The 113025-nt window shown below is 65.7% G+C and carries 110 protein-coding genes, 1 tRNA gene and 2 pseudogenes (2 of these 113 running past the window's edge); 55 read left to right on the top strand and 58 right to left on the bottom strand.

Annotated features, from left to right (window positions below):
* Positions 1-222 carry the end of a bifunctional ADP-dependent NAD(P)H-hydrate dehydratase/NAD(P)H-hydrate epimerase gene (locus tag B215_RS0110095; protein WP_019369529.1) on the top strand. Its footprint begins 1182 nt before the window's first position, so only the last 222 of its 1404 coding nucleotides appear in the window; its start codon lies off the left edge, out of view; its stop codon occupies positions 220-222.
* Entirely contained in the window at positions 219-1409 is a 1191-nt protein-coding gene (locus B215_RS0110090; protein ID WP_019369528.1) for a class I SAM-dependent RNA methyltransferase, read from the top strand. Before B215_RS0110095 ends, B215_RS0110090 begins: the two co-directional genes overlap by 4 nt.
* Here the strand turns inward: B215_RS0110090 and truA are convergent.
* Together truA and fmt are read right to left on the bottom strand one after the other, a co-directional pair.
* Positions 1399-2145 carry a tRNA pseudouridine(38-40) synthase TruA gene (truA, locus tag B215_RS0110085; RefSeq protein WP_019369527.1) on the bottom strand — a complete coding sequence of 249 codons (747 nt, stop codon included), beginning with the start codon at positions 2143-2145 and terminating at the stop codon, positions 1399-1401. The genes B215_RS0110090 and truA overlap by 11 nt on opposite strands.
* Complete coding sequence (gene fmt / locus B215_RS0110080; protein WP_019369526.1) at positions 2142-3044, bottom strand: methionyl-tRNA formyltransferase; 903 nt, start codon at positions 3042-3044, stop codon at positions 2142-2144. Before fmt ends, truA begins: the two co-directional genes overlap by 4 nt.
* Positions 3045-3097: 53 nt before the next feature.
* Between fmt and recR the strand changes: the two genes are divergently transcribed.
* From recR to B215_RS20870, 4 genes are all read left to right on the top strand, one after another.
* Entirely contained in the window at positions 3098-3694 is a 597-nt protein-coding gene (gene recR / locus B215_RS0110075) for a recombination mediator RecR (RefSeq protein ID WP_019369525.1), read from the top strand.
* Positions 3695-3725: 31 nt separating this feature from the next.
* A complete protein-coding gene (def, locus tag B215_RS0110070; protein ID WP_019369524.1) occupies positions 3726-4250 on the top strand; it encodes a peptide deformylase in 525 nt (174 codons plus the stop codon).
* Positions 4251-4566: 316 nt separating this feature from the next.
* Positions 4567-5970: a DNA recombination protein RmuC gene (locus tag B215_RS0110065; protein WP_019369523.1), complete on the top strand. Its 1404-nt coding sequence runs from the start codon at positions 4567-4569 to the stop codon at positions 5968-5970.
* Between the two features lie 205 nt (positions 5971-6175).
* Positions 6176-7432 carry a hypothetical protein gene (locus tag B215_RS20870; RefSeq protein ID WP_082664520.1) on the top strand — a complete coding sequence of 419 codons (1257 nt, stop codon included), beginning with the start codon at positions 6176-6178 and terminating at the stop codon, positions 7430-7432.
* A 52-nt stretch (positions 7433-7484) separates the two neighbouring features.
* Here the strand turns inward: B215_RS20870 and B215_RS0110055 are convergent, their stop codons facing one another.
* From B215_RS0110055 to B215_RS0110025, 7 genes are all read right to left on the bottom strand, one after another.
* Positions 7485-8051: an META domain-containing protein gene (locus B215_RS0110055; RefSeq protein WP_156804365.1), complete on the bottom strand. Its 567-nt coding sequence runs from the start codon at positions 8049-8051 to the stop codon at positions 7485-7487.
* A 121-nt stretch (positions 8052-8172) separates the two neighbouring features.
* A complete protein-coding gene (locus tag B215_RS0110050; protein WP_019369520.1) occupies positions 8173-8976 on the bottom strand; it encodes a TrmH family RNA methyltransferase in 804 nt (267 codons plus the stop codon).
* A gap of 183 nt (positions 8977-9159) precedes the next feature.
* On the bottom strand, positions 9160-9432 hold the full coding sequence (locus B215_RS0110045; protein WP_019369519.1) for an HPr family phosphocarrier protein: 273 nt from the start codon (positions 9430-9432) through the stop codon (positions 9160-9162).
* Positions 9429-9836 (bottom strand): PTS sugar transporter subunit IIA, encoded by a 408-nt coding sequence (locus tag B215_RS0110040; protein ID WP_019369518.1) that lies wholly within the window; start codon positions 9834-9836, stop codon positions 9429-9431. The genes B215_RS0110045 and B215_RS0110040 overlap by 4 nt, the downstream gene beginning before the upstream one ends.
* Complete coding sequence (gene rapZ / locus B215_RS0110035; RefSeq protein WP_019369517.1) at positions 9833-10777, bottom strand: RNase adapter RapZ; 945 nt, start codon at positions 10775-10777, stop codon at positions 9833-9835. Before rapZ ends, B215_RS0110040 begins: the two co-directional genes overlap by 4 nt.
* A 49-nt stretch (positions 10778-10826) precedes the next feature.
* On the bottom strand, positions 10827-12404 hold the full coding sequence (locus B215_RS0110030) for a sensor histidine kinase (RefSeq protein ID WP_026009143.1): 1578 nt from the start codon (positions 12402-12404) through the stop codon (positions 10827-10829).
* A complete protein-coding gene (locus B215_RS0110025) occupies positions 12373-13083 on the bottom strand; it encodes a response regulator transcription factor (protein WP_019369515.1) in 711 nt (236 codons plus the stop codon). Before B215_RS0110025 ends, B215_RS0110030 begins: the two co-directional genes overlap by 32 nt.
* Positions 13084-13270: 187 nt before the next feature.
* On the opposite strand from B215_RS0110025, the gene B215_RS0110020 reads away from it, so the two are divergent.
* Together B215_RS0110020 and B215_RS0110015 are read left to right on the top strand one after the other, a co-directional pair.
* Positions 13271-14890 carry a phosphoenolpyruvate carboxykinase gene (locus B215_RS0110020; protein WP_019369514.1) on the top strand — a complete coding sequence of 540 codons (1620 nt, stop codon included), beginning with the start codon at positions 13271-13273 and terminating at the stop codon, positions 14888-14890.
* A gap of 161 nt (positions 14891-15051) precedes the next feature.
* A complete protein-coding gene (locus B215_RS0110015) occupies positions 15052-15345 on the top strand; it encodes a hypothetical protein (RefSeq protein ID WP_019369513.1) in 294 nt (97 codons plus the stop codon).
* A 75-nt stretch (positions 15346-15420) separates the two neighbouring features.
* Here the strand turns inward: B215_RS0110015 and B215_RS0110010 are convergent, their stop codons facing one another.
* The 3 genes and pseudogenes from B215_RS0110010 to B215_RS19950 form a co-directional block, all read right to left on the bottom strand.
* Positions 15421-17241: a DUF885 domain-containing protein gene (locus B215_RS0110010; protein ID WP_026009140.1), complete on the bottom strand. Its 1821-nt coding sequence runs from the start codon at positions 17239-17241 to the stop codon at positions 15421-15423.
* Positions 17242-17263: 22 nt separating this feature from the next.
* A complete protein-coding gene (locus tag B215_RS0110005) occupies positions 17264-17722 on the bottom strand; it encodes an NfeD family protein (protein WP_019369511.1) in 459 nt (152 codons plus the stop codon).
* 8 nt (positions 17723-17730) lie between these two features.
* A pseudogene (locus B215_RS19950) lies at positions 17731-18713 on the bottom strand (SPFH domain-containing protein).
* A 51-nt stretch (positions 18714-18764) separates the two neighbouring features.
* On the opposite strand from B215_RS19950, the gene B215_RS0109995 reads away from it, so the two are divergent.
* From B215_RS0109995 to guaB, 3 genes are all read left to right on the top strand, one after another.
* Positions 18765-19583 (top strand): HpcH/HpaI aldolase/citrate lyase family protein, encoded by an 819-nt coding sequence (locus B215_RS0109995; protein WP_019369510.1) that lies wholly within the window; start codon positions 18765-18767, stop codon positions 19581-19583.
* 58 nt (positions 19584-19641) lie between these two features.
* The gene (locus B215_RS0109990; protein ID WP_152997787.1) at positions 19642-20031 is read left to right on the top strand and encodes a hypothetical protein; all 390 of its coding nucleotides are present in this window, start codon (positions 19642-19644) and stop codon (positions 20029-20031) included.
* Positions 20032-20107: 76 nt separating this feature from the next.
* A complete protein-coding gene (guaB, locus tag B215_RS0109985; protein ID WP_019369508.1) occupies positions 20108-21565 on the top strand; it encodes an IMP dehydrogenase in 1458 nt (485 codons plus the stop codon).
* 28 nt (positions 21566-21593) lie between these two features.
* Here the strand turns inward: guaB and B215_RS0109980 are convergent, their stop codons facing one another.
* Positions 21594-23330: a sensor domain-containing diguanylate cyclase gene (locus tag B215_RS0109980; RefSeq protein WP_162839596.1), complete on the bottom strand. Its 1737-nt coding sequence runs from the start codon at positions 23328-23330 to the stop codon at positions 21594-21596.
* A 146-nt stretch (positions 23331-23476) separates the two neighbouring features.
* On the opposite strand from B215_RS0109980, the gene B215_RS0109975 reads away from it, so the two are divergent.
* Complete coding sequence (locus B215_RS0109975) at positions 23477-24664, top strand: RsmB/NOP family class I SAM-dependent RNA methyltransferase (protein ID WP_026009139.1); 1188 nt, start codon at positions 23477-23479, stop codon at positions 24662-24664.
* A 29-nt stretch (positions 24665-24693) separates the two neighbouring features.
* On the top strand, positions 24694-25215 hold the full coding sequence (locus B215_RS0109970; RefSeq protein WP_019369505.1) for a hypothetical protein: 522 nt from the start codon (positions 24694-24696) through the stop codon (positions 25213-25215).
* 6 nt (positions 25216-25221) lie between these two features.
* Here the strand turns inward: B215_RS0109970 and rsmA are convergent, their stop codons facing one another.
* The 4 genes from rsmA to B215_RS0109950 form a co-directional block, all read right to left on the bottom strand.
* Complete coding sequence (gene rsmA / locus B215_RS0109965) at positions 25222-26046, bottom strand: 16S rRNA (adenine(1518)-N(6)/adenine(1519)-N(6))-dimethyltransferase RsmA (RefSeq protein ID WP_019369504.1); 825 nt, start codon at positions 26044-26046, stop codon at positions 25222-25224.
* The gene (pdxA, locus tag B215_RS0109960; RefSeq protein WP_019369503.1) at positions 26043-27056 is read right to left on the bottom strand and encodes a 4-hydroxythreonine-4-phosphate dehydrogenase PdxA; all 1014 of its coding nucleotides are present in this window, start codon (positions 27054-27056) and stop codon (positions 26043-26045) included. The genes rsmA and pdxA overlap by 4 nt, the downstream gene beginning before the upstream one ends.
* Before the next feature lies 1 nt (position 27057).
* The gene (locus B215_RS0109955) at positions 27058-28419 is read right to left on the bottom strand and encodes a peptidylprolyl isomerase (protein ID WP_236704438.1); all 1362 of its coding nucleotides are present in this window, start codon (positions 28417-28419) and stop codon (positions 27058-27060) included.
* A gap of 94 nt (positions 28420-28513) precedes the next feature.
* Complete coding sequence (locus tag B215_RS0109950; RefSeq protein ID WP_037513554.1) at positions 28514-30772, bottom strand: LPS-assembly protein LptD; 2259 nt, start codon at positions 30770-30772, stop codon at positions 28514-28516.
* A 164-nt stretch (positions 30773-30936) separates the two neighbouring features.
* Here B215_RS0109950 and B215_RS0109945 point away from each other — a divergent pair, with 164 nt between their 5' ends.
* Positions 30937-31377 (top strand): DNA polymerase III subunit chi, encoded by a 441-nt coding sequence (locus tag B215_RS0109945; protein WP_019369500.1) that lies wholly within the window; start codon positions 30937-30939, stop codon positions 31375-31377.
* A 74-nt stretch (positions 31378-31451) separates the two neighbouring features.
* Entirely contained in the window at positions 31452-31874 is a 423-nt protein-coding gene (gene ndk, locus B215_RS0109940) for a nucleoside-diphosphate kinase (protein ID WP_019369499.1), read from the top strand.
* 169 nt (positions 31875-32043) lie between these two features.
* On the opposite strand, the gene B215_RS0109935 is transcribed toward ndk, so the two are convergent.
* The 3 genes from B215_RS0109935 to B215_RS0109925 form a co-directional block, all read right to left on the bottom strand.
* The gene (locus B215_RS0109935; RefSeq protein WP_019369498.1) at positions 32044-33423 is read right to left on the bottom strand and encodes a sensor histidine kinase; all 1380 of its coding nucleotides are present in this window, start codon (positions 33421-33423) and stop codon (positions 32044-32046) included.
* Positions 33420-34139 carry a response regulator gene (locus B215_RS0109930; protein WP_019369497.1) on the bottom strand — a complete coding sequence of 240 codons (720 nt, stop codon included), beginning with the start codon at positions 34137-34139 and terminating at the stop codon, positions 33420-33422. Before B215_RS0109930 ends, B215_RS0109935 begins: the two co-directional genes overlap by 4 nt.
* Positions 34140-34298: 159 nt before the next feature.
* The gene (locus tag B215_RS0109925) at positions 34299-34790 is read right to left on the bottom strand and encodes an EF-hand domain-containing protein (protein WP_019369496.1); all 492 of its coding nucleotides are present in this window, start codon (positions 34788-34790) and stop codon (positions 34299-34301) included.
* A 441-nt stretch (positions 34791-35231) separates the two neighbouring features.
* On the opposite strand from B215_RS0109925, the gene B215_RS0109920 reads away from it, so the two are divergent.
* Positions 35232-37946, top strand: coding sequence for a TonB-dependent receptor (locus tag B215_RS0109920; protein WP_019369495.1), 2715 nt, complete (start codon positions 35232-35234; stop codon positions 37944-37946).
* 94 nt (positions 37947-38040) lie between these two features.
* On the opposite strand, the gene B215_RS0109915 is transcribed toward B215_RS0109920, so the two are convergent.
* Positions 38041-39276, bottom strand: coding sequence for a TetR/AcrR family transcriptional regulator (locus tag B215_RS0109915; RefSeq protein WP_019369494.1), 1236 nt, complete (start codon positions 39274-39276; stop codon positions 38041-38043).
* Between the two features lie 140 nt (positions 39277-39416).
* Here B215_RS0109915 and B215_RS0109910 point away from each other — a divergent pair, with 140 nt between their 5' ends.
* From B215_RS0109910 to B215_RS0109860, 11 genes are all read left to right on the top strand, one after another.
* Positions 39417-40700: an acyl-CoA dehydrogenase family protein gene (locus B215_RS0109910; protein ID WP_019369493.1), complete on the top strand. Its 1284-nt coding sequence runs from the start codon at positions 39417-39419 to the stop codon at positions 40698-40700.
* Between the two features lie 28 nt (positions 40701-40728).
* The gene (locus B215_RS0109905; RefSeq protein ID WP_026009137.1) at positions 40729-41814 is read left to right on the top strand and encodes a Zn-dependent alcohol dehydrogenase; all 1086 of its coding nucleotides are present in this window, start codon (positions 40729-40731) and stop codon (positions 41812-41814) included.
* A complete protein-coding gene (locus tag B215_RS0109900; RefSeq protein ID WP_019369491.1) occupies positions 41811-42827 on the top strand; it encodes a phosphotransferase family protein in 1017 nt (338 codons plus the stop codon). Before B215_RS0109905 ends, B215_RS0109900 begins: the two co-directional genes overlap by 4 nt.
* Positions 42827-43624 (top strand): SDR family NAD(P)-dependent oxidoreductase, encoded by a 798-nt coding sequence (locus B215_RS0109895; RefSeq protein WP_019369490.1) that lies wholly within the window; start codon positions 42827-42829, stop codon positions 43622-43624. The genes B215_RS0109900 and B215_RS0109895 overlap by 1 nt, the downstream gene beginning before the upstream one ends.
* Positions 43625-43739: 115 nt before the next feature.
* Positions 43740-45311: a GH39 family glycosyl hydrolase gene (locus B215_RS0109890; protein WP_019369489.1), complete on the top strand. Its 1572-nt coding sequence runs from the start codon at positions 43740-43742 to the stop codon at positions 45309-45311.
* 118 nt (positions 45312-45429) lie between these two features.
* On the top strand, positions 45430-46638 hold the full coding sequence (gene manD, locus B215_RS0109885; protein ID WP_019369488.1) for a D-mannonate dehydratase ManD: 1209 nt from the start codon (positions 45430-45432) through the stop codon (positions 46636-46638).
* Between the two features lie 102 nt (positions 46639-46740).
* Positions 46741-46989, top strand: a complete 249-nt coding sequence (locus B215_RS0109880; RefSeq protein ID WP_019369487.1) for a DUF7218 family protein — start codon at positions 46741-46743, stop codon at positions 46987-46989.
* 104 nt (positions 46990-47093) lie between these two features.
* Positions 47094-47456 (top strand): phosphoribosyl-AMP cyclohydrolase, encoded by a 363-nt coding sequence (gene hisI, locus B215_RS0109875; protein ID WP_019369486.1) that lies wholly within the window; start codon positions 47094-47096, stop codon positions 47454-47456.
* On the top strand, positions 47453-47950 hold the full coding sequence (locus tag B215_RS0109870) for a hypothetical protein (protein ID WP_019369485.1): 498 nt from the start codon (positions 47453-47455) through the stop codon (positions 47948-47950). Before hisI ends, B215_RS0109870 begins: the two co-directional genes overlap by 4 nt.
* 111 nt (positions 47951-48061) lie before the next feature.
* Entirely contained in the window at positions 48062-48490 is a 429-nt protein-coding gene (locus B215_RS0109865) for a MerR family transcriptional regulator (protein ID WP_010544964.1), read from the top strand.
* Positions 48491-48516: 26 nt separating this feature from the next.
* On the top strand, positions 48517-50319 hold the full coding sequence (locus tag B215_RS0109860) for an acyl-CoA dehydrogenase C-terminal domain-containing protein (RefSeq protein WP_019369484.1): 1803 nt from the start codon (positions 48517-48519) through the stop codon (positions 50317-50319).
* On the opposite strand, the gene B215_RS0109855 is transcribed toward B215_RS0109860, so the two are convergent.
* Positions 50316-51677, bottom strand: a complete 1362-nt coding sequence (locus tag B215_RS0109855) for a cell wall hydrolase (protein WP_082664434.1) — start codon at positions 51675-51677, stop codon at positions 50316-50318. The two genes, B215_RS0109860 and B215_RS0109855, sit on opposite strands and share 4 nt — an antisense overlap.
* Positions 51678-51831: 154 nt before the next feature.
* Between B215_RS0109855 and B215_RS0109850 the strand changes: the two genes are divergently transcribed.
* Both B215_RS0109850 and B215_RS0109845 read left to right on the top strand, forming a co-directional pair.
* Complete coding sequence (locus B215_RS0109850; protein WP_019369482.1) at positions 51832-53646, top strand: cation:proton antiporter; 1815 nt, start codon at positions 51832-51834, stop codon at positions 53644-53646.
* Positions 53643-54278 (top strand): OmpA family protein, encoded by a 636-nt coding sequence (locus B215_RS0109845; protein WP_019369481.1) that lies wholly within the window; start codon positions 53643-53645, stop codon positions 54276-54278. The genes B215_RS0109850 and B215_RS0109845 overlap by 4 nt, the downstream gene beginning before the upstream one ends.
* A gap of 137 nt (positions 54279-54415) precedes the next feature.
* On the opposite strand, the gene cysK is transcribed toward B215_RS0109845, so the two are convergent.
* From cysK to B215_RS0109820, 5 genes are all read right to left on the bottom strand, one after another.
* Entirely contained in the window at positions 54416-55336 is a 921-nt protein-coding gene (gene cysK, locus B215_RS0109840) for a cysteine synthase A (RefSeq protein ID WP_019369480.1), read from the bottom strand.
* Positions 55333-56655, bottom strand: a complete 1323-nt coding sequence (locus B215_RS0109835; RefSeq protein WP_019369479.1) for an MFS transporter — start codon at positions 56653-56655, stop codon at positions 55333-55335. Before B215_RS0109835 ends, cysK begins: the two co-directional genes overlap by 4 nt.
* Positions 56656-56719: 64 nt before the next feature.
* Entirely contained in the window at positions 56720-58114 is a 1395-nt protein-coding gene (locus B215_RS0109830; RefSeq protein WP_019369478.1) for an MFS transporter, read from the bottom strand.
* 139 nt (positions 58115-58253) lie between these two features.
* Positions 58254-58448 (bottom strand): DUF465 domain-containing protein, encoded by a 195-nt coding sequence (locus tag B215_RS0109825; RefSeq protein ID WP_236704440.1) that lies wholly within the window; start codon positions 58446-58448, stop codon positions 58254-58256.
* A 238-nt stretch (positions 58449-58686) separates the two neighbouring features.
* Positions 58687-59214, bottom strand: a complete 528-nt coding sequence (locus tag B215_RS0109820) for a glycine zipper 2TM domain-containing protein (protein WP_019369476.1) — start codon at positions 59212-59214, stop codon at positions 58687-58689.
* A 174-nt stretch (positions 59215-59388) separates the two neighbouring features.
* On the opposite strand from B215_RS0109820, the gene B215_RS0109815 reads away from it, so the two are divergent.
* Positions 59389-59730, top strand: a complete 342-nt coding sequence (locus B215_RS0109815) for a hypothetical protein (protein WP_019369475.1) — start codon at positions 59389-59391, stop codon at positions 59728-59730.
* 48 nt (positions 59731-59778) lie between these two features.
* On the opposite strand, the gene B215_RS0109810 is transcribed toward B215_RS0109815, so the two are convergent.
* Positions 59779-62088 carry an ATP-dependent helicase gene (locus B215_RS0109810; RefSeq protein ID WP_019369474.1) on the bottom strand — a complete coding sequence of 770 codons (2310 nt, stop codon included), beginning with the start codon at positions 62086-62088 and terminating at the stop codon, positions 59779-59781.
* Between the two features lie 129 nt (positions 62089-62217).
* Here B215_RS0109810 and B215_RS0109805 point away from each other — a divergent pair, with 129 nt between their 5' ends.
* Together B215_RS0109805 and B215_RS0109800 are read left to right on the top strand one after the other, a co-directional pair.
* Complete coding sequence (locus B215_RS0109805; RefSeq protein ID WP_019369473.1) at positions 62218-62412, top strand: hypothetical protein; 195 nt, start codon at positions 62218-62220, stop codon at positions 62410-62412.
* Positions 62413-62475: 63 nt separating this feature from the next.
* Positions 62476-64116, top strand: a complete 1641-nt coding sequence (locus B215_RS0109800; RefSeq protein WP_026009136.1) for an inorganic phosphate transporter — start codon at positions 62476-62478, stop codon at positions 64114-64116.
* Positions 64117-64145: 29 nt separating this feature from the next.
* Here the strand turns inward: B215_RS0109800 and B215_RS21535 are convergent, their stop codons facing one another.
* Positions 64146-64319: a hypothetical protein gene (locus tag B215_RS21535; protein WP_019369471.1), complete on the bottom strand. Its 174-nt coding sequence runs from the start codon at positions 64317-64319 to the stop codon at positions 64146-64148.
* Positions 64320-64447: 128 nt separating this feature from the next.
* On the opposite strand from B215_RS21535, the gene B215_RS0109790 reads away from it, so the two are divergent.
* Positions 64448-65716, top strand: coding sequence for an MFS transporter (locus B215_RS0109790; RefSeq protein WP_019369470.1), 1269 nt, complete (start codon positions 64448-64450; stop codon positions 65714-65716).
* Between the two features lie 4 nt (positions 65717-65720).
* Here B215_RS0109790 and rsmD read toward each other — a convergent pair whose 3' ends face one another.
* A complete protein-coding gene (gene rsmD / locus B215_RS0109785) occupies positions 65721-66260 on the bottom strand; it encodes a 16S rRNA (guanine(966)-N(2))-methyltransferase RsmD (protein ID WP_019369469.1) in 540 nt (179 codons plus the stop codon).
* Complete coding sequence (locus tag B215_RS19945; RefSeq protein ID WP_019369468.1) at positions 66260-67747, bottom strand: pseudouridine synthase; 1488 nt, start codon at positions 67745-67747, stop codon at positions 66260-66262. The genes rsmD and B215_RS19945 overlap by 1 nt, the downstream gene beginning before the upstream one ends.
* A 107-nt stretch (positions 67748-67854) precedes the next feature.
* On the opposite strand from B215_RS19945, the gene B215_RS0109775 reads away from it, so the two are divergent.
* The gene (locus B215_RS0109775) at positions 67855-68292 is read left to right on the top strand and encodes a response regulator (protein ID WP_019369467.1); all 438 of its coding nucleotides are present in this window, start codon (positions 67855-67857) and stop codon (positions 68290-68292) included.
* On the opposite strand, the gene B215_RS21995 is transcribed toward B215_RS0109775, so the two are convergent.
* Together B215_RS21995 and B215_RS0109765 are read right to left on the bottom strand one after the other, a co-directional pair.
* Positions 68289-68420 carry a hypothetical protein gene (locus B215_RS21995; protein ID WP_269083837.1) on the bottom strand — a complete coding sequence of 44 codons (132 nt, stop codon included), beginning with the start codon at positions 68418-68420 and terminating at the stop codon, positions 68289-68291. The two genes, B215_RS0109775 and B215_RS21995, sit on opposite strands and share 4 nt — an antisense overlap.
* A gap of 27 nt (positions 68421-68447) precedes the next feature.
* Positions 68448-69641 carry an aromatic ring-hydroxylating oxygenase subunit alpha gene (locus tag B215_RS0109765; protein WP_019369466.1) on the bottom strand — a complete coding sequence of 398 codons (1194 nt, stop codon included), beginning with the start codon at positions 69639-69641 and terminating at the stop codon, positions 68448-68450.
* A 475-nt stretch (positions 69642-70116) separates the two neighbouring features.
* Here B215_RS0109765 and B215_RS0109755 point away from each other — a divergent pair, with 475 nt between their 5' ends.
* The gene (locus B215_RS0109755; RefSeq protein WP_050990163.1) at positions 70117-71439 is read left to right on the top strand and encodes an MFS transporter; all 1323 of its coding nucleotides are present in this window, start codon (positions 70117-70119) and stop codon (positions 71437-71439) included.
* 9 nt (positions 71440-71448) lie between these two features.
* On the opposite strand, the gene cysS is transcribed toward B215_RS0109755, so the two are convergent.
* Positions 71449-72885 carry a cysteine--tRNA ligase gene (gene cysS, locus B215_RS0109750; protein WP_152997789.1) on the bottom strand — a complete coding sequence of 479 codons (1437 nt, stop codon included), beginning with the start codon at positions 72883-72885 and terminating at the stop codon, positions 71449-71451.
* A 48-nt stretch (positions 72886-72933) separates the two neighbouring features.
* Entirely contained in the window at positions 72934-73224 is a 291-nt protein-coding gene (locus tag B215_RS0109745) for a hypothetical protein (protein ID WP_019369463.1), read from the bottom strand.
* A 394-nt stretch (positions 73225-73618) separates the two neighbouring features.
* On the opposite strand from B215_RS0109745, the gene B215_RS0109740 reads away from it, so the two are divergent.
* Positions 73619-74029 carry a glycine zipper 2TM domain-containing protein gene (locus B215_RS0109740; protein ID WP_019369462.1) on the top strand — a complete coding sequence of 137 codons (411 nt, stop codon included), beginning with the start codon at positions 73619-73621 and terminating at the stop codon, positions 74027-74029.
* A 64-nt stretch (positions 74030-74093) separates the two neighbouring features.
* On the opposite strand, the gene B215_RS0109735 is transcribed toward B215_RS0109740, so the two are convergent.
* Together B215_RS0109735 and B215_RS0109730 are read right to left on the bottom strand one after the other, a co-directional pair.
* Complete coding sequence (locus B215_RS0109735; RefSeq protein ID WP_019369461.1) at positions 74094-75362, bottom strand: sigma-54-dependent transcriptional regulator; 1269 nt, start codon at positions 75360-75362, stop codon at positions 74094-74096.
* Complete coding sequence (locus B215_RS0109730; protein ID WP_019369460.1) at positions 75359-77044, bottom strand: sensor histidine kinase; 1686 nt, start codon at positions 77042-77044, stop codon at positions 75359-75361. The genes B215_RS0109735 and B215_RS0109730 overlap by 4 nt, the downstream gene beginning before the upstream one ends.
* Positions 77045-77266: 222 nt before the next feature.
* On the opposite strand from B215_RS0109730, the gene B215_RS0109725 reads away from it, so the two are divergent.
* The 6 genes from B215_RS0109725 to B215_RS0109700 all read left to right on the top strand — a co-directional run bounded on the left by B215_RS0109725 (position 77267) and on the right by B215_RS0109700 (position 83990).
* Positions 77267-78619 (top strand): dicarboxylate/amino acid:cation symporter, encoded by a 1353-nt coding sequence (locus B215_RS0109725; RefSeq protein WP_019369459.1) that lies wholly within the window; start codon positions 77267-77269, stop codon positions 78617-78619.
* 11 nt (positions 78620-78630) lie between these two features.
* Positions 78631-80079: an alginate export family protein gene (locus B215_RS0109720; protein WP_019369458.1), complete on the top strand. Its 1449-nt coding sequence runs from the start codon at positions 78631-78633 to the stop codon at positions 80077-80079.
* 179 nt (positions 80080-80258) lie between these two features.
* Positions 80259-81479, top strand: coding sequence for an NAD(P)/FAD-dependent oxidoreductase (locus tag B215_RS0109715; RefSeq protein ID WP_026009133.1), 1221 nt, complete (start codon positions 80259-80261; stop codon positions 81477-81479).
* An 88-nt stretch (positions 81480-81567) separates the two neighbouring features.
* Positions 81568-82341 (top strand): enoyl-CoA hydratase-related protein, encoded by a 774-nt coding sequence (locus B215_RS0109710; protein WP_019369456.1) that lies wholly within the window; start codon positions 81568-81570, stop codon positions 82339-82341.
* Between the two features lie 63 nt (positions 82342-82404).
* Positions 82405-83247 (top strand): diacylglycerol/lipid kinase family protein, encoded by an 843-nt coding sequence (locus B215_RS0109705; RefSeq protein WP_019369455.1) that lies wholly within the window; start codon positions 82405-82407, stop codon positions 83245-83247.
* Positions 83244-83990 carry a metallophosphoesterase family protein gene (locus B215_RS0109700; RefSeq protein WP_019369454.1) on the top strand — a complete coding sequence of 249 codons (747 nt, stop codon included), beginning with the start codon at positions 83244-83246 and terminating at the stop codon, positions 83988-83990. Before B215_RS0109705 ends, B215_RS0109700 begins: the two co-directional genes overlap by 4 nt.
* Positions 83991-84054: 64 nt before the next feature.
* On the opposite strand, the gene rpsI is transcribed toward B215_RS0109700, so the two are convergent.
* The 10 genes from rpsI to B215_RS0109650 form a co-directional block, all read right to left on the bottom strand.
* Positions 84055-84624 (bottom strand): 30S ribosomal protein S9, encoded by a 570-nt coding sequence (rpsI, locus tag B215_RS0109695; RefSeq protein ID WP_019369453.1) that lies wholly within the window; start codon positions 84622-84624, stop codon positions 84055-84057.
* A complete protein-coding gene (gene rplM, locus B215_RS0109690; RefSeq protein ID WP_019369452.1) occupies positions 84624-85103 on the bottom strand; it encodes a 50S ribosomal protein L13 in 480 nt (159 codons plus the stop codon). The genes rpsI and rplM overlap by 1 nt, the downstream gene beginning before the upstream one ends.
* 136 nt (positions 85104-85239) lie before the next feature.
* A complete protein-coding gene (gene cutA, locus B215_RS0109685; protein ID WP_019369451.1) occupies positions 85240-85554 on the bottom strand; it encodes a divalent-cation tolerance protein CutA in 315 nt (104 codons plus the stop codon).
* Positions 85551-86579, bottom strand: coding sequence for a COX15/CtaA family protein (locus tag B215_RS0109680; RefSeq protein ID WP_019369450.1), 1029 nt, complete (start codon positions 86577-86579; stop codon positions 85551-85553). The genes cutA and B215_RS0109680 overlap by 4 nt, the downstream gene beginning before the upstream one ends.
* A gap of 42 nt (positions 86580-86621) precedes the next feature.
* Positions 86622-86846, bottom strand: a complete 225-nt coding sequence (locus B215_RS21320) for a hypothetical protein (RefSeq protein ID WP_152997790.1) — start codon at positions 86844-86846, stop codon at positions 86622-86624.
* Entirely contained in the window at positions 86843-87214 is a 372-nt protein-coding gene (locus B215_RS0109670; protein WP_019369448.1) for a plasmid mobilization protein, read from the bottom strand. The genes B215_RS21320 and B215_RS0109670 overlap by 4 nt, the downstream gene beginning before the upstream one ends.
* Before the next feature lie 87 nt (positions 87215-87301).
* Complete coding sequence (gene dxs, locus B215_RS0109665; protein WP_019369447.1) at positions 87302-89227, bottom strand: 1-deoxy-D-xylulose-5-phosphate synthase; 1926 nt, start codon at positions 89225-89227, stop codon at positions 87302-87304.
* A gap of 51 nt (positions 89228-89278) precedes the next feature.
* The gene (locus tag B215_RS0109660; protein WP_019369446.1) at positions 89279-89743 is read right to left on the bottom strand and encodes a Fur family transcriptional regulator; all 465 of its coding nucleotides are present in this window, start codon (positions 89741-89743) and stop codon (positions 89279-89281) included.
* Positions 89744-89807: 64 nt separating this feature from the next.
* Entirely contained in the window at positions 89808-90155 is a 348-nt protein-coding gene (locus B215_RS0109655) for a MerC domain-containing protein (protein WP_019369445.1), read from the bottom strand.
* Positions 90156-90486: 331 nt separating this feature from the next.
* The gene (locus tag B215_RS0109650; protein WP_019369444.1) at positions 90487-91209 is read right to left on the bottom strand and encodes an RBBP9/YdeN family alpha/beta hydrolase; all 723 of its coding nucleotides are present in this window, start codon (positions 91207-91209) and stop codon (positions 90487-90489) included.
* A gap of 126 nt (positions 91210-91335) precedes the next feature.
* On the opposite strand from B215_RS0109650, the gene B215_RS0109645 reads away from it, so the two are divergent.
* Complete coding sequence (locus B215_RS0109645) at positions 91336-92082, top strand: TlyA family RNA methyltransferase (RefSeq protein ID WP_019369443.1); 747 nt, start codon at positions 91336-91338, stop codon at positions 92080-92082.
* Here the strand turns inward: B215_RS0109645 and B215_RS0109640 are convergent.
* Entirely contained in the window at positions 92065-92838 is a 774-nt protein-coding gene (locus B215_RS0109640) for a TSUP family transporter (RefSeq protein ID WP_019369442.1), read from the bottom strand. The genes B215_RS0109645 and B215_RS0109640 overlap by 18 nt on opposite strands.
* A 185-nt stretch (positions 92839-93023) precedes the next feature.
* Between B215_RS0109640 and B215_RS0109635 the strand changes: the two genes are divergently transcribed.
* From B215_RS0109635 to B215_RS0109615, 5 genes are all read left to right on the top strand, one after another.
* Entirely contained in the window at positions 93024-93587 is a 564-nt protein-coding gene (locus B215_RS0109635) for a TspO/MBR family protein (RefSeq protein WP_019369441.1), read from the top strand.
* 16 nt (positions 93588-93603) lie between these two features.
* On the top strand, positions 93604-93885 hold the full coding sequence (locus B215_RS0109630; protein ID WP_019369440.1) for an accessory factor UbiK family protein: 282 nt from the start codon (positions 93604-93606) through the stop codon (positions 93883-93885).
* A 118-nt stretch (positions 93886-94003) separates the two neighbouring features.
* Positions 94004-94507: a YbjN domain-containing protein gene (locus B215_RS0109625; protein ID WP_026009131.1), complete on the top strand. Its 504-nt coding sequence runs from the start codon at positions 94004-94006 to the stop codon at positions 94505-94507.
* 8 nt (positions 94508-94515) lie between these two features.
* A complete protein-coding gene (proC, locus tag B215_RS0109620; RefSeq protein ID WP_026009130.1) occupies positions 94516-95322 on the top strand; it encodes a pyrroline-5-carboxylate reductase in 807 nt (268 codons plus the stop codon).
* Positions 95323-95394: 72 nt separating this feature from the next.
* A complete protein-coding gene (locus B215_RS0109615; protein WP_019369437.1) occupies positions 95395-96012 on the top strand; it encodes a hemerythrin domain-containing protein in 618 nt (205 codons plus the stop codon).
* A 21-nt stretch (positions 96013-96033) separates the two neighbouring features.
* Here B215_RS0109615 and B215_RS0109610 read toward each other — a convergent pair whose 3' ends face one another.
* Positions 96034-96519 carry a MarR family transcriptional regulator gene (locus B215_RS0109610; RefSeq protein ID WP_019369436.1) on the bottom strand — a complete coding sequence of 162 codons (486 nt, stop codon included), beginning with the start codon at positions 96517-96519 and terminating at the stop codon, positions 96034-96036.
* Between the two features lie 69 nt (positions 96520-96588).
* Between B215_RS0109610 and B215_RS0109605 the strand changes: the two genes are divergently transcribed.
* From B215_RS0109605 to B215_RS0109595, 3 genes are all read left to right on the top strand, one after another.
* Entirely contained in the window at positions 96589-97686 is a 1098-nt protein-coding gene (locus tag B215_RS0109605) for a branched-chain amino acid aminotransferase (protein ID WP_019369435.1), read from the top strand.
* Between the two features lie 23 nt (positions 97687-97709).
* Positions 97710-97784: transfer RNA gene (locus B215_RS0109600), tRNA-Gln, on the top strand.
* A gap of 90 nt (positions 97785-97874) precedes the next feature.
* A complete protein-coding gene (locus B215_RS0109595; protein ID WP_019369434.1) occupies positions 97875-98744 on the top strand; it encodes an abortive infection family protein in 870 nt (289 codons plus the stop codon).
* 103 nt (positions 98745-98847) lie between these two features.
* Here B215_RS0109595 and B215_RS0109590 read toward each other — a convergent pair whose 3' ends face one another.
* From B215_RS0109590 to B215_RS0109555, 7 genes are all read right to left on the bottom strand, one after another.
* The gene (locus tag B215_RS0109590) at positions 98848-99429 is read right to left on the bottom strand and encodes a recombinase family protein (protein ID WP_019369433.1); all 582 of its coding nucleotides are present in this window, start codon (positions 99427-99429) and stop codon (positions 98848-98850) included.
* A 372-nt stretch (positions 99430-99801) separates the two neighbouring features.
* Complete coding sequence (locus tag B215_RS0109585) at positions 99802-100215, bottom strand: hypothetical protein (protein WP_019369432.1); 414 nt, start codon at positions 100213-100215, stop codon at positions 99802-99804.
* Between the two features lie 120 nt (positions 100216-100335).
* Positions 100336-100527, bottom strand: coding sequence for a hypothetical protein (locus tag B215_RS0109580; RefSeq protein ID WP_019369431.1), 192 nt, complete (start codon positions 100525-100527; stop codon positions 100336-100338).
* Between the two features lie 24 nt (positions 100528-100551).
* Positions 100552-101334 carry a hypothetical protein gene (locus B215_RS0109575; RefSeq protein ID WP_152997791.1) on the bottom strand — a complete coding sequence of 261 codons (783 nt, stop codon included), beginning with the start codon at positions 101332-101334 and terminating at the stop codon, positions 100552-100554.
* Positions 101335-101471: 137 nt separating this feature from the next.
* Positions 101472-101750: a hypothetical protein gene (locus tag B215_RS20630; protein ID WP_152997792.1), complete on the bottom strand. Its 279-nt coding sequence runs from the start codon at positions 101748-101750 to the stop codon at positions 101472-101474.
* A 446-nt stretch (positions 101751-102196) separates the two neighbouring features.
* A complete protein-coding gene (locus B215_RS0109560) occupies positions 102197-102967 on the bottom strand; it encodes a hypothetical protein (protein ID WP_019369427.1) in 771 nt (256 codons plus the stop codon).
* Positions 102968-103894: 927 nt separating this feature from the next.
* A complete protein-coding gene (locus B215_RS0109555) occupies positions 103895-105328 on the bottom strand; it encodes a tyrosine-type recombinase/integrase (protein WP_019369426.1) in 1434 nt (477 codons plus the stop codon).
* 306 nt (positions 105329-105634) lie between these two features.
* Between B215_RS0109555 and B215_RS0109550 the strand changes: the two genes are divergently transcribed.
* From B215_RS0109550 to B215_RS0109540, 3 genes are all read left to right on the top strand, one after another.
* Positions 105635-106639 (top strand): alpha/beta fold hydrolase, encoded by a 1005-nt coding sequence (locus tag B215_RS0109550; protein WP_019369425.1) that lies wholly within the window; start codon positions 105635-105637, stop codon positions 106637-106639.
* A 134-nt stretch (positions 106640-106773) separates the two neighbouring features.
* Complete coding sequence (locus tag B215_RS0109545) at positions 106774-107700, top strand: serine hydrolase domain-containing protein (RefSeq protein WP_082664440.1); 927 nt, start codon at positions 106774-106776, stop codon at positions 107698-107700.
* 131 nt (positions 107701-107831) lie between these two features.
* On the top strand, positions 107832-108626 hold the full coding sequence (locus B215_RS0109540; protein ID WP_019369423.1) for a ThuA domain-containing protein: 795 nt from the start codon (positions 107832-107834) through the stop codon (positions 108624-108626).
* 157 nt (positions 108627-108783) lie between these two features.
* On the opposite strand, the gene B215_RS0109535 is transcribed toward B215_RS0109540, so the two are convergent.
* Together B215_RS0109535 and B215_RS0109530 are read right to left on the bottom strand one after the other, a co-directional pair.
* Positions 108784-110514 carry a GH39 family glycosyl hydrolase gene (locus B215_RS0109535; RefSeq protein ID WP_019369422.1) on the bottom strand — a complete coding sequence of 577 codons (1731 nt, stop codon included), beginning with the start codon at positions 110512-110514 and terminating at the stop codon, positions 108784-108786.
* Positions 110515-110519: 5 nt separating this feature from the next.
* The gene (locus tag B215_RS0109530) at positions 110520-111803 is read right to left on the bottom strand and encodes a metal-dependent hydrolase family protein (RefSeq protein ID WP_019369421.1); all 1284 of its coding nucleotides are present in this window, start codon (positions 111801-111803) and stop codon (positions 110520-110522) included.
* A gap of 27 nt (positions 111804-111830) precedes the next feature.
* Between B215_RS0109530 and B215_RS19935 the strand changes: the two are divergent.
* Positions 111831-113025, top strand: a pseudogene (locus B215_RS19935) (penicillin acylase family protein) (it continues 988 nt past the right edge of the window).

Genomic DNA, 113025 nt, shown 5'->3' with positions numbered 1-113025 from the left:
GTCCGCGTGCTGGCCGGCGCCTCGCCCTGGCTGTCGACTGCCGGCACCGGGGACGTGCTTGCCGGCGTGCTGGGCGCGCAGATCGCGCAGGGCGGCAGCGGGGTCGATCCGGCGGCTGCGGCGGTGTGGCTGCATGGCCGCGCGGCGCAGCTTGCAGGTCCCGCCTTTTTCGCCGATCAGCTCGTCGCTCAACTGGCGGAAGCGTGTTTGGAATGTCTGTGAGCGAAGTCGAAGTGGTGCGCGTCGCCGCGCGGGGCGATGGGGTAACCAGCGACGGCCGGCATTTCCCCCTCACCGCGCCGGGCGACTGGGTGGGTGAGGATGGTGCGGTTCGCTTCGGTCCGCATCACCAGACGCCGCCCTGCCTTCATTTCCCGAGCTGCGGCGGTTGCCAGCTCCAGCATCTAGACGATGCCGCATGGAGCCGTTTCCTCGCCGAGCGCGTGCGTAGCGCGCTCGCGGCACAGGGGCTGGAGGCGGAGATCCGCACGCCCTTGCTTTCGCCGCCGCGCACCCGCCGCCGCGCGACGCTCCACGCCGAGCGGCGCGGCAAGCAGGTAAGGATCGGCTTCACCGAGGCGGGCAGCCACAAGCTGATCGACCTCGTCGAATGCCATGTCCTCGCGCCCGAGCTGTTCGCGCTGCTCGCGCCGCTGCGCCGGCTGTTGGCGACGCTGCTCCCCGAGGCGCGGCGGGTGAATGTGCATCTCGCGCTGAGCGATCAGGGGCGCGACGTGCTGGTCGAGGGCATCGATCCCGAAGGCCTGGCCGCGGCGGAGGCGATCACCGCCTTTGCCGAAGCCGAGAAACTGGCCCGCTTTGCCATTGACGAGGGCTTTGGTCCGACAGCGCGCTGGGAGCCGGTGCCGGTGACGATCACGCTCGGCGGGGTCGCGGTGCCGCTGCCGAGCGGCAGCTTCCTCCAGGCGACGCCCGAGGGCGAGGCGGCGCTGGTGGCGGCCGTACGGGAGATCGTCGGCGGGGTGGGGACGGTAGCCGACCTGTTCGCCGGGCTCGGCACCTTCACCTTCGCGCTGCAGCGTGCGCGGGTCTATGCCGGCGAGGCGGCTCGAGACGCAATCCTGTCGCTGAAGACGGCAGCGGGCGTGGCGGAACGCCAGGTGTTCGGCGATCACCGCGACCTGTTCCGCCGCCCGCTCACCACTGCCGAGCTCGACCGGTTCGATGCGGTAGTGCTCGATCCGCCGCGGGCAGGTGCGCGCGAGCAGATAAGTGAACTCGCCGGCTCCAAGGCGCCGATCCTGGCCTATGTTTCGTGCAATCCCAGTACTTTCGCACGCGATGCCGAGATTTTGTGCAAGGGCGGGTATCGGCTCGATTGGGTGCAGCCGGTGGGGCAGTTCCGCTGGTCGACCCATGTCGAACTGGCCGCAAAGTTTAGTCGCTAGGATATTCCGCGCGTAGGAAAAACAGGCCGTCGGGCGGCGCGTTCAAGCCCAATGTGGTCCGGTCACGCGCCGCCAGTGCATCGCGCACATCCTCCGGTGCCCATTTGCCTTGGCCGACCAGCGAAAGGCAGCCGACCATCGAGCGCACCTGATGATGCAGGAAAGAGCGCGCCGAGGCGAACACGCTGATCCGCTCGCCCTCCTGCGCCACGTCGAGCCGGTCGAGCGTGCGCATCGGGCTGTCCGCCTGGCAATGCGCCGAGCGGAAGGTGGTGAAGTCGTGGCGGCCCACCAGATACGCAGCCGCTGCCTGCATCGCTGGCGCGTCGAGCGGTCCCGAGAGGCGCCAGGCGAGGCCCTTCTCCCAAGTCAGTGGGGCCCGCCGAGTTACGATCCGATATTCATAATGGCGACTAAGGCACGAGAATCGCGCATGCCAGTCCCCCGAAACCTCGTCGCAGGCAAGGATTGCCACAGGGTTCGGCCGCATCCGCGCATTGAGCGCCTCCATCAGCCGGAACGGCGTGATCGGCTTGGCGATGTCGCAATGTGCGCGCATGCCCAACCCGTGGACTCCGGCATCGGTGCGCCCGGCGGCATGTACGATCACGTCCTCACCGGTGACCGCATGGGCCGCGTCCTCGATTGCCTGCTGGACGCTGGGGCCGTGATCCTGCCGCTGCCAGCCCATGAACGGGCGGCCGTCGAACTCCACCGTCAGCGCGAAGCGCGTCAAAGCTGCGTCCCCGCCGGGATCGGGAAGCCGCGCAGCAGCTCGGCGACCGTCATTACCCCGCGACCGGCGCGCTGGATCGCGGTCGGGCGGATCGCGCCCTCGCCGCAATGGATCAGCAGGTCGTCGCCGACGGTGCCGGCCGAGCCGCTGGCGTCGACCAGATCGGCGGCATGGATGCGGAAGCGCTCGCCGTTCAGCTCGAAGAACGCCCCCGGGGCAGGATTGAACGCCCGCACCGCCTGTTCGACCTCCACCGCGCTGCGGGTGAAGTCGAGCCGCGCCTCGGCCTTGTCAATCTTGGCGGCGTAGGTGACGCCCCCCTCGGGCTGCGGCACCGCCGGATAGGCGTCGAAGTCGGCAAGCACCGCCACCATCAGCCGCGCACCCATCGCGCTCAGCTCCGCCCGCAGCTCGCCGGCGGTCTTGCGGTCGATCGGCGTGCGGCCCTCCAGCCGCACCGGGCCGGTATCGAGCCCGGCCTCCATCTGCATGATGCCGACGCCGGTCTCCGCATCGCCGGCGAGGATCGCCCGCTCGATCGGCGCAGCGCCGCGCCAGCGGGGAAGCAGCGAACCATGCACGTTGAGGCAACCCAGCCGCGGCGCCGCCAGCACCGCCTTCGGCAGGATCAGCCCATAGGCCGCGACCACCGCCACGTCCGCCTCCAGCGCGGCCAGCGCTGCCTGCTCCTCCGCACCTTTCAGGCTCAGCGGCGTCCGCACTCCGATCCCCAGTGCCTCGGCGCGGGCATGGACCGGGGAGGGGGTCAGCGCCTTGCCGCGCCGGCCGGCGGGGCGGGGGGGCTGGGTGTAGGTGGTAAGGATTTCGTGACCTGCTTCGACAAGCGCGTCGAGCACCGGCACGGCGAAATCGGGGGTTCCCATGAAGAGAATGCGCATGCTTCCCCCTCAACCGCTTGGCAGGCGCGCATGCAAGCCCCTATGTGACACGAATGGCCTCTCCCGAAATCGAAGCGCTGACCCAGGCCCTGTCGCGGCTGCCCGGTTTCGGGCCGCGATCGGCGCGGCGGGCGGTGCTCCACCTGCTCAAGAAGCGCGAGACGACGCTCGACCCGCTGCTCGCGGCGCTCAGCGCGGTGAGCCAGAAGCTCACCACGTGCCATATCTGCGGCAATGTCGACACGCACGACCCCTGCGCGATCTGCGCCGACCCGCGCCGCGACGACCGTTCGCTGTGCGTGGTGGAGGAAGTCGCCGACCTCTGGGCGCTCGACCGCGCGCGGCTGTTCCCCGGCCGCTTCCATGTGCTGGGCGGCAAGCTCTCCGCGCTCGACGGCGTGCGGCCCGAGGACCTGCGCATCGACGCGCTGGTCCGCCGGGTGGGCGCGGGGGGCATCGACGAGGTCGTCCTCGCGATGAACGCCACGCTCGAGGGCCAGACCACCGCCCACTATGTCTCCGAACGGCTGGAAGCCTTCCCCGTGCGCGTCACCCAACTCGCCCACGGCCTGCCGGTGGGCGGCGAACTCGACTATCTCGACGAAGGCACGCTCGCCCAGGCGCTCCGCGCGCGCCGCCCGGTTGCTTGACGCTGCGGGCCGCGCCACCTAAATTTAGGCGATGGCCATCCTCCCCATCGTCGAAGTACCCGATCCGCGTCTGCGTCTCGTCTCCACCCCTGTCGAGGCGGTCGATGACGACGTGCGCACGCTGATCGGCGACATGTTCGACACGATGTACGATGCGCCGGGCATCGGCCTCGCCGCGATCCAGGTGGGCGTGCCCAAGCGGCTGATCGTGATGGACCTGCAGGAGGAAGAGGACGAGGAGGGCAGGCCGATCCGGCACCCGCGCGTCTTCATCAATCCCGAGATCCACGAGCCCGCCGAGGAGCTTTCGGTCTATACCGAGGGCTGTCTGTCCGTTCCCGACCAGTTCGCCGATGTCGAGCGCCCCGCGCGCTGCCGCGTGACCTGGCTCGACGAGAAGGGCGAGCGCCATGACGAGGTCTTCGAAGGCCTGCTCGCCACCTGCATCCAGCACGAGATGGACCATCTGGAGGGCATCGTGTTCCTCGACCACCTTTCGCGGCTCAAGCGCGACATGCTGCTGAAGAAGCTCAACAAGGCCCGCAAGGCGGCCTGATTATCGCGACGGCGCGTTGAGCCTGCAGTATCCTCCCCCGCCAGGGGGAGGAAACGTCTGTTCCATGACTCCCGCCGTCATTCCCGCGAAGGCGGGAATCCATTGGCCTGTGCGTGGAAGCAGGTGCCGTGCCGTCCTGGCAAATGGATCCCCGCCTCCGCGGGGATGACGATTGAGGGGGAGGGGGCGTCGCCCCGCCACACCCCGCCATTTATCCACCGAACCCTTGTCCACGCGCGCCCAACCGACGCCCGCCGCCCTTGCGGCCCCGTCCCGCACGGCGTAAGTTCGCCTCCTGTTCCCGGGAGATTTGGTGTTGGATCCGTTCGTCGTTGGTTTCGTGATGGTGGCCCTGGTCGTGGGCGTGGTGGTCGGCTGGCTGATCGGCGCGCGCGGCACGAGCGAGGCGCGGGCCGAGAGCGCCCGGCGCGAGGCCGATTTCAAGGCCGCGATCACCGATCTCGCCATGGCCGAGGAACGCGTGGCGCAGCTCCCCCGGCTGCGCGAGGAAGCGGCGATGCTCCGCAACGAGCGAGACGCCGCCCGCATCGAGCTCGCCGAATTGAAGGCCAAGGCGGGATCGTTCGAGGAGCGGCTCGCCGAATTCGTCAATGCCCGCGAGGTGATGGCCGGCCAGTTCCGCGAACTCGCCTCGACCATGCTCGGCGAGACGCAGCGCGCCTTTCTCGAACGCGCCGAGGCGCGCTTCCACCAGGCGGGCGAGAAGAATGAGGAGCGGCTGCGCACGCTGCTCCAGCCGATCGACACCACGCTCAAGCGCTATGAGGAAGGCCTGCAGCGCGTCGAGAAGGATCGCAGCGACAGCTATGGCCAGTTGCGCGAGGCGATCAGCGCCGTCCATGCCAGCCTGGGCGAGACCCGCGCGGAAACCTCCAAGCTGGTCAATGCCCTGCGCGCCGCCCCCAAGACGCGCGGCCGCTGGGGCGAGCAGCAGTTCCGCAACCTGATCGAGATCGCCGGGCTTTCCGGCCATGTCGATTTCGCCGCCGAAGTCTCGGTCACCACCGAGGACGGCATGCTGCGGCCGGACTTCATCATCCGCCTGCCGGGCGACCAGCAGCTGATCGTCGACGTGAAATGCGTGCTCGACGGCTATCTCCAGGCCGCCGAGGCGACCAGCGCCGAGGAGCGCGCGGCGGCGCTGAAGGCCCATGCCAAGGCGATGAGCACCCATGCCGACGCGCTGTCGCGCAAGGCCTATTGGGCGCAGTTCGAAAAGGCGCCCGATTTCGTGATCATGTACATCCCCGGCGACAATTTCCTGTCGAGCGCGCTGGAAGTGGACATGGAGCTGTGGGAGCGCGCGGCGCGCAACCGGGTGATCATCGCCGGCCCCTCGGCCTTCCTGCCGCTCGCCCGCACCGTCGCGTCGATGTGGCGCCAGCAGAAGCTGACCGAGGATGCCCGCGAAGTCGGCAAGCTGGGCAAGGAACTGTACGAGCGGCTGGCGACGGCGGCGAGCCACCTCAAGCGCGTCGGCGGCGGGCTGAACAGCGCGGTGGAGAATTACAACAAGTTCGTCGCGAGCTTCGAAGGCCGGGTGATGGTCTCCGCGCGGCGCTTCCAGGCGCTCAACGTGGATGTCGGGAACAGCGCGCTGGATACGATCGACAGCGTTGATGTGATCGCGCGGGCACCGACGGCGGAACTGCCGGCGCCCGAGGGGGGCGAGGTGGAGGAAGCGGCTGCGGCGGAGTGAGCAGGAGACTGTTGGCGCCAAGTCTACTTGCACGTTAGGGGTGACTTGATCCGAATATGATTCTTCCCTGTAAGCAGATTGTTCACTAATCTGGCGAAATGTTCGATTTGAGAATTTCAGTGGGGGAGTTTCAAAGACAATGAGTGGAAGTTTGGGCGCGGTTCAGCCGTTAGCTCTGCCCGCAGTCACAGGTGTGACGGGGCCGATGCTAGACGCATTAACAGCGGCGCTGGGTGTTGATCGTCAGGTGTTGGCGGTTGACGATCAAATCGACCATGCTTGGGGAAACCTTCCGCGGCTGCTGGGCAGGATCCCGGCTGAACACCGCAATGAGACCTTGGCCCGAATGTGTGTAGCTGTGGCGTCTGGCTTGTTCGACAGCGCCATTAACTATGCATGGAACGCAGCTGTTGTCGAACTTCGCCAAAAAGTTCGACGTTTTGGCCTCAATGTTATTCCTCAGATAATTGGAAAACAATTTGATGAGGCTGCGCTGGTCGATCTGAAGGATGTGGAGTTGCTTCAGCTGTGTCTGAAGTTGAACCTCATATCTGAAGATGGATTTTTCCTCTTAGATCAATGTCGAGCGATCAGAAATAATTTCTCCGCTGCTCATCCTTCGATGGGGGTAATTGATGAAGATGAGCTTTTATCATTTCTCAATCGTGTTGCTCGCCATGCTTTGTCTAATGAGCGCAACCTAGTTGGCGTAGACATTCCCGCTTTTCTGGCTGCGCTTAAACTTAGCCGCTTTTCGGCCGACCAGCTTGATGCGTGGAAGCGCCGCCTTCTTGAAACGTTTGACGCTCAGCGTGAAATGCTTTTCGGGACCCTTCATGGAATGTACTGTGATCCAGCGTCTGGCGAAGAAGCACGTGTAAACGCTATAGGTGTTTGTCAGGCGATATTGGATGTTCTAACCCCAAACACTAAGTCAACTCTTGTTGATAGGCATCAGGATTACGTAGCTAAGGGTGAGGTAGCTAGGCATACTGCTTCGCAGCAGTTTTTTGAGCGTCTCGGCTTGCTATCATTGCTTGGTGAAGCAGAAGTTCACCTTCTTATAACGAAGGCCGCTCAATCGCTGATGTCGGTTCATCAAGATTATAACAACTTCTATAACGAGCCCCCGTTCGCGGAACGTCTACTTGGCCTTACGTCTCAAAACCGAGTACCTGAAAGCGCTCAGCATGCTTTCGTAGAGGCGCTCGCCACCGCAGCTACCGGCAGCCGATACGGTGTTTCGAATGGCGCCTACACCTACTACGTAACTATGGTAAAATCGCTCTCACCGGCTGAAGTGTCTATTTTTCTTGAACTGCCGCTAAAGCAAACGATTTTAGCCAGTAGGTTATATGCGTACCAGTCTTGTCGGGATCGATTTAAGGCGTTGGTTAAAATGATCGATCCTGCCACTGTGCCAACTCAGGCGAAGGCTGAGTACGCAAAGTGGATTATCTGACCAATTCTATTCTGTTTTTCCATGATTAGGTTAGTCGGTGCGGGTGGTTTTGCTATTGTGCGCTTGCCCGCACCAGCACCAGCGTCTTCCCATCCCGCCCGGTGAGCAGCAGCCGGCCGCGATGGCTTTGCTGGACCGCCAGGCGCTGGTCGAGCAGGGCGAGCAGCGCCTTTTCCTGCCGCATCAGCGCCGGAGAGCAGGCGCGGCGGGTGGTGATCACGCCGCCGGTGGTCAGGTAGCCGCGCTCCACCCGATAGATGCCGACCAGCGTGTTACAGCCGGTAGTGCCGCTGATCCGCAGGCCCTCCAGCTTTAGCCGGGGCCGGCTGCCGGGGATGACGGCGTGCCCGTCGACGCCGGTGATGCGCCAGTCGCCAAGGAGGCGCTGTTCCTCGGGGGAGAGCGGGGGCGTCTCGGCGCGGGGTTGCTCGCGGGGTGGGGTGGGGTCGGTGGTCTGCGCGGCGGCGGGGAGGGGGAGGAGGAGGGTTAGGGCCAGGAGGAGGGCGGCGGCGTATTTGCATGGGCCTTCACCCTCACCCTCCCATCGCTGGCGCGATGGGCCCCTCCCTCTCCCAAGGGGAGAGGGGTCTTGCTCCCTCTCCCCTTGGGAGAGGAGCATCGGGTGAACAGTGCCCCCGCACTGTTCAGGCCCTGCCGGGGGCAGGGCCGACCCGATGCTGGCCCGCTGCCGCAGGCAGTGGGAAGGGTGAGGGTGGCCGCGCAACGTCACCCCCATCCCATCACCCCTGCCGGAACTGGTTGCGTACTTCATAGGCCATCACCGCCGTTGCCACGGCCGCATTGAGGCTGTCCGCCTTGCCGAGCATGGGGATCTTTACCAGAAGATCGCAGGCGGCTTCCAGTTGCGGCGGCATGCCCTGCGCCTCGTTGCCGGTGAGCAGGAAGGTGGGTGCTGCGTAGCGCGGGGCCTGATAGTCGTGATCCGTGTCGAGGCTGAGGCCGACGAGCTGGCCGGGGCCGGCGCGCAGCCAGGGCTCGAATTCCTCCCAGCGGGCGCGGGCGACGGGCACGGTGAACAAGGCGCCCATGCTCGCGCGCACCGCCTCGACCGAGAAGGGATCGACGCAGTCGTCGATCAGGATCAGCCCGCCGGCGCCCACCGCGTCGCCGGTGCGCAGGATGGTGCCGAGATTGCCGGGATCGCGCAGGCGCTCGGCGACCAGCCAGATCGGCGCGGTGCTGCGGTCGATATCGGCAAGGTCCAGCGCGAACTCCGGGTACACGCCGACGACCGCGCCCGGATTGTCCTTGCCGGAGAGCTTCGACAGGATGTCGGCATTGGTCTCGATCGCCTCGCCGCCCTGCGCCTCGGTGGCGGTGACGAGGGCGACGACCAGCGGGTGGCGGGCGGTCTCGGCGGTGTAGAACAGATAATCGGGGATGCGGCCGGCCTCGCGCGCCTCGGTCAGGATGCGCAGGCCCTCGGCGAGGAACAGCCCCTCTTCGCGGCGGTGGCGCTTGTCGCGCAGGTTGCGCATGCGCTTGATGAGGGGGTTGGAATAGGCGGTGATTTCGCGTGGCATCCCGGCGCTATAGGGCGGGACGGGGGCGGGGGCTAGTTGGGGTGCGGCGGCGCGCTTAGCCTGCGTTCCCCTTCCGCTTGCGGGAGGGGCTAGGGGAGGGGCTGGAACGGTGCAGCGCCTCTTCCACGTCAATCCCTCCCCCGACCCCTCCCGCAAGCCGGAGGGGAGCGCAGGGGCGGAGGCCTATTCCTCGTTGAACCGCGCTTCGACCAGTTCGACCAGCGCCTGCACCGCGCCCTCGGCGCCGTCGCCTTCGGCCCAGATCGTGATCGTGTCGCCCTTGGCGGCGCCGAGCATCATCAGATCGAGGATCGAGGTGCCGGCGGCGCTGTTGCCGTCCTTCTCGACGGTGAGCTCGCAGGGCTGGGTGCTGGCGAGGGTGACGAAGGCCATGCTGGCGCGGGCGTGGAGGCCGCGGCGGTTGACGATGGTGACGGTGCGGCTGGTACGGCTCACGCGGCGGCTTCTCCCAGAACCTCCGAGGCGATGGTGATGTATTTGCGGCCCGCATCGCGGGCGGCGGCCACCGCCTCTGTAACCTTCATCGTGGTGCGGGCGCTGCCGAGACGGATCAGCATCGGCAGGTTGATGCCGGCGATCACTTCGATCCGCCCCGCTTCCATCAGCGAGATGGCGAGGTTCGAGGGCGTGCCGCCGAACAGATCGCTCAGCACGATCACGCCCTTGCCCGAATCGACCGCGGCGATCGCCGCCTTGATGTCGGCACGGCGCGTTTCCATGTCGTCCTCGGGGCCGATGCAGATCGCGGCGACCTGCTCCTGGCTTCCCACTACATGCTCCATCGCGACGACGAACTCTTCGGCGAGCCGTCCGTGCGTCACGAGTACCAACCCGATCATTGTTTTTCTCCGCCCCCTTGTATCGTCACCGGCGCTCCCTCCAGCGAGTCCTGCGGCGCGGTCTGCAAGTCGCGATGGGTTACCGTGGGGGAAAATCCCGCCGCGCGCAACCGACGCGCCACGCGCTCCGCGACGTGCACCGATCGATGTCGGCCGCCCGTACAGCCGAATGCGATCGTGACATAGGATTTTCCTTCCGCCTGATAGCGCGGCAGCAGCAGCAACAGCAGCGATTCGATCTGCTCCATCGCTGCATCATAGGCCGGATCGGCGGCGATATAGGCGGAAACATCGGCATCCCTGCCCGTTCCGGGACGCAGGGCGGCATCCCAGTGCGGGTTGCGCAGGAAGCGCATGTCCAGCACCAGATCGGCGTCGCGCGGGAGGCCGCGCGAAAAGCCGAACGAGGTGACGCTGAAGGTGGTCTTGCCGGTGCCGTCCGCCGAGAAGATCGCGCGGATCGCCTGGGCAAGCGCGTTGGCGGTCATGTCCGTCGTGTCGATCAGCCGGTTGGACCAGCGGCGCAGCGGGCCCAGCAGCTCGCGTTCGCGCGCGATGCCGTCCACCGCCGGACGATCCTGCGCCAGCGGGTGGCGACGGCGGGTCTCGGAATAGCGGCGGACCAGCTCCGCGCCGGCGCATTCGAGGAACAGCGTGCCGACGTCATGGCCCTGTTCCTCGCGCAGCTTCTTGATGCGCTGGACGACGCTTTCGGGATCAAAGCCGCGCGTCTGGGTGCCGATGCCGAGCGCCAGCGGACGCTGGTCGTCGCCCTCGGCGGCTTCGGCAGGGGCGGTATCGAGCAGGCGGTTGAGCAGCAGCAGCGGCAGATTGTCCACCACTTCCCAGCCGAGATCCTCCAGCGTGCGCAGCACCGTCGACTTGCCGGCGCCGGACATGCCGGTGACGAGAAGGATGTGCTTCGGGCGACGCGGGTTCATGCGATGTGCTTCCGGATACGGGCGAAGCGGGAGGAACTGGCAAGGGCGCTCATGGTTGCTCCGCCAGCGGAAGACGAACCACGAACCGCGCGCCGCTGAGCCTGTCTTCCCGCGATTCCACCACGATGCTGCCCTGATGGCCTTCGACGATGGTGCGCGCAATGGCAAGGCCGAGACCGGAATGCTGGCCGAACGCTTCGCTGGAGGGGCGCACCGAATGGAAGCGGCGAAAGATCGCTTCGCGCGCCTCCTCCGGCACGCCGGGGCCCTCGTCCTCGATGCGGACGGCGAGCATCCCCGCTTCCTCCTGCTCGGCCGCGATGGCGACCAGGCCGCCGGGCGGAGAGAAGGAGAGGGCGTTTTCGATGAGATTTTCGAACACCCGTTCCAGGCGCGCCGGCTCTCCCATGACCTGCATCGATTGCCCGCGCGGTCGATCGAAACGCAGCCGCACATCGCCGAGCGTGCCGCGCTCCGCGCGCTGCGCCACCAACGCGGCGAGGAGCGCGCCGAGGTCGAATGGCTCAAAAGTCGCGCGGCTCAACTGGGCATCCAGCCGGGAGGCCTCGGAAATGTCGGTGATCAGGCGATCCAGCCGGTGGATGTCGTCGCGCACGATATCGAGCAGCCGGGCCTGGAAAGCCGGATCCTTGACGGTCGACAGCCCTTCCACCGCGGAACGGAGCGAGGCCAGCGGGTTCTTCAGTTCGTGCGTCACGTCCGCCGCAAAGGTTTCGGTGGCATCGATCCGCGCCCGCAGCGCCTGGCTCATGTCGGACAGGGCGCGCGCGAGCATGCCGATTTCGTCGCGCCGTTCGGGCAGACGCGGCACCACCACTTCGCGGGCCCGGCCGAGCCGCACGCGGATGGCGGCCAGCGCCAACCGGCGCAGCGGCCGGACGATGGTGCGCGCCAGGAACAGCGAGAGCAGCACCGAAACCAGCGAGACAATGCCGAGGACGACGCCCAGCCGATAACGTTCGAGACGCACCGTCTGCGTGATGTCGCGGGCGTTGAAGGCCGTCATCACCACGCCCAGGCCGGTGATCGGCGCGGCGGCGGTGATGACGGGCGTGCGATCGGGCGCGCGCCACACCGTAGCGGCGGCGGCATGCGTTTCCAGCGCGGTGCGCACATCGGGCCAGTTAAGTCCGGCGTCGCGCGGGCGCTCGCGATAGAGCGGCGATCGATCGGCACCGGCGACCTTGTCGATCACCGCATCGAGAAAGCGGGCGATCGTCTGCCCCACCGGATCCTTGTCCGGATCGCGCAGCACCAGGTTGCGCAGGCCGAGCTCGCGGCTGTCGCTGAGCAGCTTGCCCTGCGGATCATAGAGGCGGATGCGCGTGCCCATGTCGCGCGCGAGGCTGAGCACCAGCAGGTCGCGGCGCTTGTCGGTGGCCGAGGCCAGCGCCTGCGCGATCAGCCGCACCTCGCGGCTGGTCTGCTCGACGCGGCTGTCGACGATGCGGCTGCGATAGCTGTCGAGATAGAAGAACCCGCCGCACAGCAGCGCCAACGCGAAGATGTTGACCGCCAGGATCCGTGGCGTGAGGCTGACCCGGCCCGACCATCGCAGCGCCAGGTCGCGCTCGTCATTCATCCGAGAAGCGATAGCCCGCGCCATAGAGCGTCTCGATCGCGTCGAATTCCGGATCTACCTGCCGGAACTTGCGGCGGACGCGCTTGATGTGGCTGTCGATCGTGCGATCGTCGACATAGATATCGTCTTGGTACGCGGCGTCCATCAGCTGGTTGCGCGTCTTGACGATGCCCGGGCGCTGGGCAAGCGTTTCCAGGATCAGGAATTCGGTGACGGTGAGCGTGACGTTGATGCCGCCCCAGGTCACCTTGTGACGCGCCGGATCCATCGTCAGTCGTCCGCGCTCCAGCACCTCGGCGGGCTCCGCCGGCGGGGCGCCCTCGGCCAGTGGTTGTGCAGGCTCGGTGCGGCGGAGAATCGCACGGATGCGAGCGATCAGCAGGCGCTGCGAGAAGGGCTTGGCGATATAGTCGTCCGCACCCATCGCCAGGCCGAGCGCTTCGTCCAGCTCATCATCCTTGCTGGTGAGAAAGATCACCGGGATGCTGCTCTTCTCGCGCAGGCGTCGAAGCAGTTCCAGCCCGTCCATCTTGGGCATCTTGATATCGAGCACCGCCAGCTCGGGCGGGTTTTCGATAAGCGCCTTCAGGGCGCTTTCGCCGTCCGAATAGACGCGGGTGAGAAAGCCTTCGGTCTGAAGCGCGATCGATACGGAGGTCAGGATGTTGCGGTCGTCGTCGACCAGCGCGATCGTCGCAGTCATCCGGCGGCCCTGGGCTGGCGCAAAATCATCATACCACCCGTTAGACCAAAGTTCGGCGCGCCTCAACAACCTGACAACGTTAACGCGGATTGACCCCGCTCCGGCCTCCATGCAAGCAATGGTCCGCAATAAAGTTGCGCCAACGGCAAATCGTCTGTTTTGTCATATAAATGGCGTAATAATAAATATGGAGGTTTGGGTGAGCAATCGGCAATCGCGCCACGATCTTGGCGAGCAGGGTTTTGTTACCGGTGCAACGCTGCACTGGAATCTGATTACCGCACCATTGGTGGAACACTCTCTTCGCCGCGGCGAAGGGCGGCTGGCGGCCGATGGTCCTTTGGTCGTTGCTACCGGCAAACATACCGGGCGATCTGCGAAGGACAAATTCATCGTGCGGGATGCCGAGACGGAGAGCAGCGTCTGGTGGGGCAAGACCAACCAGGCGATGACACCCGCGCATTTCGCCGCGCTCAAGGCCGATTTCCTCACCGAGCTGGGCAAGCGCGACGAACTGTTCGTCCAGGACCTGTATGGCGGGTCGCAGCCGGAGCATCGCGTGCAGGTGCGCGTGATCAACGAGCTCGCCTGGCACAATCTGTTCATCCGCACGATGCTGGTTCGGCCCGAAGCGGAAGCGCTGGCGGACTTCGTTCCCGAATACACGATCATCGACCTGCCGAGCTTCCGCGCCGATCCCGCGCGCCACGGCACCCGCGGCGAGACGGTGATCGCGGTGAGCTTCACTGACAAGCTGATCCTGATCGGCGGCACCGCGTATGCCGGCGAAATGAAGAAGAGCGTGTTCGGCCTGCTCAACTATCTGCTGCCCGAGCAGGGCATCATGCCGATGCACTGCTCGGCCAATATTGGACCGAAAGGCGACACCGCGATCTTTTTCGGCCTCTCAGGCACCGGCAAGACGACGCTCTCGGCCGATGCCACTCGCACACTGATTGGCGATGACGAGCATGGCTGGTCGGACACCGCGGTCTTCAACTTCGAGGGCGGCTGCTATGCCAAGATGATCCGTCTCTCGCCCGAGGCCGAGCCGGAGATCTTCGCCACCACCAAGCGTTTCGGCACGGTGCTGGAGAATGTGGTGATGGACCCGGTGACGCGCGCACTCGACCTCGACGATGCGAGCCTCGCCGAGAACAGCCGCGGCTCCTACCCGATCGATTTCATCCCCAATGCCTCGGCCGACAATCTCGGACCGGTGCCGAAGAACATGATCTTCCTCACCGCCGACGCCTATGGCGTGCTCCCGCCGATTGCCCGGCTGACGCCCGAACAGGCGATGTACCATTTCCTCTCGGGCTACACCGCGCGCGTGGCGGGCACGGAGATCGGCGTGACCGAGCCCGAGGCGACCTTCTCGACCTGCTTCGGCGCGCCGTTCATGCCGCGACACCCCTCAATCTATGGCAACCTGCTCAAGAAGCGGATCGCGGAAGGCAATGTCGCCTGCTGGCTGGTCAACACTGGCTGGACCGGCGGCAAATACGGCATCGGCCATCGCATGCCGATCAAGGCGACGCGCGCGTTGCTCAACGCCGCGCTCGACGGCAGCCTGAACCAGGCCGAGTTCCGCATCGATCCCTATTTCGGCTTCGAGGTGCCGGTGGCGGTGCCGGGCGTGGACGCGGCGATCCTGGACCCGCGCGAGACTTGGCCGGACCAGACCGAATATGATGCCACGGCCGAGAAGCTGGTCGATCAGTTCGTCGAGAACTTCGCCCAGTTCGAAGACCATGTCGAACAAGGCGTACGCTCTGCCGCACCAAAAGCGCGGGCCCTGGCCTGAGCGGCGGCGCGCCCGAGCCCTTACCGCCGCGGCGCTTCGCCAGCGCCGCGGCGATCGCCCGTGTCGGAGAGGGTCTGCTTGCCTGCACGCTTCCCCGCGCGGAATGGACGCATGAAGCGCATCTTGCCGCGTGCCTCTATCTGCTTACCGAGCGGCCAGACGTGGATGTCGATGTCGAGATCGGCGCGCTCATCCGACGCTACAACGAAAGCCTTGGCGGGACCAACGACGATCACCAAGGCTATCACGAGACGATCACCCGCGTGTACCTTGCCGGCGTGCGCCAATATTGCGCGGCGTGTGTCGAGGCCGAACTGCTCGATCGGGTGAGCGGGCTATTGGACGCGCCGATGGGGCGGCGCGACTGGCCGTTGCGCTTCTATAGCCGCGATCGATTGTTTTCGGTGGCTGCGCGGCGCGGCTTCGTCGAACCGGACCTCGCGCCGCTTCCCTAGGGCGTTTTCACCATAAGCGAAAACGCTCTAGGGAAGCGGTTCACTTGAAAAGACGCTAGCTGTCTGGTCTCCGCATCAGGCCTTCCGCGCCGCGACGTGCCGGTCGACGACATGCCCCAGCACCGTCATCGGCACATTGCCGCCGAGCAGCAGCGCATCGTTGAAGGCGCGGAAGTCGAACCGGTCACCCAGTGCGGCTTTGGCCCCGTCGCGGAGACGGTTGATCGCGGTATGGCCGACCTTGTAGCCGCATGCCTGGCCCGGCCAGGAGCAATAGCGGTCCACTTCTCCCTGCACTTCGTCCTCCGAAGAGCCATTGGCCTCCACGAACCAGCGAATCGCCTGATCGCGCGTCCAGCGCTTAGCGTGCAGGCCGCTGTCGACGACGAGTCGGCACGCCCGGAAGCCCAGCGACTGCAAATAGCCGAGCTTCGCCGCCGGGTTCGCCTGGTACACGCCCAGTTCGTCGGCCAATTGCTCGGCATAGAGTGCCCAGCCTTCCGAATAGGCGTTGAACTGGAGGAGCGAGCGGATCAGCGGCATCTTGAAGGTATATTCCCCCTGCCAGGCATGGCCGGGGATTGCTTCATGATAGGCCAGGTCGGGCAGACTGAACCGGGTCCAGATGCCCGTAGAGCGCAGATTGATCCACAAGCGGCCCGGCACCTTGCCGTCGATTGTGCCGGGTCCGCCATAGGCGCCTGCCGCGCCGGCTTCCTCGACCGGCGGGATGCGCTTCACTTCCACGTTTCCCGGTACCAGCGTGTGGAACGCCTGCGGCATTCGCTTGCGCATGTCGTCGATGCTGTCCTGCAGGATGCGGATGATCTCGGCGCGGCCGGCATCGCTTTCCGGGAAGGCGAAGCGCGGATCGGTGGCGAGCCCCCGCATTCGGGCGCCGACGCTCCCCTGCGTATAGCCGAGCGTTTTCAGGATCGTATCCATTTCCGACTGGAGTTCGGCGAGCTGCGCCTTGCCCATTTCGTGCACTTCATCCGGCGACATGGTCGTCGTGGTGCCGGCGCTCAGCGCCCAAGCATAATAAGCGTCGCCGTCCTTGAACTTCCACACGCCGGCATCCGACGTCGCGCGGGCGCGGTGACGTTCCAACTCGGCGATCTGGCGATCGAGCGCTGGCGCAACCTGGCTCGCGGCGATTTTCGCGGCGCGCGCTTCATAGCCGCCGGGCATCGTCGCAGTGCGCTTGGCGAGCGAGGTCACCACGTCCCATGTCGCGGGATCGCCGCTACGGGCGAGGCGGATCTGCTTCAGGCATTTGTCGAGCAGAAAGTCCGGGGCGATCACGCCTACCGACGCAGCCTGTTTCAGCCGCGCAGTCTCGCCATCCAGCGCACCGGCATAGGCCTGGAGACGGTCGCAATAAGCATCGGCATCGTCGCGCGTCGCGATCTGGTGATCGCTGTCGAGCATCCGCGGCACATCGATATAAGCGCCGACATTCTGAACGACGACATAGGGTGCGTTGCGCCAGCCGCCGACGGAAACGTCGCCATAGGGGAACGCCATGCCCTGCAGCCCATTGGCATAGGCCGCCTGGATCACATCGAGATGGACCCGCATTTCGGGGCTCACGGCCTTCAGGTCGACGCGATCGATGTCGGCAAGCGTCGCCTTCAGGTGCGCAGCCATCTTCGCGACGCCTGCGGGGGAGCGATCACCGAGCTGATGCTTCAGTGCAGCGCGCGTGCCCTTGTCGATGCCCAGCCCGGTCGCGCCTTCGGGATTGAGCGCCAGCAGCGCCTCTGCCGTGCGATCGATCAGTGCCTTGGCGGAATCCTCGGCGGCGCCCGAAGCCGCAAAGGCGGGGGCGGCGAGTGCGCCGGTGGCCAGCACCGCGCTGGAGCCAAGCAACACGTCTCGGCGAGTGGTACGCATGAAATCGACCTCTATTCGGTTGTCAGTTCTGGGGAAGGGTGGGCAGGGGCTCGACGCGCAGCATCGTGCCGTCGGCGCCGGTGATCCGGACGCGGGTGCCGGCTGCTGCCAGCGGGCCGCGGGCTGGCCATTCGCCGTCGCCGACACGGACTCGCCCGGCATTTTCATCGATCGGCTCCACGACGGTGACGACCTGGCCGATCATCCGTGCGATGCGATCGTTCAGCATGGGATCGGCACTGGCCACGGGGAAGTCGTGATACCAACGCTTGCCGATCAGCACTGCGGCCACCGACCAGGCTGCGAAGCCGACCAGCTGGCCGGCAAGCCCGAGGTCCGGCAGCAGCAACGCCAGCAGCCCGGTCAGTGCCGCAGCGATCGCGAAGAACACGATATACACCCCGGGCACCGCAAGTTCGACGATGCCGAGCAGGACGGCCCCGATCAGCCACAGCAGGGCAGGGTGTTGCAGCCAGTCCACCGACTCGATCAGCCCTGCTGCTCAAAGGGGGTGGGCCGGCGCGGCGCGGGTGCCGGCGGGGCAGGGGGTTTGGGCGCGCCACCGGAAAGCGCGTCCTTGGCCAGTTCGCCGATGCCGCCCAGCGTACCGATCAACTGCGTCGCTTCCACCGGGAACAGGATCGTCTTCGCGTTGGGCGAGGTGGCGAACTTGCCTACCGCTTCCACATATTTTTGCGCGATGAAGTAATTGAGCGATTGGGAACTGCCTGCTTCGATCGCGTCCGAAACGAGCTGCGTTGCCTTGGCTTCGGCTTCCGCGGCGCGCTCGCGCGCTTCAGCGTCGCGGAAGGCCGACTCGCGTCGGCCCTCCGCCTCGAGAATACGGGCCTGCTTCTGCCCCTCGGCACGCAGGATTTCCGATTGGCGCGCGCCCTCCGCCTCCAGGATGCTGGCGCGCTTTTCGCGTTCCCCTTCATCTGGCGACCCATCGCGTTGACGATATCGGCGGGCGGGCGGATGTCCTTGATCTCGACGCGGGTGATCTTGACGCCCCAGGGGGTGGTCGCGTGATCGACGACGGAAAGCAGCCGGGCGTTAATCTCGTCGCGCTTCGACAAAGTCTCGTCGAGATCCATCGAGCCCATCACGGTCCGCAGGTTCGTGGTGGTCAGCTGCAGCAGCGCGACATACAGGTCCGAGACTTCATAAGCGGCCTTGGCGGGATCGAGCACCTGGAAGAAGACGATCCCGTCGGTGGAGATCATCGCATTGTCCTTAGTGATGATCTCCTGGCCCGGGATATCGATCACCTGCTCCATCATGTTCACCTTGCGGCCGACGCGATAGAAGAAGGCGGGGTAGAAGTTGAAGCCAGGGGCGGCGACGCTGGTGAACCGGCCGAAATGTTCGATCGTGTACTGATATCCTTGCGTGACGATCTTCACGCTGGCGATCAGGTACAGCACCACCAGCACCGCCAACGCCACGAGAAACGCGGAAATGATCTCCATGCCGTCCGACTCCCCTCGCAATTCCGCCTCGTGGTAGCATAGGGAAGGCGCATGACCAGCATCCCCCATGCGCCGCGCACCGCGCTGTTTCTGCCCGCCTCGAACCCGCGCGCGATCGCCAAGGCGCGCACCCTGGCGGTCGACATGATCATCCTCGACCTTGAGGACGCGGTGAAGGCCGAAGACAAGGACGCTGCGCGCGCTGCAGCAGTGGAAGCGCTTGCCACCGGCTTCGGTGATCGGATCGCCGCCGTGCGCATCAACGGATTGGGCACGCCGGCGCATGCTGCCGATATCGAAGCGGCGGCAGCCTCTGCGGCGGCGATGATCGTGATGCCGAAGGTGGAGGATGCGGCGGCCGCGCGGAGGATTGCGGAAGCGGCCGGCAAACCCCTGCTCGCGATGATCGAGACGCCGGCGGGCGTATTGGCGGCGGCGGCCATCGCGGCGCTGCCCGGCGTCGCCGGTCTGATCGCCGGCACGAACGATCTGAAGGCCAGCCTCGGCATACCCTCTGGAGCGGGCCGGGCGGGATTGTCGGTGGCGCTGCAATCGGTGGTGCTGGCGGCGCGCGCGGGCGAGGCCTGGGCACTGGACGGCGTGTTCAACGCCCTCACCGATCCCGAGGGCCTGGCCGCCGAATGCCGCGAAGGACGCGCCTTCGGCTTCGACGGGAAAACGTTGATTCATCCCGGCCAGATCGCCATTGCCGCCGATGCCTTCGCACCCACCCCCGGAGAGATCGCGGATGCCAGGGCCCTGATCGCCGCTGCCAGAGGCGGTGCCGAGCGATTCCGCGATCGCATGATCGAAGCAATGCATGTCGCGCAGGCGGAATACATCCTCGCGCGTGCCGGATCTGCGGAATAATTCCGCGCACGCGCCCGCGGTGGATCAAAGCGCCTTCTATGGTTGAAACATGGAGAGCATGCACGAACTGGACATGACGTTGCTCCAGGCGATCGGAGCGATCGAGAATCTGCTCGCGCTGCCCTGCGTCGACGTCGCTGCGCTGTCGCGCGCGCGCTATCAGACGGCACGCGCGGTAGCAGCGCGACGACGCGCGATCGATCTGCTCGTCAACGCCGCGATGAGCGAGGGCGGCGCCAAAGCGGAAGCGGCGCGCGCGGTGCGCGGCAGCAACATGGACATGCGCATGTTCTACACCGATCATGTCAGCGCATGGCCGACACCGCGGGCGATCGAGCAATGGCCTGCCTATGTCGCCGCATCGCGGCGGCTGGCGGAGTTCATCCGCAACCAGGTGCAGCGCGAACGCGATCTGCTCTACCCCGATGTGCCCCCCGTGCTCGCCTGAACCTGCCCCCTAGCGCAGATCCCCCCTTGCGGTTACATGGGCCGCCAACTCTCGACTCAAGGATTTGGCGCTCCCCATGGAAATCCCCCTCGGCCTGACTTTCGACGACGTCCTGCTCTACCCGGGCGAATCCGAGATCGTTCCGAGCATGGCGGATACCCGCACGCACGTGACCAAGGGGCTGGCGCTCAACATCCCCATCCTCTCCTCTGCCATGGATACCGTCACCGAAGCCGACATGGCGATCGTGATGGCGCAGCTTGGCGGCATTGGTGTGTTGCATCGCAACATGGAAATCGAAGAGCAGGTCGAGGCGGTTCGCCTGGTCAAGCGCTTCGAGAGCGGCATGGTGGTCAACCCGATCACCATGGCACCCACCGGCACGCTGGCGGAAGCGCAGGCGCTGATGGCGCGGCACCGGATCAGCGGCATTCCCATCGTCGAGGCGGGCGGCAAGCTCGTCGGCATCCTCACCAATCGCGACGTGCGTTTCGCCGAGAACCCCAACCAGCTCGTTTCCGAGCTGATGACGCACCAGAACCTGGCGACGGTGAAGCTTGGCGTTGGGCAGGACGAGGCGCGTCGCCTGCTGCATCAGCGCCGGATCGAGAAGCTGCTGGTGGTAGACGATGCCTATCGCTGCGTCGGCCTGATCACGGTCAAGGACATCGAAAAGGCTGTCAATTATCCGCACGCCACCAAGGATGCGAGCGGCCGCCTGTGCGTGGCCGCCGCGACCACGGTCGGCGACAAGGGCTTCGCCCGTACCGAGGCGCTGGTCGATGCGGAAGTCGACCTGGTGGTGATCGACACCGCGCATGGCCATAACAAGGACGTCAGCCGCGCGGTGGAGCGGGTGAAGAAACTGTCCAACCGGGTGCAGGTGATCGCCGGCAACATCGCCACGGCCGAGGCCGCGCGTGCCCTGATCGATGCAGGTGCGGACGGATTGAAGGTAGGCATCGGGCCCGGCTCGATCTGCACCACCCGCGTCGTAGCCGGCGTGGGCGTGCCGCAGCTCACCGCAGTGATGGAGGCGGCGAACGAGGCTGCCAAGTCCGGCATCCCGGTGATCGCCGATGGCGGCATTCGCACCTCCGGCGACATCGCCAAGGCGCTTGCCGCCGGTGCGGGCGCGGCGATGATCGGATCGCTGCTCGCCGGGACCGAAGAGGCACCGGGCGAAACCTTCCTCTATCAGGGGCGGGCCTACAAATCCTATCGTGGCATGGGTTCGGTCGGCGCGATGGCCAAGGGTTCGGCCGATCGCTATTTCCAGCAGGACATCAAGGACCAGCTCAAGCTGGTGCCCGAAGGCATCGAGGGCCAGGTGCCGTATAAGGGACCGGCGCGCGATGTTATCCACCAGCTGGTCGGCGGCGTGAAGGCGTCGATGGGCTATGTCGGTGCGGGCACCATTCCGGAATTTCAGAAGAAGGCCCGGTTCGTGCGCATCACCAATGCCGGCCTGAAGGAAAGCCACGTCCACGACGTGACGATCACGCGCGAGGCGCCCAACTACCCTACGCGGTGATGAGCAGCAGCAGGTGCGCGGGCCCGCCTCAGCGGCGGGCCTGGGCACCGTCCTTGCCGCTATGGGGTTCGCAGGGCGGCCCCAGATAGTCCGCATGGATCACGCGGTTGCGCCCGCCATCCTTGGCGACATACAGGGCCTGATCGGCGAGACGGTAGAGCTGCTGATAATCGGCCGTGCCGCGCCGCTCGGCCACGCCGATGCTCACCGTGACGAGATGATCGCCGATCGCCTGCCGGTGATCGCAGGCGCCGAGTTCCTGGCGGACATGCTCGGCGAATTGCAGCAGCGACCGCCCCTCGAGCTGACCGATCATCAGCGCGAATTCCTCGCCGCCCAAACGCGCGGTCGCACACATTGGGCCCTGCCAGCGCGTGAGGCGATCGGCCAGGGTGCACAATACGCTGTCGCCGGCCTCGTGGCCGTGCACATCGTTGATCGCCTTGAATCGGTCTATGTCAATCAGCAGCAGCGCGACGGGCGTCTGGTCGCGCTGCGCCGACTGCATCAGCGGTGCTACGGCGGCAACGAAGCCGCGGCGGTTATGGATGCCGGTCAGCGGATCGCGTGTGGCGAGTTCGCTGGCGCGCGCTTCCGCCGCCAGAGCACGATCGCGTTCGGCGCGGAAGCGCGCTAGCCGACGACTGGCGGCGATGGACAGCCAGATCGTCTGCCACGCGGCGGCGAACAGCACCAGGATCTGCGCGCCGCCACCCCAGAGCGCACTGCCCAGATCAACGAACTGGGTGAGCGCCAGCGCCGCCATCGGCACCGACCACGCGGCGACGAGATCGCGCGCCTCTGCGCTGCCGCGCCGCACCGCCCATCCGAGGCAGATCGCCACCGCCAGCAGGTCTGCCAGCACGAAGATGCCTAGCATGGCACCCAGGGTGTCGATCAACGCACTGCGCACCAGACTGGTCGGTATGCCGAGAATACCCACCGCCGCGCCCAACGCGAGCGCGACACCTCGAAGCCAGTTCGGCAGGATTGATCGCGGGATCGAGGTGACGGCGCTGAACGTCGCCAGCGTGATCGCGTTCGCGGAAAGGAAGGTGGAAGCCTGTGCGGAGAAGCTGCCGGCAAAGCCCGGCACCACCAGCAGCGCGAATTGCGACCACAGCGTGCCCCACACGAACACCGTGGCGGCCCAGGCGCCTTGCCACGCCAGATATTGCCGCCGCACCGCGATTGCCAGCGAGAGGTTGTAGATCGCGCCGATCGCCAGCAGCGTCAGCGCAGCGCCGATCAAGGCGGCGAGCATCGCCGACTGGCGCTCGGCAGCGCCGGAGGGAACCAGCCGCACCCGCAGCAGGTGATGGCTGGCCAGGCGATCGAAGCGCAGTACGATCGCGGCGACATGGTCGTTGCGGTTCGCGGGCGAAAAGGCGAGTTGGGCGCCCGGCCGCCAGAAATCCCCATACGCGCCGTTGCGCACCTGCTGCCATTCGGCCGGGCCGTCCACATAGCGGAACTCGACGGCCAACCTGTCCAACCGGCTGTGGTGCACGAGCAGCGTCGGTGTCTCGCCAGGCTGCATGTAGCGAGCAGGATCAATACGCAGCCAGAGGCTTCCCCGTTGATAACCGCTGGGTTCGCCGCCGCAGGTGAACCGCAGCGTGGAGGCATTGCCGTCCGGCACGGCGGCTGGCGTTACGACATGGCACACACGCCCGTCCAGCGGCACCCCCACCGCAAAGGCTGCACCGGGAATCAAGCCGGCGATTGCTACGAACAGGGCGAAGATCGCCCCCCAACGGTCCACCAACGCTTCCTCGTCGACCCCTCACGCCCAAGGCATGCTTTGCAGGCAAACGGTACAAGAGATTGGCCGTGGAGGCTATCCATACGTTTGCCATATCATCATTCGCCCTGCTTCCCATGCCGTCGCCAATCGCCTAGCGCGGATGCATGACTCCAGCAGCGCGCCTCCAGATGGCGATCGAACTTTTGGACGAGGTGGTGACGGCGGCGCGGAGCCGCGGGCCCGCCGCCGATGTGCTGTTGGCGCGCGCCTTTGCTGCGCGCCGCTTCGCCGGATCGAAAGACCGCCGGGCGATCCGCGGCCTGGTGTACGATGCCATTCGCCTGTGCGGCGAGCCGCCGGAAACCGGACGTGCGGCGATGATCGCCTTGGCCGGGGTGCGGCCTGAACTGGCCGCGCTGTTCGATGGCTCGCGCTATGGACCCGCGCCGGTTCATGAGGGAGAAGCGCCGGCGCGGATGGGTGTGGCGCCTGCCTGGCTGGAACAGGCCCTTGCGGACTCGGGACTGGATGAGGCGGAGCGCGACGCTCTGCTCGATCGGGCGCCGCTCGATCTGCGCGTGAACGCGCTTCGGACGACACGAGACGCCCTTGCCGGACAAATTGCCGGTGCCACGCCATTGTCGTTCGTCCCGCACGGCCTACGCTTGGAAACCGACGTGCCGGTAGAGCGCGAGCCCGCCTTTGCCGACGGCCGCATCGAGGTGCAGGATGCCGGCAGCCAGATGGTGAGCCATCTAGCCGGCGCCGAACCAGGAATGGCGGTGATCGATCTCTGCGCCGGCGGCGGAGGCAAGACGCTGGCGCTGGCTGCCGCGATGGAGGACAAGGGCGCCATTCTTGCCTGCGACGTCGATCGGCCGCGCCTTTCGCGCCTGGCGCCGCGGGCCACGCGGGCCGGGGTGACGATCGCAGCCACCCGTTTGCTCAACCCGGGACAGGAAAGCGCCATGATGAGCGATTGGCAGGCACGCGCCGATCTGGTCGTGATCGATGCGCCTTGTTCGGGCACCGGCACCTGGCGGCGCAATCCCGAAGCGCGTTGGCGGCTGACGCCGCCGTTGCTTGCCCAATATGTCGAGACGCAGGCGCGGCTGCTGGCGATCGGGGCCGGGCTGGTACGGGCGGGCGGGACGCTGGTCTACATTACCTGCTCGCTGCTTGACGCGGAGGGTGCGCGCCAGATCGATCGCTTCCTTGGCGTGCAGCCCGAATGGACGGCACTTGGACTGGATGCGCCGATCGGGGCGCTACGCGGGCACGGCCTTCGGTTGACCCCGCACAAGGACTCGACCGATGGCTTTTTTGTCGCGAAGATGGTGCGGCAATGCTAGCAACGTCTTCCAGTCTATCGGAGATTTTGATGCGGATCACCGCAGTTTCGGCGGCAGCGGCGCTGCTGGTCCTTACCGTGTCCTCCAGCCTCAGCGCTCAGCGTCCGGATAGCCAGATCGATCCGCGTTCGCTCGAACTGGTCCGTCAGGCGCGCGCCGCGCAAGGCGCGGGCAACCTGGGCGGGGCCAATGACCTGCTGGAAACGGCGCTGGCCGTCGATCCACGCAATCGCGAGGCGTTCGTGCTGCTTGCCGATATCGCGCGGACGCAGAGCCTGCCCGGCAAGGCGATCCGCTTCTATGGCGAGGCGCTGAAGCTGGAACCGAACGACTTGGCTGCGCTGCGCGGGCAGGGCGAGGCGATGGTGGCGAAGGGCGCGATCGAGCGCGCAAAGGAAAATCTGGGCAAGATCAAGACGATCTGCAAGAACGCGTGCGCCGATGCGACCACCCTTGCAGGCAGCATCGCCAAAGGGCCTCCGCCAACCCCTGTGGCTGCGAACGATGCGGCGACCAAGGCAGTGCCTGCGAAGGAAGCCGCCAAGCCCTGAACCGGCCTAGCCGGCCCGCCCGAGTTCGCGGGCGATCGCGACATATTCGGCGACGGTAACGGTTTCCGCGCGCCGGCTTGCATCGATGCCCAGCGCGTCGAGCGCGGCGAGGGCGCCGGGCACCGCTTTCAGGCTTTGCCGCAGCATCTTGCGGCGCTGGCCGAATGCCGCCGCCGTCACTGCCTCCAGCGTGGCAAGGCGCACTCCCTCCGGCGGCTCGGCGGGCACGACGTGCACGACAGCAGACATGACCTTGGGCGGTGGCGTGAAGGCGGACCGGTGGACATGCATCGCGATCCGCGGGGTCGACCGCCACTGTGCCAGCACCGCCAGCCGGCCATAATGCTCGCTGCCCGCCGGAGCGACGATGCGCTCGGCGACCTCCTTCTGAAACATCAGCGTCAGGCTGGCCCACCATGGCTGCCATTCGGCCGAAAGCCAGCCGACCAGCAGCGCGGTACCGACATTGTAGGGCAGGTTGGCAACCACGTGCGGCTTGCCGGCGAACAGGGCGGGAGCGTCCACCTGCAACGCGTCGCCTTCGATGACGCGCAGGCGATCGGGGAAATAGCCGCCCAATTCCTCCAGCGCGGGGATGCAGCGGCGGTCACGCTCCACCGCGGTCACGCGGGCACCCGCCTGCAACAGCGCGCGAGTGAGCCCGCCCGGGCCGGGGCCGACCTCGAACACCTCTGCATCGCCCAATGCGCCCGGCACCTTCGCGATGCGGCCGAGCAACTGTCCGTCGAACAGAAAATTCTGGCCCAGCGCCTTGCTGGCGCTGAGTCCGTATCTGGCAATGACGTCGCGGAGCGGGGGAAGGGTGGTCACGCCGCTGCGTCGCTCCGGCGTTGTGCCGCGCTGGCGGCCATGCGGATGGCGGCGATCATCGCCCCGGGATTGGCTTCGTCGCGTCCGGCCAGTCCGAAGGCGGTGCCGTGATCGGGCGAGGTGCGTACGATCGGCAGGCCCAGCGTGATGTTCACGCCGTCGTCGAAGTGGAGGGTCTTGATCGGGATCAGCGCCTGATCGTGGAACGGGCACAGCGCCGCATCATAGGTGGCGCGAGCGCGGGCATGGAACATCGTGTCGCCCGAAAACGGGCCGGTCGCGTCAATGCCTTCGGCGCGCAGGCGCTCGATCGCAGGAGCGATGACGTCGATTTCCTCGCGGCCGAGCGCGCCATTCTCGCCGGCATGCGGGTTGAGACCGGCAAAGGCGAGCCGCGGCCGGGAGATCCCAAAATTGCGCTGGAGCCCGCGTGCGGTGACGCGTGCCTTGGCGATGATGAGATCGATGGTGAGCCGTTCCGGCACATCGGCCAGCGCGATATGAACGGTGATCGGCACGACGCGCAGGCTGGGTCCCGCGAGCATCATCACCGCATTCTCGGCGGTGACGCCGCAGCGCTCCGCCACGAACTCGGTCTGCCCGGGATGGTTGAAGCCGATCGTATAGAGCTGGGTCTTGGAAACAGGACCGGTCACCAGCGCACCGGCGGCACCGGCGCTTGCCAGGCCGACCGCAACTTCCAGTGACTGGAGCGCGACTGCGGCAGAAGCCATGTTTGGTTGGCCGGGCACACTGGCGCCCGAATCCCGCACCGGCAGCACCGGCAGCGCGTCGTCGAACCGCTCGAACGCTTGGCTTGGTGTGTCGATGGTGACCGTGGGCCCGTTCCACACCGCCTGGATCGAGCCTGGATCACCCACCGCGAAAAAAGGTGGCAGCGAATGAAGAACGCGCGCGTTCCAGGCCTTGGCGACGATCTCCGGGCCGATCCCGGCGGGATCGCCCAGAGCCACGGCGAGCGGCGCCAGGCGGGAGGCGCCGGGCGCCATGTCAGCGATATTCGATCAGTGCGTCGCGGCGCAGGTCGCGCAGCATCCGCTCCGCGCGCAGGTTGACGCGCTGGTCTTCCAGCTGTTCCTGCACCTGCTCCACCGACGGGGTATAGGCAGGAGGCGGATCGTCGCGGCCGCAGATCACGAAGGCGCGTACGCCGTCCTCAAGCGAGCCGAACGGCTGCGTCGCCTGTCCGACCTGCATCGGGAGAACCATGTTCTGCAACGCTGGCGGCAGATCCTTGATCGCGATGCCATCGCGGTCGACCACCTCGGCATTGATGCCGGCGGCCGCCTTGGTCACGTCACCGCAACCGCGAATGGCCTGCACGGCCTTGCCGAACTCTTCCGCGCGCGTGTTCCGCTGCGGCGTCGTCATGTCCTTGGTGAACGCGATCGACAGCTGGCGGATGCTCAGCTTGGCGTCGCGCGGATCGGCCACGCCCACCTTGTGCTTGTCTGCCAGGTACACGATCGAAAAGCCGGCGGAGAGCGGGATCGGGCCCGCCACCTGGCCCGGCTCCATCCCTTGCACCGCCTGGGCGAGACCATCGGGCAGCATCGCCGGCTGCACCCAGCCCAGATCGCCGCCGCGGGCGCGCGTGGAGCTTTGCGAATAGGTACGGGCAAGATAGTCGAAGGGCGTGCCCTGACGCATCTGCTCGATCATCTTCTGCATCCCGCCCGCGACTTCCTGCGCGCGATCGGGAGTGGCGTTCTGATAGATCTCGTAGACGTGATATTCGTCGGTGCCCTTCTGGGCGGTGAGGCGATCGATCATCGCCTTCACTTCGGCTTCGCCGACATTGACGTTCACCTGCTTGCGCAGGAGGCGGCTCCACGCCAGTTCGGCTTCGATCTGGCGCTTGATCGACCGTTCCGACGAACCGATTTCGCGCAGCCAGGCGCGCATCTGTTCTGGCGTCCGCTGGAAGCGGGCCGACACGCGGCTGAAGCTGGATTCGATCTCGCGGGCATCAACCTTGATGTCCTTCGCCTTGGCTTCCTGGATCTCCAGCGTCTCGTCGATCAGCTGGCGTAGCATGGCGAGCTTCAGTTGCTCGCGCTCTTCGGGCTTCAGCGTCAGCTTCTGCATGCCCGTGACCAGCGCGACGCGGTGGTCAACCTCGGTGCCGGTGAGGACGTAATCGTTGACGATTGCGGTCGGCTTGCGAATGTTCGGATCGGCCTTGCCGAAAATCTCCACATCGGCAGGGAAATCGAGGCCCGCATTCGCCGACTTCCCACTCTCCTGGCCGGGATTCGTCTGGGCAAGCGCCACCGTCGCCAGCGCCGCGATCCCGGCACCCGCCAGCCACTTGGCACCCATGCCCGCAATTCTGCCCACAGCGATAGTCACTTCAGAACGGCCCTCATCCTTTTCGGAAACGCTGCGCTTAATCGTCAATTGTGCCTGAACCAAGGCTTAGCGCCCGCCTCCGGTTCGCACCGTATTAGCGCCCCAGATTCTTGAAGGCGAGGGTGAGAAGATACGAATTGCCGGCGCGGGCGTCACCGGTGGTGGCATAGTCGCGGCGCCAGGTGGCCCCAACACGCAGACAGTCGTCTTCATAGAAGACGCCGATACGGTGGCGGATAGGCTGATAGCCATCGGCGGCGGACAGGGGATCCTCGTTCTTGTCGGTCAGGTCGATCAACGTCGATCCCGAAAGAGACCAGAAGCGCGCGATCTGCACGCGCGAGCCCAGACGCAGCTCCTCGCGGTCCTGCAGATCCTCCAGCGTGGCACTGATGTTCCGGTTGAGCCGCAGATAGCCGATCTGGACATAGGTCGCGCGTGAGCCGAGCGCCATGTCGAGCTCGTTGCGGCGCACGGCCAGCCCGTCCTTGTCCAGCCGGTAGCGGTGGGTGAAGCTGACGAAATCGTGGAAGCGGATGACCGTCCGTCCCACGATGTCCGAGAGCCGGTCGGTCAGCCCCGTTCCGTTGGGCAGCAGGGTGGGCCGGGTGGTCAGGCGATAGCTCTGCCCGATATTGGCATCGATGCTGAAGCCCGGCAGGTTGAGCGCATAGTCGAGGCCATAGGTGAACCGCGTTGAATCCTCGAACCGGTCATAGCCCGGGAAGCGATTGAGCGCGAAAAGGTTGGAATCCTCGAGATCCACGGCGCGCGCGTCCTCGTTCGGAATCTCCATGTTGGCGAGATGCGGCGCGGCAACCATCTGCACGCGCGGGGTGATGCGCTGGGATCCGCCCAGAAAGGCGCCGACGAACGGCCACTTCACGTCCACCGCCGCCGCGGCGATCCCACGCGTGTGGAAGCCGTCTTCGCCGCGATAGTTGATCACGCTGGTCGTTAGCGAATCGCTGGTGTTGTAAATGTCGCCGCGGGCGTAGCCGGTGAACGTCACTTCCTGCCCCCAATTCGTCAGGCGGCGGAGGCTCCACTGGGCGCTGGCAAAGGCGCGCTGCGTATCCTGGCCTGCGGTGCGGGTCAGGGCGAGCGTGTTCACCTCGAAATCGAAATGCCCGCCGGTTATGTTTTCCTCGACGCGGCGGCGATAATCGATTTCCGGCAGCGCGATCGGCTGCAGCCCTTGTGGCCCGGTGATCCGCAGCGTCTGCGCGGCCCAGGCGTTGACGACGAAATAGCTGTTGGCATCGATCCGTTCGAGCGAGATGTTGTTGCGCAGCCGGTCGTCCCGGGAAATGTCGTAGCGGCGCAGGAAGGTCCGGTCGCTCGCCATCCGCAGAGATGCCGATACCGACCAGTTAGTATCGAGCTGGTAGCGGCCGAGCAGATCGAAATAGCCGCGTACGTCGTTCCGCAGCGACGATGGCGTTTGCGACACGGTGAGATCGTCCGCGCGGCGGCTGTAGGTGCCATAGGCGGAGACGCGGAACGAGCCGAGGCTGTTCAATTCGCGATAATCCACCTGCAGCATCGGCAGCGTATCGGAAAACACACGCGGCGTGACGGTCAGGTCGCGGTTGGGCGCCAAACTGATGAAATAAGGCACGGCGAGCTGGAAGCCGTTAACCCGGCTGTAGCGCACGTCGGGCGTCAGGATGCCGGAGTCGCTCTGTCCACCGGCCGGATGCGAGAAAGCGGGCAGCGGCAGGGTGAGAAAACCGAAAACGCCGATGCGGGCGCCGCGATAGCGCAGTCGGCGCCGATTCGGATCATAGACGACCTGATCGGCAGTGATCTTCCACGAAGGCTCCTTGGGGCACCCCGCCGTGTTGGTGACGGTGCACGGCGTATAGGCGGCGTTTTCGACGGTGATCACGCCGCCGTCGCTGCGCTGGCCATGCTCGGCGGCGATGCGGCCGCCGGCTTCGAGCACGACGAGCATATTCTCGACCACACCGTCCTTCAGCGTGTCGGTCAGCTCGATCCGGTCGCCATAGGCCGCATCCCCCTGTGGGTTGATCACGGCAATGTTGCCCTCCGCCGTTACCTTGCCGGTGCGGCGATCCCAGCTCACCTTGTCCGCCCTGAGCCGGTTGCTCTGGCGGAAAAGGCGCACGTCGCCACTGGCGGTGACGACGTCGTTGTTCATGTCATAATCGAGCGTATCGGCGGTGAACTGCACCTGGTCTGGGTCGTCGGGCAGGCCGGTTGGTGAGGGCGGCGGCGGTTCGACCGGCCGATCCTGAAGGTTTGCGGCGGGAACATCCTGCGCGGCAGCATCGGCCGCGGGCGCCCGAACCGGCTCGGCGGCCTGCTGCGCGCGGGCCTCGGCCGACAGGCACAGGCCGAGCGCGGCCGAAACGGACAGGGCCCTGCGCGTCACAATACTTCCCACCTTCGCGTCAACTCCCCGTACGCCAAAAGCCGCCCTATCGCAGCGGTTGCGCCATCGCAACGGCGGCATGCGTTGGCCCGAACGCCTATCGCGGCTATCGGGGCCCGATGCAGGTCGATTTCTATCATCTCACCAAGGCGCCGCTGGAGCGCGTGCTGCCGCAGATCGCAGAAAAGGTGTTGGCGGGTGGCGCGCGCCTGCTGGTCGTGGCAGGCGAGGAAGCGCTGCGCAAGCAGATCGATCAGCGGCTCTGGAGCTATGCGCCGGCCAGCTTCCTTCCCCATGGCGAGGCGGGCGAGGCGTGGGATGCCGAGCAGCCCATCCTCATTGCCGGACAGGTGCTGGCGACCAACGGGGCCAGGTACGTCGCGCTGATCGACGGCCTTTGGCGCGACGAGGCGCTCGCCTTCGATCGCGTGTTTCACTTTTTCGATGAAGACAATATCGCCGCCGCCCGAGTCGCCTGGCGGGCGCTGGGCGAACGCGAAGGCATCGATCGCCGCTATTGGCGGCAGGACGAAAATGGACGCTGGGCGCAAGTCGCCTGAGCTTGCATTGCCGAGGCGCCGGGACTAGGGAGCCGCAACTTTTCCCCATCCCCAACTATAGGAGCCGCACGGCCATGGCCGCGACCCGGACCTTTTCGATCATCAAGCCCGATGCAACCCGCCGCAACCTCACCGGCGCCGTCACCAAGATGCTGGAAGATGCCGGCCTGCGCGTCGTCGCTTCCAAGCGCATCCAGATGAGCCGCGAGCAGGCTGAAGGCTTCTATGCGGTGCACAAGGAGCGCCCCTTCTTCAACGACCTGGTTGAATTCATGATTTCCGGCCCGGTCGTGGTGCAGGTGCTCGAAGGCGAGAACGCCGTGCAGCGCAACCGCGACATCATGGGCGCGACCAACCCGGCCAATGCCGAGCCCGGCACGATCCGCAAGGAACTGGCCGAATCGATCGAGGCCAACTCGGTCCATGGTTCGGATTCGGAAGAAAATGCCGCGATCGAAATCGCCTTCTTCTTCAAGCCGGAAGAAATCGTCGGCTGATCGGCTGACTCTTTCGGCAGAGACAAAGAGCCGCGCTTCCGATGGGAGCGCGGCTTTTTCTTGTTTTGAGTCCCCCTCAGGGGCGGGGGTGGGCAGTATCTCACCGAGACCTACTAACGTTCCGGAATCCCCAACCCCTCCTCCCGGCAGGAGGGGCCAGAGATCGGCCTCACCGCGGGAGCGTGATTGTGGCCACCAGCCCGCCGCCTTCGCGGTTCGAAAGCGCGATCGTGCCGCCGGCATCGCTGACGATTGCCCGTGCCAGCGCGAGGCCCAGACCGATGCCGCCTGTATTGCGGTTGCGCGACTCCTCCAGCCGCGTGAAGGGGTTGAACACCGCGTCCATCTTCTCCGGGGGAATGCCGGGCCCGCGATCGCAAACCTCGATCGTGATGCGTTCGGCCTCCGCGATCAGACGCACCTCCGCACCGCCGCCATATTTGACGGCATTCTCGATCAGGTTGCGGACCGCGCGCCGCATCAGCGTGGGCCGCAACCGCATCTTCAGCCTGGCCGGCTCCTCGAACGTCACGTCATGGTCGAGATCGCGGAAGTCCTCGACCACCGCATCGACCAGCGCGCCTAGATCGACATCGGTGTTTGGCTCGCTCGGCCTTCCCAGCCGGGCCAGCGACAGGATGTCGTCCAGCGTGCGGCTCATCTCGTCGATCGTGTCGACCATGCGGGCGCGATCGTCCTCGTCCTCCACCGATTCGATGCGGACGCGGAGTGCCTGGAGCGGCGTGCGCAGATCGTGGCCGATCGCGCCGAGCATCCGATCCTTCTCGTCCAGCATCGACGTTACCCGCCGGCCGAGCGCGTTATAGGCGGCGATCAGCGCGCGCACGTCGCTAGGCCCGCGCTCGCGCAGCGGCGGGGTATCGTCGCCGGGGCGGAAGGTACGCGCCGCATCGGTGAGCGTCCGCAGCGGCCGGGCAATCCGGCCGCCGACCAGCAACACCGGTATCAGCACGACGACATAGAGGATCAGCGTCTGCGCCGCGAGTTGCCAGATCAGCCCGAAGTCGCTGCGCGGCCATGGGGTGGCGAGCGTCAGCCATCCCTTGCCCGGCAGCTCCACCGCCACCAGCATTTCGGCGCCCATCCGCCGCAGCCGCTCGGCGCGGAGCGGATCCATCTTGGGGTTGCGCAGGCGTTGCGGATGGACGGGCCGCAGCGCCGCGACGATGGTGCCCGCGCGCAGGCCTGCATCCTCCAGCCCGCGTCGCAAGTCGCGCTCCACGTCCGCGCGGCGATTGGGCTGGTCTGCGAATGGATTGTCGCGATGCAGGCGCACATGGGTGCGCGGATCCGACAGGAAGCGTCGCTTCGCGACGCCGGGCTCTGCCGGCATTTCGCGTTGCAACGTCAGCAGCCGTTCCGCTGCATCGGCAAGCCGGGTCGTCGCCGGCACGATCACCAGCGCGAAGCGGGCTTTTTGCCGCTCGTGCAGCAACAGCGTGAAGTTGATCGCCTGCGCCACGAACAGCGCCGCCGCGACCAACAGCGCGATGCGTCCGACAAGGCTGGTGGGATAGAAGCGCTTCAAAGCCGCGTAACCTCGGCCGCCAGGGTGTAGCCCCCGCCCCACACCGTCTTGATGATCGACGGGTTCTTGGCGTCGGTTTCGATTTTCTTGCGCAGGCGGCTTACCTGGTTGTCGATCGCGCGATCGAATGCCGCGGCCTCGCGCCCTTGCGTAAGATCAAGCAGTTGGTCGCGGGTAAGCACCTGGCGCGGCCGCGTGACCAGCGCGAGCAGCAGGTTATACTCGCCGGTGGAAAGCGGCACCGACACGCCCTCGCGATCGACCAGCGTCCGCTCGCCGGTACGCAGCACCCAGCCGGCAAAGGCGAAGGAGCCGGTTTCCGGTGGGTGCTGTTTCGCACCGCCGGCGGACCAGCGCCGCAGCACCACCTTAATACGCGCCGAAAGCTCGCGCGGACTGAACGGCTTTACCACATAATCGTCCGCGCCCATCTCAAGGCCGACGATACGATCGGTCTCCTCGCTGCGAGCGGTGAGCAGGATCACCGGCGTTTCGCTGGTCTCGCGGATGTGGCGGCACAGGCTCAGCCCGTCCTCGCCAGGCATCATGATGTCGAGCACTACCAGATCGATCGCATAGGCGTTCAGCCGCGCGCGCGCGCTTTCCGCATCGCCCGCCTGGGTTACGCGAAATCCCTGGCGCGTAAGATATTGCGCGAGCGGCTCGCGGATCGATCGCTCGTCGTCGACTAGCAGCAGGTGGGGGACGTCGGACATCGGAGCAGACTAGCGCTTTCGGCGGAAGGGGGAAGAGCCGGGCGGGAGGGAGGAGATCCGCGGGCGCCGTGGTGAAGCGACGGGGGAGGCGCTTTTACTTCCGACGGGGACGGAAGAACGACGCCGTTGGCGCTCCCGCCCGGCTGATCCGGCCTGGCGTCAGTCTTCGCCGGCCGGAGGGGGTGGAGGCATGTCGCCGCCCATCGGCGGACCTCCGCGACCGCGGCGGCCGCCCATCGCCATCATGCGTTTCGCTGCCGCTCTGCGTTCCGTCGCATCGATCTTTCCATCGTGATTGGTGTCGACCCGGTCGAACATGCGGCCGGCACGAGCCTGTTCCTCGGCCAGCGTCATTTCCTTCGGTGCGGGCATGCGGCCGCCCATGCGCGCGCGCATCGTCGCCTGGAAGGCGGCGCGTTCCTCGGGCGTGACCTTGCCGTCGTGATTGGTATCCATCGCGGCGAAGTGGGTCGCGATGCCGGCGAGCATTTCGTCGCGGGTGACGACACCGTCCTTATTCTTGTCTGCCATACCGATCAGGTCGGGACGGGGTCCGGGACGGGGACCATCCTGCGGTTCGGCCTGTCGGGCCTGGGCCGCACCCGCAAGGAGCGTTGCCCCGATCGCGGTGAGGGTGAGACGTTTCAGCATCTGGAAGCTCCTGCACGGTGATTGGTGCCGAGGGCGGGGACATGACCCCGGCACGCATCCTGGTTTTGCCGCGATGATGTCGCGCAGATTTGTCAGGCGCCCACGAAAATGTCGCAATTTGTCGCCGGTGCGGCGAAAGGGGCGATTGGCCCTTCCGACGAAGGGTAGCGCGCGACGAAGCGGCACTGCAGACGCTACGGCAAGCGCAACCGTGGCGAGCCCGCCGTCGCGTGCTGAGATGCAGCCGGGGTTTGCTGCGGCGCATGTTGCGGTGCGGCGCTTGCCAATATGGTTCGCCGTCACTGTGCTTTCCGTGCCACATTTTGGTTCGGGTAGCATTTTGAAACTTTAGTTTTTCTTGACGGCGCTTGGCGGAGGGCGTGTATTCGAAGGTACGGTATGGAGCGCGAAAGAGGCTCCAGCCAAGGTGGAGAGATGTCTATGCGGCTACGCTTTCTGTCGGCCTGTGCGGCGCCGGCACTCGCGATCGCGCTCACTATGCCTGCCTATGCGCAGGAAACGCCCGATCCGCTGTCCGAAACCGAATCCAACGAAATCATCGTCACGGCACAAGGGCGCGCCCAGGCGCTTGCCGATGTGCCAATTGCCGTTTCGGCCGTGAGCTTCGAAGCCCTGCAACGCACGGGTGCCAACGATATCCGCGCATTGAACCAGGTGGCGCCATCTTTGCTCGTCTCGTCCACGGGTAGCGAGGCGAACGGATCGGCGCGCATCCGCGGTATCGGCACCGTCGGCGACAATCCTGGCCTGGAAAGCTCGGTCGCGGTGTTCATCGACGGTGTGTACCGCTCGCGTTCCGGCATCGGCCTCAACGAGCTGGGCGAAATCGAGCGGATCGAAGTGCTGCGCGGCCCGCAGGGTACGCTGTTCGGCCGCAATGCCTCGGCGGGCTTGATCAACATCGTGTCGAGAATGCCCGAGCCCAACTTCTCCGCGGGCGGCGAAGTGACATACGGCAATTACGAGACGATACGCGCGCAAGGCTTCGTCAACGTGCCGATCGGTGGCAACGTATCGGGTCGGCTGGACGGCGTGTATATGAAGCGCGACGGGTTCCACCGCGATGTTACCAACAATCGCGACATCAACAATCGCGACCGCTATTTCCTGCGTGGGCAGTTGCTGTTCGAGCCCTCGAGCGATCTGCGCGTGCGCGTCATCGGCGATTACACCAAGCGCAAGGAAGAATGCTGCGCTGCCGTCTACATGGATTCGGCCAACAGCCCTTATATCGGCCAGCTCAACAGCCCCACGTCGAACAACATTGTGCGCGTGCTGCGCGATCTCGGGCAACCCCTGGCGGCGTTCAGCAACCCCTATAGCCGCGATGTCTATGTCACACGCGGCCGCAGCTATGGCGGCATCACCGAGGATTGGGGCGGCTCGGTCCAGGTGGATTGGACGCTCGGTGGTGCAACACTCACGTCAATCACCGGCTATCGGAACTATTTCGCCAGCCAAGGCGCCGATACCGACTATAGCGCCGTCGACATCCTGTATCGTTCGCCCAACGCGAATTCATCGCGCGCGTTCGAAACCTGGAGTCAGGAACTGCGCCTGAACGGCAATGCCTTCGACAACCGGCTGGACTGGCTGGTCGGCGGCTATTACGCCGATGAGGATCTGACCGTTGTCGATAATCTGCGGTTCGGCAACCAATATGGCCGCTTCGCCACCTGCCGCATCATCTCCGGAGGCGCGCTTGCGGCGCTCTATTCTCCGACCTCCGCAGGCTGCCTGGCGGCGCGCCCGGCTGCTTTCGGCGCGGCCTCTCCGCTGATCTATGCGGCGTTCGACCGCCTGGACGGCATCAACGATCGCGGCACGACGCGCGACGTGTACCGGCAGAACAGCCGCAATTGGGCATTGTTCACGCACAATATCTTCCACGTGACCAACAGGTTGGACCTCACCATGGGTCTGCGCTACACAAATGAGCGGAAGCGCTTCAACGCCGGTTTCGGTAACGACAACACGGCCTGCGTCGCCAATCAGGCGTCGCTGCTGCCGCTCCGCTCGGTCGCTTCGCTGACTGCCGTGGTGGATGCGATCGTCGGTCTTTCCTGTCAGGGAAATTCCACGTCCGAACTGAACGGCGTTTCGATCCGTGACACGCGGAAGGAGGATCAATTCACCGGCACCGCGATCCTGTCGTACAAGCCAACGGACGATCTGTTACTCTACGGCAGCTACTCGCGCGGCTACAAAGCGGGCGGGTTCAATCTCGATCGCTCCGCACTGAAGTTGCCGATCGCGACATTCGCGTCACTGGGCGGCGCGCAAGCGGTGGTCGGTAACCTGCAATTCGCACCGGAAACAAACGACGCCTTCGAACTCGGCCTGAAATATTCGACGCGCAAGTTTAGCCTGAACGCTTCCATTTTCCGGCAGCAGTTCAAGAACTTCCAGTTGAATACCTTTAACGGCACGGTGTTCCTGGTCCAGAATATCAACGGCTGTACGGCCAGCCTCGCGGGCGGCGACCGGGACCAGAGCAAGTTCACCACCGCCAGCAACTACAACGCAGCCGCCACCACCACCGGCGCCTGCGGGGCAGACAATGTAAGCTATGGCGTCGTATCGCAGGGCGTCGAACTCGAAGCCACGCTGGTGCCGGCGCGCGACGTGCAGATCGGTCTGGGGCTGACCTATGCCGACACGCATTATCGCGATCAGCTGGTCGGCACCGATCAGGGCGCGCCGCTGGACCAGGCATTGCGGCTGCTGCCGGGAAGTAATCTGTCCAACGCCCCCGAAGTGGTCGCCACCGCTTCGATCGCATGGACGCCGCCGCTCGGCAGTTCGGGACTGAGCGGCCTTGTCTATTTCGACACGCGCATGACGGGCGACTTCAACACCGGATCGGATCTGTTCCCGCAGAAGATTCAAGACGGCTTCAACGTCGTCAACGGCCGCATCGGTATCCGCGGCAAGGACGAGCGCTGGGCCATCGAATTATGGGCGCAGAACCTGTTCAACCAGAACTACACGCAGGTGGTGTTCAACTCGCCCTTCCAGGAAGGCGCGACCGGGGCTCCTTTTGTCGATCCGCAATATCCCGGCGGACGCCAGCTTTTCTCGGCGTATCTCGCCGAGCCGCGTACCTACGGCCTGACGCTGCGGACGCGCTTCTGAAGCCTTTCCTGGGGAGGAAAGCTTGGGGCCGGAGGGCATGCCCTCCGGCCCATTTTTTTTGGATATTCGCTGTCGCGCGCCGCGCTGCGCCTGTTCAGCCCTCCAGTACGCGATCGTCGAACAGGCCGAAGGCGAGGGTGGACGCATAGTATGCCACCGCGCGGTCTCGCGGCATCGTGCCAGCCCATTTGCGCATGTCGAATGCGGCATTCTGCAGCGCCATCAGCGCCTGGCTGGCGACGAGCGGATCGATCGGACGGATCGATCCTTCGGCAATGCCGTCCGACAGCATGCCGGCGAAGCGGCGTGCGATCCGGTTCGATCGATCGAGCATGATGTTGCGGACGTTGAGCGGCAGGCCGGACAGGGCGGTGGTCCGCAGAAGTGGCCCTCGTTCGGAGAACTGGTAATCGAGCAGCGTCGCGAGGGTGCTTTCAAGCCGTTCCCAATAGGTGCCGCTGGCGCCTTCCGCGAGGCGCTGGGCATCGACCAGGATGTCGAAACTGCGCTTGTAGCAAGCGGTTACCAGATCGTCCTTGGCATCGAGGTGATGGTAGAAGCTGCCCTTGGTGACATTGAGTTCGGAGGCGATCCGCTGCACCGAGGCGCCGCGATAGCCGAGTTCGTTGATCAGCCGAGTAGCCGCGAGCAGAAAAGCCTCGCGGCCGGGCTCCGGCTCTTCATGGACCAGTTCGAACAGGCGGGGCTGCCAACGCTGGCCCGGCGCGGCGATGCCGTGCCGGAACACGTCCATCAGCCGCGCCTCGACGCGCGGATATTCGTCCAGTTCGTAGCGCGACATCCACGCGTTCAGCCAGAAGCTGTTTTCCAGAAGGACGTGCGCGCGCGCGCCCCGTAGGTCCGTCTGCGCGCGGCTGCCATCGGCGCCCCACAGGCTGCGCGTCTTGCGGAACACGTTGCGCCAGCCGGTGAGCAGCTTGCCTTTCAGCGGCTCTTCCATCGCGCGAAGATCCGAAAGGATCGCGACCGCCTGTTCCTCGCCGCGGGCGATGCGCGCGAGGCGCTCCATGTTGATCGCGAGGAAGCGCGCGACCCTGGCTTCCGGGAACGGTTCGGCCAGCGCCTGATCGAGACTACCATCGAGCCACGCCAGTGTCTGTTCGAACGCCGCCGCGGCAAGATCTTCCTTGCGCTTGAAATAATAGGTTACCGACGTGGTGTTGAGCCCGACGCGACGCGCTACATCAGCGAAGGTCATGCCTTTCGCGCTCTGTTCGTTGATCGCGGCTGCTGCCGCTGCCAGGATCGCATCGCGCTTGGCCTGGAATCGCTTGGTGCTGCTCGTTTCGATCTTCGCGGGGGCGTCCATGGCATCAGCTTAGCCGTTTCCGCCCATAGCCAAAACGGTTTTTTGAAGTCTGCGTAGGGCATTTTTGCCTTTGGCTGACCCTTTACCGAATATCCGGTACGCTATAAGCCGGTGGCAAAGAACCACAGGAGAGCGACGCCATGGATTTCACGCTGAGCGCGCGACAGGCCGAGTACCGCGATCGGGTGAAAGCCTTTATCGACGCCGAGATCCGGCCCCGCGATCTCGCCTATCGGGCGGCCGCAGCAACGGGGGACCGCTGGGCAGTCAACCCGGTGCTGGAGGAGGTGAAGCCAATCGCTCAATCTCAGGGGCTTTGGAATCTGTTCATGCCGCCTCATGCCGGCCAGGTGCATGTCGACGACAGTTTCCGCTTCGAGGGCGAACAACTGACGAACCTCGAATATGCTTTGTGCGCGGAGGAAATGGGCCGGATCGACTGGGCGCCGGAGGTGTTCAATTGCTCCGCACCCGACACGGGCAATATGGAGGTGCTGCACCGCTACGGCACGCGCGCGCAGAAAGAAGCGTGGCTGGCGCCGCTGATGCGCGGCGAAATCCGCTCCGCCTTTTTGATGACCGAGCCGGCGGTTGCTTCTTCGGATGCGACCAACATCGAGACGCGGATCGAGCGCGACGGCGATCATTATGTGATCAACGGCCGAAAATGGTGGTCCTCCGGAACCGGGGATCCGCGGTGCAGGATCGCCATCCTGATGGGAAAGACTGATTTCGGTGCGGCGAAGCACGCCCAGCAGAGCATGATCCTGGTGCCGCTGAACACGCCGGGCGTCACCGTCGAGCGGATGCTTTCGGTTTTCGGGTATGATCACGCGCCGCACGGTCATGGCGAGGTGGTGCTGCGGGATGTGCGCGTGCCGGCAGAGAATCTGCTGCTCGGCGAGGGCCGCGGCTTTGAGATCGCGCAGGGCCGGCTGGGGCCCGGCCGCATCCACCATTGCATGCGGACGATCGGAGTCGCGGAGGAGGCGATCGCCGCCATGGCGAAGCGGCTGGTGGAGCGGGTCGCGTTCGGCAAGCGGATTGCGGATCACTCGATTTGGGAACAGCGCGTCGCCCGGGCGCGCATCGACATCGAGATGACGCGGCTGCTGTGTCTAAAGGCAGCCGACATGATGGATCGCGCCGGCAACAAGGCGGCGCAACAGGAAATCGCGATGATCAAAGTGCAGGCGCCGAGCATGGCCCTGCAGATCCTCGACGATGCGATCCAGGCGCATGGCGGTGCCGGCGTGAGCGACGATTTCGATCTGGCCCGCCATTGGGGCAGCATCCGGACGCTGCGGTTGGCCGACGGGCCGGACGAAGTGCATGCGCGCGCCATCGCCCGCGCCGAATTCGGCCGATATGCCGCGCATCGCGCGGGCGGCCTTTCGTCGGGCGACCTTGGGGTCAGCCGGTGAGGGCGTCGCGCCCCTTGCGGAGGCTACGATGAAGGCTGCCGTGCTGCACGAGGCGAAAACGCCATTGATGATCGAGGAGGTGCTGGTTGCCAAGCCCGGCGCGCGCGAGGTGCTGATCCGCACCGCCGCGGTGGGAGTCTGCCGGTCCGATCTCCATTTCGTCGATGGTGCCTTCCCGCATCCGGTGCCGACGGTACCCGGGCACGAAGCGGCCGGGATCGTGGAAGCTGTGGGATCGGACGTGACCCGCCTCCGCCCGGGGGACCATGTTATCACCTTCCTGACGGCGTTCTGCGGGGCATGCGAGGCGTGCATAACCGGCCGGCCGTCGCTTTGCGTCGACCCTTCGACGCGTCGCTCCGCCGATGCGGAGCCGCGGCTGCGGCTGGCGAGCGGCACGCCTTTGGCGCCCTTCCTAAACCTTTCGGCCTTCGCCGAAATGATGCTCGTCCATGAAAACGCCTGCGTCGCAATCAGCCGGGACATGCCGCTGGATCGCGCTGCGCTGCTGGGATGCGCGGTGATCACCGGCGCCGGGTCGATCTTCAACGACAGCCGCGTCCGGGCGGGAGAAAGCGTGGCGGTGATCGGCGCCGGCGGCATCGGCCTGGCGGCGGTCAATGCCGCGCGGATTGCCGGGGCAGGGCGGATCTTCGCGCTGGATCCGGTGCCGGAAAAGCGCGCGCTGGCGCTTAAAATGGGAGCCACCGACGCCTTGGACCCTACCACGGAGGGCATCGCCAAACAGGTGCTCGGCCTTACCGGCGGCGGCGTGCACTATGCGATCGAGGCGGTGGGAAGACCCTCCTCGGCAGAACTCGCCTGGCAGATCCTGCGGCGGGGCGGCACCGCGACGATCTTGGGCATGATCGCGCCCGGCCAGAATGTGCACCTGCCGGGCCCCAGTTTCCTCACTGGCAAGAAGATCCAGGGTTCGCTGCTAGGCAGCACGCGCTTCCCGATCGATATTCCACGGTTGGTGCAGATGTATCTGGACGGCGTGCTCGATCTCGACACGATGGTGGCGGAGCGGATCCGATTGCCGGAGGTGAATGCGGCGCTGGACAAGCTGCGGGACGGCCACAGCGTCCGATCGGTGATCGAATTCCTATGAGTGACCTCGACGAAATCCGTCTCTGCGCCTGGTGCGAGGCGCAGATCCCAGGCTTTTCCGGGCCAATCCGTGCCGCCAAGTTTCCCGGAGGACAAAGCAACCCCACCTATCGCGTAGATGCGGCGAGCGGCGCCTATGTGCTGCGGCGCAAGCCGTTCGGCCCGATCCTGGCCTCGGCGCATGCGGTAGATCGTGAATATCGATTGATTTCGGCCCTGCACCCGGCGGGGTTTCCCGTCGCACGCCCGTTCGCGCTGTGCGAAGATATACAGGTGATCGGTTCGCCCTTCTACGTGATGGAAATGGTGGAAGGGCGGACGTTGTGGGACGGGGCGTTGCCCGACATGGCGCCGGATGAGCGCACCGCACTCTACAATGCGCTGGTCGACACGCTGGCGCAGCTGCACGGCATCGATCCTGGCAGGGTGGGCCTGGGAGACTATGGTCGGCCCGGCAACTATTTCGCACGGCAGGTCGAACGTTGGACTCGCCAATATCGTGCAAGTCAGACCGATGAGCTGCCGGAAATGGATGGGCTGATCGAGTTCCTGCCGCGCACCGCGCCGGAGCAGACGCGCACCAGCATCGTGCATGGCGACTATCGGATTGACAATGTCATGTTCGCCGCCGATCGCCCGCAGGTTCTCGCCGTGCTGGATTGGGAATTGTCGACCCTTGGCGATCCGCTAGCCGATTTTTCCTATTTTCTGATGAACTGGGTTACCGAACCGGAGGGCCGCTCGGGGGTGAAGGGGCTGGCCGGTGAAGAAAGCGGAATCCCAACAATGGCGGCGGTGGTCGACCGCTATTGCGTGGCCACGGGGCGCGACGGGGTGCCCGATCTCGACTGGTACTTCGCCTATAACTTCTTCCGGCTCGCCGGCATCGTTCAGGGCATCAAGAAACGTATGATCGATGGCAACGCCTCCAGCGCGCAGGCGGCGGCCACGGTGGAACGACTGCCGGGCCTTGCCGCCGCGGCTTGGCATTTCGCGCGGAAGGCGGGGGCATGATGGAGCAAGCATCGGCTTTTTCGGGCAAGGTCGTGGTGGTTACTGGGGCCGCATCGGGAATCGGCCGGGCCACGGTGCGCGCGTTCGCTGCGCAAGGTGCCAGCGTGGTCGCTGCCGACTGTGCAGAAGGCGTCCACGAAACGGTGGCGGGATTGGCGCAGGCGCTGGCTATCCAGATCGATGCCGGCGACGAAGCGGCCGTGCAGCAACTGGTGGAGGCGGCATGCGATCGCTTCGGCGGCATCGACGTCTTCTACGCCAATGCCGGAATATCCGGGGGGACCGCGGGTATCCTCGACTCGACGGTAGAGCTTTGGACCGAGGTTTTGCGCGTCAACTTGATCGGCCCGGCACTGGCGATCAAGCACGCGGCACCGCGCATCGTCGCGCGGGGCGGGGGTGCGATCTTGTGCACTGCCAGCGTTGCGGGGCTTCGCTCCGGAGCGGGAGGTACGCCCTATTCGGCGTCGAAAGCAGGCGTCATCAATCTGGTCCAGACGGCGGCGCAGCAACTCGCCACCTCCGGCGTGCGGGTGAACGCGATCTGCCCCGGGCTGATCGAGACCGGCATGACCGAGCGCGCCTTCACATATGCGCGCGAACGCGGCAGGGAGGACAGGCTGGGCCAGCTCAATCCGCTGCGCCGGGCAGGCGTCCCTGAAGAGATCGCCGCAGTGGCGGTGTTCCTCGCATCCGACGCAGCCTCCTATGTCAACGGGCAAGCGATCGTGGTGGATGGCGGGCTCTCCTCCAGCCATCCGGTAACCCGCCAGGAGTTTGGCAAAGCTGCATTCTGAACCTTGTCGAAATCCGTGAGCGTGATCTTCAGCAGTGTCAGGGTTGTTTTACCCATGCAAACGACGCTACGCTGGTAGCGCTAACGTGCAATCAGGCACCATGGAGAGGAATGGAATGCGCAACAATCATGCGGGGATCGCGCTTGCCATTGCTTTGGTTGGCACGACACCGGCACTGGCGCAGCCGGCAACCGGCGTGCGTACCATTCGGTTGGACGCTGCCAAGCCGCAGGGGCCGGTGGATCGATTCTTCGATCTTTCGATCGGATCGGATTTTCCCGGTACGCTCGCACGGCCGGACAGTCAGGCGCAGCTGGCGATGGCAGTTCCGGAACTTGGGTTCCGCATGATCCGCTTCCACGCAATCTTCCACGACGTTCTGAAGACGGTGCGCCGGCAGCCGGACGGCACGATCGTATATGACTGGAGCGGCATCGATGGCCTGTACGATGATCTGCTCGCGAAGAAGATCAAGCCGTTCGTCGAACTCGGTTTCACGCCGGAGGCGCTCAAGACTTCGGACAACAGTATCTTCTATTGGAAAGGCAACACCTCGCATCCGAAGCTGGGGCCTTGGCGCGATCTGATCGATTCGTTCGCGCGCCACCTGATCCAGCGCTATGGCGCCGCCGAAGTCCGGACCTGGCCATTCGAAGTGTGGAACGAGCCGAACCTGGACGGCTTCTGGGAGAAGGCGGATCAGAAAGCCTATTTCGAGCTGTACGATGTTACCGCCAAGACGCTGAAGGCGGTCGATCCAGCGCTGCAGGTCGGCGGCCCATCAACCGCGGGCGCGGCCTGGGTGCCGGAATTTCTGGCGCACGTCGCCGCAAACAAGGTGCCGGTCGATTTCGTCACCACGCATACCTATGGCGTCGACGGCGGCTTTCTGGACGAGAAGGGGGAGCAGGATACCAAGCTCTCGCCCAGCCCGTATGCCATCGTCGGCGACGTGCTGAAAGTGCGGCGCGAGATCGCCGCGTCGCCGTTCCCGAAGCTGCCGCTTTACTTCACGGAATGGAGCACGAGCTATACGCCGCGCGATGCGGTGCACGACAGCTACGTTAGCGCGCCCTATATCCTTACTAAGCTCAAGGCAGTGCAGGGTTCGGTGCAGGCGATGAGCTACTGGACCTATACTGATCTGTTCGAAGAACCCGGCCCACCGCCCACGCCTTTCCATGGCGGCTTCGGGCTGATGAACCGTGAAGGCATCCGCAAGCCGGCCTGGTTCGCCTACAAATATCTTAACGCGCTGCGTGGGCAGGCGCTGGCGACCGGCGATACCTACAGCCTAGCCGCCAAGGATGGTGGACGGGTCGTGGCGCTAGTGTGGGACTGGCATCAGCCGGTGCAGCCCGTAAGCAACCGGCCCTACTATACGCGGATCGTCCCGGCCAAAGCAGAGGCACCCGCGGCACTTACCGTCTCCGGGCTTGCGCCAGGCCGCTATCGGTTGCGGGTGAATCGCACCGGCTATCGCCACAATGACGCCTATTCCGCTTATATCGACCTGGGCATGCCCAAGTCGTTGAGCGCCGGGCAAGTCAGCCAGCTTCAGAGCCTGACGCGCGACACGCCCGAAGTCGAACGGGTGGTAACCGTTGATCGACGTGGTACGCTTGCCTATCGCTTGCCGCTGGCCACCAACGACATTGCGCTGGTGACGATCGAGCCTGCGCGTTGATAAATGCTTAGGCAGATCCAGCTAAGGTAGATGTCGGTCTGGCCAATTTGCGCGCTATTGACATCCGCTTTGCGATTGGTCAGGCCTTTGCGATCGATTTGCTAGCAGGGGTTGTTCCATGAAGATCGTTTCGGCCAAGGTCATCGTGACCTGCCCGGGCCGCAATTTCGTCACGCTGAAGATCCAAACGGACCAGGGCGTCTATGGCATTGGCGACGGGACGCTGAATGGCCGAGAGCTGGCGGTCGTCTCCTACCTCGAAGATCATGTGATACCCTGCCTGATCGGGATGGATCCGCGGCGGATCGAAGATATCTGGCAGTATCTGTATCGCGGTGCCTATTGGCGTCGCGGGCCGGTGACCATGCGCGCGATTGCCGCGGTCGACATGGCGCTGTGGGACATCAAGGGCAAGATGGCGGGCATGCCCGTATACCAGCTGCTAGGCGGCCGTAGCCGCGATGGCGTGATGGTCTATGGTCATGCCAATGGCGCAGATATCGAGCAGACCGTGGACGCGGTCGGCCAGTATATCGACATGGGCTATAAGGCGATCCGCGCCCAGACCGGCGTGCCCGGCATCAAGGACGCATATGGCGTCGGCCGCGGCACGCTCTACTATGAGCCCGCCGATGCTGCGCTCCCTTCCGTCACGGGCTGGGACACGCGCAAGGCGCTCAACTATGTACCCAAGCTGTTCGACAAGCTGCGCGTCACCTATGGCTTCGACCATCATCTGCTGCACGACGGCCACCACCGCTATACGCCGCAGGAAGCCGCGAATCTGGGCAAGATGCTCGAGCCCTATCAACTCTTCTGGCTGGAAGACGTGACGCCAGCCGAAAATCAGGAAGCGTTCAAGCTGATTCGCCAGCACACCGTGACCCCGCTGGCCGTGGGCGAGATCTTCAACACGATCTGGGATGCCAAGGACCTGATCCAGAACCAGCTGATCGACTATCTGCGCGCCACCGTGGTGGGCGCCGGCGGTCTGACGCATCTGCGTCGCCTCGCCGATCTGGCCAGCCTGTATCAGGTGCGCACCGGTTGCCACGGTGCCACCGATTTGTCGCCGGTGACGATGGGCTGCGCGCTTCACTTCGATACCTGGGTGCCGAACTTCGGCATTCAAGAATATATGCGCCACTCCGAAGAAACCGATGAAGTGTTCCCGCACGATTATCACTTCGACAAGGGCTATCTGTTCTGCGGCGAGGCGCCGGGCCACGGTGTGGATATCGACGAGGAACTGGCGGCGAAATATCCCTACAAGCCGGCCTATCTGCCGGTCGCTCGTCTGGAAGACGGGACGATGTGGAACTGGTAAGTCCCGCATGCGCCCTGGACCTGCTGGTCCGGGGCGCCACGTTCCGCGAAGGACCATTTTCCCGATTCGCCGGTTACCTTCCCTTTAAGTGGGAGACGAAACATGGCGAAGGACCACGGTTCGCAGATCAAGAACGACGCAGTGTACGAGAAGCTGCGGAAGGAAGGCGCCTCGAAAGAGAAGGCGGCGCGGATCGCTAATGCGCAGGCGAATGGTTCCCTCGACGCCGGCGGCGGCAAGCTCGAGCAGCGTAGCAAGGCCGAGCTGTACGACGAGGCGAAGGAAATCGGTATCGAGGGGCGTTCGAGCAAGGACAAGGCGGCGCTGGTGAAGGCGATTCGCAACCACTGAGATCGTCTCTCGCAGCTTCGGAAGAGGCGGAGCCTGACCTGTCGCTTGCGGTTCCGGTCGTATCAGGAGATGACGTCTTCGGCCGATTCCGCTAAGGCTGCCTGGTGACCGATATCCGTGAAACGGGCGCCACGCTCGACCCGAAATATGACGCCAACGGCCTGATCACCGCCGTCGCTACTCATGCCAGCACCGGCGAGGTGCTGATGCTCGCGCATATGAATGCCGAGGCGCTGGCGGTGACGCTGTCGACGGGCAGGGCCACATTCTGGTCGCGCAGCCGCGGCCGGTTGTGGACCAAAGGCGAGACTTCGGGGCATTTTCTTAACCTTGTCGAGGCACGGATCGACTGCGATCAGGATGCGGTGTGGCTCCGCGTCGAGCCGCACGGCCCAGCCTGCCACACGGGCGCTCTGAGCTGCTTCTACCGCCGGATCGAGAAGGGAGCGCTGGTGCGCGACGCATGAAGCGGCGCGTTCTGGCGCTGCTGCTGGGACTTGCCGGATGCGGCGGGCCTACCACCGGTCCGACGTCCGCTGTCTCGCCCGATTTGGAAACGGCAGCCATCGAACGCGGGCTGGTGCGCGATCCGCAGAACCGCGCGATTTTCGGCGCATTTGCCCGCGGGCCCGACAGGCTTTGCATCCTCCCTTCGGCGAAGGCGAACCGGGTCGGCATCGTCATCGATTATGACGCGGCGAATGGCTGCCGCGCGACGGGGTCGGTGCGGCGCACTGCCGACGGGCTGGAATTGATACTCGGATCCGCCGACGCCTGCCGCTTCACCGCCCGTTACGATGGCGATCACCTCGCCCTGCCGGGGGCGGTGCCGGCACCGTGCGCGCGGCTTTGCACGGGCAGGGCAGGGCTCGCAGGCGCGCAGTTCACCCGGCTAGGCGAGTCGATGGCCGAGGCACGAGCGATGCGCGATGCAAAAGGGCAACCCCTTTGCGAAGAGTGACCGTCTGATAGATGCCGCTGCATCGGGGGGTGTCTCGAAGACGTGCAACCACCGGGCATGATTTAGCGGTGCACACTTGACGTTCACGTAAAGGGAAACTACAAAAGCAGCATGACCGCTGCTGCCTTTCCGATCGAGGCCCTGGCGCCGATCGAACCGCGTCCCGACCGCGACGCCTTCTCGATTTCCGACTTGTGTGCCGAGTTCGGCGTTACGCCGCGCGCGCTACGCTTCTATGAGGACGAGGGGCTGATTTCGCCCGAGCGGCGGGGCACCCAGCGCATCTACACGCACCGCGACCGCGCCCGGCTCGCCTGGATCCTGCGCGGCAAGCGCGTCGGCTTCAGCCTGGGCGAGATCAAGGAGATGATCGATCTCTACGATCTTGGCGACGGCCGGCGCGTCCAGCGCCAGGTGACGCTGGAGCGGTGCATGGACCGCATCCGCCATCTCGAAGCGCAGAAGCGGGACATCGATGCGCATATCGCCGAGCTCGCGCAGTTCGTCGACCTGATCAAAAGCAAAGACAACGAGCACTAAGAACAACGAACGCTGAGGAACCTGAAATGCCGCAGTTTACCGCCCCTGTGCGCGACACGCGCTTCATTCTGGATCGGGTCATCGGGCTCGATCGCTACACCAACCTGCCGCACTTCCAGGCAGCGACGCCCGACGTGGTCGACGCGGTGCTGGAGGAAGGCGGCAAGTTCGTCGCCGAGGTGCTGTTCCCGATCAATCATAGCGGCGACCAGCAGGGCTGCACCCGCCACCCCGATGGCAGCGTGACCACGCCGGACGGCTTCAAGCAAGCCTATCAGCAGTTCGTCGAAAGCGGCTGGGGCACGCTCAGCGCGCCGGCCGAGTATGGCGGCCAGGCGATGCCGCATGTCGTGGCGACCGCGTTCGAGGAATATATGATCGCCTCGAACATGGCCTTTGCCATGTATCCGGGCCTGACCCATGGCGCGATCGCCGCGCTGCTGGTCAAGGGCTCGGAGGAGCAGAAGGCCAAGTACGTCCCGAAGATGGTCTCGGGCGAATGGGGCGGCACGATGAACCTGACCGAGCCGCAGTGCGGCACCGATCTGGGCCTCATCAAGACCAAGGCCGAGCCCAATCCGGACGGCTCCTACAGCATCACCGGCACCAAGATCTTCATCTCGTCGGGCGAGCACGACCTGACCAGCAACATCATCCATCTGGTGCTGGCCAAGACCCCGGGCGCGCCGGACAGCACCAAGGGCATCTCGCTGTTCGTGGTGCCCAAGTTCCTGGTCAACGACGACGGCTCGCTCGGCGCGCGCAACGGCGTGAGCTGCGGCTCGATCGAGCACAAGATGGGCATCCATGCCAACTCGACCTGCGTGATGAACTATGACGGCGCCACCGGCTGGCTCGTCGGCGAGGAGATGAAGGGTCTCGCCGCGATGTTCATCATGATGAACGCCGCGCGGCTGGGTGTCGGCCTGCAGGGCCTCGGCATCGCCGAAGTCGCGATGCAGAACGCCGTCCAATATGCCGGCGACCGCCGTCAGGGCCGCGCGCTCACCGGTCCGAAGGAGCCGGCCGAGAAGGCGGACACGCTGTTTGTTCACCCGGACGTCCGCCGCATGCTGATGGAAGCCAAGGCGCAGATCGAGGGACTACGCGCTTTGTGCCTGTGGGGGGCGCTCCAGGTCGACATGGAACATGCCGCCGCAACCGAGGAGGAGCGCCAGCTCGCCGGCGACCTGATCGGCCTGCTAACCCCGGTGATCAAGGGCGTCGGCACCGATATCGGCTACAAGGTCGCGACCGATTGCCAGCAGGTCTATGGCGGCCATGGCTATATCGCCGAATGGGGCATGGAGCAGTATGTCCGCGATGCCCGCATCGCGATGATCTACGAAGGCACCAACGGCGTACAGGCGATGGACCTGGTCGGCCGCAAGCTGGCGCTGAACGGTGGCCGGGCGGTGCAGGCCTTCTTCCGTGTCGTGAGCGAGGAAGTCGCCGCGGCCAAGGGGGATGCGAAGCTTGCGGGCTTTGCCGAGGCACTGGAGAAGGCGCTGGGGCATCTCCAGGGTGCGACGATGTGGCTGGCGCAGAACGGCTTCAAGAACCCGAACGAGGTCGGCGCGGGTGCCTATCCCTACATGCAACTGACCGGCACGGTGGCGCTGGGCCTGATGTGGCTGCGCATGGCCAAGGCCGCGAGCGAGGCGCTGGCGCAGGGCGCCGAGGATGTCGCCTTCCTCGAGGCCAAGCTGGTCACCGCGCGCTTCTATGCCGAGCGGTTCCTCCCCGATGCGAGCGGCCTGCGCCGCAAGATCGAGGCGGGTAGCGAAGCGGTGATGGCGCTCGACCCGGAGATGTTCAAGGCCGCCTAATCGCTGCTTGCGGGCAGTTGCGAGGCCGGCGCAGCGGGAGCCGCTGCGCCGGCCTTGTTCTGTGCGGGAGGCGCCTTGCGCCGTACGCCGTCGAGCGGCGCGGGCTCGGCTCTCGGCGCTGGTGCCAGCGTGGCAACCGGTGCGGGCGGCGGCTGCCGGCGCATGCACTGGGCGGGGCTGGGACGGCGAAACTGATCACAGTTCCACAGCGCCTTTACATATTGCACCCGCGTGTCGCGCAAATAGCTGAATGCCATCGCCGCTGCCTGTTCACCGGTGGGCGGAAGCCGCGCCGGTTTTTTCGCCGGATCGAGCCAGGCCATGAACTTGCAATACGGGCGGTCGCCGCAGGTGCGCAGCGCAAGCGCAGGGTAGAGATCGGGAAGCATGTCCTCGGAAAGCGTGACGAGGAACACGTTCTGATCCCCGGCAACCGCTGCCGGCACGTCAGTGGCCGGGATTGCGGCGGCCGCCTTCTGCACGTCGAACAGCAGCCCGGTCGCACCGGGATTCCCGGCAGCACCGACGACTGCATCCGCCGAACCTTGATGCGCGGGGGAAAGTTTCGCGAGCAGCGCGATGTTCGGTTCGTCGGCGATATAGGCGCGGTTGAAGGCGGGCGGCGTGCCCCACCAGCCGGCCCAACGGAAGAACAGATGGGTGTGGAGCGCGACGATCTTGTCGAGGCTGGCGCTCCAATAGGGCACGACCCAATCGGTGTGATAGTGAGTGGCGTGCCCCACGGGGCGGAACACTGCGCCGCGCAGCGCCATGCGGGCAATCTCCCGGGCGCGGGTCCAGGCGATGGGGGTGGGCGACCAGCGGGCGAGTGCGCCGTCACAGGTGAAGGTGAACTGGCAGCCGGTGCTCCGCTCCGATCCCTGAAACACCACGCCGCAGACCGTCTTGGGGAAAGCCGGATGGCGTACGCGGTTGATAACCACCTGCGCTACCGCCCGCTCGCCCAGCGCGTCGTCGCCGGCTTCATATATCTCGGCGGCAGCGAGGCAGTCGACTGCGCGTTCCTGGCTTGCCGCGCTGCCAGTGAGATGGAAAGGGCGAGCCGCCGGGTTCGGCGCGGTGGATATGGGTATCGAGGCGTTGAACGCCCGCGCATCTTCCGGCGCAAGATTGGCGATCGCGACCGGCTCTACCGGCGGCAGCTCCTCCTTGGGCACGACTCGCGCTGGCAGCACGACGGGGGGCACGCGACGCGGACGGTGCGGCACGCCGGGCGCATTGAGCACCAGCAGCGTCGGCACCACCAGGGCGGCGAGCGTGACGATGCCGAGAACCAGGCGGAGCCAGGAGGCAAGCGGGGTGGTGGGGTTATCAGGCGGCACAGGCGGTTGTGGCATTCTCGATCGAAGGTGGCCGGCCTTATCCCAAAGCGGCAAAGGTGGGAACAGCCCGGATTTCGTCCGCAACTGAAACGGAACCGATCCAGTGTCGCAGCCGTATTGCGATGGGGCGCGCATCGTCTTGGCGCGTGAAGGAAGGTATTTTCTCCGAATGCATCAACCCGCGCTCGTCATCGCGCTGATCGGTGCGCTCGGCATCGGCGCGCAGTGGATCGCCTGGCGTACAGGTTGGCCTGCCATCGCACTGATGCTCGTCGCCGGGGTGCTGGCAGGGCCGGTCACCGGGCTGATCGTCCCCGAGCGCGTATTCGGCGAACTGCTGGAGCCGATCGTCTCGATCGCAGTGGCGCTGATCCTCTTTGAAGGCGGCCTCAGCCTCAACTTCCGCGAGCTGCGGCGCACCGATGGCGCAGTGACCCGGCTGGTCTTCCTGGGCGTGCCGATTGGCTGGGCGTTGGGTACCCTCGCGCTCTATTATGCTGCTGGGCTGGTGTGGCCTGTCGCGACGCTGTTCGCCGGCATTCTGGTCGTCACCGGCCCCACCGTGGTCCTGCCGCTGCTGCGCCAGAGCAATGTCGCGGCGAGGCCACGGGCGATCCTGAAGTGGGAAGCGATCGTCAACGATCCGATCGGCGCACTGTGCGGCCTGATCACCTATGAATATCTGCGTCGTGTGGGCGATGGCGGGACACTCGCCAGCGTATTCCTGTCGCTGCTCGCTGCCAGCATCGTTGCGGGTCTGATCGGCTGGCTTGCTGCCAAGGCGATCGGCTGGGCATTTCCGCGCGGCCATGTCCCCGAATACCTGAAAGCGCCGGTGTTGCTGGTCGCGGTGATCGGCGTGTTCGTCGGTTCGAACCTGATCAAGCAGGAAACCGGGCTGCTCACGGTGACGGTGATGGGCGTGGCGCTTGCCAATATGCGGCTCGATTCGCTGCGGGATATCCATCCGTTCAAGGAGAACGTCACCGTCCTGCTGATCTCGGGCGTGTTCGTGCTGCTGTCAGCCTCGCTCGATTTCGAGGTGCTGCGTCAGTTCGAATGGCGGTTTCTCGCCTTCCTTGCGGCACTCTTGTTCCTCGTGCGGCCGATCACCGTATTGGCGAGCCTCGCCTTCACGCGCGTACCATGGAACGAGCGACTGCTGGTCGCCTGGATCGCGCCGCGCGGTATCGTTGCAGTGGCTATTTCGGGGCTCTTCGCGCTACGTTTGGACAAGCTCGGCTATAGCGACGGCTCGATCCTGGTGACTCTCTCCTTCGCCGTGGTCGTCGTAACCATCGTCGCGCACGGCTTCTCGATCGGGCCGGTCGCACGCTTGCTCAAAGTTACGGGCGCGACGGATCGCGGCCTGCTGATCGTGGGCGGTACGCCATGGAGCTTGGCGTTGGCGGAGCAGTTGCGCCAGCTCGAAGTGCCGGTAACGATCTGCGACACGAGCTGGCAGCGGCTCCGGCCGGCCAGGCAGATCGGAATTCCCACTTACCATGGCGAGATCCTGGCAGAAGCTACCGAGGATCGGCTGGACATGTCGCAGTTCCAGGTGCTCGCCGCGACCAGCGACAACGAGGCGTACAACGCGCTCGTCTGCAACGAATTCGCGCATGAGATGGGCCGCGACAATGTCTACCAGCTCGGCAGCGGCGGCGATGACGAGGATGCTCGCGCCCTGCCGGAATCGCTGCGCGGGCGCGCGTTGTTTACCAGCGGCCACGGTGTCGAGGAAATCGTCGAACGCGATCGCGAGGGCTGGAGCTTCCGCAAGACCCGCCTGACCGAGCAGTTCGATTTCGACGCCGCCAAGGCGGACCTGCCCGATGCTGCCGACATGCTGCTGCTGGTGCGCAAGAGCGGAATGCTCCGCTTCTTCTCGCACGCCAGCCGGCCGACGCCGCAGCCCGGCGACACGATCATCTCGTACGTGCCCCCCATGCCGGCGCGACGGCTTCAGGAGGAGGTTGCATGAGCAGATGGGCGATGCTGGCGCTCCTGGGGGTGCTGGCGGGCTGTGACGCCCGCGAGGCGCCGGGCGACAATGCCGCGGCGGAGAACAGGAGCATTTTCGTCGAGGATGATGCGCTGGCGAACAACAGCGCTGCCGAGGCGCCCAAATCGATCCTGCGCCCGGAGGTGGTACCGGACGAGCCGAAGAAGGCCGAGCTCAAGCCGCTGGAAGTTGTGGTGCCCTTCGGCGGATCGGGGCTGAAGCTGGATGATGCTGGACGCAAGCTGCTCGACGAGATGCTGGCGAATCCGACGACCGCCGCAGGCGGTACGATCACGATCGGCGGCCACACCGACACGCGCGGCAATGACCGGGACAACCTCATTGCCTCGCGCAAGCGGGCCGAGGCGGTGCGCGACTATCTGCTATCGAAGGGCGTGCCGGCCGAGCGAATGACGGTGATCGCGTTCGGCGAGACCCGCGCGCTGGTGCCGAACGCCAAAACGGACGGCAGCGACGATCCCGAGGCGCGGGCGAAGAACCGGCGGGTGGAGGGGCAGGTCGCGCTGCCTGTCGCTGCGGAGACGCCGACTGCTCCAGCCGACAACGGAACCGCCGAGGCTCCGGCGGTTGATCCCAAGTCCCAGAAATAGGCCCTAACACGCTGTCATCCCTGCAAAAGCCGGGATCCATTCATCTCCTCCGGTTCGGCAGGAGCCGCGCCGTTGAAGCCAATCGATCCCGGCTTTCGCCGGGATGTCGGTGGAGGGGCAGCGCCTTCCACCTCTGATCAGCTCTCGGGCAGGAAGTCCGGCACGCTGAGATAGCGCTCGCCGGTATCATAGTTGAAGCCGAGCACGCGGACGCCGTCGGGCAGGTCGGGCAGCTTCTGCAGGATCGCGGCGAGCGTACCGCCCGAGGAGATGCCGACCAGCATACCCTCTTCGGCGGCCGAGCGGCGCGCCATGTCCTTTGCGACCGCGGCATCGACCTTGATCACCCCGTCGATCGCGTCGGTGTGCAGGTTCTTCGGCACGAAGCCGGCGCCGATGCCCTGGATCGGATGCGGACCCGGCTGGCCGCCCGAGATCACCGGCGACAGTTCGGGCTCCACCGCAAACACCTTGAGGTTCGGCCATTCCTTCTTCAGCGCCTCGGCGACGCCGGTGATGTGCCCGCCGGTGCCGACGCCGGTGATGATGACGCCGATCGACGTGTCGCGGAAATCGTTCAAGATTTCCTGTGCAGTGGTACGCACATGGACGTCGATGTTCGCAGCGTTTTCGAACTGCTGCGGCATCCAGGCGCCGGGGGTGCTCTCGACGATTTCCAGCGCGCGCTCGATCGCGCCCTTCATGCCCTTTTCGCGCGGGGTGAGATCGAAGGTGGCGCCATAGGCGAGCATCAGCCGACGGCGTTCGAGCGACATGCTCTCGGGCATCACCAGGATCAGCTTGTAGCCCTTCACCGCTGCGACCATCGCCAGGCCGACGCCGGTGTTGCCGCTGGTAGGCTCGACGATCGTGCCGCCGGGCTGGAGGCTGCCGTCCTTCTCGGCCGCCTCGACCATCGCCAGCGCGATGCGGTCCTTGATCGAGCCGCCGGGGTTGGCGCGCTCGGACTTGATCCACACTTCGGCGCCGGGGAACAGCTTGTTGATGCGGACGTGCGGCGTGTTGCCGATCGTCTCGAGGATCGAATTGGCCTTCATGTCGTCATCTCCTTGGGAGGAACTTCGAGGGTGGCCGGGGGATCGAAGGTTCGAGCCCGCTTGAGCTCAGGGAATAGCTTCGACCACAGGACCGTGACAAGGATCGCGCCGACGCCGCCGCCGATCACCGCGGCAACCGGGCCGATCAGCGCGGCGAGGAAGCCGCTTTCGGCCTCGCCCAGCTCGTTGGAGCCGGAAATGAACAAAGTGGAGACCGCGCCGACGCGGCCGCGCATCTCGTCCGGCGTGTAGAGCTGGATCAGCGACTGGCGGACATACACCGAGACCATGTCGGCCGCGCCCAGCACGAACAGAGCCGCCAGCGAGATCAGCACCGCGGGCGAAAGGTCGGTGCCGACCGCCTTGGGACCGAGCACCGGCACCAGCAGCGGTGCGGCGGCGCCGAACACCACCGTCGCCAGGCCGAACAAGGCGACCGCGACCAGCATCTTCACGCCCACATTGGTCCTGAGCGGGCGCCACGAGAAGAACAGGGCCGTCACCACCGCACCCAACGCAGGGGCCGCGCGAAGGTGCCCCAGGCCCTCCGATCCCACCTGCAGGATGTCGCGGGCATAGACCGGCAGCATCGCCGTCGCGCCGCCGAGCAGCACCGCGAACAGGTCGAGCGAGATCGCGCCCAATACCAGCCGGTTGCGACGGACATAGCGGAGGCCGTCGATCATCTGCGCCCAGGGGCTGCCGGTGAACTTGCGGGCGGCGGTCGGGATCGGCCCGATCAGGAACAGCATGAGCAGCGAGACGAGAAACAGCCCGCCCGAAACGGCATACGCAAGCCATGACTCGGCGGCATAGAGATAGCCGCCCATTGCAGGCCCGATCACCGTTCCGGTCTGCCAGGCAAGCGAGCTGAGCGCGATCGCAGTCGGCAGGATCGCTTTCGGCACCAGATTGGGCGCGAGCGCCCCCAGTGCCGGGCTGGCAAAGGCGCGAGCGACGCCGAGCAGCGCCGCGATGCCGAACAAATAGGGCAGGGTGATGGTGTGCCGCCACGTCAGCCATGCGAGCGCAAGCGCGCAAAACGCCTCCAGCGCAACTGCCGCGCGTGCGATCCAGCGGCGATCGATCCGATCCGCCACCCATCCGGCGAACAGCGACAGGAACAGCAGCGGCAGGAACTGCGCGACGCCGATCATCCCGAGCTGAAACGCCGCTTCCTTGATGCCCATCGAACGACGGGCAATGTCATACACCTGCCAGCCGATCACGATCACCATCGCCATCTGCCCGAGCGTGGCGGCGAGCCGGGCGACGAAATAAGCGCGAAAATTGCCGATGGCGAAAGGATGTTGAGCCATGCGGCGCTCTTGGCCCGCAGGTGCTCGCCGCGCAATCATCGAATGGTTTGGGGCATGTAAAGCTTCACCCCATCCGGGCGGGCTGCGCCTCGGTCGCCTCGCCCTTTGCGGGGTTGCGTACCGACGGCCGCAGGCGGGCGAGGCTGCAGATTCCGGCAATCAGTGCCAGCCCCGCGGCGACGAGCGCGGGCGCCATCCCGGCGCCAACTCCGGCGGCGAGCAACGCCGCTACCAACGTCGCACCAGCAGTCTGCCCCACCATCCGCGTCGTCGAGATAAGGCCGCCGGCCGCCGCTGCCCGCTCGACGGGGGCGGAGCCGATGATCAGCCGCGCATTGGGCGAAAGGAACATGCCGAAGCCCGCTCCGGTGAGCGACATGCGCCAGGCGATGTCGAGATAGCTGGGATCGTGGGGCAGGAAGGCGAGGCTAACGAGTCCCGCGATGGCGATCGCCATGCCGATGCCACCCAGCGCTCCCGCCGGATATCGATCGGAGAGCGATCCCGCCATCGGCGCTACAAACATCGTCGTCAGTGGCCACGGCGCGATGACCGCGCCCACCTCGGACGGCGCAAAACCATAGCCGTGCTGGAGCCGAAAAGGCAGCGACAGGAGGATGCTCATCGTCGCGACAAAGGCGGTGAAGGCGCCGATCGTGGAGAGCGCCAGCACCGGGCGACCGAGCAGATCGACGGGCAGGATCGGTTCGGCCTCGCCGCGTTCGCGACGAACGAAAATCACACCGATCGCGACGCCGGCCAGCACCACCGCCGCGGATACGACGGGGCTGTCCCCGTGCACGGCGCTTTCCAGCCCGCCGATCACCAACCCGAACATCGCCGCGCAGAGCACAGCGCCCAGAACGTCGAACCGCGCTTCGGAGCGCGGCACGTCCGGCAAGGCGCGGCCGAGCAACAGGCTGGCGATGGCGAAGGGCACCGCGGAGGCGAACACCCACGGCCACGGGCCAAAGCCCAGGACAAGTCCGCCGAGCGTAGGCGCGATCGCGGACGAAACCGAGACCACGACCGAATTGACCCCCAGGCCGTGGCCAAGCTGGTGGGCAGGATAGATTTGCCGAACCAGCGCCGAAGAAACGCTGAGCGCCGCCGCAGCGCCCGCCGCCTGCGCCGCGCGGACGATCAGCAGAAAAGGGAGGCTTTTGGCGAAGAAGCAGAGGATCGTCGCCACCGTGAACACGATTTGCCCGGCCTGATATAGCCGCTTCAGCCCGATGCGGTTGCCGAGACCGGAAAAGGGCAGCAGCAGCATCACCAACACGAGCTGATAAATCGTTACCACCGCCACCGCTGCGGAGGATTCGACGTGCAGGTCGCGGGCGATGGTGGGCAGCGCCACCGTGGCAATGGCCCCGTCGATTACTACCAGCGCCGCGCCGAACGAGACGGCAGCGATAGCGGCCAGGCGGCGGGGCAGGGGAAGACCTTCGATTTGCATCGCGGCCTTAGTGCATAAAGCGGCTGGGGGTTCCCAGCCAGGAACTCCCTTTCGCGCCATAATCCCCCTGCTGCCGCTGCTCCGGCGCTGGAAGATGCGGGGACCGTCGCGCGTGCGACGGTCCCCGCCCGTGCCCGGGTCAGCGGCGGCTGGGCACCAGTGCAAGCCGCGCGGCAGGGGCCGGCAGATACAGGTGGAGGCGATCCTTCACGGCAAGCTTGTGCTTCTTGAGTTCGGCGAGGCGGAACGCATCCGGCAAATGCCGGCGCAGTTCGCGGCGGATCTCCCGTTCCAGCATCCGGTGGGTTGCGATCAGCCGTTCAACAATCGTCATCGTCATGGCTCCGTTCGATGAAAGTGCATCGATCGAGTGGCCCGATGAGACTGGAGGTGCGGGGAGGGGGAGAACACCACCGAACCTGCACCGAGCGCACTCGATGCGGTCCGACATCACGGGGCTTCAGGTGAAGCCGCCGCCAGAGGGGCCCGGTCCCGCACCTAGCAATTTATGCGCGTGGCCGCTTCGCGCAAGGGGCCTCGCGCAAAAATCTCGCGTAAGGCCCCTGCACCAATCAACGGCAGCGAATATCCTGGTTGTTCATCTGGTTGTTCTTGTCGACCGAGGCGCCGATCGCGCCGCCGGCGATTGCGCCCAGCAGCGTTCCGACGGTGCTGGAACGGCGGCTGGCGATGACGTTGCCGAACAGGCCGCCCGCGGCCGCGCCGACGATCAGGCCCGTCGTGCCATCCGGCCGCTTGCAATAATAGCGGCCGTCCTGACCGCGATAGACGCGGTCGTCCGAACTCAGCACGCGTTCGCTGGAACCAGGGCGGTAGTAGCGGGAGGGATCCCAATCGGCTTCGTCGCGAATGTCGGCCCGGGGCGGCGGGGCGTGGGCCAGCCACTCGCTATAGTCGGCATACCGATCGGCGGCCTGCTGGAAAATGCGATATTCGCGATCGAATCGCTCGCGCGCCGCTTCGAAACGGGCACGCTCCTGCTCCGGCGAGGAATAGCGGGGATCGTTCTGCGCCGACGCCGGCGCTGCGATCGACAGCCCGGCAGCCATCACAGCGGCAAGCGCCACGAAATGCTTCATTTCCAATCTCCTTCATCAGCGGTACCGGTACAACGCCGGGTGCGCGCACTTCTTCCAGGCTTGCGCGTGAAGGCTGGCTGAACGAAGCTGTACTGAAACGAACGCGGGGGAGGGCACGCATGGCTGACGCGCTTTGTTCTTGCTGCTATGCAGCATTGGTATCATATTTGTACCATGAGCGTTCCGAACACCGTGACTGAAGCCCCGATCAACAACAACCCTTTCGTGCTGGAGGGAATCGTCCGCCTGCGCTGTCTGCAGGTGACGTATAATCGCACGCGCATGATTATCGGCCCGCACATCCTGTATACGCGCAACGACTCGCTCTATGCCGATGCGCTGGTGGTCTCGCGGGAGGGGATGCTGCCGCGCGAGCCGAAGATTGCTACGTTCAAGGTCGACGGTCTGAGGGAAGTCTCCGTCCTCGATCGCGCGTTCGACATCAGTCCGCTGTTCGACGCGGAACTGGAGAAATATGCCGGCGTCACGCTGATGGCGATCGAACCCCAAGCGTGACTCGCAATTCCGTTCGGGAGTGAGTTTCAGACTTCGTCTGAAGTTTGATCAGCTTTCCACGCTCACGAAGCTGTCCATAACGCGCTTGCGGCCGGCCTGCTCGAAGTCGATCTCCAGCTTATTGCCTTCGATTTCGGCGATCAGGCCGTAGCCGAACTTCTGATGAAAGACGCGCAGGCCGATCTTCAGATCGGTTCTTGGCTTCGCTGCGAAACTCACCGCGGACGCGCGACTTTCCAGCACGCGCGGCTGTTCGCGAGTGAAGCCGCGGGCCGCGACGCTGCCGCCGGGATTCTTCAAGTCGACGCCCGCGGCGCGCTGCCAGCCAGGTCCGCGCCCGGTACCACGCGACACGTCCGCGAACGGATCGCTCCGCTCGCTCCAATTCGCTCGCCACAGGCTTTCGCCGCCGCTCATCGTGCTTTCCGACTCGACATGCTCGGGAGGCAACTCGCCGACGAAGCGGCTGGGCAGGCTTGAGGTCCACTGGCCATAAATGCGCCGATTGGCGGCGTGGAGGATGATTGCGCGCCGCCGTGCGCGCGTGATCGCGACATAGGCCAGGCGGCGCTCTTCCTCCAGGCTCGCCAGCCCGCCCTCGTCCAGCGCGCGCTGCGACGGGAAAATGCCTTCTTCCCATCCGGCGAGGAACACGGTGTCGAATTCCAGGCCCTTGGCGGCATGGATCGTCATGATCGTCACCTTGGGTTCCTCGGCAGCGGCCTCGTTGTCCATCACCAGGCTGACATGCTCAAGGAAAGCGGAAAGGCTTTCATATTCCTCCATCGCCCGCACGAGTTCGTTCAGGTTTTCCAACCGCCCGGCCGCCTCTGCGGTGCGATCCGCCTGCCACATGGCGGTATAGCCGCTCTCGTCCAGGATAATGCGGGCAAGATCCGGATGCTGCAGATCATTGCCCATGCTCCGCCAGCGAGCCATGTCGCCGATGAGGTTGCCGAGCGCGCGGCGCGCCTGCGGCGTCAGTTCATCGGTATCCAGGATGCGTGCGGCAGCCGTGGCGAGCGGCAGGCCCTGGGCACGGGCGAACTGGTGAACTTTGGCGAGCGCCTTGTCGCCCAGACCGCGTTTGGGCACGTTGACGATGCGCTCGAACGCCAGATCGTCCGCGGGCTGGGCGACCACCCGCAGATAGGCGAGCGCATCGCGGATTTCCTGCCGTTCATAGAAGCGGAAGCCGCCGATGATGCGATAGGACATGCCGATCGCGATGAAGCGATCTTCAAACTCGCGCGTCTGGTGCTGCGCGCGCACCAGGATCGCCGTCGCATCAAGGCTGAGGCCGTCGCGCTGCAGTGCTTCGATTTCTTCGCCAACGCGCCGCGCCTCTTCGGGGCCGTCCCAGACGCCGAGCACCTTCACTTTTTCGCCAACGTCGACGTCGGTCCACAGCGTCTTGCCAAGACGCCCGCCATTGTTGGCGATCACGCCCGATGCGGCGCCTAGGATGTGCGGCGTTGAGCGGTAATTCTGCTCCAATTTGATCACCGCTGCACCGGGGAAGTCCTTTTCAAACTTTAGGATATTTTCCACCTGCGCGCCGCGCCAGCTGTAGATCGACTGATCGTCGTCGCCCACGCAGCAAAGGTTCTTCCGCTCCTGTGCGAGCAGCCGGAGCCAGAGATACTGGACGGCGTTGGTGTCCTGATATTCGTCGACCATGATGTAACGGAAGCGCTGCTGATACTGCGCCAGAACCTCACGATCCGTTTTAAGAATAGTCAGCATGTGCAGCAGAAGGTCGCCGAAGTCGCAGGCATTCAGCAGTCGCAGCCGTTCCTGGTACTGGGTGTATAGTGATTGGCCGCGGCCATTGGCATAGGCTTCGGATTCGCCGGCATCGATGTCGGCGGGCACCAGCCCGCGGTTCTTCCACCCGTCGATCAGCCCGGCAAGCTGCCGCGCCGGCCAGCGCTTCTCGTCCAGCTCGTTGGCGACGATCAGCTGCTTCAGCAGTCTAAGCTGGTCGTCCGTGTCCAGAATGGTGAAGTTGCTCTGCAGGCCGACGAGCTCCGCGTGACGGCGCAGCATCTTCGCGCCGATCGCGTGAAACGTGCCTAGCCACGGCATCCCCTCCACGGCCTCGCCTACCAGCCGCCCGACGCGCTCCCGCATTTCACGCGCGGCGCGGTTGGTGAAGGTGACTGCAAGGATCTCCGAGGGATAGGCGCGCCGCGTCCAGAGCAGATGCGCCAGCCGAGCGGTGAGCGCCGCCGTTTTGCCGGTACCGGCGCCGGCCAGCACGAGCACCGGCCCTTCGGTGGTCAGCACGGCCTCGCGCTGTGGTTCGTTGAGCCCATGAAGATAGGGGGCGTCCTGGGGAGTGGTGGGGAGGGACATTGGCGAACAACTAGGGAACGGCGGCGGCCGGGGCAAGCGCGCGCAGTTGCATTCTGCCCGCATCCGGCCGCTGATGGGGTGGATTGCCTCCGTTTCAGCCGAAGCCTATGGGCGACGCGAGACTAACCTATGGCAATTCGCAACCCCTCTCGCCGGCTGAAGATTCGGCTCGCACTTGTGCTGGCGCTCGCGATCGTCGCGGCCGTTGCAGCGTGGCGCATGGACGGCGCGGACCAGCAACCGCGCTGCACCAATGATCGCAGGGAAGAGCGCGACTCCAGCGGCAAGGTTGTGCGCATCGTCCGCACCGCGTGCTTGGACTGAACCGCGCGATGGCTCCGAACCGTCATTCTCCTGTCACACGTTCCCTCCAAAGGCGCTAACATCATGGCGACGCTAGCAATGGAACAGGCTCCGCAGGCGGAAACGCCGCGAAGTCCCCGCTTCGACTATCAGACGCATCCGCTCGCCAAGCTGCTGTTCGCAGCGATCCTGGTCGGCGGCTTTGCCTTCGCTGGCTGGAGCGTGCTGACCGACACGCGCGGGGTGGGCGAAGAACTCGCGATCGGCGCGTTCCTATTCCTCGCGCTGGCGTTGCTGATCGCGCTCGGCTTCGAGTTCGTGAACGGATTCCACGATACCGCTAACGCCGTCGCTACCGTGATCTACACCAATTCGATGCCGGCGCATTTCGCGGTCGTCTGGTCGGGCGTGTTCAATTTCCTGGGCGTGATGGCCTCCAGCGGAGCGGTTGCCTATGCGATCATCACGCTGCTGCCGGTGGATCTGATCTTGAACGTGGGCTCGGCTCCGGGCTTTGCGATGATCTTTGCGCTGCTGCTCGCGGCGGTGCTCTGGAACCTCGGCACCTGGTATGTGGGCCTGCCCAATTCGTCCAGCCACACGCTGATTGGATCGGTGCTGGGCGTCGGGTTCGCCAACCAGCTCATCTCGGCCGGATCGCGGGGCGGCACGGCCGGTGTCGACTGGAGCCAGGCGCAGAAGGTGCTAACCGGCCTGTGGATGGCGCCGCTGATCGGCTTCACCGCTGCGTTGCTGCTGTTGCTGGTCATGCGGCTGCTCATCCGCAACCCGACGCTGTATCGTGCGCCGGGGGACAGCACCCCGCCGCCCAAAGGCATCCGGGCGGTGCTGATCTTCACCTGCACCGCCGTGTCCTTCAGCCACGGATCCAACGACGGTCAGAAGGGCATGGGGCTGATCATGCTGATCCTGATCGGCTGCGCGCCTACCGCCTATGCTCTGAACCGCACACTACCGGCGAGTTCGACGCCCGCCTTCGTCCAGACGGCGAACCAGGCCACGGCCGCGTTCGATGCCCGCAGCGACGGCATCCAGTTGGCGCCGGCGGCCGCGCGGGCGACGCTGACCCAAGCCTTGCAGCTCCGCAAGGCAGAGGAGCCGAAGGTGTTCGCGGCGCTTGAAACGCTGTCGCACCATCTGACGGCGCGAGTTGCCAGCTATGGCTCGCTGCGCGCGGTGCCGGCAGAGGCGACGTCCAACATTCGCAACGACATGTATCTTGTACTCGATACGACTCGGCTGGCCCTGAAGAAGGAAACGGCATTTCAGCCGGCCGAACTGTCGGCGCTCAAAGCCTATCAGAAGAGTCTGGAGGCGGGCACGCGCTTCATCCCGATCTGGGTGAAAATCGTGGTGGCGCTGGCGCTAGGGCTGGGCACGATGATCGGCTGGAAGCGGATCGTCGTCACCGTGGGCGAGAAGATCGGCAAGCAGCACATGACTTATGGCATGGGCGCTTCGGCGGAGATCGTGGCCGCCGGTACGATCCTGGCGGCGGACCATTTCGGCCTCCCGGTATCCACCACGCACATCCTTTCGTCCGGCGTGGCCGGCGCATCGGTGGCGAGCGGGGCCGGACTGCAGGCGCGAACCCTGCGCAACCTGGCGCTGGCGTGGCTGCTCACACTTCCCGCCGCGATGCTTCTCGCCGGTGGGCTATACTGGCTGATGCTCAGTGCCGTGCGGACCTTTGGCCTGCACTGATCAAAGCGGCGGGGGGGCTGTCCCGCCGCTTACCCGTGCAGAAGGTCCTGCAACGCCAAATGCAGGCTGTTGCCCACGCCGCTGGCATCGGCTCGAAGATCTGCCTTCACGTGCTCGACGGGATTGTAGCAGGCGACTAGTCCGCCTGCGAGCAAGGCGAAAAATGTAGCGTAAACCAGTCGTTTCAGCGGCGATTCGCGCATATCCGTCTCCCAATTTCCGGTGCAGCGAGTGCGGGCCTATCGGTACCCTGCCGAAACTTTCCGTCCGCTGAACGACGCTTGACCGACGCGTCGGCTCGGTGGAGGGAAGCGACGGGGAGGAATGCCACATGGCCGATGCCGCAGCGCCAGCGTCCCACCGCCGCATTTTGTTTGCGAGCCTGGTGGGCACGTCGGTTGAGTTCTACGATTTCTACATCTACGCCACGGCGACCGCGCTTGTGTTCGGCCCACTCTTCTTCCCGGCGCAGGAACCCTGGCTGCAGCAGTTCGCCGCCTATGCCAGCTTCAGCGTAGCGTTCTTTGCGCGCCCGCTCGGCGGCCTGGTGTTCGGCCACTTCGGTGATCGACTTGGGCGCAAATCGACTCTTGTCGCTTCGCTGATGCTGATGGGAATCTCCACCGTCCTGATCGGTTGCCTGCCGAGCCATGCGATGATCGGCTGGGTGGCGCCGCTGCTGCTGTGCCTGTTGCGTTTCGGCCAAGGACTGGGTCTGGGCGGCGAATGGGGCGGTGCCAGCCTGCTCGCCGTGGAATATGCGCCCACGGGCTGGGCATATCGCTATGGCAGCTTCCCGCCGCTGGGCGCGCCGGTCGGCTTCATCGCCGCCAACGGCTTGTTCCTGCTGCTTGGCGCGTTCCTGGACGATGCTGCGTTTCGCGACTGGGGCTGGCGCCTGCCGTTCCTTGCCAGCGCCGGGCTGGTCGCGCTGGGTCTTTGGGTGCGCCTGAGCATCGCCGAAACGCCCGCCTTTGCCGAGGCGGCGAAACATGCGCCTCCGCCGCAGGTGCCGCTGGGCGTGCTGGTCCGTTCGCATCTGGGGCCGACCCTAGCTGGCACGCTGGGCACGATCGCCTGCTTCGCCCTATTCTACGTCGCCACGCTGTTCGCCATCGGCTTTGGTACCAAGACGCTAGGCTATCCGCGCGGGGCGTTTCTGGGCGTCGAACTCGGCGCGATCCTGTTCATGGCGCTGGGAATCGGGGCCGCCGGCTGGCTGGCGGACAAGCGCGGGCCGGGACTGGCGCTAGCGCTGGGCTGTATGGCGATGGTGCCGCTGGGCCTGGCAATGCCGGTGCTGCTCGTGCCGGGGGCGCTGGGCGCGGTGTTCGTGTGGCTGGTCGCCGGCCTGTTCGTAATGGGCTTCGTGTACGGACCGCTCGGCGGCTGGCTGCCCAGCCTGTTTCCCGCGCAGGTGCGGTACACCGGCGTTTCGGTGACGTTTAACCTGGGCGGGATCCTTGGCGGCGGCCTGACGCCGCTGATCGCCGAGACCCTGGTCCAGCACAGTGGCATCGGCATGGTCGGCTGGTACCTCGCCGGTGCCGCAGGCGTCAGCCTGATCGGCCTTTGGCTCACGCGGTGCAGCACGCGCTAGGTGTTCAGGCGGGGCGAAGCAGGGTGAGCTTTGCCTTGCCATGCACCCGCTCGACATCAATGACGAAGCCGGCGACCGACACGTCCTCGTTATAGGCGGTCTCGATGCTCACCCAGCTGCCCGGCGCAGTCCAGCCGAGCCGTGCGAGCTTGTCGAGCGCGACGGCGCCGGCGCTGGTGCCATAGGGCGGATCCATCATGATCAGATCCAGCGGCGCGCGCGCGGGCCCAAGCGCGAGTACCGATCCAGGCCGCACATCGGCACCTTTCGCGCCGAGCTTTGCGACATTGGCTTTGAGCACGTCGAGCGCCCCGCGATCCTGCTCAACGAACACGCACGAGCCCGCCCCCCGCGACAGGGCTTCCAAGCCCAATGCCCCCGATCCGGCAAAAAAATCGCCGACCGCCAGGCCCTCGAAGCTGCCAATGCGCGAGGCGAGCATCGAGAACAGGGCCTCGCGCGTGCGATCTGCCGTAGGCCGAGTCGTTTCGCCCTTAGGCGCGAGCAGCGGGCGACCTCGCCATTCACCAGCGATGATCCGCATCAGTTGCGCCCCCGTGGCGGCCTGGCAGGCTTGCCGGGACCGCCCGGACGCGGGCCGCGCGGGTGATCGCCGCCGCCTGGCCGGGGCGGGCGCGGTCCGCCCCGTGGCCGGTCGGCGCTATCACCGCCGGGACGCGTGCGCGGGCCGCTCCGTGGCCGTTCCGGCTCGCCTGATCGAGAGGACGGTGCGCCGCGGCTGCGTTCGCTGCGGTCAGCCCTGGGGCGTCCCGCCTCGTCGTGCCGACGTTCACCGCCGGTCCGCTGCGAGCGGAAGCTGCCCGGCCGCTCTTCGCCCTCGGCCCGAGGATGCGCAGCGCGACGCTCGCCTGCGCCTCCAACGGGGCCACTACGCTGTGGCCGCTCTCCGCGCGGGCGTTCCGTACCTTCTCGAGTGCGGCGATCGTCACGCGTGGCCCAGGGGCGTTCCATGCCTTGCGTCTCGCGCGGCTCGCGATTGTCCCGGAATGCCTTGGCGCGCCCGGCGCGTGCCGGATTGCCAACCCGATCGGCAGTGCCCTCGCGTGCGGAAAGCCGGCCAGGGGTTCGTGCGCCGGGCTTCGCCTTCGCCTCGGGCGTAGCGCGGGGGGTGAAAACGGGTTTCTTTGCGGCCGGTGCCGCGGCCGGTTTTGCGATCCGGCGACGGCCCTCTGGCTCCACCTTACTCGGCTTCTCTACCGGCTCGATCACGCGCTGGCGAACGGCGAATTGGAGGTTCGACGCAGCCTTGCCGCCGCCCGGCTTGGAAAGCACGGTGCGGAAGGTGATCAGATCCGCTTGGCGGATCTCATCGACGTCGCCGGGCGGCAGGTCACCCAGAAAGAAGGGGCCATAGCGAGTGCGGATCAGGCGGCTGACCTGGAGGCCCAGATATTCCAGGACGCGGCGGACTTCGCGGTTCTTGCCCTCCGTCAGCGTCATCTCGATCCAGAGATTTGCTCCGGTTCGCCGTTCGATATTGGCGTTGATAGGGCCATAGCGCACGCCTTCGATCTCGATGCCGAGCATCAGATCCTCAAGCTGCTCCTGGCTCACTTGGCCGTATGCGCGGGCGCGATAGCTGCGTTCCACGCCAGTGGACGGCAGCTCGAGCTCACGCTTCAGCTCACCGTCGGTCGTGAGCAGCAACAGTCCTTCAGTATTGAGATCGAGCCGCCCGACGGGAATCACGCGCGGCAAGCCTTCGGGCATTTGATCGTAGATGGTCGGCCGGCCGGTGAAATCGCGTTCGGCGGTGAGCAGGCCCGCCGCTTTGTGATAGCGGAACAGTCGGGCCGGGGCAGCTTCCGCCACCGGCTGGCCATCGACCGTGACGCCGTGAAGCGAGTTGAGCAGGGTTGCAGGGGTATCGAGAACGGTGCCGTTGAGGGCGACGCGGCCCTCGGCAATCATGCGTTCGATTTCGCGGCGCGAGGCGATGCCGGCGCGGGCGAGAAGCTTGGCGATACGCTGGGACGCGCCCGCCGTTTTCGGGGGAGTGGATACAGACACCGCGGCGATATAGCGATTATGCTTCGCCGAGCAAAAATTTATACGGTGCGCGAAGGTAAGTTGCGCGTTAGGCGCACGGGCAAGACTTTGATTTGGGGCCGGAACGAATGTTGTTCGGGAGGAAAAAGCGGCGGATCGAACACCTGCTCGTGGTGGAGGACGAGCCGTTAGTGGCGTTCGATACCGAGCATTTCCTCCGCGAGTCGGGCTTCACCATCGTCGCCACGGTGGATTCAGTCGTCGACGCGACTCGGATCGTGGAGGCGGGAGCGCCGCTCGATCTGGTGCTTGCAGACATCCGCCTTTCCGATGGAAGCGGCGTGGAGGTGGCACGGGCCGCTTATGCGCGAGGGCTGCCAGTGCTGTTCGTGACCGGCAATTGCCCGGCGGACGCACGGGCGCTTGCCGCCGGCTGTCTGGGCAAACCCTATCCTCAGCGCGATCTGCTAGCGGCGATAGACGCGATCGACTCGGTGTTGAGCGGCGGCGCGGCACCCAAACGACTGCCGCACAGCTTCAGTCTGTTCCTCGATCCGAGCGGTTAGTGGAGGAACAACTCCACGACTACGCCCGCCCACGCGAAGACCGATGCGAGCACGGCCAGCCGCGCGACCGCTTCCGAAGGCGAAGCCGGCTGGGGGCGGGCGATGCTGCGGCTAGTGGAACGGGGCATGGGATACTCCTTTTCTCGATGACCCGACTATAGCGCCGAATTCTGAACGGCAGCCTGCCGGAAAGGGAATACGGCGCTTTTTTCCGACGCGTCGGCGCGAGTGAGCCAGGCTTCGACCACGTCGTGGAAGTGCCGCACCCCTTGTTCGAGACTGCCGAGCGTGACGTGCTCGACCGCGCCTGCGGCGAGGCCCTGCTGGCCGAGTTCGCACGCACGGAAATCCTCGCCCGCGAATACGCCCTCGTCGAGCAAGTGCCAACTTCGCTCCCAATGGTCCCGCGCTTTCTCGCTTGCGGGCGGCGCGGGGATCAGCATGAAGTTCTCAACCAGCACCTGGTCGACCGCCTGCGGCATCAGCACCATCAGGTTTATATAGTCGGGGCTCACCGCCAGCACCGCTCCGGGAAACATCTGATAGGTATAGGTTATCGCCCCTCGCAGTGTAGGCCAGTCCTGCGCCGCGAGTTCGGCAAGGCTCGCGGTTCGGCCGACGGCGGAGCGCTGATGCGGGCCGATCCGATCGGCGGCCGAGACACCGTCGTGGAAGAACCCTGCGATGGTTTCGGCGTGAAGCCGCTGGATATGATAGCTTTCCAGAAACGCATCCATCACCAGCTTCCAGTTGGCGGCCACACGATGCATGCGGCGGCGAAAGCAATACTGGCCGGCAAGGTCGAACGCGGCGAAGTCCTGCGCCAAGGCGTCGGCATGGGCGAAATCCGCCGCAGCGTCGAAGGCGAACCAGATCAGGCCACCTGCTTCGTGCGTGGGCAGCGGGCGCAGCGCATAGTCTGCCCGGTTAAGCTCCGGGAACGCATCGGCGCGCGGCAGACCGGCGAGGCGGCCGTCCAGCGTGTAGCTCCAGGCATGATAGGGACAGACGAGGCGATTCGCCTTTACTGTCTCGCATCCTTCCACCAGTCGGGTGCCGCGATGCTGGCAGACGTTGAGAAACACCCGTGCGACGCCCTGCGCGTCGCGCGTGAGCAGCAGCGGCTTGCCAAACCCGTCGTGCGGGATCGCCGAGCCCGGGTTGGGCAGCAATGCAGATGGCGCCAACACCAGTGGCGCGCGCTGGAAGATGGCGGCCTGTTCCGCCGTGAAGCGCTCAAGGGAGGTGTAGGCGCTGGCCTTCACATGAGTGATCGGCGCGCGATCGGCGTCGACGCCCCTGGTCAGCGCTGCGGCCAGCGCGCGTTGACCTTCGGTAGGTGCGTTCATGGCTATCCTCTCCCGAATTTTCGGCTAGTTTCCTCCCCGAATGGCCAACGAACAAGCACCAAATCTTCGCCCCGGCGGGGGAACGCCGCTGATCCCGCTCGCCCAGCTGATGGTTACCGCCGCGCTGCTCCTGCTGCTGGCGCCCTGGGCATACATGCTGCTGCCCGGCGGCGGTGCCTCGCCAGTGGCCGGCTATGCTTTCGTCGCCGGGTCGAGCAACGGAGCCGCGGCGCTTCCGCCTTCAATGACGTTCATACTCGGCCTGCTCGCAATCGCGCTCGCCTTGGGATTGAGTCTGGCATTGCGCGGTAGAGCGGGCGCGAGCCTGTTGATGGCGGGCAGCGCCGTGGGGGCTGTCGTGCTGGTGCTTGCGACGCTGTTTCCCGTGCTGTCGCCGCCCAAGACGCTCAAGGGCGCGACGCTGTCGCTTGGCTGGGGCGCCGCGGCGGCGCTGGCGGCGTTGATCGCGGCGTTCGTGCTTGCCCGGAAGGCTGCGCCTGCGGACTGGCGCAGCGAACTGCCGGACGGGGTGCAGCCCTATTTCGCAAAGGGCCCGCTGGCATCCTTCGCGCTCGGTGTCTCCTCCGGCTTCCCCTTCGCCATGATCGGCGCGACGCTTACCACGCGGCTGGCGCAGACCGGGATCGACAAGTCTACCGTAACGGCCTTCACGCTCGCCATCCTGGTGTACAACTTCAAGTTCCTATGGGCGTGGATCGTCGATAGTGTGCCGATCCCGTTGCTCGGCCGGCTGGGGCAGCGCGTCTCCTGGCTGATCGTTGCCGGTGCCCTGGTGGTTGCAGCGACAATTAACCTGGCGCTGGTGGTACCGGACCCAGCGAATATCTGGCCCACCGTGACCGCGGCGGTGTTGATGGGCGGGGCGGGCGCCAGTTATGATGTTGTGATCGATGGGTACCGCATCGAAGTGCTGCAGCCGCATGAACTCGGCTACGGATCTGGCATGTCGCAATATGGATGGCGGATCGGATCGGTCGCGGCGGGGGCGATCGCGCTGGTCGTCGCGGGACGCTCAGGGTGGGCGCTCGGCTATGGCGCTTGCGCCGTGTTCGCGCTGCCGGCGATCCTCACCGGCCTGATCGTCGGCGAACCCGAACGCCGCCGCGAGCCGGCCGAACGGCGCAGCATCGCCACCGTCGCCGCTGCGATCTGGAGGCCGTTCGTCCAGTTCTTCGCCCGCGAAGGCGCGCTGATCGTGCTGCTGTTCATCGTGGTGCACAAGATCGGTGACACGCTAGCCAACCTGACCTTCCGCCTGTTGTTCAACGATCTGGGATTCAGCAACGACGAGATCGCCTTTTACGACGTCTCGCTGGGCTTTCTCGCCTATATGCTCGGCATCTTCCTCGGGGGCATGCTCTATGCCCGCATGGGGATGAAGCGATCGGTGATGCTCAGTCTGGTGCTGATGGCGGTTTCGAACCTGAGCTTTGCCGGGCTCGCGGCTGCGGGGCATTCGAATATCGGCATGGCCGCGGCGATCGGTTTCGAGAACATCGCCAGCGGCATCGGCGGTGTCGTGGTGATCGCCTATTTCTCGGCGCTCACCGACCTGCGCTTCACCGCCGCGCAATACGCCCTGATCTCCGCCGGGGCCAGCATCGTCGGCCGGTTCGTCACCGGCACGACGGCGGGCAGCCTGATCAAGGCGATGGGCTATATCGACTTCTACCTGTTCACCACCCTGATCGCGCTGCCCGGCGTTGCGCTCTATTGGTGGATGATGCGCACCGGGCTGGTCGATCGCTCGATCGGGAGCGCGGGGCAGGAGGGCTGAGCGTACGGCTCAGCCCTGCAGCGCAGGCTTCCAGTCCCACCCCAGCGGATCCCCGTCCATCACGTCGATCCCCGCTGCCATCAGCTCGTCGCGTATCCGGTCCGATCGCTGGAAATCCTTCACCACCCGCGCTTCCTTGCGCTCGACCAGCAGGTCGCCAATCTCTTCGGGCGTGATCGTCGCGCCCTTGGGCCGTACGCGCAGTTCCTCGCGCGTCAGATCGGTCAGCCGCAGGCCCAGCACCTTGTCGAACTCGGCCAGCGCGGCCAGCCGATCGGCCGGCGAGGTGCGCTTGTCCGCCAACATTTCGTCAAGCACCGGTAGTGCCTTGGGAGTGTTGAGATCGTCCGAAACCGCCGCGTCCAACCGCTCGAGCCATGCCGCCGGCACCGTTCCCTCGCCGTCGGCCCGTGCCTTCAGCGCCGTCACCGTCATCACCAGCCGCTTCAGGCGCGTGAGTGCCGCCGCCACATTGTCGGCGGAGAACTCCAGCTCGCTGCGATACTGCGCCTGGAGGCACAGCAGGCGGTAGGCGAGGGGATGCACGCCCGCATCGATCAGCGACTGCAACGTGGTGAAGCCGCCCTTCGACTTCGACATCTTCCCACTGCGATCGACGAGGAAGTTGTTGTGCATCCAGAATTTCGCGCCGCTGTCGCCGCAGCCGCAATAGGCCTGGTTCTGCGCGATTTCGTTCGGATGGTGGATCTCGCGATGATCGATGCCGCCAGTGTGGATGTCGAACGGAGCACCCAGGTACTGGATGCTCATCACCGAGCATTCGAGATGCCAGCCCGGCGCACCCCGCCCCCAGGGCGACTCCCACTCCATTTGGCGTTGCTCGCCCGGGGGCGATTTGCGCCAGATCGCAAAATCCTGCGGGTGGCGCTTGCCATCCACCGGGTCGATTCGCCCTTCCGCCGCATCATCGGCCGCGCCCGCGAGGCGGCCATATTCCGGCACGGTCGAGACGTCGAAATAAAGGCCCGACTCCAGCTCGTAGCAATGCTGCGGCGCGATCTTCTCCGCAAAGGCGATCATCTGCTGGATATGATCGGTAGCTACCGACCAGCGCGATGGCTCGTCGATGTTGAGATCGCGGATATTCTGCTTGAACGCCGCGGTGTAATGCGCGGCAATGTCCCAGATGCTCTTGGCCTGGGCGCGCGCGGCCGCTTCCATCTTGTCATCGCCCGCATCGGCATCCGACGTCAGATGGCCGACATCGGTGATGTTGATGACATGGGTGAGCGGATAGCCCTTCCACCGCAGCACCCGGCTCAGCGTGTCGGTGAACACATAAGCGCGCAAATTGCCGAGATGGGCATAGTTGTACACCGTCGGCCCGCACGAATAGACGCGCACGCCCTTTTCAGGATCCAGCGGCCGGAACGGCTCGAGCGAACGGGAAAGCGAGTTGTACAGGGTGAGCGGGGCATCATGCATGCCACTGCCCATAGCGAAAGCTGCGGCCCGAACAAACCGCTGGAATGCTCAGCCGTCGGTAGCTGGGCGTTCGGCGATCGCGGCGTTCACCATCGCGCTCCAGATGTGCGCCGGGTCGGTGCCAGCTGCTTCCCCGGCCCGGATCATCGTGGGCGTGGGCTCGCGCAGGGTGCGCAGGACCGCAAGAGCACGCTCGGTTTCGCGCGGCCAGATCGTGTCGACGACCTCGCTCACCGGTCGACCGAGGTCGCCGGAACCTTCCGCATTTGGGCTGAGCATTTCGGCGGCGATCACGCGCGCAATCCGCTCGATCGGCGTGGTGGAGGCGATACTCGTCATGCGGCCAGCGGGGAGCTGCCATTGGCAGCGCGACTGCTAAGGGCGCTGTGTCCCCCCGAGGCACCGGCGTGCAGCGGCAGCGCGGTGCCGCAATGGGCGCACTCTGCGGTCATCCGCCCTATCATCCAGTGCGACTGGCCGCAGCCTGGGCAAAGATTCGTCTCGCGCGGGCGATAGACCAGGCGAACGCTCTCCAACGCGCGCCGGATACCGAAATCGTGCATGGGCGGAATTCCTCCTGTTGAAAGCGGAACGATGTCGAAACCTTCTGGTTCCGCAACGGCCCCGCGCTGGGATGAACGCGAGCTAACGAGCGCATTCAGGCTCGCAACATCTGAAATATGCGAATCAGGCTTCAGACGGCGGCACAAGCGCCCCGCGAGGAGACGAGAAGATGAAGAAGTTTCTGATCGGCGCCACCATGGTAGCCACGCTGATTTCCGGAACGGTTGCCGCGGTTCCGGCAGCTGCCCAAGATTATGGCTATCGCGACGGCTATAGCCGCTACGACCGTGATTATCGTGGCGATTACCGCGAATATCGGGACGTGCGCGATTATCGTCAGTACCGCGACTATCGTGGCGACGGTCCGCGCTATGCCTATCGCGACCGCAACTATCGCCAGCGCTGCAGCGACGGCACCACCGGCACGATCCTAGGTGCGATCGCCGGCGGCCTGCTCGGCGGCGAAATTGGCCGCGGCAGCTCCTATCGCCGCAGCGGCACCGGTACCATCATCGGTGCAGGCGTTGGCGCGCTGGCCGGACGCGCGGTGGACGGCGGCGATTGCCGCGGCGGCCGCTGATTGCCTGGCCTGACGCAAAGGGCGCTCGCTGCACGGGGCAGCGGGCGCCTTTTCGCATGCTCGCCTATCGCCCCCGCGCGCTGCGCAGATCGATCCCCAGCCGCTTCACGCGATAGTAGAAGGTCTTGCGCGGCAGGCCGAGCGCGGCGATCGCGACGTTGATTTCGCCCTGCGCGACAGCGATGGCGTCCAGGATCGCAGCGCGCTCGAACGCCTCCAGCCGCTCGGGCAGCGTTGCCTGCCCCTCTGCTGCTCCTGTATCAGACGTCATGTCGAGCCCCAGCACGAACCGCTCCGCTGCCAGCTCCAGTTCGCGGACGTTCCCTGGCCAGTCCCGCTCCGCCGCCGCGTGCGCCGCTGCCGATAGCGCCGGGGCCGGCCGGCGATGCCGCTCTGCCGCCTGAACGGCAAAATGGGCGAACAGCAGCGGCACGTCCTCGCGTCGCTCGGCCAGAGCCGGCATCCGCAGCGGGACGCCCGCCAGGCGATGGTACAGCGACGGTGGCACCGCCGACGCGGCGCCCTCGGCGATCGTCGCGATGATCCGTACGTCGACGGGATCGGGATCGCGTTGATCGGTTGCGACCGTCCGCGTCTCGGCGAACTGGGCGAGCCGATGCTGGAGCGCGGGTTCGGCGAGGTGGAGATTGTCGAGGAACAGCGTACCTCGGTCGGCGCGGGCGAGGATGCCGCCGCGCGCGAAGAGCTCGCGGTCGACGATCGTAGGCGGCGCCATCGCGCAATCGAACAACTGGAACCGGTGGCGGCCGCGGCGGCCGGCGCGGTGCACCAGCCTGGCGTATAGTTCCTTGCCGGTGCCGGTCGCCCCCTCCACGGTCAGATCGAGCGCTGCATCCGCCAGCAGCGGAATCATCTCACGCAGCCGGCGGATCGCGGGTGATTCGCCGATCAGTGCAACATCCGCCTCGCCGGCGGCAGCCCGCAGCCTGCGGTTCTCCAGCGCCAGGGTGCGCGCGGTGCCGGCGCGCTGCAGCGCCGCCGCCAGCGCTTCGCCGGCGAAAGGCTTGGTCAGGAAATCCCAGGCACCGGCCTTGATCGCTTCCACAGCCATGGCGACATCGCCATGCCCGGTCATCAGGATCACGGGGAGTTCGGGATCCACGGCGCGCAGCCGGTGGAAGAAGTCGACGCCCGACATGCCCGGCATCCGCACGTCGCTGACGACGACGCCGGCAAAATCGGCATCTATCGCTGCCAGCGCGGCGGCCGCATCTGGGAAGGGCAGGACAGTGTGACCGGCCAACACGAGCAATTGCGTCAACGCCGCGCGGAGATCGGCATCGTCGTCTACCAGAGCGACCGGCACGCTCATGCGCGGCGCAACGCAAGCTCGAAGCAGGCGCCCGGCATGTCGGGCATCCAGCGCAGCGAACCGCCGAGATCGGTCATGATGTCGCTCGCGATCACCAGCCCCAGGCCGAGGCCGGTGCTGCGGCTCGTGGCGAAGGGCGTGAACAGGCGGGCTGCGATTTCGGGCGCGATGCCCGGGCCATTATCACAGATGCGGACTACGACATCGTTCTCGGCCGGCAGCACGGACAGCGTGATTGCGGGATCGGGCTGGCCAGCCAGTGCCTCGACGGCGTTCTGCAGCAGGTTTACAAACACTTGCTCCAGGCGCACCCGGCCGCCCAGCACCAGCAGGTTCGGATCGAACGGCGATCGTTCCAGCCGGATCGGACGCAATTGCTCCTTCAGGATCAGCAGCGCGCCGTCGACGGCCTCGGCCAGCGGCAAGGCGCGGATCTCGCCCGGACGTCGGCGGGAAAAGCCGCGCAGCTGCGCGGTCACCGTGCCGATGCGGTCGCTCAGGCGGCGGATCGTATCGAGATTGTCGCGTACCAGATCGACCGCACCGCGCTCTAGCAGCGTCACGCTGGTTTCTGCATAGGTGCGGATGGCGGCGACCGGCTGAGCGGTTTCGTGGGCGACGCTCGCAGTGACCTGGCCGAGCGTGGCGAGGCGATTGGCCTGGCGGAGCCCTTCGCGCAGTTCGGCGGCGCGGGCTTCCAGCTGGGTGCGCTCTTCGATCTCGCGCCGCAGCGCCGCCGTCCGTTCCGCGACGGCCGCTTCCAGCTCGGCAGTACGACGGCGGGCGAGCGTCGCGCGCTGGCGCAGGCTCCAGACCAGCGCGGCGAGAGCCAGCACGCCCATCAGCGTGCTCAGCGCCGCGGTGCGCTGCGCGGCACGCACGGCAGGGCCAATCGGCCGACGCAGCGAAAGGCGCCAGCCGGGCTGCGCTGTCGCTACCGCCGCCGCGACCTGGTCATGCCCGACCGGCGGCAGCAGGAGCGGCGCCGAGGAGGCGGGCAGGGCGGCCTCCCTGCGAAGCCAAGCAAGCGTGGCGGGAAGGATCGGCCGGGCTACCGCGAAGCGCCACTCGGGCTTGCTCGCCACCAGTACCAGTCCGGCCGGATCCTCCACATAGGTGGCGCCGCCGGCGCGCTGCCAGGCGGATTCGACCGAGTCGAACTCCAGCTTGACCACGATCACCCCCGATGCGGCCGTGCGCCGCGCGAGGTACAGGCCAGAATGACGGCTGACGGTGCCGAGCGCGAACTGCCGCGCTTCGCCCTTGCTGCTCGCTTCGCGGAAGTAGCGGCGAAAGCGGTAATCCGATCCGACGAAGCTTTGCGGCGAGCGCCAGTTGCTGGCCGCCAGCGTGCGACCGCCCGGCGCGATTAGGTAGATGGCGGCGGCGCCGGTGGTTCGCGCCAGCCGTTCCAGCTTCTCGTTCAGCGGCCGTGCGGGGCCGCCCGCCAGCGCGGCGACGACGTCGCGATCATCGCTCAGCGCCAGGGGCAGCAGCCGGAAGCGCGCAATCTCGCTGTCGAGCAACGCGGCGCGGAGCTGGGCGCCGGTGCGGGTGCCCGCGACCAGGCTTTCGCGCGCCCGTTCGCCACTGAGCCACCCCGCGGCCAGCGCCAGCACCGCGCCGATAAGCGCCGCGATCGTCCAGAAGCGCCAGCCCGAAGTTGATTCGCCCTTCTTCACGTCCCGGCTATCCGACGCCGCTCCACAATGTGCAAGTTCTTGCACATCGGGCCTTGGGGCTTGTGTCATTTCTGACGCAGCATTTGGTGCGAAATCCCTCTAAGTATTTGATAAAGAGATAGAAAAATGGGGACGTGGTAGGGCTTCGTCCGCGCCGATGGAGAGGGCAAGCTTGCGCGATCCAGCCTATCGGCAAGCACCGGGGCGAACGGAGAGGACATCATGGTACGTATCGCTGTCGATCCCCCAGCCGCATCTGGCGATTCCCCGCTGCCCGAGCGGCGTGCCTGGTATCGGCACCTCTATGTCTGGGTACTGATCGCGATCGTGGCCGGCGTGCTGGTCGGCCATTATGCGCCGGGCACCGGCGAGGCGCTGAAGCCCCTGGGCGATGCATTCATCAAGCTGGTGAAGATGATCATCGCGCCGGTGATCTTCCTGACGATCGTGACCGGCATTGCGGGCATGCGCGATCTGGCGGCGGTGGGGCGGGTGGCGGCGAAGGCGTTCGCCTATTTCCTGTTCTTTTCCACCCTGGCGCTCGTCGTCGGCATGGTAGTGGCCAATGTCGTGCGGCCGGGTGCCGGGCTCAACATCGATCCCGCCTCGCTCGATGCGGGCAAGGTAGCGGACTATGCCGCCAAGGCGCATGAAAGCACGCTTGTCGGCTTCATGCTGGGCATCATCCCCGACACCTTCCTGTCGGCAATGACCGGCGGCAACATCCTGCAGACGCTGTTCGTCGCGATCCTGTTCGGCATCGGCCTGGCCCTGATCGGCGATCGCGGCGAGCGGATCGTTGGCGCGCTGGAGGATGTATCGCTGGCGATGTTCAAGGTCGTCGCGATCCTGATGAAGGCGGCGCCCATCGGTGCGTTCGGCGCCATGGCGTTCACCGTGGGCAAGTACGGCGTCGGGACGCTCGCCAACCTCGCCATGCTGGTCGGCACCTTCTACCTGACCTCGGCGCTGTTCGTGGTGGTGGTGCTCGGCACCGTGTCTGCGCTCGCCGGCTTCTCGATTTTCCGGCTGATCGGCTATCTGAAGGCCGAGCTGCTGCTGGTGCTCGGCACGTCTTCGTCGGAAAGCGCGCTGCCCTCGCTGATCGAAAAGATGGAGCGGGCGGGCTGCCCCAAGACGATCGTCGGGCTGGTGGTGCCGACCGGCTATTCCTTCAACCTAGATGGCACCAACATCTACATGACGCTTGCCGCCTTGTTCATCGCGCAGGCAACCGGGGTGGATCTGTCGATCGGGCAGCAGCTGCTGCTGCTCGGCGTGGCGATGCTGTCTTCCAAGGGGGCGGCCGGGGTGACCGGGGCCGGCTTCATCACGCTGGCGGCGACGCTGTCGATCGTGCCCAGCGTGCCGCTCGCCGGGATGGCGCTGATCCTGGGGGTCGACCGATTCATGTCCGAATGCCGCAGCCTGACCAACTTCATCGGTAATGCCGTGGCGACGGTGGTCGTGTCGCGCTGGGAAGGCCGTCTGGACCGCACCGCGCTCGATGCGGCGCTCCGCGGCACCGCGACGCGCGTCGACCAGCTCCCCGCCGACGCCGTACCGGCCGAGTAAAGAGCGCCTCCATGCAGTTTCTGCTTCGCGCCCTGGGCGCCACCCCCGCGCTCGCCCTGGCGATCCCCGCCGCCGCCCAGACGATCGACAAGGGTGCCGCCTATCCCGCCGCGGCCGCCGGGGACGGCGCAACAAATGGCGGCTACAACCTGTCGCGCTGGGCGGAGGATTGGCGCGCGATGTGCGATCCCGCCAAGCGCGACGATCCCATCGACGCCTTGAAATGCGTGAAGCTCACGCCCGGCGGCGATGTCTATGTGACGCTTTCGGGCGAGGCGCGGCTGCGGGTGAACCACACCACCAATCCCAATTTGCGCGAGGTCCGCGCCCAACGGCAGGACATCGTCCGGCTGTTCGGCGGCGCGGACCTGCATATCGGCGAGCATCTGCGCGTCTATGGCGAGATCGCGCATGGCGGCATCACCGGGGTCGAGCTCGGCGCGCCCGCTGCGACGCTGCGCAACCGCATCGCCGTGCAGCAGCTGTTCGCCGAAGCAAAGGGGGAGGTGGGCGGCATCGCGATCGGCGCGCGCTATGGCCGCCAAGAGTTCGTCGACGGGCCAAATCTGCTCGTGTCGCAACGGGACAACAACACCATCCGCTACACGCTGAACGGTCTGCGGTTATGGGCGCGATCGAACACGATGCGCGTCGATCTGTTCGACCTGAAGCCGACCCAATATGGCGACCTGGGCGCCGATGACGACGTGATCGATCCGGCGCGTCGCTTCTCCGGCGTGACGCTGGGTTTCGTCGTGCCCAAGGCGCTGACCGGTAACGCCAAGCTCTATTTCGACCCATTTTTCTGGCGTCGACGCAACAAGGTCGGCACCTGGGGCGGCAGGATCGGTCCGGCGACCCGCTATTATCTTGGCACGCACTTCTGGGGCGAGGCAGGCCCCATCTCCCTCGACTGGTCCGTCAACCATCAATGGGGCCATTTCCTCGACCAGCGGATTGACGCCTGGCACGCCTTTTTTGCGCAAAATGTCCGACTGGGGAGCGGCAAGACAGCCCCACGGATCGGCTTCCACACCGATTATGCGAGCGGCGGCGGTGGCTATGGCGATGGCAAACTGCGCAACGCCTATGCCCCGTTCGGCAACAACATCTACTACAGCTACGGCCTGTTCCTGACCCCCAGCAACCTGGTGGCAGTGGCGCCGACCTTTGCCTTCTCGCCTACGCCCAAGCTGCGGCTGAGCACCGAATATCAACGTGCCTGGCGGGCGAACGTGCACGACGCCGTCTATCGGGCGAGCGGCCAGCCTTTTCCAGGAACGCAGAATGTCCGCGGAGCCCATACCGCGGACGTCGCCCGCCTGCAGGCGGTGTGGGCGATTACGCCGAGACTATCCTTCACCGGCCGGTACGAACATCTCATGGCGGGTCCGGGCCTGCGCAACGCGGGCTATTCCAATTCGGACTTCGTCGCAGGTTGGTTGAGCTTCCGGTTCTGACCTCCGTAGGGCGCAGCCGGCTTTCATCCGGATCGATCCCGGAGGAGTCGACCGGCAGAATAAGACGGTCTAGGCGGTTCAAACGGCGGGGGTCGCCGGATCGGCCGGTCGACTTGCCGGCCAAGTCTATATTGCTATGGTGCATAGCAATATAGACTGAGGTACGGGAGGGGACTGACTTGGAACGTTTTGATGTGCTGATCGTCGGCAGTGGCCATGCCGGTGCCCAATGCGCGATCGCGCTGCGCCAGGCTGGGTTTACGGGCACGCTGGCGATGGTCGGCGAGGAAGCCGAACTTCCCTATGAACGGCCGCCGCTTTCCAAGGATTATCTGGCAGGCGAGAAGAGCTTCGAACGCATTTTGATCCGTCCGGCCGCCTTCTGGGCGGAGCGCGCCATAACCATGGTTCCGGGCCGGCGTATCGTCGCCGTCGACCCAGCAGCGAAGACCGTGCGGGACGCTGAGGGGCGCGAGATCGGCTATGGCAATCTGGTCTGGGCTGCCGGCGGCAGCCCGCGCCGGCTTTCCTGCAGCGGCCACGACCTTGTCGGCGTCCATGCCGTCCGCACGCGCCGGGATGTGGACCAGCTGCTCGCCGAGCTTTCGGCAGCCCAACATGTGGTGGTGATCGGCGGCGGTTATATCGGGCTGGAGGCGGCTGCGGCGCTGACCAAGCAGGGCAAGCATGTCGTCGTTCTGGAGGCAATGGACCGTGTGCTTGCCCGCGTGGCCGGCGCGTCGCTATCCAGCTTCTACGAAGCGGAGCATCGCGCTCATGGCGTGGAGCTTCGAATGGGGGCGCTGGTCGACTGCCTCGACGGTCAGGACGGCCGCGTCTGCGGCGTACGCCTCGCAAATGGCGAAACGCTGCCGGCGGATCTGGTGATCGTCGGTATCGGCATTGTTCCGGAAGTCGCGCCGCTGCTGGAGGCGGGCGCGGACGGGGGCAATGGCGTGCGGGTCGACGCCCAATGCCGCACCAGCCTTCCCGACGTGTTCGCGATCGGCGACTGCGCCTTGCATGTGAACCGCTACGCAGACGGCGCGGAGATCCGCCTCGAATCCGTGCAGAATGCGAACGACCAAGCGAACGTCGTGGCCAAGCTGCTCACCGGCCACGACGCGCACTATGACGCGGTGCCGTGGTTCTGGTCGAACCAATATGACCTGAAGCTGCAGACCGTGGGCCTTTCGATCGGCCATGATGCGACGGTGATCCGCGGTGATCCGGCCGCGCGATCCTTTTCGGTGCTCTATCTGCGTGGCGGGCGGGTGATCGCGCTCGATTGCGTCAACGCCACCCGAGATTATGTTCAAGGCCGCCGCCTGGTGACCGAGGGGATCGTGGCGGACCCGGCGCAGCTGGCCGATCCGGCGGTGGTGCTGAAAGAGCTTTGAGACCGCTGCCTCCGCGCTGCCGCATCGATGGAGTTGCGTGGCGGTAGAGGGCGAGGCATCCCATTTCCAGAAAATGGGAGAAACGAGGATGTCGGACGCATCGGTGCTGCTTTCCAGGAATGGCGATGTCGCCATTGTTCGGCTGAATCGCCCCGATCGGTTGAACGCGCTGACGCCGGACATGCTGGACCTGCTGGCGGAGACGCTACGGCAAGCGGCCGACGAGGGGGCGCGTGCGATCCTGCTTACCGGAGAGGGGCGCGCGTTCTGCGCCGGCGCGGATTTGGTCGCCAGCGTCGGCATGCGCGATTCGGGCGAATCGCTGCGCCAGCATTACCATCCTGTGATCCAGACGATGGCGGACCTGCCGATCCCGATCGTGGCGGCGGTGAACGGCGCAGCGGCCGGTGCAGGCGCATCGATCGCGCTAGCCGCAGACATCGTGGTGATGGCGCGATCCGCCTATCTGCTGCTCGCCTTCGCGAATATCGGGCTAGTGCCGGATGCGGGCGCGACCTGGTTGATCGGCAAGGCGGCGGGGCGGGCCAAGCTTCTGGAAATGGCCCTGCTCGGCGAACGGTTGCCTGCCGATGAGGCACTGGCCGCCGGGCTGATCACGCGCGTGATGGACGATGTCGCGCTGCTCGAATCAGCACAGGGCCTGGCCGCCAAGCTGGCCGCGATGCCCACCGTGGCATTGGGCCTGATCCGCAAGCAGGTGGCAGCGGCACTGACGGGCACGCTGGCGGAGACGATGGAGATCGAAGCGGCGCACCAGAGCATCGCTTCCAAGACCGAGGACTGCCGCGAAGCCATCGCTGCGTTTCTTGCGAAGCGCAGTCCGATGTTCCAGGGCCGCTAGCAGGCGGCGGCCTTTGCCTCGGAACGGCGCGACGAAATCCGTTTTCAAGCGTTCCGAGCGCACATGAAGACTCTCTGGTTCATCACCAATCCGAATTCGGGCACCACTTCCCAGGCGAAATGCGATGCACTGGAAGCGGTGTTCGAGGAGCGTGGCCTGACTCTGGCGGGCCGCACCCGCTTTCCAGCCGACGCGCTGCCTGAAGGGGCCGCGCTCGATGCTGCGGGCGTGGATACCGTGGTGCTGTTCGCAGGCGATGGCACGATCAACGCGGCGCTGCGGGCGCTTGCCGAATGGGAGGGCGCCTTCCTGATCCTGCCGGGCGGGACGATGAACCTGCTTGCCAAGGCGCTCCACGATGAAACCGATCCGCACAAGATTATCCACGCCGCACATGGATGCGATCGGCGGGTGGCGCTGCCCTATGTCATCGCGGGTGAGCATCGAGCGTTCGTCGGGCTAATCCTGGGGCCTGCCGCGACCTGGTTCCGCGCGCGCGAGGCGGTGCGGAGCGGCAGGCTGGGGCGGCTGATCGCCGCCGTGCGCGGTGCCTGGCGGAACACCTTCCATCGCCGGGGTGTCCGCATCGAGGGTGTGGCCGGGATGCGGGACCGCTATCAGGCGGTGTTCGTCAGTCCTACACTGGAAGGGCTGGAGGTCGCCGCGGTGGATGCGCGCGATTGGCGATCGATCGTCGAACTCGGCTGGGAGTGGATGACCGGCGACTGGGTCGCCGCCCAGGCGGTGGTGGAACGCAAGACCGAGCACCTGGGCGTGCGCGAAACCCGCCCCGTCCTGGCGCTGTTCGATGGTGAACCGGTGACGCTCGACAGCGGCACGCGCATTCGCGCGGGACGTAGCCTGGAAACCTTTCTTGCCACGCGAACGGAGGCGATCGCCGCATGACTCGCTTGTTCCACGTCAGCGATATCCATTTCGGGCGGGAGGACCAGGCGGCGCTCGACTGGTTCGAGGCCAAGGTGCGCGAGGAGCGGCCTGCGGCCATCATCATGACCGGGGACCTTACCATGCGGGCGCGATCGCACGAATTCGCCGCGGCTTCCGAATGGCTGGAGGGGCTGGGCGTTCCTATGACGGTGGAGGTGGGGAACCATGACCTTCCCTATTTCAACCCGCTCGCAAGGCTCACCACGCCATATCGCCGCTATCGGACGCTGGAGCGCGTGATCGAACGGCCGCTCGACGTGCGCGGTGTATCGGTGGTGCCGCTGAAGACGACGGCACGGTTCCAGTTCCGCACCAACTGGTCCAAGGGCCATGTCAGCACACGGGCGTTGCAGAAATCGTTGGCGCTGGCGGAGGCGGTACCGGAAGGCGACTTGATCTTCGTTGCCGCCCATCATCCGCTGATCGAGGCGGGGACGCGCGGCACCTCCCGTACGCGCAACGGCGCGGAGGCGCTGGCCGCCTTGTCGCAGGCGGGTGCCCACGCCGTGCTGACCGGGCACGTCCATGATCCCTTCGACATCGAACATCGGATGCGCGACCGAGTCGTGCGGCTGATCGGCGCCGGTACGCTGTCCGAACGCACCCGGGAAAAGCCCCCGTCGTTCAACGAGATCACGGTGGACGGAGCCAGCTTTTCGACGCGTGCCCGCTTCCTGGGCGAACCCAGCGTCGCGCTGTGAAGTGAACGAAAAAGGGCGGCCCGTTGCCGGACCGCCCCTAGTTCCCTGGCCGAAGCCGAGACGCTTAGCGCTTCGAGAACTGGAAGCTGCGGCGGGCCTTCGCCTTGCCGTACTTCTTACGCTCGACGGCACGGCTGTCGCGGGTGAGGAAGCCGGCCTTCTTCACCGGCGCGCGCAGCACCGGCTCATACTTGGTCAGCGCCTGCGAGATGCCGTGCTTCACGGCACCGGCCTGGCCCGACAGACCACCGCCCTTGACGGTGCAGATCACGTCATACTGGCCCTCACGCTCGGCGACACCGAACGGCTGGTTGATGACGAGACGCAGCGTGGGACGCGCGAAATAAATTTCCTGGTCACGACCGTTGATCGTGATCTTGCCGGTGCCCGGCTTCAGCCACACGCGGGCCACGGCGTCCTTACGACGGCCGGTGGCATAGGCGCGGCCATACTGGTCCAGCTCCTGCGCGCGCAGCGGCGTGGTCGGGGCGGCCGGCTCGTCGATCTGGCCGGCGAGATAGGCGTCGGCAGCGGCGGCAGCAGCCGGAGCTGCGGTCTGGCCTTCGGTCGGCGCGGCGGGCTGCTGGCCCAGCGCTGCGCCCAGGTCGGAAAGCGACTGGCGGTTGTCAGACATTATGCACCCACCTTGTTCTTGCGGCTCATGCCGGCGATGTCGAGAACCTCGGGGTTCTGAGCTTCATGCGGATGCTCCGAACCGGCGAAGATGCGCAGGTTGCGCATCTGCTGGCGGCCGAGCGGGCCGCGCGGGATCATGCGCTCTACGGCCTTCTCCAGAACGCGCTCCGGGAAGCGGCCCTCGAGAACCTTGGCGGCGGTGATGCCCTTGATGCCGCCCGCATAGCCGGTGTGCTTGTAGTACACCTTCTGGCCGAGCTTCTTGCCGGTGAAACGGATCTTGTCCGCGTTGATCACGATGACATTGTCACCGCAGTCGACGTGCGGGGTGAAGCTGGTCTTGTGCTTGCCGCGCAGGACGTTCGCGATCACCACCGCTGCACGACCGACGACGAGCCCTTCGGCGTCGACGATGTGCCACTTCTTCTCCACCTCGGCCGGCTTGGCCGACTTGGTGGTCTTCATCAGCGCCTTCATGGCCTGTGACCTTTCACGTAGGAAATGCAGACGCGCCACCGTCCCCGGCAGCGCGTTCGATGCCCCAATGACGATAAGGGGCGTGAAAGTCAAGAAATGCGTGGGTTTGCTGACGGGTAAAATGATACCTGTAGGTTCAGCGCGTCTCGTCGGCGATCCAGCGGGCGACGACATTGCCCGCTTCCACCGGCCACTGTTCGATGACCGGCAGGTCATAGTCGTGGAGTGCCGCGATCCGCTCGCGCAGGCGCAGTGCTAGGGCGGGGCGGGTCTTGAACAGCGCGGGCACTTCCTCGCCGCGCTCGATGCCGCCCTGCCACCGATAGATCGAGGTGCACGGCGCGAGGATGTTGACGCAGGCGGCGAGCCGCTCCGCCAGCATCGTCTCCGCCACCCGCTCTGCATCGGCGCGGCTGGCGAAGGTGACGTAGAGCAGGGCGGTGTCGCTCACCGGGCGCGGCCGATGGCGTGGACGCCCCATACGGTGGCGCAGACCAGCAGCGCACCGACCAGCTGGTGGGTGGCGGCGAGGTGGAGGTTCACGCCGGTCATCACCGTGGCAATCCCGAGCAGGATCTGGATGCCGAATGCCGAATGGATCGCGATCGAAGCGCGGCGATCTCCGGCGGCGCGTGCCTTGCGGGCGAGGACGATCAGCCCCACGACGGCAACCCAGGCCCACCAGCGATGGATGAAGTGGACAATGGCGGGGTCGTAGAGCGCCGCATGGAGCGGACTCTCACCCAGCTGGCTAACTCCGGGAAAGAAGCGGTCGTTCATCAGCGGCCACTGATTGGTGACCAGCCCGGCATCGAGTCCGGCGACCAGTGCGCCGTAGAAGAGCTGGATCGCGAGCAGCACCAGCACGCTCGCGCCGAGCCCGGTCAGCCGTGCCGGGCGCGCGGCATGGTTGGCGGCGAGCGCGCGCAGATCGAGCATCGTCCAGACGATGCCGCCGAGCGTAAACAGCGCGGTCATCAAATGGGTCGCCAGCCAGAAATGGCTGACCGAGGTGCGGGTGTGGTTGAGCCCGGACTTGACCATCCACCAGCCGAACGCGCCCTGCAGCCCGCCCAGCGCCAGCAGCGCGACCAAGCGCCAGCCATAGCCCTGCGGGATCTGCTTACGGACCCAGAACCACAGCAGCGGCAGCGCGAACGCCATGCCGATCAGCCGGCCCAGCAGGCGGTGGACATACTCCCAGAAGAAAATTGCCTTGAAGCCGGCGAGCGTCATGCCCTGATTGAGCTGCTGATACTGGCCGATCTGTTTGTAATGCTCGAACTCGGCCTGCCACTGCGCGTCGTTCAGCGGGGGCACGATGCCTGAGATCGGCTTCCATTCGGTGATCGACAGGCCGGATTCGGTCAGGCGGGTGATGCCCCCGACCACGACCATTGCGACGATCATCGCGGCGACGACGAACAGCCAGTGCGCGAGAGCACGGGGGCGGGCGGTGAGAGGGCGCAGGTTCATTTTCAGCACGTACCGCGATGTACGCGCTCGGGGAAGCGGGCGCTAGCTGCCGGCTTGTGGACTTTCGGGAAGGGCCGGGAGCGCCGGCGGTGCCGCGGGCTGACGCTTCATCGCGATGTCGATCAGCGTCTCCAGGCGGATCACTCGCTCGCGCGTCTCAATCGAGTGGCGGCGGGCTTCGTCGGCGGTGGCCAAGGCCTGCTCGACCTTGTGCTGGAGGAGCGCAACCTGCTGCAGGGCGCGTAACGCGTCGGTCCAGAAGCTCACTGGCGCGCCCAGCCCGACAGTGCGGCGGAGAGTGCGTCCCAATTGATCGATGAGTCGGCCAGCAGCTGCTCGCGAACTTCGGCGCGATAGGCGTCCTCGTCGAACTGCGCGGCGGCAGTGCGCGCGGCTTCAAGTTGGGCGAAGGCCGCGTCCGTGCGGGCATTGGCCTGTTCGAGCTGGGCAAGCAGGTCGCGCATCAGCGCCATCTCGGCGTCGGTGGGTTCGGTATAGCGTTCGGCAGCGGTGCGCATGAAGTCGCTGACCGTCATGTCCGCCGCTTCCGCATTGGCGGAAATGCGCCGCTTTTCCTCGGGCGATACCAGCACGACGACACGGCTGGAGCGAGTCTCTGGAAGCTGCGTGGCCATGTGCATGTACATGGCATGTGCATGTTGAAGGTGCAAGGTGGGATCAACCCAAGATCCTCCCCGTGTCGGGGAGGATCTTGGAATTCCTTACGCCCGCACGCCGTCGGCCAGTTCGGCCTCGTTGTAGCGGAGCGCCTTGAGCACCGTGTCGACGATATGCGCGGCGTTCAGCCCCGCCTCGTCATACTGCTTCTCGGGCTTGTCCTGGTCCTGGAACACGTCCGGCAGGCGCATGGTGCGCAGCTTGAGGCCCGCGTCGATCAGGCCAGTGTCGCTGGCGAGCGTCAGCACATGCGCGCCGAGGCCGCCGATGGCGCCTTCCTCAATCGTCACCGCCACTTCGTGGGTGGTGAGCAGGCGGCGGATCAGTTCTTCGTCAAGCGGCTTGGCAAAGCGCAGATCGGCCACGGTTGTGGACAGACCCTTCGCATCGAGCGTGTCGGCGGCCTTGAGTGCTTCCGCAAGGCGGGTGCCGAGCGACAGGATAGCCACCTTCTTGCCCTCTCGCACCACGCGGCCCTTGCCGATCGCCAGCCGTTCGGGAACCTTGGGCAGCTCCAGGCCGACGCCGTTGCCGCGCGGGTAGCGCAGCGCGATCGGGCCACTATCGTGCATTGCGGCGGTGTGGGTCATGTGGACGAGTTCGACTTCGTCCGCCGCCGCCATCACCACGAAATTGGGCAGGCTGGCGAGATAGGTCACGTCGAAGCTGCCCGCATGTGTCGCGCCGTCGGCCCCTACCAGCCCGGCCCGATCGATCGCAAAGCGGACCGGCAGGTTCTGGATCGCCACATCGTGCACAACCTGATCATAGGCGCGCTGCAGGAAGGTGGAATAGATCGCACAGAACGGCCGCATCCCTTGTGCCGCAAGCCCCGCCGCGAAAGTGACGGCGTGCTGCTCAGCGATGCCCACGTCGAAGGTGCGTGTAGGGAACATCGCCTGGAACTTGTCGAGGCCGGTGCCCGAAGGCATTGCCGCGGTGATCGCACACACGGCGGGATCGCGTTCGCCCTCGGCGATCAGTGCGTCGGCGAAGACCTTGGTATAGGCGGGCGGTCCTGGCGGAGCCTTGGCCTGGGCGCCGGTGATCACGTCGAACTTCTGGACGCCGTGATACTTGTCCGCCGCCTTCTCGGCCGGGGCATAGCCCTTGCCCTTCTTGGTGACGACATGGACGAGGATCGGGCCGTGCTCGGCATCGCGAACATTTTCGAGCACCGGGATCAGATGTTCGAGGTTATGGCCGTCGATCGGGCCGACATAATAAAAGCCAAGTTCCTCGAACAACGTGCCACCCGTCGCCATGCCGCGGGCGAATTCCTCCGCCTTGCCGGCGGCGGCGGTGAGGCGGCGCGACACTTTCTGCGTCACCCGGCGGGCCAGGCTGCGCAGGCCCATATATTCGGAAGAGGAAATGAGGCGCGCAAGATAAGCCGAAAGCCCGCCCACCGGCGGCGCGATCGACATGTCGTTGTCATTGAGGATCACGACCAGACGATTGCCGGCGGCCTCGGCGTTGTTCATCGCCTCATAGGCCATGCCGGCGCTCATCGCGCCGTCGCCGATCACCGCGATCGCCTTGCCGGGCGCCTCGTTCAGCTTGTTGGCGATAGCGAAGCCGAGTGCGGCAGAGATCGAGGTCGACGAGTGCGCGGCGCCGAACGGATCATATTCGCTCTCGCTGCGCTTGGTGAAGCCCGAGAGGCCGCCGCCCTGGCGGATTGTGCGGATCCGATCGCGTCGTCCGGTGAGTATCTTGTGCGGATAGCATTGGTGGCCGACATCCCAGATCAGGCGATCGTCGGGCGTGTCGAACACATAGTGGATCGCCACGGTCAGCTCGACCACGCCGAGGCCGGAGCCGAGATGGCCCCCTGTGGTACCCACAGCGCTGATGGTTTCGGTTCGAAGTTCATCTGCCAGCTGGCGAAGCTGGGCAGGCGCGAGCTTCCGGAGGTCCTGCGGCGTGTCGATCGTGTCGAGCAGCGGCGTCTTGGGTAGGTCAGCCATGGTGTTTGTTAGCGCAGTGTTACGCCCAAGTCGAACGGTCAAATGGGCAGGTCAGTCGCACTTGCCGCACTTGCCGCGCACCTCGATCACCGGGCGCACGGGTGAAAATCCGGCATGTTCGGCGGCAGAACGAACATTCTTGGTGATGCTGTCATCGTCGATATGGGTGGTCTGGCCGCAGCTATCGCACACGAGGAAAATACAATCGTGCAGGCATTCCGGATGGGCATTCGCGACATAGGCATTGGCACTTTCCACCCGCCGCGCGAGGTTCGACCCGACGAAGAGGTCGAGGATGCGATACACGCTGTTGGCCGCGACCCGGCGCCCTTCGGCCTTGGAGACCGCTTCGGCGATGTCATAGGCCGAGGCGGGCTTGTCGAAGCCTGCCAGCGCCTCGAACACGCGCTCGCGCATCGCCGTCCACTGTTCGCCAGCCTGTTCCAGACGAGTCTGGGCGGCTTTGGTCAAGGCTGAGCCGTGATGCTCGTGATGATTATGATGATGCGCGGACATGAACTGGATTTAAGGCCTGTGCCTATCTCCGGCAAGCGGCGGGGTTTGCGCGAACAGCGAGGGTTCAGCAGCCCGCACGGCGATTCAGCTCGTGACCCAGCGCTACCAACGACACGCCGACGAGCGTCCAGAAGGTTTCGAACCCGCCATGCGGCAGCGACAGCGCGCCGGCCATGATGCCCAAGCCAAAGGATCCGATGACCGCCGGCGCCATCATGCCATGGTGGAGGATACCGCGGCCCAATCCGAACACGCCCACCGCAATAGCGAGCGCCAGACCAACTTCATGGATATGCGGATCGAGGAGCGCGCCGGCCGAGGAAAGCAGCGTGAGCAGCACCGTCGTCGCGACACAATGGATCACGCACAACCCGCTGATCCCGATCGCAATCCGATCCAGGGTCCCGTCCATTGCGGCGCGATGAGCGATGGGGGGAGTCAGCGACATGGGCGGCATATAGACACCCCTGGGCGAAGGTACAACATATCATCGCGTAATTTGTTTGCGATTGCACGGCCGGCGTTCATCGCCACAGCGCGAGCGTCTTTGCAGACAAAGCTGTGCGCCAATGGATGGGTTTGCGGCACAGAAGGTAGTTGCAAAATATGCAAGCACGGATGCGCGGTGCGTCACATCGCTTCGGCGCAGTATAGTGCAGCGCGAAAGGGTAGGCCGGGTGTCGCTCTAGGGTACGTCACCCGGCCATGCCCATGCACATTACTATAGATTATCTCCTCGAATGTTACCAGCGGGCTTCGAATGATTTCGTCGGATTTTCGGCTTTCAATCGTTGCGGACGGCCAAGATAATGGGCCTGTGCAGCGTCAGTGGCGTGAATCGCCAGCAGAGAGCGGGCCTCTGCGGCGGTTCGGACGCCGCCGGTCCGCTCCGAAGCGACGTCGAGCACGCGATCGAGCAACGCCTGGCCGTCTTCCCACCAGCCGATCCCGCTCGCGGCGTTGAGGTGCCCCTGCGGCCCGGCATCAATGAACAGGCTGCCCCAGCGGCGCGCCAGATCGGCCGCGCGATCGGCCGCGATCCAGGGATCGTCGCTACTGGCCACGACGATCGAGGGAAAGGGCAAAGGCGAAGTAGGCGTCGGGCGGAAAGCGTGCAGTTCCGCAGGGGCGGCATCGCGATCAACATCAGCCGGCGCGACCAGCAATGCGCCGGCAACTGGCGTGCCGAAGGTCTGGCCCGCGAGCGCAGCCCACCAGGCCACCGCCAGACATCCCAGGCTGTGCGCGGCGAGCACTACCGGCGCCTGCGCACCCCGGATTGCCTGGTCGAGCTTGGTCACCCACGCATTGCGATGCGGCGTATCCCACATGCCCAGTTCGACTCGGCGGGTGTCGGGCCGCGATTGCTCCCACAGCGTCTGCCAGTGCGACGGACCGGAGCCGCCGAGGCCGGGTACGGTAAGGATGATCGGCGAGCGATCATCGAGCGGCGAAAAGATCGTCATGTTATCCTCTCCTCGGGAGGGACTGGCCGGACCTCCGACATAATTCCCACTGTTCTGATAGGCAATACAGGTGCGACCAGTGGAGGAGCAGTTGCGCCGGGGCGTGACCCGCGCCTAAAGGATGGCATGGCAAAGCTTCGCGCCGATCAACTGCTCGTCGACCGCGGGCTCGCCGAGAGCCGCACGCGGGCGCAGGCGCTCATCATGGCCGGGCTAGCCTTCACCGGCGAGCGCAAGATCGAGAAGGCGGGCCAGATGCTCGCCGAAGATGCAGGCGTGGAGGTGCGCGGGCGCGATCATCCTTGGGTCTCGCGTGGCGGCATCAAGCTTGCCCATGCGTTCGAGCATTTCGGCTGGGACGTGACCGGCGTGGTGGCAATCGATGTCGGGTCCTCGACCGGCGGGTTCACCGATGTGCTGCTGACGGGCGGCGCTGCGCGTGTCTACGCGGTGGACAGCGGCACCAACCAACTTGCCTGGAAGCTGCGGCAGGACGAGCGGGTGGTAGTCCACGAACAGACCAGTGCGCGCATCCTGACGCCTGCTCACATTCCCGAGCCGATCGACGTAGTAGTGTGCGACGCGAGCTTCATCAGCCTCGCCAAGGTGCTGGACGTACCGCTGGGCTTCACCCGGCCGGGCGCGCGGCTGGCGGCGCTGATCAAGCCGCAGTTCGAGGCGGGGCGCGAGGAAGTCGGCAAGGGCGGGGTGGTCCGCGACTCCGCTGTGCACGAGCGCGTCTGCGCCGAGGTGACGGCGTGGCTGGAAGGCAAAGGCTGGCAGGTGTTGGGCGTGACGCGCAGCCCGATCACCGGGCCGGAGGGCAATGTGGAGTTCCTGATCGGGGCGGTGCGCCTAGAGCCATTGCCATAGCGGGTTCTTCGCATCGGCCAGCAGCTTGATCGTCAGCGCGAACGACATCACTACCAGCAAGGGGCGGACTCCTTTACCGCCGAAGCGGATCGCGCACCAGGCGCCGAGCTGATTGCCGCACACATTCGCGGCGGCCATGCCAAAGCCGAGCAGCCACAAGACCTTCCCCCCGGCGATCATCGCTAGCAGCCCGGCGAGATTGGTGGCGAGGTTTAGAAACTTGGTGTTCGCGATGGCGCGCACTAGGCCTAAGCCGCCCAATGCAACCAGTGCCATCGTCAGGAACGATCCCGTACCGGGCCCGAAAAACCCGTCGTAGAAGCCGATGGCTGCGCATACCGCGGCAATGCCCCAGCGGTCCAATCGGGCGTGGCGATCGGCCTCGCTCATCTTCGGCGCGAGCAGGAAATAGCAGCCCATGGCGAGAAGAAGGATGGGCACGAACCCGGCCAGGAAGCCAGGATCGATCCGCTGTACCATCGTCGCCCCCAGCGCGGATCCCATAAAGGCGCCTAATGCGGGAATGGCGAAGCCGCGAACATCGACGCGACCGGCCCGCAGGAAGGCCAGCACCGCCGATCCGGTGCCGATCATGCTCTGCAGCTTGTTGGTCGCGAGCGCTGCCACCGGCGGCACTCCCGCGGTGAGCAGTGCCGGTATCGTCAGCAAGCCGCCACCCCCAGCCATCGCGTCGATGCAACCGGCAAGAAAGGCGACGAAGAGCAGAAAGGCGAGCATTTCGGCAGTGAGGTGCATGGCTCCGGCTAGACGAAGGGGATACGCGCTGACAATCGGGCAGATCGGGGGTTGGGAAAAGCTTGGAGCAGCCCGAGCGACTCCTCCGCTTTCCATTGCCTGCGCCGGCACCTTCTCATTCGCGCGCCGATCGCCTAGGTCGCAGCCATTGACGGGCGCCTACGCCCAGCAAATGGGGAGATTGCGTGAACGCACTGGCATCGAAGGCGCAACTGCGCCGTGGCTTCTGGCTCCGCGCGCTGGTGACGGTGCCGTTGGTGGTGCTGCTCGGTTTCGGATCGGCGATGGTGGCGCCGGGTGGGGATGAGAACCCTTGGTTCCAGACCCTCGTCAAGCCCGCGATCCAGCCGCCGAACATCGCCTTCCCGATCGTCTGGACGATCCTCTACGCGCTGATGGGCCTGGCGCTTGCGCTAGTGCTGAGCGCGCGGGGCGCGCGGGGGCGAGGCGCGGCGATCCTGCTGTTCGTGGTCCAGCTCGCGGTGAACCTCGCCTGGTCGCCGATCTTCTTCCGTTTCCATATGATCGATCTGGCACTGATCGTAATCATCGCGCTGGCCGTTCTGGTGGCGGTGACGATGGTCGCGTTCTGGCGCGTGCGGCGCCTCGCGGGGCTGATGCTGTTGCCCTACCTCGCCTGGGTATGTTTCGCCAGCGTGCTGTTTTCGCAGGTCCGCGATCTCAATCCGGATGCAGAAAACATTGCATCTGGCGCCGCGGGTGCCCAAATCAGCAGCGATACGCTTTGAGTGGGACATATTTGACATGCAGACCGACAATCGCCTGTTCGACGATCTAGTGAAGATGGTGAATGGCGCCGCGGGTACCTTTGCCGGCGTCGCGCGTGAGGCCGAGGCCGGCGCGCGCGAACGCGCTCGCGAGTGGATCGGCGGCCTCGATTTCGTGGCCCGCGATGAATTTGAGGCGGTGAAGGCGATGGCTGCCGCCGCGCGTGACGAGGCCGATGCGCTGAAGGCGCGCCTCGATGCGCTGGAAGCCAAACTCGGTGCTGCCGGTCCGATGGAAACGCCGCAAGGGAATGCGTGACGTCGGCTGATCTTTCCTTGTCCACAGCTTTTGGCGGCGGGGCGCAGGCGCAAGCTTGTGCCCCGTCCGCGTGCTTGGCACTAGCGGACATGGCTACACGATCGGGAACGGAATGGGCATGCTAGACGAGGCGGAATTCGACCGCGACGCGGCTGCGCCCATCGACATGCTCGAAACCTATTTCGCCGCCCATGGCTGGACGCATGAGCGCGAAGAAGATGAAGTTGTAGCCAAGGTAAAGGGCAGCTGGACCCAATATGAACTCCGCGCGATCTGGCGCGAAGACGATGGCGTACTGCAGTTCATGGCCTTCCCGGACGTGCGCGTGCCCGAGGAGCGGCGCGGACTTGTCTATGAAACGATAGGATTGGTCAACGAACAGCTGTGGATCGGCCATTTCGAACTCTGGTCGTCCACCGGCATCCTGCTGTTCCGCCACGCCGCACTGATCGACGGCGAGGAGGGCGCGGCGCTCACGCTCGCCCAGGCCGAACTGCTGGTGGAAAGCGCAGTCGACGAGTGCGAGCGCTTCTATCCCGTATTCCAGTTTGTATTGTGGGGCGGAAAGACGCCGAGCGAGGCGATCGCCGCCGCGCTGATCGAGACGCAAGGCGAGGCCTGAGGCAGGCAATGACCACATTGTTGGATCGGATCTGGTTGGTTGGCGCCGGCAATATGGGCGGCGCGATGCTTCGACGCTGGGCCGGAGCAGGGATCGATCCGGCCGCGATCACCGTGATCGATTCGGGCAACCCGGTGCTTCCCGAAGGCGTGCGGCACGTACCCAAACCGCCCGAGGGCGAACGGCCCACGACGGTTGTGCTCGCGGTAAAGCCGCAGCAGCTGCACATCGTGGCGCCGCTGCTCGCACCTAGCGTATCGGGCGTGCCGCTGCTCGTGTCGATTCTCGCGGGCGTGGAAGTTGCCACCCTTGCAGAGGCGCTGGGCGCGCAGACCGTGGTGCGCGCGATGCCCAACCTGCCCGTTGCGATCGGAAAGGGCGTTGTCGGCCTCACTACGCAGAGCGACGATGCCGAGGCGCGCGACGCCGCCGAGACGCTGATGCAGCCGCTTGGCCTGGTCGAATGGGTGCCGAGCGAGACCATGCTCGATGCGCTGACCGCACTCGCCGGCTGCGGCCCCGGCTTCGTCTTCCGCTTCGTCGACGCGCTAGCCGAAGCGGGTGCAGCACTGGGCCTGCCCGCGGATCAGGCGCAGCGACTTGCGCTGGCCACGGTCGAAGGCTCGGGTCTAATGGCGGCGGCCGCCGATGAAAGCCCGGCGGTGTTGGCGGATCGAGTCGCCAGCCCCGGCGGATCGACGCGCGAGGGGCTTAACGTTCTGGATCGTGGCGAGGCGTTGCGGGCACTGCTGCGCGAGACGCTTGCCGCATCGGCGCGGCGTAACGCCGAAATGGCGGCCGAAGCGCGCAAATAGCGCCACCGCCTACGGAACGCCTGCAATTCCCAGCGGTTAAGCCTTCCGATTCACGTATCGACGGAGGCTGACATGGCTACGACGACCGAAGGCGAAACCAAGCGCAATACCAAGACTAGCGGCAAGGACACCGCAAAGGCGAGCAGCGGCGCCAGCGTAGGCGTGATTGCCGGCGCGGTAGCAGGTGGTGCGGCCCTGGGGCTGCTCGCGATGCTTGGCCGCAAGGCGGCGGTGCAGGCGCCGAGCGCGCTCGCCGGCAATTGGGATGATGCACTGAAGGCCGAGCACAAGGCAGTGCTCAAGGCGTTCGACGCGCTGGAAGCGACCGACGAAAAGGCGACCATTCGCCGCAACATGCTGCTCGCGCATATCAAGCACGCGCTGGTGAAGCATGCTATCGAGGAAGAGAACGTCATCTACCCGGCGCTCCGCGAAGCCGGGAAGACGGAAGCGGCCGACGAACTGAACGCCGAGCATGGTTATGTGAAGCAGTTTCTCTACGAACTGGAGAACATGCCCAGTACCTCGCCCAAGTGGCTGGAGAAGGTAAAGGAATTCCGCGCGGCGCTGGAAAAGCACATGCGCGAGGAGGAGGATCAGCTGTTCCCCGAACTCCGCGCCCAGCTGAGCGAAGAAAAGAACAAGACGCTCACGCTCGCAATGAACAAGGAAGGCTTCAAGGTAGCCTGAACACCGGCGGCGCTGTGGGCTTCAGCGCCCCAGCGTCGCGGCCCGGCCGCGCTCCTCCTCGGGCATCAGCCCCTCGAGAACGGCCCAGAACCCCCCAACGGCTCCCTGGCCGGCGCTGGAATAGGCGCCGGCCATTTTTTCGCGCAACGCCTCGAACAGGTCTGATTCGAGCCTGGTGCCCGCCTCAGTAAGCCGCAACAGCCGCTGGCGCCGATCGCGCGTGCCCGCTCGCGTTTCGACGAGCCCGCGCTCCGCCAACTCACCCAGCACCCGACCCAGCGACTGTTTGGTGATCGCCAGCAACGACAGCAGCTCGCTCACCGTCAGATCGGGCTTGCGGGCGATGAAATAGAGTGCGCGGTGATGCGCGCGGCCCAGCCCCTGGCGCGCCAGCCCGTCGTCGATCGAGCGGGTAAGATGCGAATAGCCGAAATACAGCAGCTCGATCCCGCGCCGGATTTCGGGTTCGCGCAGAAAGAGGGGAGACGCAGGAATTGGGGCAGCCATGTTGACCGTTTCTGCCACCGCGCCTAGTCCTGCGCAACCCGAGGCTCTGGGGACGAGAAAGACCGAGTGATGGAAGACGCGACGATCCTGGATTTCGAATTCGAGGCCCATGCCAGCCCGCGCACCTGCGATGAGCGTGGGGCGATTCTCGCCAATCCCGGCTTCGGCAAGACCTTCACCGATCATATGGCAGTAATCCGCTACTCCGCGGACAAGGGGTGGCACGGCGCGCGCATCCAGCCTTATGCGCCGCTTCAGATCGACCCGGCCTGCGCGGTGCTTCATTATGCGCAGGAGATTTTCGAGGGCCTCAAGGCCTATCGTCTGCCGAATGGCGGCGCCGCGCTGTTCCGCCCGGGTGAGAATGCCCGCCGCTTCCGCGAATCGGCCGAGCGCATGGCGATGGCACCACTGCCGGAGGAACTGTTCCTCGCCTCGATCCGCGAACTGGTGAAGGCGGATCGCGACTGGATTCCGGAAGGCGAGGGGGCTTCCCTGTACCTCCGCCCCTTCATGTTCGCGAGCGAGACCTTTCTGGGGGTGAAGCCTGCCAGCGAGTATCTCTACCTCGTCATCGCCTCGCCGGCGGGCGCTTATTTCAAGGGCGGCGCGCCGTCGGTGACGCTCTGGGTGTCCGATCATTATACCCGCGCGGCGCCGGGCGGCACGGGCGCGGCCAAATGTGGCGGCAACTATGCCGGTAGCCTGGTCGCCCAGGCCGAAGCGATCCGCCAGGGCTGCGACCAGGTGGTGTTCCTCGACGCGGTCGAGAATCGCTATGTCGAGGAACTCGGCGGCATGAACGTGTTCTTCGTGTTCGACGACGGCTCGATCTCCACGCCCCCGCTGTCGGGCACGATCCTGCCCGGCATAACCCGCGAATCGCTGCTCACTCTGGCTCGCGACGCCGGCGTGACGGTTCGCGAGGAGCGCTATGCAATCGAGCAGTGGCGCGACGATGCCAAGAGCGGCCGTCTGCGCGAAGCCTTTGCCTGCGGCACCGCCGCGGTGGTGACGCCGATCGGGGCGGTGCGCGGCAGCGGCCTTGAATTCCAAATCGGCAATGGCGGACCCGGCCTGCTCACAGAACGGCTGCGCGAGCAGCTGGTTGGAATTCAGCGCGGGGTTGCGCCGGATCCGCACGGATGGCTTGAACGTCTGTTCTGAGGCTCTATAAGCCCGCTTCCCGTTGGGGCGTCGCCAAGTGGTAAGGCAACGGTTTTTGGTACCGTCATTCGGAGGTTCGAATCCTCCCGCCCCAGCCAGAAACCAAAAATCGAGTTTTCTCAAGTCGTTAGCGCCTAAAATTGGCCTCGTGTGGGGCAGGTTTGTGGGGCAGGTTTGTGGGGGCGGGCATGACTTCGCGCGCCTCAACCTTCGCCGATTCGCGGGACGAGGTACAACCTCCCGTCGGCAATCGAATCATGGTTGTGGAGCGGGCCATGTTTGACCTTCCTGATCCCGTTGAGGCTTTGCCCTCTGACCCGGTTGAGCGGGTGTTGGCGCTCCGGCTCGGCTTGGTGTCGCAGGCGACGGGCGGAACTATCGATCACAACGTGTACCGCGTTCTCCGCGCGGAACTGATGCAAAACCCGTCCTTGAGCGACTTGCTGCCAAGATTCGTGAGAACATGTCAGTCCCCAGACGATTTCTGGCAGTTCATCAAAGCGGAGTACTCCTCCTACGCAGAGCGTCGGACGTTCTTACGCGAGCAGTTTGCCCCGCTGTTGGAGCGGCTGGAGATGCGAGGGAGTCCGACGGCGGACCTCATCTCAGACAGGCTCAACAGTCACGACGCAGCCGAGGTTGGCAGGGTGTGGGAGAAGGCGCTCTCTAGGTGTGCGGGCGATGCGGAGGGAGCGGTTACATCTGCGCGGACGCTGCTTGAAAGCGTGTGCATGCATATTCTGGACGAGTTCACGGATGACGATCCCCTTTACCGAGCAGGGGACGATCTGCCGAAACTCTATCGCCTCACGGCCGAAAAGCTGAACCTTGCCCCGTCCCAGCACACCGAACAGGTCTTCAAACAGCTGCTTGGCGGTTGCGTCACGGTTGTTGAAGGCATCGGTGCAATCCGAAATCGGCTTGGCGACGCGCACGGCAAAGGGAAGCGGCCCGTTAGGATCGCAGAGCGGCACGCACACTTGGTCGTGAACCTTGCGGGTTCCATGGCGCTCTATCTGGTTGAGACGGCAGCGCACCGCCTCGACAGCGGGGGATAGTCGAACGCTACCCCCGCCCGATGTGTTTGGGAGGGGGGCTAAGAATTTCATAGGGGTGCTGTATCATGCCGCTCCGAAAAAAGCAGGGCAAAGCGGAAGCAAGTCATCCCGCCGCGCAGTACCGCTTTACCGTCGCAGCCGAGAGACCGAAATGCTGGGCCGTCGCGGCGATGCTGGCGCTTTGCGCCTTCCGCCATTCTCGCACCGCAGCTGCGTCAGCCGCATAGGGACGCCCAAGGCTCTCCTTGCCCCGGTGCGTCCTGCCGGTCTCCGCAAGTGCCTTCCGGGCGGCTATACGGCCCGCTTCGGTGCGCTCGGCGATCCTGCGGCGCTCCATGGCGGCCATCTGGGCCAGGACGGCGATGATGATCTCGCCCACGCCTTCACCGATGGGGCCGATGCCGTGAACGTGCAGGGTCACACCCTTGGCCAGAAGGTCACGGACGGTGGTCTGCACGTCGATGGCATCGCGCCCGAGGCGGTCGACCGCGTAGACGTGGAGCGTGTCGCCCTTGCGGAGCGCTGCCAGCATCGCAGCGAAGCCGGGGCGGTCGGTGGCCAGCACCCCGCCGCTAACGCCCTCGTCCGAGAACTCCTGATCGAACGGGCCACCCATGGCGGCTCGCTGGGCTTCGATGGACTGGTCGGTGGTCGAGACGCGGTAGTAGGCGATGCGGTGCGACATGGGTGGCTCGGAAGTTAGGGGTGGCTGTTGGCTAGCTCATATCCATAGCTCACTTTGGTCGTCAAGATATCTTCTGCGCCTAGCGCGCAGGTTACACCTTCTGAGCCATGCAGGCGGCGGCTGATCCCGCCGGGGCGTCGCGAAGGGTGCACGAGCCAGGCTACCGCAGAGCTAGGGCCACCGTGCGTAGAAGGCGGCTGCTATGGATGTGGCCCCCCGACGGGGGGAAGCGACAATCGTCAGGAGCGATATGGCGCTTCGGATTTCTGCGCCAAAACTGGGCAGTAGACCTACGATTGCCGAATGACCGCAATCGCCCCAAGCGCCGACATTCACGTGCAATCGACGGCGCCGAATACCGGACGTTTGGCGCTATACGGCCTTGCACCGCATAGAGGTCACGCTGTGACCCGCATGACGCGGAGGTGTATGCACCACAGACCAGCCTTCGCCGTCAGCGAAGAAAGAGGCGGAGCAAGCCAGGTCGGCGGCGGCAGATTCGCCCAACACCGTTTTAGGGCCCCCGTCGCGATGCAGGTTGAACGAGCAACGCTGCTGTGAGCCTTCCTTGGTGCAGGTCAAATCCTGAATGTGCAGGTCGGGAGCGGTGTCGCTCCCTGCCTGATACCAGAGCGAGGCAGGCCAATTGCCGTTGCCAATCATCGCGTTCAGCTGAAGGTCCGCCCAGATCGCAGAATGAAGCTGCTCTTTTGACGGTTCCTGTGATGATGAGGCGATGGCGGATGCAGCGAGGAGGAGAACGGGGAGCATGACCCGACGTAACATGCAGACTGTCTGCTATCCACTTTGTGCTGACCTAAAGCGGAACGGCAGCTAACCACCCATTCTCAGACATTCGCGCATCCCCGACAGCGGGCGTTTGCTATTTCGCGCGCGCCCTCCCTCTCAATGTGCCCTTGCGGCTCGGGCGCGTAGGGCCTCGGTCGCTTCGTCATAGCCCTGCTGGTGTGCGATGGCGGACGCGCGCCGCGCCAAGTCGTGCCTGCGGGGATCCGTTGGCGCACTCAACGCCGCGACGGTGGCGGCAAGCGGGAAGCGGGCGGTGGCGTGAATGTCGTCGAACAGGGCAGAGGCCATGTGGATGCTCCAGATGTGGTGGGGTCAGGCGGCGAGCGCCGGTGAGGCGGTGGTGAAGGGACGGCCTTGGGTGCGGACGCGGTGTCGGCGGGCGAGTTCGCCCAACGTGATCCACGTCCCGTCCAGCATCCGCAGCTTGCGGCGGGACTGAAGGGGGCCGATGAGCGGACCGAAGGTGCGGCGGTGGTTCTCTTCTTCGGCATACGCTGCGCACGGGCGGCACATGCCGGGGCGACCGTTGCCGGGCATCGGGGGCAGCATCTCGGTGGGAGCGACCCGCCGATGACAGGTGACGCACTCGCGGTCCCCCGACACGTACCAGAGGCGGTCCACCTCGGCATACGCCGCGTTCCAGGACTGCTCGGTTGCAATCTGTTCGGTCGGGTGGCGGTCGGACAGAAGCAGGAGGAGGTAATCAACCCGGTCGCGGTTCGCCGTCATTTCCTCCGGGGAGACCGGCTGGACTGCCTTGCGGCGGTTGCCCTTGAGCTTGGCCCCGGTCTTGACGCGAGAGGCGGCGCGGATCTCGGCGCGTGCCTTCGCTTCGGCTCGGGCGGCTTCGCGAGCGATCCGGCGGGCTAACTCGCGGGCCTCCCGTTCCCGTCGCACCCTTTCGGCATGCTGCTGGCGAGCGCGGATGACTTCCGGGTCAGCATTGCGGGCGGCGGTCTGTGCGCGCTCCCGCGCCGAGTTGGACGCCGAAACGCATTTCTTGCACCGGCTGGAGAGCTTACCACTCTTCCGCGCATAAAAGGCGGATGCGGGGAGGGTCTGTCCGCACCCCGAACAATACTTCTCGTCAGGCATGTGGCCCTGCTGTTGAGGTGGGGCACCCCCGCTGTACACTGGTGATCAGGCGGGGGTGTCGATTGTGTGGGGCTATCGGGCCTGAGCCAGCCGCGATCTGCTGAATCACCAGCGGCGGCTGGTGATTGGCGCTCGTTTCAGGCCGCTTGCGGCGACGTCCGGCGGATGCCCGCAAGCTTGGCCCGCACGTGCGCTGCGGCGTCCTCGCGGGACAGGCGGCGGCCGTGCAGGCGGACGTCGGGAACCGGGCGGAAGGCGTAAAGCGGACAGGCGGTCACCGTGCAGGCGGCGCACTGTTCGCGCCACGTGCCGGGCTCAAGGTCGTCGTAAATGCATTCGCGGCACATAGCCGCAATGGCATCGTCGCGGGTGGCGGGGGAGGCGTGGGCCTCGGATGGGCGTGGTGTGGCGGTCATGCTCTCGTGGTGCCTCAAGTTGATGGGCGACCCTCCCCGGAGGCAGAGCGGGGAGGATCAATGGTTGATGGTGTCGAGGATCAGTCCCGACCGAGGCCGGGCTTCCACTCACGGGGGTCCTGCGTCGACTTGCTGCAATCAGACGGAGGCGTTGCGGCCTCTGCGGAGGAGGGCTCCGGCGTTGCCTTCGCGGCTCCGAGGGAGCCCTTCACAAGCACCGGCTGGGGTTCGCAGGGCAAGCGACGGACGGGGTTGCCGAACTCGACCACAAGCATGCCATTCGGCAGTTGCGTGTGCCATTCGCGGTCGTCCGGCTCGGTAACCGGCTGGTGCAGCGGCGTGAACCGGCGACCGTACCAGCGGCGTTCGCGGGAGGAGTAGCGGGCCATCAGAGGCAGGCCATCGCAAGCCAAAGCGCCGACCAGACGAACGCATTGCGCATGGCGTTAGCCAAGGCTGGAGCGGTTGTGTTTGGCGTACATCTCGGCTTTGGCCTTGATCCGGGCTTCCCGGTTCATCTGCTCGGCCATGGCCCTCGCCTCCGCGTCCTCGGCCAGCTGGTCGCGCTGGGCCTTCAGGAACTCTGCGGTTTCCTTCTTGGCCTTGGCGAGACGGCGGCGGCCCTCTTCACCGTCCTTGAGGCTGATCTCATAGGTGATCTGGGCCAGCCGCTGTTCCAGGGCCCGGCGACGCTGGCCATCGACGGCATAGACCGGGCGGGGCGACGCTGCGCCGGTCACCGGGTCCGTGTCGGTCTCGTAGCGGTCGACCTCCGCCAGCTGGGCGCTGATGGTGTCGAACTCGCGTTCGAGGTCGTAGATGGCCCGCGAGATGTCCAGAAGCTCTCGCGCGTACGGCGTGGCACCGGGGCCCGCGCCCTGCTTGACCCGAAGCTCCAGCGCGTTCTTGCGCATGGCGACAAGGATTGCGCCGCGCTCCGCTTCGGCGAGGCGCTCTTGCGGGATGCCGACCAGCTGTTGCCGGACGTATTCCTGCAGGGCAGGCGGCAACGCGGTGACAGGCGGAACGATGGCGAACCGGGAGGTGTCGCCGGTGGCGACGACGGGCGAGGGGATGGAGTCGATGGGGTCGAGGTCTTCGATCCCGGCGACCAACGCCTCCTCGTCGGGCGTCAGCGTGTAATCGGCAGTCGTGGCGGTGAACGTCGACTCCGTGCCGTCGACGGCGAAGGAACCGTTGGTGGTCGTATCGGACATGGCGGTAGGTCTCTTTGGGTTGAACGGGCTGCTTGCGCAGCGGTGGCAGGGGCGACGCTGGGCAGCATCGCCGGTCCGGCTTGCGAGCCGGAATCGGGAAAGGGGATGGGCGAGGCGGTGAGAAGGGCATGCGGGTCCGGCCCCCGCCACAGATGACCGGACCCGCGCAGCGACCGTCGATCACCTGCGGGGCAGGCGAGAGGTCGGCCGATGGAAACTGGAGGGGGCGGAGGGTGGACGGTGGGTCTGCCGATCCATCGTCCTCCCCGAACGGACCAACCGAGGGTCTTACGGTGAGATTCTAGGTGGGATTAGTAAGGAGGATGGACCTTCAGGAACCTGCAGTTCCACTGACAGTGAACACTTACGGTTTCCCTTCTCCAAGAGTGAGGGTTAATCGGCATGGGCCCGACACCCGGCCACAGCGGTGGGCATGGAGGAGGTCTGGACTGACAGGCGCACTCGCGGGGAACCTGCGGAGCAGCTGGAGGATACCTTCGGGAATCTTGAAGGTCATTCCTATACCTAGTTACCACACCCTCCAAGAGTGAGGGATAATCGGCATGGTCGCCCGCTGGCTCTGGCAGAGCCGATGATAGGCGGCCCGCTCCTAAGCAGCGCCCCTGTATCGTAGACAGGGTGACCCTCAAAAGTTTTCAGGGGGCCGCTTCACTTCTCGCTTCAACCTTAATCCGATTAAGGTTGAGCCGTGCTGCAAAGCGGGAAGAAAAGTTCCTCAGAGAGCCGCACGACGCTACGTTCGTCTGTGTCGGTCCGATCTACACAGAGGCGGCTGGTGCATCCCGAGCGCGCTCCTGGCCTTCGGCTTGTTGCGCCGCTGGATCAGCTTGAACGGGCCGGGGCGGGAGATCAGGACCATGGAGGAGGCGAAGCTCCCTTCAAACAATCTAGGGAGATCGGCGCGCTTCACCAGACGCCGATCACTTGCGGATAGGCGAGCTTCGCGACGATTTCATACCGCCGTTGCAGCGATACGCCACCGCCATAGACGCCGAACGTGATGCCCCTTTTCTCGTGGCCGACAATCTGGGCAACTTCGGTCTCCGGTATGCTCGCGGCTTCCCACTGCGCAACCGCGTTCTTCCGGAAGGAGTGGAAGGCGGCACAGCGTTCGGTGAAGCCGAGCGACTGCTTAAACCGGGTGAACTCGCGCCCGGCATCGGCTCCGGCCTTCTTGCCGGGCCCCTCTGGGTTGAACGTTGACCAGATACGTGCGTCGGCGGCCCCGCGATCCCGATCAAGCAACCACTTCAGCTGCGGATGCACCGGCACTAGGCGGTTGCCCGCTGGTGTCTTCGCGTCGCGGATGTCGAACACGGGGATGCCCTCGACCTCCTTCAGCCGCCCCCACGTCAACCCTGCGATCTCGTCCAGGCGCATGCCGCTGAACAGCGCGACCATCATCACTTCCCGCAGGTCCGAGCGCTTGGGACCGGGATGAAACAAGCGGGCCAGCTCCTCCGGCTCCCATGGCCGATAGCCCTTCACGTTCACCCCGTTGCGGAGCCGGGCGCGATGACCGCTGAATGGGTTGCGGCCCTCGGCATACCCGCGCTCACTCGCCCATTCCCATAGCGCCCCAAGCGTTGCCGCATGGCGGTTCCGAGTGGCGTCCGACAGTCCCTTAGGGCGGTCGCCGAAGGTGCGCAGGAGGTCGTCCCACGACAGCTTCCGGGCCGCCGCCGACCGCGCCCATGCTGGGTCCAGATGGCGCAGCGCATCCATGAACCGGGCCGCATCGGGCCTGCCGATCTGCCGGATAGGACGATCCTTCCAATACCCCGCAAACAGCTGGAACGTGGCGTTCTTCTGCTGCTCGGTGTTGGTCTCCTTGAGGCCGGTTTGGGTCTTCCAGAGCTTCATGTAATCCGACGCCAGCTGCGAGAACGACGGCTCGAACTCCCGGCGGACCGGAGGCTTTCGCCCGGCCAGCACCGTCCTTGCGTCATTCAGCGCCGCCAGCTTCGCCGCGTTGACCGGGGCAGGGTCGTCGTCCTCGGGAATAGCGTCCGCGATGCGTTCAATCTCGTGATCAATGCCGGTCTGGACCGGGTCCACGCCATCTGCAAGCACCGCGAACTTGCCGCCAGTGGCTTCGGCCAAGGTCTGCTCGTAGACCCGGCGGAGGTTCACAAGGGCATCCTGCGTCAAGCCGTCGCGTTCTGCCCATTGCACCCGCAGGCTCGCTTCCCATGCGTCGGCTTCGACCTGCGCGACCTTCCGGCTGGTGGCGGTCAGGGTGCGGTAGAGGAACTCCCGGCCATCGTGGGCCTCCCGGTGGGCTAGGGGCACCCGCACCTTCGCTTCAAAGCGATTGTGGCGGGCGCGGATCGAGGCCATTTACGGGGCTCCTGAAGGTCGTGTGGGGCAGGTTTGTGGGGCAGGTTTGTGGGGCGTAACCCACGAAATTGCAAGCAAATCCTTCCACCTCAATGCCTTGATTGGCCCTCCGCTCCGTCTCCTCCCGCCCCAGCCAGTTTCTGTCGCTATCGCGCTCTTCACTACGGCATCGCGCGTTCGTCGTCGTGCGCGACGGGTAAGGCGCCGCTCCTTGCTGCCGGCGCATAGCGCGTAGCGGCGGCCGTACGTTCACCAACTGCAGCATCGCACCATGGACCCCTCCCGCCGGCGGGTCGTTGCAGCTGGATGATCCGCTTTGTCCGTATCGCCGCAATCGCATCGTCCGCGCTGTGGAGCACGCTTTGCACGGCACAGACCGCGCCTCTCGGCGCCAATCTTGAGCGGTTCGAGTATCCGGCGCCAGTTCGATGGTTTGAAGCTTCGTCGCAGGGCCGGCCCATCCGCATGGCCTATCTGGATTTGCCCGCCAAAGGCACTGCGAAGGACGCGACGATTGTCCTGCTGCACGGCAAGAATTTCTGCGCGGCGACATGGCATGAAACCGCGCTGGGGCTGACGGAGGCGGGCTTCCGGGTGATCGCACCCGATCAAATCGGTTTCTGCAAATCTTCCAAACCGGAAGGCTATCAGTACAGCTTCCACGCCATGGCCGAACTGACCAAGAGGCTGTTGGAGCGAGCCGGAACGGGCAAGGTGATCCTTGTCGGGCACTCTACCGGCGGAATCCTAGCGACAAGGTTTGCGCTGTCGCATCCGGGGCAGGTCGCCAAGCTCGTGCTGGTTAACCCGCTCGGTCTCAACGACACGCTGGCGGAAGGGGTGCCCTATGCCGACATCGGCACGTTGCGGGCTGAGGAAGCCAGAACCGATGCGACCTCGATCAAAGCCTATCAGCGACGCAATTATTACCATGGCGACTGGCGTCCCGCCTATGACCGTTGGGTGGCGATGCTGGCGGGCCAATATGCGAGTTCCGACGGGGATATCGTCCGCGATGCGCAGGCGCGGCTCTCCGACATGATCCAGACTCAGCCGGTCGCGGCCGAACTGCCGCGTTTGGCGATGCCTGTTACGCTTATCATCGGCGGGCAGGATCAAACGGCCTTCCGGGCGAGCAGCGCCCCCCCCGATCTGCGCAGTCGGGTACGCACCGTGCCGCAGGCTGCCGAGGATGCAGTAAGTCGCATCCCGGGGGCACGGCTGATCCGCCTTGAGGATCTTGGCCACGCGCCGCAGGTAGAGGCGCCCTCGCGCTTCCTGCAGACGTTGGAAGCGGCAATCGCTGCGTGAGGTGGTCGCCTCTCCTGCTCCCGCCACTGTTGGCTTGCGGCTGCAATGCAGCACCGGTCGATCCGATACCGGCCGAGCAAACCGCATCCGATCCGCGCTTGGCAGTGCCGACGCAGGGCCTGGATGCGGAGACCATGACGGGGACCGTGTCGGCTGCCCAGCGGCTGCCGCGTCTCCGAGCGCTCCTGGTACTCCGCGACGGGCAGCCGCTCGCCGAACACCGCTTCAACGGCGGTCCGCCGCTCGATCAGCCGGTCAACATCAAGTCGGCGTCGAAATCCGTGCTGTCCGCGCTGGTCGGCATCGCCATCGATCGCGGTGTGCTCACGGGGGTGGAGCAACCGGTCCTCTCGGTATTGCGCAGCGAGGCTCCAGCCAATCCAGATCCGCGGCTCGCGCATCTTACCGTGGGCAATCTGTTGTCGATGCAGGCCGGGCTCGAGCGCACATCGGGCGAATTCTACGGCAGGTGGGTGTCGAGCTCGAACTGGGTCAGGTCGGCGCTGTCGCGGCCGTTCGTCGATGAGCCAGGGGGCCGTATGCTGTATTCCACCGGCAACACGCACCTGCTCTCGGCGATGCTCACCCGAGCCTCGGGAAGGAGTACACTGCAATTGGCCAGAGCGTGGTTGGGGGAGCCACTCGGTATCTCGATACCCGCCTGGCCCGCCGATCCGCAGGGCATCTACTTCGGCGGCAACGAGATGCGCCTGTCGCCGCGGGCACTGGCCCGTATTGGCGAACTTTACCGGCTTGGCGGCGTCTCGAACGGCAGGAGGATCCTGTCTGCGTCTTGGATAGAGCGGAGCTGGACGCCGCGCACCATCTCTCCATGGAGCGGTGGCCAATATGGCTATGGCTGGTTCATCGGAGAGGCGGCTGGGCATCCGGTGCGCTTCGCCTGGGGCTATGGCGGGCAGATGCTGTATGTGGTGCCCGATCTGCGGCTTACCGTCGTGATGATCTCCGATCCGAACGGCGCGCGAGACGGCGACCATATCGCGGCGCTGCATCGTCTCCTGGCCGAGGACATCGTGCCTGCAGCGCAGAAGGGGGGCTAGCGGACGTTTCCGTGCCCTCCGCCGCAGAAAAAGGATCGGGTGGGCATCGTGGGTGCCGGCGATGAGGGTGGTCCGTCGACACCTGCTCGCTTCGTCCATCCATCCTCGCTATGGAGACGCCAGGAGATTGCATGATGCGTAAGATGCTGGTGTTGGCGGCGTTTCTAACAATGGCACAGGCGGCGCCGGATCTGCACCAGCCCGCGCCCACCTACGATGCCGTAGCGCCTGTGCTTCCTGCGGGATTGCAGCGTGGGGTGTTGATCGTTTCGAAGACCAATGGTTGGCGACATATCGAGCATATACCGCACTCGAACATGGTGCTCACGGATATCGCACGCGACCTGGGCCGCGCGAGCTTCGTCACGGAAAACGCCGCGGTCTTCAACGACGAACAATTGCATCACTTCTCCGTGGTCGTTCTCAACAGCGCCAGCGGGGACTTCCTCACCGCAGACCAGCGCGCCGCACTAGCCCGCTTCGTCGCGCGTGGTGGCGGCGTGGTGGCGTTGCATGCGGCTGGCGATAACAGCCATACCGATGCCTGGTACAAGAAGATGGTGATTGGCACGACGTTTACCGGGCATCCGGGAGGCGCCGACCATCTACAGCCGGCGTGGATCGTCGTCGATCGGCCAGGCCATCCGATCATGGCGGGCGTGAAGCTGCCTTGGACGCCGGTCGATGAATGGTATTCCTTTGATGCGAATCCCGCCGCGCGTGGCATGACCGTGCTCGCGCGGGTCGATGAAGCGAGTTACCGTCCCGGCGCGAAGCTGATGATGGGCGTACACCCGGTGATCTGGATCAATCCGTCGTCCAAAGGTCGCATCTTCTATTCCGCGTTGGGCCACACGCCCGAAGCGTATAACGATCCGACATATCGGCGCATTCTCGCCAATGCGATCCGCTGGGCGGCCCGCTAGGTTCCGTCGGATCGGCCCGCCCGGCAATTTTGGCAGGCGTGCCGCCCACCCGTATACGCTTAGTCCACGGCCATCGTCGGATGGCCGACATAAGCCCTCCGCGCCGCCGCGGCGTAGAACGGCGCCCGCTGCACGTCGTTCGGCGCTGCGTTCGCCTTCAGCGGCTTGAAGCGCGCTTCCCGACGGTACGCCCGGGGAACGCGCCGCCTTTCTGGAAGGCTGAGCCGCCAACCGGAGTCAGAACCAGCAGCGACACCCCTTGTCGCGGCAAGCGGAAGCTGAGCGTGGCGCCGGTCTCGCCGACGGGCAAGTGCTCGGGCACGGCCTCCATCGTCGTCAGTTGCGCCGCCTTCAGCAACGCGGCACGCTGTGCGTCGGTCGGCGCGATAGGGGATCCCATCGCGCGCCAGGCGGCGAAGCTGTTCGAGTGGGCGGCGTCGATGCGATAGTGCGTCAGCATCGCCCCTTGGGCGAGTGCACGCGGCAGGCCCCGCAGCCGAAGCGCCACGGCGGCATCGGGGCCGGGCACATCGTCGTCATGATAGTGCCAGACAAAGATCGAAAGGCTGTTGCCCTCCCGGCTGGCGACGCTGCCGATATCGGGATCGCCGCGCACGCCGTCCCGGAGCACGGCATCGAGTGCGGCCTCGCGGTCGGACGTCGCGCGAACATAGTGGCCGCGCATCTTGGCGAACAGCTTGAACATGTTCATCACCGGCAAGTCGATGCCCGCCGAGGTGAGTTGGCGGAAACCGGCAAAGGGCGGCTGATCCTCGAATTCGAACGCCCAGGAAAGGATGCCCTCCAGCGTCAGTCCACGTCGGGCCGCCAGTGCACGGAGGCGCGGGAACGACGCGGCGGTGTAGCTCGAATACATGGTCCCGTTGCGATAGGCATTGGCCGCCCCCTGGCAGGCTGCGCACCCTTCAGGATCGGACTCGCCGATGATAATGGGCTTCGTCCTTGCCGCCGGATCGGCGGCTATCACGGCGAATTCATGGTCGGCCGCCCGCAAGTGTGTGTTCAGTCCCATGCGCACATGGGTGCCGCCCGCATCCTCAACCACCACCGGCTGGCCCTTGGCGTGGAAGGACAGGAAGTCGGTGGGCGTTCCCGCCGACTTCACATGGTCAAGAAACGCCGCGAGGAAATCGTCGCCGGCACCCGCATTGTCCGGCCCGCCGACCCGCGCCTCGGGCAGCGCCCGACGCACGCCACGCACGGCGGCGTCGTGCAGGCGGAAAAACTCCTCGCGCGTGCCGCCCCAATAGTAACGGGGCAGATTGGCTTCGTTCCACGTCTGGAAATACCAGCTCGCCACCTCCCCACGACCATAGCGGGCGACGCAATGGCGCACCCATTGATGAACCAGCTCCTCCCATTTGGCATAATCGCGCGGAGGATAGGCCCAGCCGGTGCGCAGCGTGCCGCTGCCGGGCCGCCAGTCATGCTGATAGGGCTGGGGCTGAGTCGACATCGCCTCCGGCATGAAGCCGAGCTCGACATAGGGTTTCACGCCGCGGGCACGATAGGTGTCGAAGATGCGATCCACGATCGTCCAGTCGTAGATCGGCTTGCCCTGCGCATCCTCACGGTAGATCCCGGTCGATCCCCATTTGAGCGCGGGTGTGCCGTCGCCCGAGGTGAACAAATTATGGGTGCGGAAATACACCCGATCCGGCGCCAGCGCCCCAAGGGTGGCGAGCGTGGTACGACCGTCTTTCATGGTGGCGTAGTTGGGCTCATCCGCGCCGAAGAAGCGCCAGAGCGGCTCGACCGGGCCTTCGTCGTGGGCGGCATCGACGTCGATGGTGACGGCGATTGGCTCCGGGTCGGCTGCGGCCAGGCCGGGAAGCGTCAGCGCAGCCGCGACGAGCGCGAGGCGCAACGCCCTCACTTGGCCTGCTCCAGCGGCACGATCTTGCCTCCCTTCGTCACGAATCGCACGGCTCGCACGGCCTGAATGTCGCGGGTGGGATCGCCGGCAACGGCGACGAGATCGGCCAGCATGCCGGGCCTCACCGCTCCGAGCCGCCCCGCCTCGCCGAACCAGCGGGCGTTGCCGGAGGTCGCTGCAAGTAGCACCTCGGCGGGACGCATGCCGGCAGCCGCGAGCAGTACCATTTCGCGAGCATTGTCGCCATGCGCATAGACGCCGACGTCGCCGCCCATGCAGATCGGAACCCCGGCGCGCAGGGCCAGGCGCAGGCTTTCCTGATTGAGGCGAACCGTGGCGGGAGCAGGATCTTCGCCGTTCCAGCCGCGATAGCGTGATGTCGCGTCCGACGCGGCTAGTGTGGGGCAGAGCGCGATCTTCTTGGCGGCCATCACGGCAAAGATCGCGGGCGTGCCGCCATAGCCATGTTCGATCGTGTCCACCCCGGCGTCGATCGCGCGGCGCATGCCCTCCGGTGTGGAGGCATGCACCGCCACTGGCCTCCCCGCGTCGTGCGCCGCGGCTACGGCGGCCTTGATCTCCTCAAGGTTCAGCGTGGGACGGCTCTCGTCACCGGGGCGCCAGCGATAATCTGCGTACAGCTTGATCCAGTCCGCACCGGCAGCGATCTGCCGGCGCACCGCAGCGACCATCTGCTCGGCCCCGGAGACTTCCTCGGCGCCTTGCGGCACCTCGACGCCGGGTTCAAAGCCTTTGGGGCCATAAGCGCCGAGCGCAACGATGGCGCGGGTCGCCACCTGTAGGCGCGGCCCCTCCACGATGCCCTGATCGATCGCCGCCTTCAGGCCTACATCGGCATAGCCCGCGCCCTCGGTGCCCAGGTCACGCAGGCTGGTGAAGCCGGCGTGCAGCGTCGCGCGGGCCTGCGCCACCGCACGCGCGGTGCGCAGCGCCAGCGGCTCGTGCAGCACCTGATCGTCCCAGCTCGTCTCATTGTACGGATGGAGAAAGAGGTGGCCGTGTCCTTCGATCAAGCCGGGCATCAGCGTATCGCCGTCCAGCGCGATCACCACCGCGCCGGCGGGGGAGGGAAGGGCGGGGCCGACCGCGAGGATCCGCTCGCCGCGTACCAGCACCTGCCATCCGGCATGCACCTGCCCGTCGATGCCGTCGAACACTGCCGCCGGCTTGAGGAGAATGGCGGGCGCGTCTGTCGTCTGTGCCGCTGCCGCGCTTCCCAGCGCCAGCGCCGCCAAGATCGCCAACCAGTGCTTGGCCATATGCTCTCCCCGTTCTAGTCTCGGGCAATGGATACGCTCATCCGGCGCGCGCGCAATCCGTTGCTTCTCTTGGCTTTGCTGAGCACGACCGCCGCGGCGCCGGACCCCGAACGCGCGCGTTGGGAGATGCAGGCAGCCCGGGTGACGATTATTCGCGATGACTGGGGCATTCCCCACATCCGCGGCAAGAGCGATGCTGATGCGGTGTTCGGAATGATCTATGCTCAGGCCGAGGACGATTTCGGCCGGATCGAGGCAAATTATCTGACTGCGCTCGGCCGGACCGCCGAGGTGCAGGGCGAAGGGGCGCTTTGGGCGGATCTGCGCCAGCGGCTGTTCGTCGATCCGGAGCAGTTGAAGCGGGACTATGCCCGCAGCCCCGCGTGGTTGCGCGCGCTGATGGATGCATGGGCCGACGGCCTGAACTACTATATGGCGACGCATGCTCAGGTGAAACCGAAGGTGCTCACCCGATTTGAGCCCTGGATGGCCCTTAGCTTTACTGAAGGCAGCATCGGCGGCGACATCGAGCGGATCTCGCTCAGCGACCTCAAGACCTTCTATGGCAATCCCACGCCGCCCACGCCCGAGGAGCAGGGCAGCGTGCCGCGCGAGCCTTCAGGCTCCAACGGCATCGCGATCGCGCCCCGGCTGACCGCCGATGGCCGCGCGCTGCTGCTGATCAACCCGCACACCAGCTTCTACTTCCGCTCCGAGGCGCAGGTGACGAGCGAACAGGGGTTGGATGTGTATGGGGCGAGCACATGGGGTCAGTTTTTCGTCTACCAGGGATTCAACGCGCACACCGGGTGGATGCACACGTCGTCCACGGTTGACAATGTCGATGCCTTTGCCGAGCGGATCGTGCGCGCAGGCCAGGGCTGGGCCTATCGGTACGGCAGCGAGACGCGGCCGGTGCAGGCGCGCGTCGTCACGCTGCGCTTCCGCAAGCCGGATGGATCGCTGGCCGAGCGGCGCTTCGCCACCTGGCGGACGCACCACGGGCCGATCGTCGCTGCCAAGGATGGCCGCTGGATCGCCGCGGCGCTGATGTGGCGACCAGTACCGGCGCTGGAGCAGAGCTTCCTACGCACCAAGACGACCGATCTTGCCGGCTACCTGAAGGTCGCCGAGCGCAAGGCCAACTCCTCCAACGACACGCTGTTCGCCGACGCGAAAGGCGAGATCGCGTTCCTGATGCCGCAGTTCATGCCGTGCGCGA

It is taken from the genome of Sphingomonas sp. ATCC 31555, assembly GCF_000282895.1.
In the GTDB taxonomy this organism is placed as follows: domain Bacteria; phylum Pseudomonadota; class Alphaproteobacteria; order Sphingomonadales; family Sphingomonadaceae; genus Sphingomonas.
This window is presented reverse-complemented; position numbering and strand designations above follow the sequence as displayed.

Coding starts and splice junctions, on each gene's coding strand:
- B215_RS0109880 (WP_019369487.1), top strand. CDS start 46,741: ATGGCGAAGGACCACGGTTCGCAGATCAAGAACGACGCAGTGTACGAG.
- B215_RS0109540 (WP_019369423.1), top strand. CDS start 107,832: ATGATGCGTAAGATGCTGGTGTTGGCGGCGTTTCTAACAATGGCACAG.
- rpsI (WP_019369453.1), bottom strand. CDS start 84,624: ATGTCTGACAACCGCCAGTCGCTTTCCGACCTGGGCGCAGCGCTGGGC.
- B215_RS0109805 (WP_019369473.1), top strand. CDS start 62,218: ATGGCAATTCGCAACCCCTCTCGCCGGCTGAAGATTCGGCTCGCACTT.
- B215_RS21535 (WP_019369471.1), bottom strand. CDS start 64,319: ATGCGCGAATCGCCGCTGAAACGACTGGTTTACGCTACATTTTTCGCC.
- B215_RS0109775 (WP_019369467.1), top strand. CDS start 67,855: ATGTTGTTCGGGAGGAAAAAGCGGCGGATCGAACACCTGCTCGTGGTG.
- rsmD (WP_019369469.1), bottom strand. CDS start 66,260: ATGCGGATCATCGCTGGTGAATGGCGAGGTCGCCCGCTGCTCGCGCCT.
- B215_RS0110030 (WP_026009143.1), bottom strand. CDS start 12,404: ATGGCGCGGGCTATCGCTTCTCGGATGAATGACGAGCGCGACCTGGCG.
- cysS (WP_152997789.1), bottom strand. CDS start 72,885: ATGCATGATGCCCCGCTCACCCTGTACAACTCGCTTTCCCGTTCGCTC.
- B215_RS20630 (WP_152997792.1), bottom strand. CDS start 101,750: ATGACCGCCACACCACGCCCATCCGAGGCCCACGCCTCCCCCGCCACC.
- B215_RS0109975 (WP_026009139.1), top strand. CDS start 23,477: ATGACTCCAGCAGCGCGCCTCCAGATGGCGATCGAACTTTTGGACGAG.
- B215_RS0109610 (WP_019369436.1), bottom strand. CDS start 96,519: ATGGCTGCCCCAATTCCTGCGTCTCCCCTCTTTCTGCGCGAACCCGAA.
- B215_RS0109845 (WP_019369481.1), top strand. CDS start 53,643: ATGAGCAGATGGGCGATGCTGGCGCTCCTGGGGGTGCTGGCGGGCTGT.
- B215_RS21995 (WP_269083837.1), bottom strand. CDS start 68,420: ATGCCCCGTTCCACTAGCCGCAGCATCGCCCGCCCCCAGCCGGCTTCG.
- B215_RS0109915 (WP_019369494.1), bottom strand. CDS start 39,276: ATGGACGCCCCCGCGAAGATCGAAACGAGCAGCACCAAGCGATTCCAG.
- B215_RS20870 (WP_082664520.1), top strand. CDS start 6,176: ATGCTAGACGCATTAACAGCGGCGCTGGGTGTTGATCGTCAGGTGTTG.
- B215_RS0110020 (WP_019369514.1), top strand. CDS start 13,271: ATGGAGGTTTGGGTGAGCAATCGGCAATCGCGCCACGATCTTGGCGAG.
- B215_RS0109930 (WP_019369497.1), bottom strand. CDS start 34,139: ATGTCCGACGTCCCCCACCTGCTGCTAGTCGACGACGAGCGATCGATC.
- B215_RS0109895 (WP_019369490.1), top strand. CDS start 42,827: ATGGAGCAAGCATCGGCTTTTTCGGGCAAGGTCGTGGTGGTTACTGGG.
- B215_RS0109545 (WP_082664440.1), top strand. CDS start 106,774: ATGACGGGGACCGTGTCGGCTGCCCAGCGGCTGCCGCGTCTCCGAGCG.
- B215_RS0109530 (WP_019369421.1), bottom strand. CDS start 111,803: ATGGCCAAGCACTGGTTGGCGATCTTGGCGGCGCTGGCGCTGGGAAGC.
- B215_RS0110040 (WP_019369518.1), bottom strand. CDS start 9,836: ATGATCGGGTTGGTACTCGTGACGCACGGACGGCTCGCCGAAGAGTTC.
- guaB (WP_019369508.1), top strand. CDS start 20,108: ATGGAAATCCCCCTCGGCCTGACTTTCGACGACGTCCTGCTCTACCCG.
- B215_RS0109990 (WP_152997787.1), top strand. CDS start 19,642: ATGCACGAACTGGACATGACGTTGCTCCAGGCGATCGGAGCGATCGAG.
- B215_RS0109745 (WP_019369463.1), bottom strand. CDS start 73,224: ATGACGAGTATCGCCTCCACCACGCCGATCGAGCGGATTGCGCGCGTG.
- B215_RS0109725 (WP_019369459.1), top strand. CDS start 77,267: ATGGTACGTATCGCTGTCGATCCCCCAGCCGCATCTGGCGATTCCCCG.
- rapZ (WP_019369517.1), bottom strand. CDS start 10,777: ATGAACCCGCGTCGCCCGAAGCACATCCTTCTCGTCACCGGCATGTCC.
- B215_RS0109810 (WP_019369474.1), bottom strand. CDS start 62,088: ATGTCCCTCCCCACCACTCCCCAGGACGCCCCCTATCTTCATGGGCTC.
- B215_RS0109720 (WP_019369458.1), top strand. CDS start 78,631: ATGCAGTTTCTGCTTCGCGCCCTGGGCGCCACCCCCGCGCTCGCCCTG.
- B215_RS0109815 (WP_019369475.1), top strand. CDS start 59,389: ATGAGCGTTCCGAACACCGTGACTGAAGCCCCGATCAACAACAACCCT.
- cysK (WP_019369480.1), bottom strand. CDS start 55,336: ATGAAGGCCAATTCGATCCTCGAGACGATCGGCAACACGCCGCACGTC.
- manD (WP_019369488.1), top strand. CDS start 45,430: ATGAAGATCGTTTCGGCCAAGGTCATCGTGACCTGCCCGGGCCGCAAT.
- B215_RS0109630 (WP_019369440.1), top strand. CDS start 93,604: ATGCAGACCGACAATCGCCTGTTCGACGATCTAGTGAAGATGGTGAAT.
- B215_RS0109970 (WP_019369505.1), top strand. CDS start 24,694: ATGCGGATCACCGCAGTTTCGGCGGCAGCGGCGCTGCTGGTCCTTACC.
- B215_RS0109800 (WP_026009136.1), top strand. CDS start 62,476: ATGGCGACGCTAGCAATGGAACAGGCTCCGCAGGCGGAAACGCCGCGA.
- B215_RS0109850 (WP_019369482.1), top strand. CDS start 51,832: ATGCATCAACCCGCGCTCGTCATCGCGCTGATCGGTGCGCTCGGCATC.
- B215_RS0109865 (WP_010544964.1), top strand. CDS start 48,062: ATGACCGCTGCTGCCTTTCCGATCGAGGCCCTGGCGCCGATCGAACCG.
- proC (WP_026009130.1), top strand. CDS start 94,516: ATGACCACATTGTTGGATCGGATCTGGTTGGTTGGCGCCGGCAATATG.
- B215_RS0109910 (WP_019369493.1), top strand. CDS start 39,417: ATGGATTTCACGCTGAGCGCGCGACAGGCCGAGTACCGCGATCGGGTG.
- B215_RS0109740 (WP_019369462.1), top strand. CDS start 73,619: ATGAAGAAGTTTCTGATCGGCGCCACCATGGTAGCCACGCTGATTTCC.
- B215_RS0109605 (WP_019369435.1), top strand. CDS start 96,589: ATGGAAGACGCGACGATCCTGGATTTCGAATTCGAGGCCCATGCCAGC.
- B215_RS0109995 (WP_019369510.1), top strand. CDS start 18,765: ATGACCAGCATCCCCCATGCGCCGCGCACCGCGCTGTTTCTGCCCGCC.
- B215_RS0109890 (WP_019369489.1), top strand. CDS start 43,740: ATGCGCAACAATCATGCGGGGATCGCGCTTGCCATTGCTTTGGTTGGC.
- B215_RS0109670 (WP_019369448.1), bottom strand. CDS start 87,214: ATGGCCACGCAGCTTCCAGAGACTCGCTCCAGCCGTGTCGTCGTGCTG.
- B215_RS0109825 (WP_236704440.1), bottom strand. CDS start 58,448: ATGACGATTGTTGAACGGCTGATCGCAACCCACCGGATGCTGGAACGG.
- B215_RS0109550 (WP_019369425.1), top strand. CDS start 105,635: ATGATCCGCTTTGTCCGTATCGCCGCAATCGCATCGTCCGCGCTGTGG.
- B215_RS0110025 (WP_019369515.1), bottom strand. CDS start 13,083: ATGACTGCGACGATCGCGCTGGTCGACGACGACCGCAACATCCTGACC.
- B215_RS0109575 (WP_152997791.1), bottom strand. CDS start 101,334: ATGCCTGACGAGAAGTATTGTTCGGGGTGCGGACAGACCCTCCCCGCA.
- B215_RS0109625 (WP_026009131.1), top strand. CDS start 94,004: ATGCTAGACGAGGCGGAATTCGACCGCGACGCGGCTGCGCCCATCGAC.
- B215_RS0109710 (WP_019369456.1), top strand. CDS start 81,568: ATGTCGGACGCATCGGTGCTGCTTTCCAGGAATGGCGATGTCGCCATT.
- B215_RS0109560 (WP_019369427.1), bottom strand. CDS start 102,967: ATGTCCGATACGACCACCAACGGTTCCTTCGCCGTCGACGGCACGGAG.
- B215_RS0109790 (WP_019369470.1), top strand. CDS start 64,448: ATGGCCGATGCCGCAGCGCCAGCGTCCCACCGCCGCATTTTGTTTGCG.
- B215_RS0110010 (WP_026009140.1), bottom strand. CDS start 17,241: ATGCGTACCACTCGCCGAGACGTGTTGCTTGGCTCCAGCGCGGTGCTG.
- rplM (WP_019369452.1), bottom strand. CDS start 85,103: ATGAAGGCGCTGATGAAGACCACCAAGTCGGCCAAGCCGGCCGAGGTG.
- B215_RS0109700 (WP_019369454.1), top strand. CDS start 83,244: ATGACTCGCTTGTTCCACGTCAGCGATATCCATTTCGGGCGGGAGGAC.
- B215_RS0109830 (WP_019369478.1), bottom strand. CDS start 58,114: ATGCAAATCGAAGGTCTTCCCCTGCCCCGCCGCCTGGCCGCTATCGCT.
- B215_RS0109735 (WP_019369461.1), bottom strand. CDS start 75,362: ATGAGCGTGCCGGTCGCTCTGGTAGACGACGATGCCGATCTCCGCGCG.
- dxs (WP_019369447.1), bottom strand. CDS start 89,227: ATGGCTGACCTACCCAAGACGCCGCTGCTCGACACGATCGACACGCCG.
- B215_RS0109870 (WP_019369485.1), top strand. CDS start 47,453: ATGAAGCGGCGCGTTCTGGCGCTGCTGCTGGGACTTGCCGGATGCGGC.
- B215_RS0109615 (WP_019369437.1), top strand. CDS start 95,395: ATGGCTACGACGACCGAAGGCGAAACCAAGCGCAATACCAAGACTAGC.
- B215_RS0110055 (WP_156804365.1), bottom strand. CDS start 8,051: ATGCTCCTCTCCCAAGGGGAGAGGGAGCAAGACCCCTCTCCCCTTGGG.
- B215_RS0109650 (WP_019369444.1), bottom strand. CDS start 91,209: ATGACGATCTTTTCGCCGCTCGATGATCGCTCGCCGATCATCCTTACC.
- B215_RS0109645 (WP_019369443.1), top strand. CDS start 91,336: ATGGCAAAGCTTCGCGCCGATCAACTGCTCGTCGACCGCGGGCTCGCC.
- pdxA (WP_019369503.1), bottom strand. CDS start 27,056: ATGGCGCCCGGCGCCTCCCGCCTGGCGCCGCTCGCCGTGGCTCTGGGC.
- B215_RS0109860 (WP_019369484.1), top strand. CDS start 48,517: ATGCCGCAGTTTACCGCCCCTGTGCGCGACACGCGCTTCATTCTGGAT.
- B215_RS0109905 (WP_026009137.1), top strand. CDS start 40,729: ATGAAGGCTGCCGTGCTGCACGAGGCGAAAACGCCATTGATGATCGAG.
- recR (WP_019369525.1), top strand. CDS start 3,098: ATGGCCTCTCCCGAAATCGAAGCGCTGACCCAGGCCCTGTCGCGGCTG.
- def (WP_019369524.1), top strand. CDS start 3,726: ATGGCCATCCTCCCCATCGTCGAAGTACCCGATCCGCGTCTGCGTCTC.
- B215_RS0109765 (WP_019369466.1), bottom strand. CDS start 69,641: ATGAACGCACCTACCGAAGGTCAACGCGCGCTGGCCGCAGCGCTGACC.
- B215_RS0109660 (WP_019369446.1), bottom strand. CDS start 89,743: ATGTCCGCGCATCATCATAATCATCACGAGCATCACGGCTCAGCCTTG.
- B215_RS0109580 (WP_019369431.1), bottom strand. CDS start 100,527: ATGGCCTCTGCCCTGTTCGACGACATTCACGCCACCGCCCGCTTCCCG.
- ndk (WP_019369499.1), top strand. CDS start 31,452: ATGGCCGCGACCCGGACCTTTTCGATCATCAAGCCCGATGCAACCCGC.
- B215_RS0110050 (WP_019369520.1), bottom strand. CDS start 8,976: ATGCCACGCGAAATCACCGCCTATTCCAACCCCCTCATCAAGCGCATG.
- B215_RS0109655 (WP_019369445.1), bottom strand. CDS start 90,155: ATGGACGGGACCCTGGATCGGATTGCGATCGGGATCAGCGGGTTGTGC.
- B215_RS0109585 (WP_019369432.1), bottom strand. CDS start 100,215: ATGTTACGTCGGGTCATGCTCCCCGTTCTCCTCCTCGCTGCATCCGCC.
- B215_RS0109835 (WP_019369479.1), bottom strand. CDS start 56,655: ATGGCTCAACATCCTTTCGCCATCGGCAATTTTCGCGCTTATTTCGTC.
- B215_RS0109595 (WP_019369434.1), top strand. CDS start 97,875: ATGACTTCGCGCGCCTCAACCTTCGCCGATTCGCGGGACGAGGTACAA.
- B215_RS0109855 (WP_082664434.1), bottom strand. CDS start 51,677: ATGCCACAACCGCCTGTGCCGCCTGATAACCCCACCACCCCGCTTGCC.
- B215_RS0109640 (WP_019369442.1), bottom strand. CDS start 92,838: ATGCACCTCACTGCCGAAATGCTCGCCTTTCTGCTCTTCGTCGCCTTT.
- B215_RS0109680 (WP_019369450.1), bottom strand. CDS start 86,579: ATGAACCTGCGCCCTCTCACCGCCCGCCCCCGTGCTCTCGCGCACTGG.
- fmt (WP_019369526.1), bottom strand. CDS start 3,044: ATGCGCATTCTCTTCATGGGAACCCCCGATTTCGCCGTGCCGGTGCTC.
- B215_RS0109920 (WP_019369495.1), top strand. CDS start 35,232: ATGCGGCTACGCTTTCTGTCGGCCTGTGCGGCGCCGGCACTCGCGATC.
- B215_RS0109555 (WP_019369426.1), bottom strand. CDS start 105,328: ATGGCCTCGATCCGCGCCCGCCACAATCGCTTTGAAGCGAAGGTGCGG.
- B215_RS0109900 (WP_019369491.1), top strand. CDS start 41,811: ATGAGTGACCTCGACGAAATCCGTCTCTGCGCCTGGTGCGAGGCGCAG.
- B215_RS0109925 (WP_019369496.1), bottom strand. CDS start 34,790: ATGCTGAAACGTCTCACCCTCACCGCGATCGGGGCAACGCTCCTTGCG.
- B215_RS0109590 (WP_019369433.1), bottom strand. CDS start 99,429: ATGTCGCACCGCATCGCCTACTACCGCGTCTCGACCACCGACCAGTCC.
- B215_RS0109945 (WP_019369500.1), top strand. CDS start 30,937: ATGCAGGTCGATTTCTATCATCTCACCAAGGCGCCGCTGGAGCGCGTG.
- B215_RS0109705 (WP_019369455.1), top strand. CDS start 82,405: ATGAAGACTCTCTGGTTCATCACCAATCCGAATTCGGGCACCACTTCC.
- B215_RS0109820 (WP_019369476.1), bottom strand. CDS start 59,214: ATGAAGCATTTCGTGGCGCTTGCCGCTGTGATGGCTGCCGGGCTGTCG.